This is a genomic window from Actinomyces israelii DSM 43320 (genome assembly GCF_000711965.1).
GTDB classification, from domain to species: domain Bacteria; phylum Actinomycetota; class Actinomycetes; order Actinomycetales; family Actinomycetaceae; genus Actinomyces; species Actinomyces israelii.
Genome location: NZ_JONS01000017.1, coordinates 1 through 88,578 on the forward strand (window position 1 = coordinate 1; position 88,578 = coordinate 88,578).

Below are 88,578 nucleotides of genomic sequence, written 5' to 3' on the forward strand. Positions count from 1 at the left end.
AGATCACCCTCATGATGGGTCGCCTGGCGCGCGAGACCGATGAGAAAAAGAAGATCGCGGTCGTCCTGGACAACGCCAGGTTCCACCACGCCAAGGCTTTGAACGATCTTTATGCCCCCGGCCAGGCTCTGGAGCGCATCATGCCTATCTACATGCCCCCGTACGCCCCCGATCACAATCCCACAGAACACGTGTGGAACGCCGCCAAGAACAATATCGCCAACCTCCACCCCCACACCCCGGAGAACACCTTCGCGGCCTTCACCGCCTACATCACCAACCGCACCTTCGACTACGACTTCGAGCACCTCCCAGTCACACCGCCACACACCGATCTTGTTTAATTCCAGCCATATCTACGGGGTCGCGCTCCTGTTCGGCCTGGCCATTCTGAGCGACCCGCCGGCATGGACGCCCGTCCAGGGCATGAACGCGGGCCAGACGGCCGTCTTCGCTCTGTGCTACGCGCCGATGCTCCTGTGGCCGGTGGCCCTGACGGCCGCCCTGGTGGGCTACTGGCGCACACGGATGCCGCGCATTTCCTGATGAGGGCCTCCCTGAGGAAGTCGGACTGCGGTGGTCGACGACGTCGGGGACCCTCAGCGGGCTGCGCCGTACCGTTATGCGGGTATCTGCGGACCGCCGTGCATGTCTTTGAAAACTGCGACCGCGGCAGCGCATGATTCGTAAACCTTCCCGCCGCGCATGGCGGGGTCCCGGTAGCACATGCGAATCGGCTCGACCAGAAAGCAGGGATTAGATACCCCCGGGGTGGCGGATACGCCGACGCCTGCTCCACTCCAGCCCGAGGCTCCAGGCGGCATATCCGACAATGATGAGCAGGAGGCCCGCTATGATCTCCGCGGGCGCATCGCTCTCGTCGAGGAGCGCGAAGATGGTGAATCCTGCCAAGACCATGATGATTCCCGTGCTCTTGAGCACGGGCGGGAGCAGTATATCCGGGCCCTCCACCGCCCGAGGAGCTACTCCGCGGCCCGCTTCTGCGCCGTCTCGCCATCGGGGGCATCGGCCGCACTGGATGTCCAGGGCCTGCAGCCCCGGGGCCCAGTTCTTCCAGGGCGCTCGCCGGCGATAAACGAAACGAGGAGCCCTCGGCCTCGCAGCGACCGCCCCCGGACGCGCGACTACCGTCACGCGCTGGGGGCACTGTTGCCACTCCCCAGACGAACTGAGCAACACAATATCATTCCGCTTCGCAGAGAAGCGCCTTCCGTATATGGACCAGCCGAACCCTCCGGCGTCGAAGAAGATGGGCCCAACGGTATGCCGCCTCCGCAACACGAAGAAGGCAGAAGCAGGAGACCGACGAAGATGGGCACACCCGGGAAGAAGCGCATGATTGGGAAGAATGAGACCAAGAACGTGATGGCGGAAAATGAGCCCACCGCACTTGAGACGAGACGAACGGTAGACGCTCGATGCGGCGATCATGACCCCGAACACCGGGAGAACAACGGTCCCGACAATACCGGTCGGCGTGCCTTCCGGATTTTTCGCGATCACGCCAGCCCGCACCCACCAGGGTCTTCGACGCCCCCGGAAAGCGCTGCTGAACAATGCATAGACATTGCCCACGTCTTGGGCGGCGATCCTGTCGTCGTCCCGGACACCGTCAGACCTTCGTACTCAGCGGTAGCACCCTGCCACTCGGACCCGATCAACGACCTCACATGGCGAAGGCATACCCGCACCCGACACAGCATCCCCCGGAGCGGAGCCGAGCCACGACCCCAGAGAGATAAGTCCCGATGCGTCACCGGGGATATCGGTCTCGATCGTCATCGTTCAGTCCCCTCCGGTGTCGCCTCGGCTACCGCAGCGTCGTGCGCCCCGAAGTTGGAACCCGCCCAGTCCATCAGGGCCCAGGGCACATGGCCCGCGCACCGGTGAAGTACGAGTTGCGCTCACGCAGCTGAGTAGCATTGTGGGGGAGCGCCCGCCAGAGGTGCTCCCCCACGACTCGATCGCCCGCCGCTCAGGCTCGGCGCGACTGCGCCGGCGGCTCCGGCTCGGCGTCGACGCCGGCCTCCTTGCGCTGCTCCGGGGTGATCGGCGCGGGCGCGTCGGTCAGCGGGTCCCAGCCCGCTCCGATCTTCGGGAAGGCGATGACGTCGCGGATGGATTCCGCCCCGGTCAGCAGGGACACAATGCGGTCCCAGCCGAAGGCGATGCCGCCGTGCGGCGGGGCGCCGAAGGCGAAGGCGTCCAGCAGGAAGCCGAACTTCTCCCGGGCCTGCGCCTCGTCGACGCCCATGACCTTAAAGACGCGCTCCTGGACGTCCGCCCGGTGGATGCGGATGGATCCCCCGCCGATCTCGTTGCCGTTGCACACAATGTCGTAGGCGTAGGCCAGGGCGCTGCCGGGGTCGGCGTCGAAGGTGTCCAGGCACTCGGGCTTGGGCGAGGTGAAGGCGTGGTGCACCGCGGTCCAGGCGGACTCGCCCAGGGCGACGTCCCCATCGGCCCTGGCCTCGGCCGAGGGCTTGAACAGGGGGGCGTCCACCACCCACACGAAGGCCCAGTCGCCGTCGTCGACAAGGCCGCAGCGCCTGCCGATCTCCAGGCGCGCGGCCCCCAGCAGGGCGCGCGAGGCATCCGCGTCGCCGGCGGCGAAGAAGATGCAGTCCCCCGGCTTCGCCCCGGCGGCCTCGGCCAGGCCCGTGCGCTCGGCATCGGTGATGTTCTTCGCCACCGGTCCGCCCAGCGCGCCGTCCTCGGCGAGGGTGACGTAGGCCAGTCCCCTGGCGCCGCGCTGCTTGGCCCAGTCCTGCCAGGCGTCGAAGGTGCGGCGGGACTGGGAGGCGCCGCCGGGCATGACGATGGCGCCCACGTACGGCTTCTGGAAGACGCGGAAGGTCGTGTCCCTGAAATAGCCGGTCAGGTCCACCAGCTCGCAGCCGAAGCGCAGGTCCGGCTTGTCCGAACCGTACCGCTCCATGGCGTCGGCGTAGGTCATGCGCGGGATCGGGGTGGGCAGCTCGTAGCCGATGAGGGCCCAGATCTCCTTGAGGACGTCCTCGGCCACCGCAATGACGTCGTCCTGCTCGACGAAGCTCATCTCCACGTCCAGCTGGGTGAACTCGGGCTGGCGGTCGGCCCGGAAGTCCTCATCGCGGTAGCAGCGGGCGATCTGGTAGTAGCGCTCCATCCCGGCCGCCATGAGCAGCTGCTTGAACAGCTGGGGGCTCTGCGGCAGGGCGTACCAGGAGCCCGGCGCCAGGCGGGCCGGCACCAGGAAGTCGCGGGCGCCCTCGGGGGTGGAGCGGGTGAGGGTCGGGGTCTCGATCTCGACGAAGTCGTGGGAGTCCAGCACCCGGCGGGCGGCCTGGTTGACCCTGGCGCGCAGGCGGATGGCGTGCTGCATGGGGCTGCGCCGCAGGTCGAGATAGCGGTACCTCAGCCGCGCCTCCTCCCCCGCCCGACCAGCGTCCTCGGCGTGGTCGGAGACCTGGAAGGGCAGCGGGGCCGCGGGATTGAGGATCTCGACGTCGGAGACGACGACCTCGATCTGGCCGGTGGGCAGGTTCGGGTTCGCGTTCCCCTCGGGGCGCTGAGTCACCTCGCCGGTGACCGCCAGGACGTACTCGGCGCGCAGGTCGTGGGCGATCTCCTCGCGGATGACGACCTGGGCGATTCCCGAGGCGTCGCGCAGGTCGATGAAGGCGACGCCGCCGTGGTCCCGGCGCCGGTCCACCCAGCCGGCGAGGGTGACGGTGTCGCCGATGTCGGCGGGTCGCAGGGATCCGGCGTAGCGGGTTCGCAGCACGGTGCTGATCTCCTTAAACCATTGGGGGCGCGTCCCCGGCGCCCGGCGGTGCGCACCGCGAGATGAGCGGGCGCCGCCTGCGATCCTATGCCGACCCCGGTCCTCCGCTCACCAGGCGCCGCCAAGGTGATCAGGCCGACACGCCCCGCCTCGCGAGGAGGATGGTACGACCGCGAGGACCGGAGTGGACCAGCGCCCCCGGAATCACTCTCCAGACATCTCCCTGGCGGCGCGCCGACGGCGGTTCAGCACGACGGCGGCGGCCAGCAGCACCAGCAGGAGTGCGAGCAGGAAGAGGGACGCGCCCACATAGGGGAAGGTGCTGTCCCTGATCTCGACCGCGGGCTGCGTCTCCCTTCCGCCGGAGACGATCTCGACCTGGGTCGTGCGGGAGTCGCCCGTCTCGGCGCCCGCCGTCTCGGCGCCCGCCGTCGCGGAGTCCGCGGCCCCCGAGTCGAAGGGCGTCGAGTCGGCGGCCGGCGCCGACTCGCTCGCGGTCGCAGAGGTCGTGGCGGAGCCGCCGATAATCGTCACGTCGCCGACGGTGAAGTAGGGACTCTTGTTCGTGTAGTCCAGGGTACGGACCTCATTGGTCGGAATATCCGGACCGGCGGAGACGTCGAACCGAAGCCAGTGGGAGCCCTTGGCGACATAGCCGGGCAGCTCGACGGCCCCGGAGGTGACTCCGTCCTTGTTGATCGTCGCGGCGCCGATGGCCTCCTGGGCGCTGAGCATGCCGTCGTCAACCGAGATCTGGATGGTGGCCCCAGGGGGGAACCCGGACAGCGTGTAGGTCAGGGTACCGCCCACAGCCACTGTCGAGGGGCTGACCGTCGACGCCGTGCCGGTGGTCGAGTCGCCGGATTCCGCGGCCGACGCCAGGGGATGCGCCATGCGCGTCATGCCAAGAGCCAGCACGGACACCACGACCAGCGCGCACACCGCCACGGCCGCACGGCACCCGAGAAAGATGCGGCACCGCCAGGCCCCTCTTCCGGGGGACCTGCGCGCCGATCGCGATTCCGTCTGCGTCCTCTTCACTGACTCGTTGCTGTCTCGTACGCTCTTACCGCCTACGACCGGTCAGCGTCGGGCTCGCGAGGATCAGGAAGGACGCCGCGCCCACCAGAAGGAGACCTCCGGCGGAGACGAGCATCCAGTCGTCCCGCCCCAGCACGCCGGGTTGAGGAACGGACGCGGTACCGACCGTCATCCTCGCCGGCTCGGAGGTGTCCGCGGCGGCTGTCGTGATCTCCAGCTGGGCCCATCCAAGCAGGTGGGAGTCCCTATCGCCAACGGCGAGCTGGTAGGTGCCGGCCTCAAGGTTGGACACGTCGATCGACACGGAGTTACTGGCATCGACCTGCGTCCACCCCGGAGTCGACTCGTCGGGGAAGAGGAAGACCGCGACCCAGTCGTCCTTCTTGGCCTTGTCCGAGGGGAGGATCAGCGACACGGTGTTGCCGCGCCGAGTCCCCGACAGGGAGCCGGCGTTGGAGGCGTCGAGCTGGCTCGCGTCGGCGACGGGAGCCGCGGGCTTCGTCGTCGGGCGGCCCCTGCCCGCCCCCGTGTCCGCCGTGGGCTCGGTCCCGGGCTCCGGAGCGGGCCCGGTCCCCGGATCCGCAGGGGCGCCGCTCGGCCCGCCCGGGACGTCTTGGGAACCCGGCGGCACGGGCCGCTCGCCGTCGGAGCCTCCGCCGCCGGGCTGAGATGTCGATCCCGAGGGCCCGGCGGGAGTCGGCTCTGAGCGCGGCGGATCGGGAGGCGCGGCGGGCCCACCCGGGGCGTCGGGCGCCGGCGGAGAAGCAGGCGTCTCTGCGGGGCCGGGCGACGGCGTCGGCTCCGGGGTCGGCTCCGGATCGGGCTGTGGGGAGGGCTCGACGTCGTCGACCGGCTCGGGGGCAGTCGTCGGCTCTGAGGCGGACTGGTCGGCAGACCGCGGAACGGGTTCACCATCCGGCTCCGAGGCGGGCCCGGGGGCCGCCATGGCCTCCTGGGCCGATTCCGGAGCGGGTTCCGCCCCATCCGCCGCGTCCGCCTGGCCCGCGGGCTCGGGGGCAGTCGTCGGCTCTGAGGCGGACTGGTCGGCAGACCGCGACGCGGACTCGGCGATCTGGAACTGGCCGGTGCCGACGTACTGCCGGGAGTCCACGGTGACGGAGAGGTAGTAGCTGCCGGGCCCCTGGCCCGACAGGGCGTAGAGACCGCCGAGCTGCACAGTGGCGTCGAAAGCGCCGTCGACGAACGTGACGGGCACCACGATCTCCTCCTGCGAGGCGTAGCCGCCCACGGCGACAAGGCGCACGCGCACACTCCGCTCTCCCTGCAGAAGGCGGCCGTTGGCGCACCAGCCGCTGCCGGTGAGACGAACCGACTCCTCCGGGCCGTAGGAGGCCCCGGCACCATCGGCCGCCCCGGTGACGACCTGCGCAGCGTCCTCCTCGCACCTGCCCTCCGCAGGACCACCCGCGTCGGCAGCCGCGAGAACCGAGGGGGAGCCGGGGGCGACGGCGTCGGCCCCGACCGCCGCGGCACCGCCTGCGCCCGTCGTCAGTGCCGCTGTCGCCACCGCGGGCAGCACGAACGCGGCGCGCGCAGAGAACCCGACCCTGCGGCGCGAGGCCGTGCAGCGCTGTGGACGTGTCATACGGTGGCTCTCGTCGATGGTTCACTGGATACGGGTCTGTCGCGAGAGCTCGAGAGCTGCTGCGGCGATGGAGGCCGTTCCCGCCGGGTACGAGGACCGTGACCGAACGGTGACCGGCGAAGAAGATCGTATCGCCACCACAGGCGGCACCGAAACCGCAGGCGGGCCGATCGCCCGGTCCGGGTCACCGCACCGGGCGCACGGCCCGCCCGTCGCCGCCGCCCGCTCCCGCCCGGGCCACCCGCCATCACAGTGATATGACGCCCTTCACAACTCAGTTCCCGGGGTTCGGAAGGGCCTCCACCGGGCTCCCCGCCGCGAAGGTCTCATCTCTGTAACAACTGCGTGGCGAGGGCCGAGCAGACGAGCCGCGACTCCTCCGAGCGGGCCCACCGGCTCCGGCCGTGACCCACACCGCGGCGCCGCGGCTCGTGCCGCCCGCGCCGAGGAGCGCAGTGTCCCGCCCATGGCACGCATGTCGATGACTCGCCGCGCGCGCGGCGCACCGGTGCCCGCCGCCATGTGCGAGCCCCGAATGTGTCGCCGCTGTCAGACGCTCTGACCCCTGCCGTCCGCAAGACGCGGGCGATCGGCGAGCCCCCTTGAGGACGCGGCCCTGAGAGTCGGCGCCCGTCCCCCGTGCCCGCTCCGGGAGCGCACCGGTCCTTCCGACCCGAGTTGCGGGCCATGGGCCGGCCGGATCCGATCATGCCCGCGCACGCGCCTGACAGCTCTTCTCTCCTCACCGGACGAAGCCCCCGCATCCACCGACAGGAGACGCCCATGCCCGCCACCGCCCGCGCCCTCGCGCACCGCCTGCCGTGGATCGCCGCCAGCGGCGGATGGTTCCTCATATGGCAGCCGTCGACCAGGAAGTCCGGCCTGCTCGCCCCGCCCTACTTCGCGGCCCCCGAGGTGCTCATCGCGGCCTTCGCCGACGACTGGACCCTGCCGGCCAAGTGCATGACCTCCTCCGGGCTGCTGCTCCTCGTGGGCTACCTCGTCGGCTCGGCCGTCGGCCTCGTCACCGGACTGCTCATGGGCTGGCCCCCGCGGGCCGACTACTGGCTGCACCCGCTGCTGGAGACGGTCGGTCCGGTCCCAGCCAGCGCCCTGCCGCCCCTGGCCGTGCTCGTCCTGCCGACGACGTACCTGCCGGCCTCCTTCATCATGGCCCTCGGCGCCTGGTTCCCCATGGCGACGATGACGCGGGCGGGCACCCGGTGCCCCGACCCCTCATCGACGTGACGCGCACGCTGGGCGCGCGCGACGGCTTCCTCGTCGCGCGCGTGGCGATCCCCTCGGCCCCGCCCGACATCCTCACTGGCCTGTTCACCGGGCTGGGCACGAGCCTGGCCGCGCTCATGACGGCCGAGCTCGTCGGCAGGGCAGAGCGCTCCACCGGGAGCAGCGGGCGCGCAGTCCTCCGGCCCCCCCACTCCCCGCGGCGCCCGGGTCCGCCTCGAGGGCGTGACGTACCTCTACCCGCTCTCCCACGACCCCGACCGCGGCTGGATCCCCGCGCGGGCGCGCACGGTCTCCCCCGCCGCCCGCGCCCGCCACCAGGCGGAGACGGTCAAGCCCGCCGAGCTGCGGGTGCTCAACGCCAGGCACCGGCGTCGTGGAGGCCGACGGGCGCCGCATCACCGCCGCGCTCGAGCTCGTGGGCCTGCGCGACTTCGCGGAGGCCTATCCCGCGACCCTGTCCGGCGGGATGGCGCAGCGGGCGGCGCCGGCCAGGGCCCTGGTCAACCGCCCCCGCCTGTTCCTCCTGGACGAGCCCTTCGGCAAACTCGACGCAGTTCCAGGACCTGCGCGCCAGGATCCTGCGCCTGCTGGGCCGATAAGCACGCGCAGAGACGGGCCTCACGTGTGACATTGCGCGTCACGTGGGTCGGAGGGCCCCTGGCGCCGAACTCCTCCCCTAGGCTTTGGTGCAGGAGCGATCCGCATTTGCGAGCCCCGTTCGGAGCCTGCCAGGTCGCCCGCGCTCGCGGGCGCGACCGGCGGAAGTCCGTGAGTCTGTGCGTGAAGCCCGTCAGCCGCCGTCGTCCCCTTGGGGCGCCACGGCGCAGGGCGAGTGTGGTGGGCGCGGTGCGGCAAGAGCGGAGGGCAAGCGGCCCTCCCCCACACTCCGCAACAGGCCCCACCATGGGCCGGATACGGGAAGAACTTCATGACTGCCACCAGCACTGGTCCCTCCGCGTCCTCCGACGAGGCGGGCGGCCCGCTCGGTCTCGACGACCTCTTCAACGCCGAGCTCGCGGCCACCGCCGAGGGGGTCGCTGCACCCCATACGGTCGAGACCTCCTCGACCGCCTCCCCCGACTTCTTCGCGACGCCCGCCTCCTCGGACTCGCCGGAGGACCCCGAGGACGTCGAGCACGCCGAGGAGGCCGACGACGTCGACCGGGGCCTGCCCGAGGCCGATCCCGAGGGCGAGGACGACTCCGACGACGGCGAGGAGGACACCGGGGAGGACATCGACGAGGACGACGTCGACGGCCACGCCCCCTTCATCGACACCGGCACTACTGAGGACGGCGCCCCCGAGGAGGCCGGGGGGGCCGGGCCGGACGCCGAGGCCCCCGAGGAGGTCACCTTCGACGACCTCGGCCTGCCGGCCGACCTGCTCAAGGCCGTGACCGACATGGGCTACAAGACGCCCACGGACATCCAGCGCGAGGCCATCCCGGTGCTCATGTCCGGCCGCGACGTCGTCGGCGTCGCCCAGACCGGCACGGGCAAGACCGCGGCCTTCGGCCTGCCCCTGCTGGACGCCGTCGACGCCCGCGAGCCCGCCGTCCAGGCCCTGGTCCTGGCGCCCACCCGCGAGCTGGCCCTCCAGAGCGCCGACGCCATCACCGACATGGCGCACCGCTCGCGCGGCCTGGACGTCGTCGCCGTCTACGGCGGCGCCCCCTACGGCCCGCAGATCGGTGCGCTCAGAGACGGCGCGCAGGTCGTCGTCGGCACCCCCGGGCGCATTATCGACCTCATCGACAAGGGCGCCCTCGTCCTGGACGACGTGAGCTACTTCGTGCTCGACGAGGCCGATGAGATGCTGCGCATGGGCTTCGCCGAGGACGTCGAGACCATCGCCGCCTCCCTGCCCGAGCAGCGGCGCACCTCCCTGTTCTCCGCGACCATGCCGCCCGCCATCCAGGCCGTGGCCCGCCAGCACCTGGTCGACCCCGTCCAGATCGAGGTCTCCCCCCAGGCCTCCACCGTCGACACCGTCCACCAGACCTACGCGGTCGTGCCCTTCCGCCACAAGATCGGCGCGGTTTCCCGCGTCCTGGCCGTCACCGAGGCCGAGGCCGCCATTGTCTTCGTGCGCACCAAGTCCACCGCCGAGGACGTGGCGATCGAGCTGGCGGGCCGCGGCATCCAGGCCGCCGCCATCTCCGGCGACGTCCCCCAGCGGGAGCGCGAGCGCCTGGTGGAGCGCCTGCGCACCGGCACCCTCGACGTGCTCGTCGCCACCGACGTGGCCGCCCGCGGTCTGGACGTGGACCGCATCGGGCTGGTGGTCAACTTCGACGTGCCCCGCGAGGCGGAGGCGTATGTGCACCGCATCGGCCGCACCGGGCGCGCCGGCCGCCACGGCGAGGCCGTCACCTTCCTGACCCCCAAGGAGAAGCGCAAGCTCCGCCAGATCGAGCGCCTGACCGGCACGAGGCTGGAGGAGATCACTCTGCCGTCCCCGGCCGACGTCTCCTCCCACCGGGCCCGCAAGCTTCTCGACAGGGCCGCCGCCCGCCACGGGCGCGGGCGCCTGTCCATGTACCGGGACCTGGTCGAGGCCAGGACCGAGGAGCTGGGCATCGACGCCGCCGAGCTCGCCTCCACCCTGCTGGCCCTGGCCGTGGGCGACGACGGCCCGCGCCGCCGGGAGGACGACGACCGCCCCCGCCAGCGCGGCCGCCGCGAGGAGCACCTCGACGCCGAGGGCGCCTTCGTGTCCGCCTCCTTCGAGGGCGGGCGGGACCGGGAGGATCGTCGCCCGCGCCGGGGGGACCGCGCCGAGGGCAGGTTCGGGGGCCGCGGCGGTCGTCGCCACGAGGACGGCACCGGCACCGTCTACCGCATCGAGGTCGGGCACCGCGACGGCGTCCTGCCCGGCGCGATCGTGGGGGCCCTGGCCAATGAGGGCGGCATCAGCGGCTCCGACATCGGCAAGATCGACATCCTCCAGTCCTTCTCCCTGGTGACCATTCACGCCGACCTCAGCTCCGAGCAGCTCAAGACGATGGGTCGGGCGACCTTCGGCGGCCGCGAGCTGCGTATTCGCCCGGACCAGGGGCCGGGCCACGGCTGGTCCGGCCCGGGCGGGGACGACAGGCGCGCGCGCCGGCGCGACTGGGAGGACCGGGGCGAGCGTCCCGAACGCGGTTTCCGTCCGCGGCGCGAGGACGGCGACAGGCACTGGACGGATCGCGATGGTCAGGACGGCCGCCGCGGCTTCCGCGACCGCGACGGCCGCCGCGACGATCAGGGCGGCAGGCGCTGGGAGGACCGGGGCGGGCACCGCGGTGGCCGTCGCTGGGAGGACCGGCGCGGGGGCCGCGACGGGTTCCGGTCCCGGCGCGAGGACCGCGGCCAGGGCCGTTTCGGCGGCAACCGGGGCTTCCGCGGCCGCGGAGACCGCTGAGCCCCCGCGGGCCGGGCCTCACACGCGCCGCACGCGAACGGCGCCCATGGAGGTGCGGGCGTGCAGCTCCAGGCGCCTGTCGAAGTCCTCGGGGCGGTCGTGGCGCAGGAGGTCAGTGGTGACCCGTCCGATCTCCGACCGGCAGTCGGCCAGGACGGCCGTGCCCTCGGGCACTCCGACATTGACTGTGCCCATCTCGGTGACCAGGTCCAGGGAGCCCTCGCGGGCCTCCATGACCTTCACCGAGCCGGCCTCGGTCCGGGCGGACACCGGACCGGTGGTGGTGCCGATGCGCACCGACCCGGCCTGGGCGCTCACGCTGCCGTCGTGAAGCGAGGCGACGGTGACGGAGCCGGCGTCGGCATGCACCCGGGCGCTGTCGCAGGGCCCCAGGCGCACCGACCCGGCCCTCGTGTGCACCTGGACCCGGGTCCAGGGGTGGGCGGCGGTCAAAGAGCCGGCGTCGAGGCGGGCCTCCAGCCTGGTTCCCTGCGGCACGGTAATGCGCAGGCGCGGTGCGTACGAGCCCCAGCCCCACGGCCAGATGCCGCCGAGCCCGTCCCGCCCCAGGAGAGCGGTCTGACGGACGCTCACAATGGCGCCATCGGCGGTGACGTCCAGGAGAGGCTCCAGGCGCGCCTCGGCCTCCACGGCAATGGTTCCGCCGACGCCCGGGGAGGTCACCACGCTCAATGAGGACAGATCCAGGCAGAGGACGGGCTCAGCGTCCTCGGGCAGCTCGAAGGTCCAGATGGACATGGGCTCTCTCTCCTTCTGCGTCGGGTGCGTCAGGGCGGGACTGGTGCAGCGCGGCTCCGGTTCGCCGATGAGGCGGGGTCATCCCAGCCACCCCCTCAACGTCGATCCGGATATGCCGGTGCCGCCGGCTCCCGGGTCCCGACGACGGGCGCCCCGGGACGCCCCGTCGGGCCCGGCTGCGCCCGGACGCGTCAGGGCGTCGCGGGCGGCCTCGATCATCCAGGCGTTCAGGGACCGGCCCTGCGCCTGGGCCGCGGCGTCGATATCCCGCTTGAGGGATCCCGGCAGGCGCAGAGTGGTACGGACCTCCTGGTCCTCCTGGTCCTCCTGGTCCCCGGGGCGCCCGGACGCGGCCCGCCCCTGCTGATCGGGCCGGGCCTCCCAAGGCGCCGCCTGGGTCACCATGAAGCGCGCCGCCGGACCGTCCATGACCACGGTGACGCGCTCGCCGTCGAGCTCATCGTTCAGCTCCTCGGCGGCATCGGTCAGCATCTGGAGCGCAACGAGCCGCAGCGCGGGATCCAGCGCCGCCATCAGCGAGCGGGCCACCTCCTGCGTGCGCTCGTCGCCCAGGGAGGAGGTCTCCAGCAGCGTTCGGCTCAGGATCTCGGCATAACCGTTCACATGCATGGCGCCATGCTGACACTATTCTGACGTCGAGTCAAGTCTGTCTGACGTCACATTGAGTCATTCTACTGTCATGCCATATGCGGTGGGCCCTCCCGCGCGCCGACACGGCGGAATAGTCCGCCCGTCCGCGCGGTTAGCAGCGATTGACGAGGAGTTTCAGCGACGCCGAGCCCGGCATGAAAAAAGAGGCGCATGTGGTTCCAGCCATCTACCTGCTCGCCGTCGTCGTCCTCGACTTCGCGGCCACCCTGCTGCGCCTCCCGCCGCTGGTCGGCTTCCTGGCAGCCGGCTTCGTCCTGAGCGCCTCCGATCTGCCCACCCTCGACTTCGTCCAGACCCTGGGCGACCTGGGCGTCGCGGTGCTACTGTTCACCATCGGTCTCAAGCTCGACCTCAGGGTCCTCGCCCGCCGCGAGGTGGCCGGAACCGCGGCCGCCACCCTAGTGCTGCTGACGGCACTGAGTGCCGCCCTTGTCGGCCCTCTGCTCCTGGTCGGCCTACGGGTCGACACCGTCACCCCCGCCGGCGCGGTGGCGCTGTGCTTCTCCCTGTCCTTCTCCTCCACCGTCGTGGTGGTCAAGCTCCTGGAGGACCGCGACGACGCCGCCTCCCTGTACGGGCGGATCGCCATCGGCGTCCTGGTCGCCCAGGACATCGCCGCTGTCGCCCACATAACCTTCAGCGCCGAGGAGCCGCCGAGCCCGTGGACGCTCGCCCTGGTCGCCCTGTGGCCCGCCTCCAGGCTCTTCGGCAAGGTCCTCAACCGCATCGACCACCGGGAGATGCGCACCCTGTTCGGCATGTCCATGGCGCTGCTGCCCGGATACCTCCTGTTCGACATCCTCGGCCTGGACGGCGACCTCGGCGCGCTCATTATGGGCGCCCTGCTCGCCTCCCACCCCGCCGCCAAGGAGCTCTCCAGCGCCCTGTTCACCATTAAGGAGCTCCTCCTGGTGGGCTTCTTCCTGGCGATCGGCATGGACGGGATCCCCGGCGCCGGCGCCCTCGTCCTGGCCGCGGCGCTGCTCGTGCTGCTGCCGGTGCGAGCCGTCGTCTACGCCGTCGTCGTGCGCCTCATGCGCATGCGCAGGCGCACCTCGGTGATGACGGGGCTGGCGATGACGGCCTACAGCGAGTTCGTGCTCATCGTGGTCAGCGTCGCCGTGCGCCAGAACCTGCTCGGCGGGGGCTGGACGGCGGCCGTCTCGCTCGCCCTGGCGCTGTCCTTCATCGTGTCCTCCATCGTCAACCGCAAGCCCGCAGGGCTTGTGCGCTGGATGGCCGGGCGCCTTCCTCACCGGCCCTCCAGCACGCTGCACCCCGAGGAGCGCCCGCTCAACCTGCTGGGCGTGCGCACGGTCGTCTTCGGCATGGGGCGCGTCGGCCGCGCCACCTACACCCGCCTGTACGCCGACGGCGAGGCCGGTGTCCTGGGGATCGACAACGACGCCTCCAAGGTCGAGACGCTCGCTGAGCAGGGCTACAACATTCTCGAGGCCGATGCCACCGACCAGGAGTTCTGGGACCGTCTCGACGCCGTCCACGTCACCAGGGCCGTGCTGGCCATGCCCGAGCCCGGCGCCAATGTTCACGTCCTGGAGTGGCTCAACCGCTCCAGCTTCGAGGGCCGCGTCATCGCCGTGGCGACCTTCGACGACGAGGCCGACACCATGCGCCGCGCCGGCGTGGATGCCGTCATCAACATGTACGACGGACTCGGGGACGCCCTCGCCCGGGCCGTCGAGGCGCTGCCCGCCGGCGCCGCCCCGCCCGTCGTTCCGGCCGCCAACGACGTCGTCGCCTCCTCGCAGCCGGAGCCCGCCGCCGACTGACGGGCGCCACCGCCCGTACGAGCCCCGGGTCCGGCCGCGGTCGCGGCGGCTCAGGCGCCGAGGCCGCCGGAGGGCACCAGGAGCCGGGGGGCGAGGTCGGCCCGGTCGGCCGGCGTCCACGTCGCGGCGTCGGCGTCGACCTGCTCGCCGGAGCGTATGTCCTTCACCGAGTCGGGGGCGCCGCCCGCCCCGGTGAACCAGACGAAGGGGATGCCGCGCCTGTCGGCGAACCTGATCTGCTTGCCGAACTTGGCGGCCGTGGGGGCCACGTCGGCGGCGATGCCGCGCGCGCGCAGGGCGTCGGCCACCGCGTCGGAGGCGGCGCGGTGGTCCTCGTCGGTCACGGCGACGAGGACGGCGGTGGGCACCGCCCGGCTCACCTCGACCAGCCCGGCGCCCACGACACGGGAGAGCAGGCGGGACAGGCCGATTGAGATGCCCACGCCCGGGAAGGTGCGCCTGCCGGTGGAGGCCAGGGAGTCGTAGCGGCCTCCCGAGCACACCGAGCCGAGGTCCTCGTGACCGGCCATGAAGGACTCATAGACGGTGCCGGTGTAGTAGTCCAGGCCGCGGGCGATCTTCAGGTCGGCGACAACGGCGCCCGGACGGCGGCGCGCAGCGGTCCGCAGCAGCGCCTCCAACTCGTCCAGGCCCGCCGTGAGGAGCTCGCCGGGCTCGGCGCCGTCCAGGGCGTCCAGCACGCGGACGCGCAGATCATCGGGCTCGGTGCCGGTGACGGTGGCGAGCCTCAGTGCGGCCTCGGCCTGGGCGCGCGTGGCGCCGACGGCCCCGACGAGCTCGGCGGCGACGCGATCGGGGCCGATCTTGTCGATCTTGTCAACCACACGCAGGACCTCGACGAGCCTGTCGTCGCCGATGCCCACGGACTGGTAGAAGCCCTGGGCGACCTTGCGGTTGGAGACGTGGATGGTGATGGCCGGGATCGGGAGGGCGGACAGGGCCTCGTGCATGATCAGCGGGATCTCGACGTCGTAGTGCAGCGGGAGCACACCGTCGCCGACGACGTCGATATCGACCTGGTAGAACTCGCGGAAGCGGCCCTCCTGAGGCCGCTCGCCGCGCCAGACCTTCTGGATCTGGTAGCGCTTGAAGGGGAAGTGGAGAATGCCGGCGTTGTCGACGACGTAGCGGGCGAAGGGGACCGTGAGGTCGAAGTGCAGGCCGAGCTGCTTGGAGGGATCGGCGGTGTCGGCCGCCCGCCCGGGCTCGGCCTGCAGGCGGGAGAGGAGATAGACCTCCTTGGAGGTCTCCCCCTTCCTGGTCAGCTCGCTGAGCGGCTCGACGGCGCGGGTCTCGATGCCGCTGAACCCGTGGAGCTCGAAGGTGCGGCGCAGGGCGTCGATGAAGTGCTGCTCGACCACGCGGCCCGCGGGGAGCCACTCGGGGAAGCCGGAGAGCGAGGAGAGTGCCTGTCGTGCCTGTGCGGATTGCGCCATGGGCGCATCCTCTCATGATGGCGGAGTCGCCGGGCCACCGCCCAGGCTCACACGTGGCGGTCTCCCCCGCGCACCTTCGCCTCGGCCAGGTAGGGGTTGGCGTGGTGCTCGTGGGCCATGGTGGTCGCCGCGCCGTGCCCGGGCAGCAGAACCGTCTCGGAGTTGACTGCCGAGGCGAGAAATCGCAGCGTGGCCCACATCTGGACCTGGTCGCCGCCGGGCAGGTCGGTGCGGCCCACCGAGCCCTTGAAGATGACGTCGCCGTCCAGGGCGACCAGGTAGTCGTGCTCCTCCTCGGCCACGGACGGGTCGTCCTCGACGGCCTCCGCCTCGTACAGCAGCGCGTTGTCCGCCAGGGCGGCGTTGAGGAAGAACAGCGTCGAGCCCTCCGAGTGGCCCGGCGCCGCCACCGCCCGGACGGGGAGGCCGGGGACCAGCTCGACGGGTCCGCTGAAGGCCTCGGCGGGGACGGCGCGGATGTCGCCCGGTCTGCGCCAGGGGGTTCCGGCCAGGTCGGCGAAGGTCATGCCCCCGGCGCTGACGCCCGTGGTGGCGTCCGGGTCCTCCAGGCGGTAGCGGTCGGGCTCGGGGATGTGGACCGGCACGGACGCGGCGGGGTCGGCGGGGTCCTCGACGGCCAGCAGGCCCTCGGTGCGGGCGGTCTCAATGAGGGCGGCGGTGTCCCACACGTGGTCGGCGTGGCCGTGGGTGAGCAGGACCGCTCCCAGAGTCAGGCGGTTCGAGCGCAGCAGGGCCAGTGCACCGCGCACTGCTCCGGCCCCGGGGTCGACGACCAGGGCGGGGCGGTCCGGCCCGGGCGCCAGGACGTAACAGTTCGCGGCGAAGACGGGGGCGATCGTGCGTTCGAGGATCATGGTGCCAGCCTACCGGGGCCTCCCGCCTTCACGACGTCCCTGGCACGGCGGTGCCTCGGAGCCGTAGCATCCGCCTCATGGCCGCCGACGCATCTTCCGGTCCCCGCACGCCCTCGGACTTCGAGCGCCCCTCCTCGTCGCTGAGCGGCCGGCTCACGCTCAGGATGATGAACGTCGGGCACAGCCGTCTGCACCGGTGGGGCCTGGAGGCCGCCGGCATCGGGCACAGCTCGCGCGTCCTGGACGTGGGCTGCGGGGGCGGAGCGGCCGTGCGCCGCATTCTGCGCCTGACGTGCGCCGAGGTGGGCGCCGTCGACCACTCCCCCGCCGCGGTGGAGAGCACGCGCCGCCTCAACGCCGCCGCCGCGGCCTCCGGCCGCCTGCGGGTGGTGGAGGGATCGGTCGAGGCGCTGCCGTTCCGCTCGGGGTGCTTCGACGTCGTCACCGCCTTCGAGACCGTGTACTTCTGGCCCGACCTCGTGGCCGGGCTGCGCGAGACGGCGCGAGTCCTGGCCCCCGGCGGCCGCCTGGTCGTCGCCGATGAGTGCGCCGACCGCCAGGCGGCCGGGGCCTGGGCCGACCGGCTGGCCATGAACGTGCCCGACGGCGAGGAGCTGGTCTCCGCCTGCCGGGCGGCCGGCTTCGCCCGCGCCTCCGCGCAGCGCCACCCGCGCCGGCCCTGGCTGCGCGTGGTCGCCGAGGTCTGAGCCGCCGGGCCGGCCACAGGCCGGTCGCGGGGCCGCCAGCGCCTCAGCCGACCGGCCGGGGGCCGTCCGCCGCGCCCGCCAGGCGCAGCCGGGGGCCGTCCCAGTGGTCAATGAGCCAGCGGTCGTGGCTGGCCACGAGCAGGGTGCCGCCCCAGGCGACCAGCGCCGCCTCCAGCGCCTCCATGGTGTCCAGGTCCAGGTAGTTGGTGGGCTCGTCAATGATGAGGATCTCGGGGGCGGCCGCGGCCGCCACGGCGAGCTGGACACGGCGCTGGTTACCCGCGGAGAGGTCCCCCACCCGCCGGGACCAGTAGGCGGGGTGCAGGACGCCCGCACCGGCCCCGCCTATGCCCGACTCCCACGTCTTCTCCCCCAGGCCGGGGTCGCCGGGGCGCGGCAGCCGCTGGGGGACGACGGCGATGCGGCCGGAGGCGGTCAGCACGCCGGTGGAGTCGGCGGTGGGAGGCGCGCCGGTGGCCGCCCAGCGCAGCAGGGTGGTCTTGCCGCAGCCGTTGGGGCCGGTGACCAGCAGGTGCTCCCCGGCGCGCAGGTCGAAGGCGACCGGGGCCAGGCGTCCCGGGACATGGGCCTCGCGGGCTAGGACCGCCAGGCCGCCGCGAGCGGCGACCCGCGGCAGATCCAGGCTCAGGCGGTAGGAACGGGGTCGGCGGACCTCGACGGCGGCCAGGGCGGCGAGCTGACGGTCGTCGTTACGCTGACGCCGCGTCGAGGTCGAGGCGGCGCGGTCGGCGTAGAACTTCTTGGCCATCCTGACCTCGGTGCGCTCGCCGTGGTGGCGTGCGGTGCCGTAGTGGCCGACGGTCTCGGACTCGCGGCGGTGGCGGGCCAGGGCGCGCTTGTCCTCCTGCTGGGAGGCGTGGATGCGCTCGTGGGAGGCGCGGGCGCGGGCCTTGTTCTCCAGGTAGTCGGTGTAGGTGCCGGCGCAGCGCTGGACGCCGGGCAGGTTCCCGCCCCCGGAGGCGGTCAGGAGCGCCTGCCAGGGGGCGGTGTCCAGGTCCAGGACGCAGGTGGCGACGTCGTCAATGAAGGCGCGGTCGTGGCTGGCCAGCAGGACGGGGCCCTGCCAGCCGCGCAGGACGGCGGCGAGGTGGGCGATGGCGGTGTCGTCGAGGTGGTTGGTCGGCTCGTCCAGGACCAGGGCGGCGGGACGGGCGAGCAGGGTGACCGCCAGCGCGAGGCGGCCGCGCTGGCCCGGCGAGAGCGCCGCCAGCTCGCGGGCGCGCCCAGGGCCCCCGGCCAGGGCCCCGAGCCCCAGGCCCGCAAGCGTCTCCTCGGTGCGGGTCTCCAGGCCCCACGCGTCGGCGGCAGTGGCGGCGGCCAGCAGGTCGTCGTAGTCGCGGGCCAGGGCGTCGTCGGGAGCGGCGGCCAGGGCGCTGGCGGCGGCCTCGAAGCGGGCGGTGAGCGCGCGGACCGGCGCGGTGGCGGCGTCGAGGTAGTCGCCGACGCTCCCGGCCGCGGTGGCGGCGGGGACGGGCGCAAGGGGCGGGGCCTGGACGGTGCCGGAGTCGGGGGTGAGGTCGCCGGCGACCAGGCGCAGCAGGGTGGTCTTGCCGCAGCCGTTGGGGCCGACGAGGCAGGCCCGCTCGCCGTCGGCGACGGTGAGGGTGACGCCGTCGAGGAGCGGCTCGGCGGTGAAGGAGAAGCTGAGGTCGGTCAGGGTGATCGCGGGCACGGGGCATCCTTGGGGCTGTGCGAGAAGGTGGTTCGGACAGGATGCTCAGGCGGCCATGGGTCCAATTGTAGACGCAGTGATGCGGGGGGTCTCGGCCAGGCGGCCCGCAGGTCAGTCGCGGTGCAGCCGGGTCACCGTCGCCCGAGCGCCCGTCCCCTCCTCGGCGGTGGCGGTGCCCGCGATGTTCCAGCGCGGTATGAAGGGGTCGGTGAGAGGATCGAACCAGTGGTCGATGTGGATCGCGGCGTCCGGCGGCGGCACGAGGATGGTGCTCAGGAGCAGGTGCGCCGGCTCGTGCGGGCCGCTGAGCTCGTTGACCCACCCCTCCCACTCCTCGTCGTCGAACTCCTTGCCCAGCGAGGACGCGGTCATTCCGCCCAGGGTGAAGATGTCGTGGACGACCACCGCCTCGGCGAGAGTGCGCACCAGAGGCTCATCGGGAGCGACGATCTCCTCGACCAGCCGGTGGGTGGTGACCTGCCCCAGGCCCCTGAGCTGGAAGAGGAACTCGTAGTCGTAGCGCGTCATCCACAGAGCGGGCAGCGTCCCGCTGATGTGGGAGATGTCGAGCTCGCCGACGTGGGTGCCGCGGGGCATCTCGGTCAGGGTCTCGAGGTCCTCGCTCAAGAGCCGGTCGTACAGGTGGGCGCCCAGGGCGTAGCAGCGGGCGGCGTCCTCTCCGAGCGTGCGCTCCACGAGCAAGGAGTAGGAGTCGAGGGCGTCGGGGATCTCGTCCCAGTCGGGCAGTCCCAGCCCTTCAAGGGCGGCCTCGGCCGACCGCGGCTCGGATCCGTCCGCCCACGGGTAGTCGAAGGGGCTCATGGCGCTCTGCGGGCCCCCGCCCTGCCCGTCGGCCAGGATGCCGAGAGCGTTCTCGAGCACGGTGACGGGGGCCCAGTGCCGGGGCGGCTCCCAGTCCAGGGCCTCCCACACCCCGAGCTGCTTGTCACCGCGCGCCTGGGTGCGTCCGCGTTCGTAGTTGCGCCAGGTCTGCTCCGATACGCCGGCCCGCTCAGCGATCTCCTGCACGGTCAGACCGAGCTCGATCCGCCGGTCGCGCATGGCCTCGGCGATATCCGGGTCCGTGGGCTCATGCCGCGGACGGTCGGCATCCCGATTGTTCGTACGGCTCATTGTCACTCCTCGGACGCTATCGGGCGGGGCGACGGCCGATTAACCCGTCTCCCACTGATCCACCGTAACGCCCTTTGCCGTCCCCGATGCGCGCAGAAGACGGTCGTCATCCTCCGGCCCGCCGAGGCGCTCCACCCGCGCCGGCGCCCACGGATCCGGTCGCCGGCAGGGCTGGTGTGGTCCCGCGTAACGCCTTGAGCACGTAGAGTGGTGGCCATTGCTGTCATCCCGCAGCAGGACACTCCCGGCACCGCCGGGCGCGAACGGAAATGGCCGGAGGCTCCTCCGGATCCACCCCGTCAATTCATGAAGGAGCACACGTGACCGAGAACACGCAGCCCGACACCGCCCTGGATCCTACCACCACGTCCGCGGAGGGGACCTCCTCCGCCATCGCCGCCACCACCGCCGAGGCCGAGCCGTCCTCGGACGAGTCGGCCGCCGTCGGCGGCACTGACAGTGCCGCCGACGCCGCCGGTGCTGACAATGCCGACAGCGCTGACAGTGCTGACGGTGCTGACGGTGCTGATTGTGCTGACAATGCCGGGCCCGAGCCGGCAGCGCCGGTCGAGGCCACCGAGCCTGACGAGTCCGCCCAGCCCCAGCCCCCCGCCGAGACCGCGAAGCACGTTCCACAGCCCTCGGGCTCGCAGGGCGATCCCGATCCGAAGCAGAAGGGCGGTCGGGATGCGCCCGCCAAGAACCCGGCCTCCGATTCGGCGATCGACCCCCAGGAGGCCATGGATGCCGCCAAGTGGGGGCGTGTCGACGGCGAGGGCAGGGTCTACGTCCAGGACAACGGGACCGAGCGCGAGGTCGGGCAGTTCCCCGACGCGCCCATTGCCGAGGCCATGGCCTTCTATGTGCGCCGCTTCCTGGACCTCAAGGCCACGGTCGACCTGTTCGCCACTCGCCTGCCGCAGCTCAGCGTCCGCGAGATCGACTCGACCCTGAAGTCGATCGAGCAGTCCCTGGCCGAGCCCGCCGCCGTCGGCGACCTGGACGGCCTGCGCGCCCGCTTCACCGCCCTGAAGTCCGTCGCCGCCGAGCGCCGGGCGGCGGTTGCGGCCGAGCGCGCCGCCGCCAAGGAGCAGGCCCTGAAGGACCGCACCGCGATCGTCGAGCGCGCCGAGGCGATCAGCGCCCAGGACCCCGCCCGCACCCAGTGGAAGAGCTCGGGCGCCGAGCTGCGCGAGCTGCTGGAGAAGTGGAAGGAGGCCCAGCGCCGCGGTCCGCGCCTGGACCGCCCCACCGAGGACGGCCTGTGGAAGCGCTTCAGCCACGCCCGCACCGCCTTCGACCGCCACCGCCGTCAGTTCTTCAGCGAGCTCGACGCCAAGCAGGCGAAGGTCAAGGCCGCCAAGGAGGCGCTCATCAAGCGCGCCGAGGAGCTGTCCGGCTCGACGGACTGGGCGGGGACCTCTGCCAAGTACCGGGGCCTGATGGAGGAGTGGAAGAAGGCGGGCCGCGCCTCCCGCAAGGAGGACGACGCCCTGTGGGCCCGGTTCCGCGCGGCCCAGCAGGTGTTCTTCGACGCCCGCCGGGCCAAGGACGCGGCCACCGACGCCGAGTACGCCGAGAACCTCAAGGTCAAGGAGGCGCTGGTCGCCAAGGCCGAGGCGCTCCTGCCGGTCAAGAACGTCAAGGCCGCCAGGAGGGCGCTGCGCCCCATCCAGGACGCCTGGGAGGAGGCGGGCCGCGTCCCGCGCTCCGCCCTGCGCCGCATCGAGGGCCGCATGCGCGCCGTCGAGGACGCCATCCGCGAGGCGGAGAACGCCGAGTGGCGCCGCACCGACCCGGAGACCAAGGCGCGCGCCGAGGGCCTGGCCGGCCAGCTCGAGAGCTCGATCGCCGCGCTGGAGAAGGACCTGGCGGCGGCCACGGCCGCCGGCGACGCGAAGAAGATCGCCGAGGCCGAGGCGGCGCTCACCGCACGGCGAGCCTGGTTGGAGCAGGTGCGCCGCTCCGCCCGCGCCTGACACGGGCCCCCACCGGCCTCCTCGAGGCCGCCACACGTATCGACTCCCTGAGACCACCGGGCTCCGGTGGTCTCAGGGAGTCCCCGGCCGCGCCGACCCGCGGACTTTTCCACAGGTACGCACCGCCCTGGTGCTCAGCGGACGGGCCGCGCCACCATGGGGTCATGTCTGAGGTCATGCCCGTACCCTCCGCTTCCCGTGCGCTCCGTCCCCCGGGCTCCTCGCGCGATGTGAGCGCGCGCACCATACTCGCCCGCCTTCAGCCGCGCGGCTTCGAGCCCGCGCTGGGCCCGCTGGGGCCCCGGGAACTGGCGGTGCTGCGCTGCCGCGGGCTCGACGAACGGCTCCTGGAGCGCGTCGGCGCTCTCGCGATACCGCGCGACCTGCTGGGCACCCCCGGCGCGCGCGCCCGCGCCCTGGCCGCCGTCATGCCCGACGGCGGCGTCGTCATCAGGGACACGGCCGTATGGGTGCACCTGGGCGGACAGCCGCCCGCCACCATCCAGGTCGCCCACCCCGACCGCCGCGGCCGGACCCGGACGCTGTCCTACTCCCGCATGGTGATCCCGACCGAGGAGATCGAGGCCGTCGGCGGCGTGCCCTGCGCCACGCTCGCCCGGGCGGTGGTCGATGTGGCCAGGGTCGCGCCGCCGGTGTGCGCGGTCGAGGCGGTGATCCGGGCCCGCGACGCGGGACTGACCAGGAACCGCCTGGAGGTCGCCCTGCTGACCTGTCGGGGCGCGGCGCGCAGAGGCGGCCCCCGCGCCCGGCACATTATCGACGCGGTGATCCCGCCGTGCTGCGAGGGGACGGCGCCCCGCGCAGCCGGGGCTCAGGCCTATTGACGTCGCGCGGCCGCAGAGGTGGACCGACGCGCCTCGAAGACGCCGTCGATGCGGCGCAGGGACGACAGCGTGTAGTCCAGGTGCCCCGCCTCGGCCAGCTCGACGACGAAGCGGGCGGTGACGACGCGGTCGCGGGAGGTGCCTATGGTGGCGCTGATGAGGTTGACGTGGTTGTCGGCCAGGACCCGGGTGATGTCCGCCAGCAGCCCTCCGCGGTCCAGGGCCTCCACCTCGAGCTGGACGAGGTAGGCGCTCTGGGCGTGATCCGCCCAGTGCACTGACAGCAGGCGCTCGGGCTCGTGCTTGAGCTGGTCGACGTTCTGGCAGTCGCTGCGGTGCACCGAGATGCCCGAGCCACGGGTGACGAATCCGATGATCGGGTCCCCCGGCAGGGGGGTGCAGCACCGGGCGAGCTTGACGTAGACGTCGCCCTCATCCATGCCGTCGACAATGACACCCGTGTCGGCCGTTCGGGTGCGGTGGTGGGCCGTGGTCGCCTTGGTCGGCAGGACGCCCTCCGCCAGGGTCTCCTCCGCGCCGGCCTCCCCGCCCATGGCGGCCACCAGCGTGTTGACCACGTGCTGGGCGGAGACGTGCCCCTCGCCGACGGCGGCGTACAGGCCGTCGATGTCGCCCTTGTCGAGGGTCTGGGCCACGTTCATGAGCGAGTCGTGGCTCATGAGCCGCTGGATCGGCAGGTCCTTCTTGCGCATGGCGCGAGCGATCGCGTTCTTGCCCGCCTCGATGGCCTCTTCGCGGCGCTCCTTGGAGAACCAGGAGCGTATCTTGTTGCGGGCGCGCGTGGAGCCCACGAAGGTCAGCCAGTCCCGGCTGGGGCCGGCGCCCTGGGCCTTGGAGGTGAAGACCTCCACGGTGTCGCCGTTCTCCAGCTTGGTGTCCAGCGGCACCAGGCGCCCGTTGACGCGCGCCCCCACGGTGCGGTGGCCGACCTCGGTGTGCACGGCGTAGGCGAAGTCCACCGGGGTGGAGGCGCTGGGCAGGGCCAGGACGTCGCCCTTGGGGGTGAAGACGTAGACCTGGGTGCCGGCCATCTCGTAGCGCAGCGAGTCCAGGAACTCGGTGGGGTCCTGCGTCTCCTTCTGCCAGTCGACGAGCTGGCGCAACCAGCCCATCTCCCCCGCGTCGGAGTCCCCGGGGGCGCCGCCCAGCGGGCTGGGGCCGGTGGCGTTGGGGTCCTCCTTGTACTTCCAGTGGGCGGCCACCCCGTACTCGGCCATGCGGTGCATCTCGCGGGTGCGGATCTGGATCTCCACCGGCTTGCCGCCCGGACCGACGACGGTGGTGTGCAGCGACTGGTAGAGGTTGAACTTGGGCACCGCGATGTAGTCCTTGAAGCGCCCGCTCATGGGCGTCCACCGCGAGTGCAGGGAGCCCAGCACGGCGTAGCAGTCCTGGACGGAGTCCACGATGACACGCACCGCCACCAGGTCGTAGATGTCGTCGAACTCCTTACCCCGCACGATCATCTTCTGGTAGACCGAGTAGTAGTGCTTGGGGCGGCCGGTCACGACGCCCTTGATCTTGCTGACGCGCAGGTCCTCCTCAATCTGGAGGCGGACCTGGCGCAGGTACTCCTCGCGGGCGGGGGCCCGCTCGGCGACCATGTGCTCGATCTCGTCGTACACGCCCGGGTAGAGCGTCTTGAAGGAGCGGTCCTCCAGCTCCCACTTGATGGCGTTCATGCCCAGCCTGTGCGCGAGCGGGGCGTAGATCTCCAGGGTCTCCTTGGCCTTGCGGGCGGCGTTGTCCGCGGGGACGTACTTCCATGTGCGGGCGTTGTGCAGGCGGTCGCCGAGCTTGATGACCAGGACGCGGATGTCCTTGGACATGGCGACGATCATCTTGCGCACCGTCTCGGCCTGGGCGGCGTCCCCGTACTGGAGCTTGTCGAGCTTGGTGACGCCGTCCACCAGCAGGGCGATCTCGTCGCCGAAGTCCCCGCGCAGCCGCTCCAGGGAGTAGTCGGTGTCCTCCACGGTGTCGTGGAGCAGGGCGGCGGCCAGGGTCTGAGGAGTCATGCCGAGCTCGGCCAGGATGGTCGCCACCGCGACCGGGTGGGTGATGTACGGCTCGCCGGACCTGCGCGTCTGCCCGGCGTGGGCCTTCTCGGCCACCTCGTAGGCGCGCACAATGAGACCGGTGTCGGCCTTGGGGTGGTTGGCGCGCAGCGCCCGCATGAGGGGCTCGATGGCCGCGGGCGTCGAGTGCCCCCGCGAGCCGAACCAGGCCAGACGGCTGCGGACGCGCGACCCCGGGACGACGGTCTGCCCGCCTGCCTCGCTGCTCTTGGTCTCCGTCATGACCGGATCATAGCCACGAGGCGGTCCCGCCCCGACATGCTTCCACCTTGCGAGTCGTTCAGCGGCCGGTCGGGCCCGGCCTCAGGTGGTGGCGAAGGTGACGACGGAGTCGATCGGACGGCCCGCGAGCTTCTCACGTCCGCCCAGGCCGGTGAGCTCCAGGAGCATGCAGATCGCCTCGACGGTGGCGCCGGCCTGCTCGAGCAGCGCGATCGACGCCGAGGCGGTCCCGCCGGTGGCCAGGACGTCGTCGATGACCAGGACGCGCTGGCCGGCCACCACCGTGTCCGGGCGGACCTCCATGCGGGCGGTGCCGTACTCGAGCGCGTAGTCGACGCCGATCACGGGTCCGGGCAGCTTGCCCCCCTTGCGGACGGTGATCATGCCGGTGCCCAGGCGCACGGCCAGGGGCGCGGCGAGGATGAAGCCGCGGGACTCCAGGCCGGCCACGGCGTCGACCCGGTCCGCGTAATGGTCCGCCAGGCCCTCGATGAAGGCGGCGAAGGCCGGCCCGTTGGCCAGCAGCGGGGTGATGTCGCGGAACAGGACCCCGGGCTGAGGGAAGTCCGGCACCTCGCGGAGGTTGTCCAGAACGAGCCGGGTGAGCTCGGGCGGCAGGGCGGAGGGGGTCGTCATGAGCGCCTCTTCTTCCTCTTGGGCTGCGCGGATACTCCCAGGTGGTGGCCCGGGACGAGGGGGGATGCCACCGGTTCGGCGCCGAGGGCGGCCAGGACCTCCTCGTCGCCGTCCGCCTGGGCGACGCGTTCGGCGCGGGCCGCCGCGACGCGCCCCGCCTGCTCGACGACGCCCTTCTCGCGGCTGCGCAGGTCGACCAGCAGCGGCGTGGCCAGGAAGATCGAGGACAGCGTCCCCGCGATCATGCCGATGAACAGGGTCAGCGCGATGTCCCGCAGGGTGCCCGCGCCCAGGATGAAGGCGCCCACCACCAGCAGGGAGGCGACGGGCAGAACGCCCACCACCGAGGTGTTGATCGACCGGATGAAGGTCTGGTTGACCGCGAGATTGGCCAGCTCGGCGTAGGTGGAGCGCGTCTGCGCCTCGTAGTGCGAGGTGTTCTCGCGGATCTTGTCGAAGACGACGACCGTGTCGTACAGGGAGTACCCCAGAATGGTCAGCACGCCGATAATGGTGGCAGGGGTGACCTCGAAGCCCGAGGCCGCGTAGACGCCGACGGTGACGATGATGTCGTGGCTCAGGGCGAGCAGGGCCGCCACGGCCATCTTCCAGGTGCGGAAATAGGCCCAGATGAGGCCGCCCACGAGCAGGAAGAAGAGCACCAGGCCGCGGATCGCCTTGTTGGTCACGTCCGCGGACCAGGTCGGGCCGATGGTGGTGGCCGACACGCCGGCCGGGTCGACGCCGTAAGCGGATGCCAGAGCCGAGGCCAGGTCGTCGAGCTGGGCCTTGTCCAGCTCATTGGCCTGAACCCGCACGGAGGACGCTCCCATGGTCGTCACGCTCGAGCCCGAGGACAGGCCCTTGTCGGCCAGGACGTCGTTGGCCGGGCTCTCGGAGGGGTCGGTCACCCCGGTGATCGTGATCTCCGAGCCGCCCTTGAAGTCGATGCCGGGGTTGAGCCCGGGCTTGACCACCAGCACGGCCGAGACGGCGACGACGAGGACGGCGATGGTGTACCACAGACGTCGTCTGGCGATGAAGGGCAGAGAGGTCCTGCCCGAGTAGAGATCGTTGCCCAGCGCGGCGAGGGAGGTCACTTCGTCTCACCGTCCTTTCCTTTCCGGTGGCGTCCTGCGAGGCGACGGCATCATCGTCCCCGTCGTTCTCAGCACTCGCCCTTCTGCGGGCCTCGGCCTTGCGGCGGGCCAGGGTGCCGACGGCGGAGTCGATGACGGCCTGGCGGCCCTTGCCGTAGGCGGCCAGCGAGCGCGCCCCGAGGTGCTCGGGATCCAGGCCCGACAGGCGGTGGCCCCTGCCGAAGAACGCGAAGCGCAGGATCCACACCATCATCGGGTGGGTGAACAGGATGATGACCACCAGGTCGACCACCGTGGTCACGCCCAGGGTGAAGGCGAACCCCTGCACGCCGCCCACGGCCAGGAAGTACAGCACGACGGCGGCCAGCAGGTTGACGGTGTCGGAGACGATGATCGTCCGGCGGGCGTGCTTCCACCCCTCGTCCACGGCGGCCACCAGGGTGCGGCCGTGGCGGACCTCGTCGCGCACGCGCTCGAAGTAGATGATGAAGGAGTCCATCGTGATGCCGATGGAGATAATGAGTCCTGCCACACCCGCCAGGGACAGGCGGTAGCCCATTGCCCAGCTCAGCAGCGCGATCGCCAGGTAGGTGGTGGCCGCCGCAATCATGAGGGAGGCGACCGCGACCACGCTCAGTCCGCGGTACTGCCAGGCGAGATAGACGATAATGAGGGCGAAGCCGATGAGCCCGGCGATCAGGCCGTTGCGCAGCTGCTCGGTTCCCAGGGTGGCGGAGATCTGCTGCTCGGACTGGACGGTGAAGCTCAGCGGCAGGGACCCGAAGGACAGCTGGTTGGCCAGCGTGTTGGCCTGCGCCTGGGTGAAGCCTCCGGTGATCTGGACCCGGCCGTCGGTGATGGATGTGGTGACGTCCGGGTTGAACCCCGAGGCCATAATGGTCAGCCCGTCCAGCACGATGGCGAACTGGGCCTTCTCGGAGTCGTGGGACTGCGCGTTGGCCTGGCCGCCGGTGGCCGACGCCTTGTCCCGGTAGGCGATGAGGCGCTCCGAGACCGCGGCGAACTCCTCGGTGCCCTCGTCGTTGAACTCCAGGGACACGACCCACTTGTTGGTGGTCGTGCCCTGGCTGGTGGTCTCCAGGCCGGAGGCGGCGTTGGCGATGTTGGTGCCCGCGATGTCCGCGGGGCCCAGGATGTAGGCCCTGCCCGTGCCGTCCTTGGCGCAGGAGATGACGGCCTTGGTCGGGTCCTGCGTCTCGCCGGTGAGGTTGTCCGGTGCCGTGCAGTCCAGCATGTAGGCGTCGTAGATCATCTTCTCGCTGATCCACGAGTCCGAGGAGCTGTCCTCCGACGTCGCCGGCAGCGGGTCCTCGCTAATGGTCCCGTCTTGGTTGACGTCAGCGACCTGGGTGGCCACCTGCTCGGCGGTGACGGGGGTCGGCTGGGCGCTGGGCGTGGCGGCATCGGTGGGCGCCTGGCTCGCCCCCTCCTCGGCGGGGGCCTCGCTGGCCGCCTCGGTCGGCTCCTCCGCCGCGTCGCTCGGCGCGTCAGTGGGAGCCTGGCTGGCCGCGTCGGTCGGGGCCGATGAGGCGGAGGCCTGGGCGAGCCGCTGGTTGTAGCTGTCGGCGAACGCGCTCGCACTGCCCTGGATGATCCGGATGACCGGGCGGAAGTAGAGCACCGCGGAGGTGCGCACCAGCTCGAGGGTGTCCTGGCTGGGAGATCCCGGCAGCGAGACCACGATGTTCTGCCCGCCCTGGCGCGAGATCTGCGCCTCGGCGACGCCGGAGGCGTCCACGCGCTGCCGGATGATCTCAATGGCCTGGTCGACGTCCTCATCGGTGATCTCGGAGCCGTCCGACGTCGTGGGCGTCAGAATGATCTGGGTCCCGCCCTCCAGGTCCAGCGCCAGGCCCGGAGTCATGGACGTGCGGCCGGTGGCGGCGCCGGCGTAGAGGCCGGCGAAGCCGATCACAATGATGAGAAGCAGCATCACGAGGCGGCGCCCCGGATGCTTCGTCTGCTTGGTGGACACGCGGTCCCTTCCTCAGGAGATGGTGCGGCTGGCGCCGCTCAGTCAGATGTGTCTGGACGTCTCAGGCCCGGGAGCGCTCGTCGTCGGCGTCCGCCGCGCCGTCGGCCGCGGGGGCTGCGCCAGTTGAGCCGGCTGCTCCGTCCCCGCCCTCCTCGTCGGCCCGGGTGCCGGCCCCGTCGTCGGGCGCCTCGCCGTCCTCGGCCTCGGAGCCCTCGGGATCGGTGGCGAAGGGCGGCTCCTCCGCGCCGACGATCGAGGCCTTGGCCCACAGGGACTCATCGCCCAGTGGCGTGGCAAGAGTCACGACGTCGCCGCTGACCTCGACCACGGTGCCGTAGAAGCCGGCGCGCGTGCGCACCCAGTTCCCGGGTACAAGCGCCTCGTTGGTGCGGCGCTCCTGCTCGGCGAGCATCTTCTTCTGCTGCGAGCGCGAGAAACGCGACAGGCCCCAGAAGGCGAGCACCATAACGGCGAGCATGATAAGCATCTGTGGATTCATGGAGGCGACTTCCGTTCAAGAGATCCTCTGGCGAAGAGGAACGACCGTGCAGAGTCTAGGCCACCTGCCGACACCTGTGCGTGTGAGACGTGACCGCCGCGATGATCACGGGTCGGTTCCGCCATACGGCACCGGCGCGCCCGGCTCAGGTGAACAGGAGCCCGGCATCGGGGGTGCTCATGCCCAGGTGCTTGTAGGCGGCCGGCGTGGCCATGCGGCCCCGGGGCGTGCGCACGATCAGTCCCTCGCGGAAGAGGAAGGGCTCGGCCACCGTCTCGATGGTCTCGGGCTCCTCCCCCACGCTGACCGCCAGCGTCGTCAGGCCCACCGGGTTGCCGGAGAAGCGGGAGCACAGGGCGTGAAGCACCGAGCGGTCCAGGCGGTCCAGGCCCAGGGCGTCCACCTCGAAGACCTTCAGGGCGCCGCGGGCCGCCCGCAGGTCCAGGCGCCCGGGCGTGCCGTGCACCTCCGCCCAGTCCTGGACGCGGCGCAGCAGGCGGTTGGCGATGCGGGGCGTGCCGCGCGAGCGGCGGGCCAGCTCCTGGGCCGCCTCGTCCTCGATGGCCACGCCCAGCAGCCCGGCGGAGCGCAGGATGATGCGGACCAGGTCGGCCGGGTCGTAGTACTCCAGGTGGCCGGTGAAGCCGAAGCGGTCGCGCAGCGGCGCCGGCAGCAGACCCGCGCGGGTGGTCGCGCCGACGACCGTGAAGACGGGCAGTGTCAGCGGGATGGAGGTCGCGCCCGGCCCCTTGCCCACGACGATATCGACCCGGTAGTCCTCCATGGCCAGGTAGAGCATCTCCTCGGCGGTGCGGGCCAGGCGGTGGATCTCGTCGATGAACAGCACGTCGCCCTTCTCCAGGGATGACAGGATGGCGGCCAGGTCGCCGGCGTGCTGGATGGCGGGGCCGGAGGTCAGGCGCAGGGAGCCCGCGACCTCGGCGGCGATGATCATGGCCAGGGTCGTCTTGCCCAGGCCGGGCGGCCCCGACAGCAGGACGTGGTCGGGAGGGTCGCCGCGCGCCAGGGCGGCGCGCAGCACGACCGAGAGCTGGTCGCGCACGACCTGCTGGCCCACGAAGTCCTCCAGGCGCTTGGGGCGCAGGGCCGCCTCGGCGGCGCGCTCGACGTCGTCGGCGCCGCCCGTCACGAGCCGGTTCGGGCCCTTCCCCGGCGCGGACGCCCCGGACGACGCAGAAGACTCAGAAGACTCAGCCACGGCCGCCTCCCAGTCGGCGCAGGGAGGCGCGCAGCAGCTCGGGCACGCTCGGTTCGGCCCCCTGCTCCGAGCGCTCCAGCTCGACGGCGGCCACGGCCCGGGCCGCGATCGCCTCGTTCCACCCGAGCTGGACCAGGGCGCCGACGACGTCCGGGTTCGGCTGCTTCGCGCCGGCCGCCGGGACGGTCGCGGGCGCGGGCTCCTCGCCGGCGGGGGCGCCGAGCTTGTCGCCGACGTCGATCATGACGCGCTGCGCCCCCTTGGGCCCCAGGCCCGGCACGCGCGTGAGCGCGGCGACGTCCTGGTCGGCGATGGCCCTGCGCAGGGCGTCTGGGGTGTGGACCGCGAGCACGGCCAGGGCCAGCTTGGCGCCCACGCCCTTGGCCCCCAGCAGCACGCGGAAGCAGCGGCGCTCGTCGGCGTCGGCGAAGCCGAACAGGGTCAGTGAGTCCTCGCGGACGACGAGCTCGGTGTGGACGGAGCCCTCCTGGCCGGTGCGCAGCCCGGCCAGGGTGGCGGGCGTGGCCTGGAAGGCCATGCCGACGCCGCCGACCTCGATGACCGCCCCGGTCAGGGAGACCTCGAGGACGGTTCCGCGCAGTGAGGCGATCATGCGGGTGAGCTCCTTGGGTAGCGGTGGATCGAACGCCTGTTCACAGGATAGCAGTGGGCGGGCGGCCAGTCCGCGGGCGCCGGTGCGCACGCAGTCCGCCGTGTCACGCACGCAGTCCGCCGTGTCACGTCGGTCTCCGCCGGTACCGGGGGTCGACGGCGCCGGTGCGCCGGGCGGCGGCCTGCGCGGACGCCCACTTCTGCTGGGCGGGTGTGCGCGCCGAGGCCCGCACCGAGCCGCCGGCCGAGACCATCTCGGTCGCCCCGTCCACGCCCGTGCCTCCCCCGCGCCAGCCGTGGCAGATCGCCTGGGCGACGGCGTCGGCGGTGTCGGCCGGCCTGGGGGCCTCGGCCAGCCCCAGGATCCGCTGGACCATCGCCTGGACCTGCGACTTGGAGGCGGTGCCCGAGCCGGTGACCGCGGCCTTGGCCTCGCTGGGCGTGTGCTGGGCGACCTCCAGGCCCGCCCGGGCCCCGGCCACCATGACCACGCCCATGACCTGGGCGACCGTGATGACCGAGCGCAGGTTGTCCTGGGCGAAGACGCGCTCGACGGACACGGCCGTCGGGCCGAGGCGGGCGATCCAGTCCTCGATCGCCTCTCCGATCGCGAGCAGGCGCAGCTCGGGGCTCTGCGAGGTCGGTGTGCGCACGACCCCCGCCTCCACGAGCCGTGCTCGACGACGGGGGTCGATGTCCACGCAGCCCAGGCCGCAGCGGGTCAGGCCGGGGTCCACCCCGAGCACCCGTTGCTGGGCGACGGCGGCATGCGCGGAGGCGGGGCGGGTGGCGGGGCTCACTCGTCGTCGAGCTGGGCGGCGACCCCGGCGGGGATGTCCACCGAGGTGAAGACGTTCTGGACGTCGTCGAGGTCCTCCAGGGCGTCGACGAGCCGCAGGACCCTGCGGGCGCCCTCGAGGTCGACCTCCACCTTGGTGGCGGCGATGAACTGGGACTCGGCGGAGTCGTACTCCATGCCCGCCTCGGTCACGGCGCTGCGCACGGCGACGAGGTCGGAGGGGTCGCTGATGACCTCGAAGGACTCCGGGCCCTCGAGGACCTCCTCGGCACCGGCGTCCAGGACGGCCATGAGGATCGTGTCCTCGTCAACGCCGTCGGCCTTGGCGATCTCGACCACGCCCTTGCGGGAGAAGTTGTAGGCCACGGACCCGGGGTCGGCCAGGCTGCCGCCGGTGCGGGTGAAGGCGACGCGGACGTCGGAGGCGGCGCGGTTGCGGTTGTCGGTGAGGCACTCCACCAGGAAGGCCACGCCGGCCGGCCCGTAGCCCTCGTACATAATGGTCTGCCAGTCGGCGCCGCCAGCCTCTTCGCCGCTGCCGCGCTTGACGGCGCGGGTGATGTTGTCGGCGGGCACGGAGTTCTTCCTGGCCTTCTGGATGGCGTCGAAGAGCGTCGGGTTACCGGCGGGGTCGGCGCCGCCGGTGCGCGCGGCGACCTCGATGTTCTTGATCAGGCGGGCGAACAGCTTGCCGCGCTTGGCGTCGATGGCGGCCTTCTTGTGCTTGGTGGTGGCCCACTTGGAGTGTCCCGACATGTGTTCTCCTGGGTGTCGATCCGTGTACGCGTCCCGGGCGGGGACGCCACGCTGCGGCCGCGGGCCGACACGGCCCGCGGCAGAACCTCGGACATCCTAACGCCGTCCGCTCCCGCGCTCAGGCATCGCCCTCCTCGCGGATGGTGAGCACCGTCCCGTCCCACCCGGGCAGCAGCCGCCGGGCCAGCTCCGGCAGGGCCTGCGGGTAGACGGTCAGACCCGCCCCGACGGCGGCGTCGAGCTCATCGAGGGGCCACCAGCGCAGCGAGTCGAGGACGTCGCGCTCCAGCGGGGTCCACCCGCTGCGGTCCATCTGGCCGTCCCGGCCGCGTGCGGCATCGGCGCGCGCGGCCGCCTCGGCGTCAAGCCTGACGAGGTAGAACAGCTCCTCCTGACGGCAGGTGACCAGGTTGAAGGCGAAGTGCGCGCTCCGCTCGACCACAGGCCCCTCCAGGGCGGCGGCGCTCAGGCGGATGCCGGTCTCCTCGGCCAGCTCGCGCAGCGCCCCCTGCACCGGGCTCTCGCCCGGCCTGAGGCCGCCTCCGGGCGTGAAGGCCCAGGAGCGCCCGGCGTCGGCGAAGTCGTGCCCGACCGCGAGCAGCACCGCCGGGGCGGGGTCCTCCCGCAGGGCGATGACGCGGGCGGCGCGGCGAGCCGGCAGGCCCTCGTCGTTGAGGGCCCACTCGTCGGGGTCGATGAGCTCGCGCCAGTTCTCCGGGACGCGGCGCCGGTCCCGGCCGTCGGCGGCCGGGACCGGCGCAGGGCCCTCTGCCGGGATCGGGGTCATGGTCGGGGCGGCGCTCAGGCCTGACCGGTGAAGATGCGCCGTGATGACGACATCGTCTCCAGCAGGGACGCCTCCTGGGCTGCGAAGTCGGCCTCGGCGTGCCCGTCGAGCGCCTGCTGGCGCAGCTGCGCCAGGGCGGCGGACGCCTTCAGGAATCCCCTCATGGCGTCGAGCGCCCGCGGCCCCTGGCTCCTGGCCCACCGTCTGGCCGCCGCGCGCCCCGAGCCGGTGGTGAGCATGGTGATCTCGGCGGGGCTGTACCACCCGGCCCGGTGGTAGTCGTACAGGCGGGCGCGCATGGTCATGCGCTCGCTCCACCGCAGCCAGACGACCACGCCGACCCAGGCCATGAACAGGGGCACCTCGACGAGGAAGTAGAGGATGAAGGCCTGGCTGACGATCCCGTTCCAGAAGGCGTGCAGCACGATCGCGCACGCCAGGCCGATCGGCGTCATCCAGATCCAGGCCAGTGAGGAGCGCATGCGCGCGCTCGCACCGATGGCGAGCCCCGTGCAGGCGGTGAAGGTCACGTGCACGAACGGCGACAGGATGCCGCGCATCAGGAAGGTGGCGGCAATCTGGTCCCAGTACCTCACGAAGTACGAGATGTTCTCGGCGAAGGCGAAGCCCGCTGCAACGACGCACGCGTAGACGACGCCGTCCACGGGCCCGTTGAAGGTGCGTCGCCAGATCAGGAAGATGATGAGCACGCCCAGGGCCTTGGTGGACTCCTCGACAATGGGCGCCGAGACGACCGCGGAGAAGAGCTCCGTCCCCGAACGGCTGCCGGTGGAGGATGCCACCAGGAGGGACGCCGACGTGTTGACCACCAGCGAGACCACCGCGGCCACGCCCGATCCCCACAGGAAGGCGGCGACCAGGACGCCCGGCGGCTCGGGCTCCCACCTGTCGATCCACCAGACCGTTCCCAGGACGATGAGCAGCGGAACGAGCGCCAGCGCCACGGCGACCCACGTCCTCTGGGTCGCGAGCTGCGACGACTTCATGGCCGAGAGGTAGACGACACCGAGCATGGCGAGCAGGCCCACGCCTCCGAGCGCGCTGAGCACGATGGTGGCGATGCGGCCGCGGCGGCGCGCCGAGGCGACCTGCGGGGTCCACTCGACCGACAGCGGCCTGCTCCCCGCGCTCAGCGCCACCTCCGGGTAGGCCGAGCGTCGGTAGCCGGCGCGCGGGGACCAGCCGTTGGCGGGGGACGTGGGCATGCTCATGCTGAGTCTCCGTCCGTGGGATCGTCTGCTGCGGCGGTGACGGGACCCGCCACGGGAGCGGCGTCGTCGTCGATGTCGAAGGTCTGGGGCATGGGCGCGCGACCGGCCAGGTGCAGGCGGCGCACGAGGAGGCCGGAGCGCAGGCGCCGCGCCTCGGCCACGTGGGTGTTGTGGAACCGCCGGGCCAGGACGAGCCGGTAGCAGGCCTTGTCCAGGCGCGTCAGCGCGTCGGCGGCCAGGGGGCGGGCGCCCAGGGCCGCACGCGCCTGCACGTTGAGCACCACCCGGATGACCCGCGAAAGGTCGGACTCGACCAGGGCCCGGCTCCGCCGGCCGGACGCCGCCCGGTCATCGGGGTCCAGGCCGTCCTCGACGATCGGGCCCTCGCAGTCCAGGGCGTCGTGCGCCGCGCGGGACAGCAGGGCGGCGGAGGCCGGGTCGAGGGCGCCGGTGGCCGCGAGGTCGATGACCGCCTGGCCGCGGTGGACGAGCTGGGCCTCCAGGGTGGCCCGCGAGCCCAGCACCTGCCGGTGGAGCCGGTCCACCCGCAGCGCCCTGGCGTACAGGCCCCATCCCAGGGCCAGCAGGACGAGCGCTGAGGCGAGCACGGTCAGCAGGACATCGGCCACGGCTCAGTCCTCCAGGGCGTCGCGCAGGCGCCCCACCATGGTGCGCGAGCCCGGTGCGACGGTCACTCGGGTGTGGGCGGTGGACAGCGCCATGTCGTAGACGTCGAGCACGGAGTCGGTGACGGCCGACCAGTCGTAGCGGCCCACGACGGCGGCGGCGGCCTCGCGCCTGGCGTCCGCGGCGCGCGTGTCGGTGAGCGTGTCCACGATGGCGCGGGCCAGGTCCGCTCCGTCCCCGTTGCGGAACAGCGCCCCGTAGGCGCCCGCGCCCAGGACGTCGGAGAAGGCCGCCAGGTCCGAGGCGACGACCCGGGTGCCGGCGGCCATGGCCTCCACCAGTACGATTCCGAAGGACTCGCGACCGGTCTGGGGGGCCACATAGCATGAGGACGAGGCGAGCAGGCTCGCCTTGTCCTCATCCGAGACTTCGCCGAGGAAGGTCACGGCATCGCCGTATCGGGCCAGGGCGGCGCGCTGGGGCCCGGCCTCGCCGCGGCCGGCGATGAGGAAGCGGGCCCCGGGGACGCGCTCCAGGACGGCGGGAATGGCCGCGGCCAGTACCTGCAGCCCTTTGCGGGGCTCGTCCAGGCGTCCCAGGAAGGAGATCGTCGGAGCCTGGGGACTGCCGGCGAAGCGCGGGTCCCTCTTGGCGGCGGTGAAAGGAGCGACGTACACGCCGTTGGGGATCACCACGGCGTCACCGCCGTGGTACTGGATGAGGGTGCGACGCGCCTCCTCCGACACGGCGATGCGCGCAGTGATCCTCTCCATGAGCGGGACCGCGGCCGGGGAGAGCAGCTTGCGAGCCAGGGATCGCGGCATGGCGGCGTGGAAGGTCCCCACCACGGGACAGGAGGCCGCCTGGAGGGCGATCGTACCGACGCTGGGCATGCTCGGCTCATGGATGTGGAGCAGGTCGAAGTCGTAGGCGTCCAGCCAGCGGCGCGCCCGCCGGGCCACGGCCGCACCGAAGTTGAGGCGGGCGACCGAGCCGTTGTACGGGATGGCGATCGAGTCGCCCGCCGAGGTGACCCACTCGGGCAGGTCGGAGTCGGCTGCGGCCGGCGCCAGGACCCGCACATCGTGGCGCCGCCCGCGCAGCTCGGCGGCCAGGTCCATGACATGGGCCTGCACCCCTCCGGGCGCGTCCAGGGAGTACGGGCACACAAGACCGATCCTCATGCGCGCCCCTCCTGCTTCGCGTGGCTGCGCGCGAGCCGCTCGTGGTCGAGATCGGCGTCGAAGACCGGCTGGAGCATGTGCCAGTCGACGGCGTGCTCGGCGAGCAGCGGACCCATGGCGGCCGCCCAGGCGCGCGTGTGCGCCACGACCAGCTCAGGGCCGCCCGGGCCCGGGGGGCGGGGCACCTCCCGCAGGGTCAGCACCAGGCCCCACCGCGACCCCGCGGCCCGACGGCGCTCGCCCGCCAGGGCCTCGTAGTGCATGCCGGCGACGTACAGGGGCAGGTCCAGGCGCTGCGCCAGGGCGGCGGGCCCGGCGGCGAAGCGCGCGGTGTGGCCGCACAGGTCCACCTCCAGGCCGGAGGCCGACAGGTCCCGGTCGGCCAGCAGCGGGATGACGTAGGGCCCCCCGTCCTGCGCGGCGGCGACGAGCCGGTCGAAGACCCTCTCGCCGCGGCCCTGGCCGAGGATCCTCATGCCGAGCCGCTCGCGGAAGGCGACGAACTGGTCGAACAGGTCGGCCGGCTCGAGTCGCTCGGCCACAGTCAGAACGGTCGCCAGCCGCCGGCACGCCCAGGCGCCCACCAGGTCCCAGTTGCCCATATGGCCCACGGCCAGCACGATCGAGCCCCGCCGCAGGTCGGCATGCACCCGCGGGGGCATGTCGGCGCGCACGCGCGCCAGGATCTGCTCCTCGCTCATGCCGGCCAGGGCGAAGGCCTCGTAGAAGTAGCGCATATAGGAGCGCATCGCCCGCCGGGAGGCCCGCCGCACCTGCCGCGGACTCGTGGGCGCGGGCAGGACGCGCGCCAGGTTCCTCTCCAGCTGCCCGACGCCGGCGGCCCCGGCGCCCAGGCGGTGCAGCCCCCACGCGGCGTCGGCCCCGGCGCGGAACAGCCCGTAGCCCACCGGCGCCGGCAGTGCGGGCACGTGCCGCCAGGCGAAACGGTACAGGTCGTTGACCGCCATGCTCACGCGCCCTCCTCCGGTCCTCCGCCACCGGCCGCGGGAGCCGCTCGGCCCACCGCCTGACGGCGGACCGCGACAATGCGCTGGATGACGGTGATGAAGGAGGCCAGCGCCACGTAGCCGAGCGCCGCGGACAGCACCCACTGGGGCGCCCCGAGACCGACCGCGAAGGCCGCCACGAGGGCCACCACCAGGCGGTCGGTGCGCTCGGCGATCCCCACCGAGGCGGCGGCTCCGATGGACTCGGCGCGGGCCCGGGCGTAGGGCACGGCCGCGGCCAGCACGATGCAGGCCAGGGCGAGACCGACCGTGACCGTGCGCAGCGCGACGCTGTCGGTCCTCATGGTCAGGGCCGCCCAGGCGGCCAGGGAGGCGAAGACGGCACCGTCGGCGAGCCGGTCGAGCGTGGAGTCGAGGAAGGCACCGAAGACCGAGCTGCGCCCTGTGGCCCGGGCGAGGATGCCGTCGAGGGAGTCCCCCGCCAGGGCGAGTCCCAGCAGGGGCGGGCCGGCGAGGAAGCGGCCCTGCGGAAGGGTCGCCACGGCCACGCCCACCGTCAGGACCGTGCCGGCCACGGTGAGCATGTCAGGAGTGATCCCCGCCCGGGCCATGGCGAGCGCGGGACGGGTGAGCAGTGCCTTGGTCAGGCCTCGGCCGTGCTGTCCGAGCATGGAGTCCTTACGGGGTCGACTGGGTCATCGGGGTTGTACGGAGTCGTCGGGGCCGGCTAGGTGGGCAGGAGCGCCGTCCCAGGCGGCGGCGAGCTGGTCGCGCTGGACGCCCAGGAGCTGGGGGACGGGCTTCGTCTTGCCGATGATGGGCATGAAGTTGGCGTCGCCGGTCCAGCGCGGAACGATGTGCTGGTGGAGGTGGGCGGCGATACCGGCCCCGGCGACCTCGCCCTGGTTCATGCCCAGGTTGAAGCCGTGGGGGTGGGACACGGAGCGGACGACCTCCATGGCGCGGGCGGTCAGCCTACCGATCTCGATGCGCTCGTCCTCCGATGCCTCGGTCCAGTCCGAGATGTGCCGGTAGGGGCACACCAGGAGGTGGCCGGTGTTGTACGGGTAGAGGTTCATCAGCACGTAGGCGCTCTCGCCCCGGTGGACGATCAGCGCCTGCCGGTCCTCCCGCCCGGGCGCCGCGCAGAAGGGGCACTGGCCGGGCGAGGAGTCCTCGGGCCTGTCCTGCCCGCCGATGTAGACCATGCGGTGGGGCGTCCACAGCCGCCCGAAGGGGTCGGGGGCGTCGGCGTGCTGGAAGGGCGTCTCGATGCGCACGCCGTCCACGACGGCGCCCTCCAGGCCCGCCAGGGCGTCGGCCTCGGTCTCGGGGTGCTCAGCCACGGGTGAGCCTCTCCCCCGCCGGGTCGTTGACGCGGGCCCCGATGACGCCGGCGATGTGCGCCACGGCCTGGTCGACCGGCACCCCGTTGCACTGCTCGCCGTCGCGGAAGCGGAAGGAGACGGCGCCGGCCTCCACGTCGTCGCCCCCGGCGATGAGGATGAAGGGCACCTTCTCCTTGGCGGCGTTGCGGATCTTCTTGCTGAAGCGATCGTCCGACAGGTCGGTCTCCGCCCGCACGCCCGCGGCGCGCAGGCGTGCGGCGATGCCCTTGACGTAGTCGTCGAAGACCTCGGCCACGGGCACGAGCCGCGCCTGGACGGGTGCCAGCCAGGCGGGGAAGGCCCCGGCGTAGTGCTCGGTGAGCACGCCGATGAACCGCTCGACGCTGCCCAGCTTGGCGGAGTGGATCATGACGGGGCGCCGGTGGGTCCCGTCGGCCGCCGTGTACTCCAGGTCGAAGCGCTCGGGCTGGTTGAAGTCGTACTGGATGGTGGACATCTGCCAGGTGCGGCCGATGGCGTCCTTGACCTGGACGGAGACCTTGGGGCCGTAGAAGGCGGCGCCGCCGGGGTCGGGGACGACCTCCAGGCCGGAGGCGTCGCAGGCCTCCCGGAGGGCGGCGGTGGCGGCGGCCCAGTCCGCCTCGGAGCCGATGAACTTGTCCTTCCTGGCGCCGTCGTCGCGGGTGGACAGCTCCAGGTAGAAGTCGGTCAGCCCGAAGTCGGACAGGATGGACAGGAAGAAGTCGATCTGGGCGCGGATCTCCTCACCGGCCTGCTCGGGGGTGCAGTAGGTGTGGGAGTCGTCCTGGGTGAAGCCGCGCATGCGGGTCAGCCCGTGGACGACGCCAGACTTCTCGTACCGGTAGTCGCGGCCCATCTCGAAGAAGCGCAGCGGCAGCTCGCGGTAGGAGCGGCCCCGGGAGCGGAAGATGAGGTTGTGCATGGGGCAGTTCATGGCCTTGAGGTAGTACTCCTGCCCGGCCCTGGTGATGGCGCCCGCCGCGTCGCGCTCCTCGTCGGCGAGCATGGGCGGGAACATGGTGTCGGCGTAGTAGGGCAGGTGGCCCGAGGTGTGGAAGAGGCCGCCCTTGGAGATCTCGGGGGTGTGGACGAAGTCGAAGCCGGCCTCCTCGTGCCGTCGGATCACATGGCTCTCGATCTGGTGACGGAGCATGCCGCCCCTGGGGTGGAAGACCACCAGGCCGGGGCCGATCTCCTCGGGGAAGGAGAAGAGGTCGAGCTCGGCCCCCAGCCTGCGGTGGTCGCGGCGCTCGGCCTCCCTGAGGCGCTCCTGGTAGGCCCGCAGGTCCTCCTTGGAGGCCCAGGCGGTGCCGTAGATGCGCTGGAGGGAGTCCCCGTGCTGGTCGCCCCTCCAGTAGGCGGAGGATGACTTGGTCAGGGCGAAGCCCTGGCCGATGAGCCGGGTGGAGGGCAGGTGGGGGCCGCGGCACAGGTCCTTCCAGGCCACGGTCCCGTCGCGGCGCACGTTGTCGTACACGGTGAGGCCGCCCCTGCCCACCTCCACCGAGGCGCCTTCGGCGCCGGCGCCCTTGGTGGTGATGAGCTCGAGCTTGTAGGGCTGGTCGGCGAGCTCGGCGCGCCCCTCGGCCTCGGTAATGTCCCGGCGTCGGAAGGTCTGGCCCTCCTTGACGATGCGCTTCATGCGCTTCTCGATGTCGCGCAGGAGCTCGGGGGTGACGGCGTCGATGCCACCGAAGTCGTAGTAGAAGCCGTCGGTGATGAAGGGGCCGATGCCGAGGTCGACGTCGGGGAAGATCTCCTGGACGGCCTGGGCCATGACGTGGGTGACGGAGTGGCGCAGGATGTTCAGGCCGTCCTCGGAGCCGAGGGTGATGGGCTCCACGCTCGCGCCCGCGGGAACGGTCCTGTCCAGGTCCCACGGCTCGCCATCGACCCGCATGGCGACGACCGCGCGATCCTGTCCGAAGAGCGCGGTCCCGGTGGTGCCCGCCTCGACGCTGCGCACGGCGCCGTCGAGGGTGATGTCGATGGTGGGCTGGGCTGGCACGAGTCTGCTCCTGGTGAGTTGTGGACCGGGCGCTGCACTGGTGCACCCGCTGACGGCCGGGAGTCTACTCGTCGGCCAGCGCCTGCTCAGACGCCCAGGCGGTCGCGCACCAGGTGGCGCACGCGGCGGGCGCGGACCAGGGCGGCGTAGACGGCCCTGTGAATCGGGATGTCCCAGGCGCCGTCGACCTCGGTGGCGTGGTGGGCGAAGCGCTTCTTGTAACGGCCCACCCCGTAGAGCTCGGGCACACGGGCGGAGTCGGCCCCCATGAGGTCGAAGGAGTCCTTGCCCTCAGCGGCCAGGGTGCGGGCCACGAACCAGTCGAGGGCCTCGGCGCCGCGGAACCCCCGCGACTCGTCCGAGGAGGCCCCGTAGTAGGCGACGGCAGCCTTGCCGGAGACGGTGACGAGGTCCCAGCAGTGGGGCGCGCCGTCGCGGCGCAGGACGAAGAGCCTGGCGTGCTCCGGGCCCAGGGTGCGCAGCATGTCCCAGTAGACCTCGGCGGGGTGGGGGCGGAAGCCGTCGCGCTCGGCCGTGGTGACCATCACCTGGTAGACCTCGTCGAAGGCCCGGCGGTCGAGCCCGGTCTCCTCGGCCATGACGCAGCCCGCCTCGGTCGCGACCCGGTCGGCCCGCCTGACGCCGCGGCGGCCGTCCTTGGGCATGGCGGCCGCGATGGCATCGGGGGTGCGCGGCCGCAGGTCGATGACGAAGGTCCGGTCGTAGGTGATGGTCGAGAGCAGCTCGCGGGTGTCCGCCGCCCGGTAGCGAGCGTGCATGCGCACGAACACCACGCGGGAGTCCTTCAGCCTGACCTCCCGCACGAGCAGCTCGCGCAGGTGCGCTTCGCGCTCGGGGCTCTGCTCCTTGAGCCAGATGGGCCCGTGCTTGGCCCACAGGAAGCGCTGCCCTCCGATCTCGTAGCGGTACAGGGCGAGGACGGCGACGGGCCTGCCGTCGTCCTCGTAGACGTAGCGCCCGAACAGGGGGTGCCCCTGGCTGGCCTCGTAGTCCTCCCAGGGCTCGAGCTGCTCGATGGGCGCCGGGGTGCAGCCGATGGCCACGCGCATGTCCTTGGGGGAGATGGGGCGGAGGGTCTCGGGGCGCCGGGTGGTGCGGGGGGCGTGAGTCATGGGATCTCCAGATCGGTGGGCGGGTCCGCTCGGCGCAGCCGCAGGCGCAGGGGCCGCGGGTGGTAGCGGTGGAACTTGCGGTCGTGGTTGAGCTTCTGGGCGGTGATGAGCAGACGACGGCGCACGGAGCGCTCCGCGGGGTCGAGCAGCGGGTCGACCGCGCGCGCCGCGAGCCGCAGGACGCGCCGCCGCAGAAGGGGGTCGTCGACCTGGTGGAGCACGAGGTGGCGCGGCAGGAGGCTGTAGAGCACCTCGTCGGCGGCCTCCCGGCGCGGCCCCGGGCTGCCGTCGACCAGGTCGCGGATCATGACGACCATGGGGTTGACGCCCGCGGCGCTCATGTAGAAGGAGTTCCGCCCAATGCGGGGGTTGAGCTCGAAGTAGACCGGGGCTCCGCCCCGCGGGTCGATCTTGACGTCGAAGTTCGCGAATCCCCGGTACCCGGCGGACGTCAGCAGCTTCTCGACGCCCTCCCACAGGTCGGGGAAGGGCTCGGTGATCATGGCGACGGGGTTGCCGATGAGGGTGGGCGTGTGGTCCTCCAGAAGCACGTGCGCCGAGCCGATCATGGTCATCCGTCCGTCGGAGGCCATGTACGCGGTCACCGAGCGCATGGCGTCGTCCCCGCCCGGGATCCGCTCCTGGATGAGGAAGGTGGACCGGTAGCCGGCGCCCCGCAGGTCGGACCACAGCGAGGCGAGGTCCGCGGGGGTGTCGAGGAAGTAGATCTTGCGCTGGCCGGGGAACTCGACGGCGTCCCAGTCCGCGCCGACGGCGGCCTTGCCGACCAGGGGGAAGGGGATATCGATCTCGGGGTCGGCGTCCGCGAGCGCGGAGCAGTCCACGACGACCTGCCGCGGGGTGCGCAGCCCCTGCTCGGCGCAGGCCGCGGCGAAGGCGACCTTGTCGCTCAGGGCGCTCATCGCCTCGGCGCTCGGGAAGGGCACGACGTACTCCGGCTCCAGCTCTGCGCGGTGGGCGATGAGGAGCTGGGCGGTCGCGTCGCGGTTGGCGATGACCACGGCGCTGCGCGGCGCCCGGCCCTCGACGAGCTCGCGCAGGCGGGCGACCATGGCTGTCTCGTCGCGCGAGTCCTGGTGGACGACGTCGATATAGCTCGACAGGGCGATCGCCTCGATGGGGCTGGGCGACAGCAGGGTCACCCGCTGCCCGGTGGCGTCGTGGAGCTGGCGGGCCAGCGCGTAGCCCCCGATGTCACCGCCGATCACCACGGGAAGCAGGTCTGGGCGCGAGGGCCTGCGCGCTGAGAGGGCCACATGTTCTCCTAGGTCCGGCCGAGCCCGCGTGCGGGCCCCGGCAGCATGGTCGAGATGATCGGTGGTGAACGGGTGCTGGGAAGGGCCGACGGACGGAGCGGCCGCGGGAGGGGCGGCCGCGATGAAGGCCCGGAACACGATGTTCCGGGCCGGGTGGCTGAGTGGGCGATACTGGGATCGAACCAGTGACCTCTTCCGTGTCAGGGAAGCGCGCTACCGCTGCGCCAATCGCCCGAGCGGATGACGGGACTCGAACCCGCGACCCTCACCTTGGCAAGGTGATGCTCTACCAACTGAGCCACATCCGCGCGCCGCCGGCGAGGAGCCGGTAACCGGTGCGGGAGGAAAAGTAGCAGAGCACGGGCGCCAGACCAAATCGGCCCCGGTGCGCGACCTCGATCCGTGATGCTGCGGCGTCGGAGCCGCGCACGTGGCAAAGTGTCCCTATGCCGTCTGACATGCCCACCACGCCCGACCGCCCAGGGCCCGTAGCCACCGACACCGCCGCCGCCCCGACACCCGACCAGGCCGCCACCACGCCCGCTGACACCGCCCCCGAGCCCGCCGTCGTCACTGCCAGCGCCGCCAGCGCCGCCGATAATGCGCCCGTCATCGCCCCGGCCTCGGCGACCGGCGTCGGCGCCCTCGCGCCGATAACCGCCCCCACGCCCGATCGGCCGCAGACGGCGGCCCCCGTCAGCACTCCGACCGCAGCGCCCGTCCCGACTCTCACGACCTGGCCGGGGCAGCCCTACCCGCTGGGCGCGACCTATAACGGCTCGGGCACCAACTTCGCGGTCTTCTCATCCGTGGCCGAGCGGGTCGAGCTGTGCCTGTTCGACGAGTCCGGCGCCGAGACCCGGGTCGACCTGACGGAGGTGGATGCGGACGTGTGGCACGCCTACCTGCCCACGGTCCGCCCCGGCCAGTACTACGGCTACCGCGTGCACGGGCCCTACGACCCCGCCCGCGGCCTGCGCTGCGACGCCTCCAAGCTGCTGCTGGACCCGTACGCCAAGGCGATCTCCGGGCACGTCAGGGCCTCGCAGTCCCTGTACTCCTACGACTTCAACGACGCCTCGGTGCGCAACGAGGAGGACTCCGCCGGCGCCACCATGCGGTCGGTCGTCATCTCCCCGTACTTCGACTGGGGCCACGACCGCCCGCCGGCGCACGAGTACCACAACACGATCATCTACGAGGCCCATGTCAAGGGCATGACCAAGCTCAACCCGCTCGTGCCCGAGGAGCTGCGCGGCACCTATGCGGGCCTGGCCCAGCCGGCCGTCATCGACCATCTCAAGAAGCTCGGCATCACCGCCATCGAGCTCATGCCGGTCCACCAGTACGTCAACGACACCTACCTGCAGGACAAGGGCCTGTCGAACTACTGGGGGTACAACACGATCGGCTTCTTCGCCCCGCACAACGGCTACGCCGCCTACAGCGCCGGCGGCCAGCAGGTCCAGGAGTTCAAGTCGATGGTCAAGGCCTTCCACGAGGCCGACATCGAGGTCATCCTCGACGTCGTCTACAACCACACCGCCGAGGGCAACCACATGGGCCCCACCCTGTCCTTCCGCGGTCTGGACAATGTCGCCTACTACCGGCTCGTGGACGGCGACCAGGCCCACTACTTCGACACCACGGGCACAGGCAACTCCCTGCTCATGCGCTCCCCCGCGGTCCTCCAGCTCATTATGGACTCCCTGCGCTACTGGGTCACCGAGATGCACGTGGACGGCTTCCGCTTCGACCTGGCCTCGACCCTGGCGCGCCAGTTCCACGAGGTCGACAAGCTCAGCGCCTTCTTCGACATCATCCACCAGGACCCGATCCTGTCGCAGACCAAGCTCATCGCCGAGCCCTGGGACGTGGGCGAGGGCGGCTACAACGTCGGCGGCTTCCCTCCCCTGTGGAGCGAGTGGAACGGCACCTACCGCGACACGGTGCGCGACTTCTGGCGCGGGGAGCCCTCCACCCTGGGCGAGTTCGCCTCCCGCATCACCGGGTCCTCCGACCTGTACCAGCACTCCGGGCGCACGCCCGTGGCCAGCATCAACTTCGTCACCGCCCACGACGGGTTCACCATGGCCGACCTGGTGTCCTACAACGAGAAGCACAATGAGGCCAACCTGGAGGACAACCGGGACGGCGCCAACGACAACCGCTCGTGGAACTGCGGGGTCGAGGGCCCCACCGACGATCCCGCGGTGATCTCCCTGCGCAAGCGCCAGACGCGCAACTTCCTGGCCACCATCCTGTTCAGCCAGGGCGTTCCCATGATCTGCCACGGAGACGAGATGGGGCGCACCCAGGACGGCAACAACAACGCCTACTGCCAGGACAACGAAATCTCCTGGATCGACTGGGACCTGGACGAGAAGGACCGCGACCTGCTGAGCTTCACGCGGACCATGGTGTGGCTGCGCCGCAACCACCCCGTGCTGCGCCGACGCCGCTTCTTCTCCGGCGCCGCCTCCCACGGCGGCGAGTCCGACCTGGGCGAGATCGAGTGGCTGCGGCCCTCCGGCGAGCGCATGACCGATCAGGACTGGGGCGCCTGGTACGCCCGCGCCATGATGGTCTTCCTCAATGGCGACGCCATCGCCGAGCCCGACGAGCAGGGACGCCGCGTTGCCGACGACTCCTTCCTCGTGCTGATCAACGCCAGCGAGAAGGACATCACCTTCACCCTGCCGGGCCTGGGTCACTCCGAGGGCTGGGTCGTGGCCCTCGACACCGCCCCGGCCGTGGACAGCGAGCCCCACGATTCGCTCGACGCCGGCGAGCAGGTCGTCGTCGAGGCCCGTTCTATGCTGTTCCTGACATCGGCCCCGGAGACGACCTGACCGACACCCGCGAGGGGGAAGGACACGATGACCGAGCCAGCTCAGGAGGCGGCCCACGAACCGGCTCAGCAGGAGACCACGACAGCAACCGAGGCGGCGGGCGTCCCCGAGGGGTACGCGCCCTGGTCGGGGCACGTGCCCGCCGACGGGCGCCGCACCCCGGTGACGACCTACCGGCTCCAGATGGGCAGCGCACTCACTTTCGACGACGCCCGCCGCCTGGTGCCCTACCTGCGCGACCTGGGCGTCACCGACGTCTACCTCTCCCCCGTGCTCGCCGCGGCTCCGGGATCGACGCACGGCTACGACGTCGTCGACCACACCCGCATCAGCGAGGTCATGGGCGGGCGCGCCGGGCTGGAGCGCCTGGCCGACGACGTCCACGCGGCGGGGATGGGCCTGGTCCTGGACATCGTGCCCAACCACATGGCCGTGCCCACCCCCGCGTGGCACAACCTGCCCTTGTGGTCCGTGCTGCGCGACGGTCCGGGCTCCCCCTTCGCCTCGTGGTTCGACGTGCCCGTCGATGCGCCCATCCTCATGCCGGTGCTCGGCGCGCGCATCGGCAAGGTGCTCGCCGACGAGCAGCTCGTGCTGGAGCGCATGGTCGTGCCCACCGAGCCCGAGCGCGGCGAGCAGTGGGTGCTGCGCTACTTCGACCACGTCTTCCCCGTCGCCGAGGGCACCCAGTCCCTGCCCATGCACGTGCTGGTCGGGCGCCAGCACTACCGGCTGGCCTACTGGAAGGTCGGCGACGCGGAGACGAACTACCGGCGCTTCTTCGATGTCGGCACCCTCGCCGCGATCCGGGTGGAGGACCCGGAGGTCTTCGCCGGCTCCCACGAGCTCGTCCTCGACCTGCTGCGCCGGGGGACGGTGGACGCCCTGCGGGTCGACCACCCCGACGGCCTGGCGGACCCCACCGGCTACCTCAACCACCTGTGGGAGGCCACCGGCGGGGCCTGGATCGCCGCCGAGAAGATCCTCGCCCCCGACGAGCCCCTGCCGGTGGGCTGGCACGTGGCCGGCACGACGGGGTACGACGCCTCCTGGCGCATCGACCAGCTGCAGGTCGACCCCGGCGGGGCGGCGCGGCTGGGCGCCCTCATGCACGAGATGACCGGGCGGGGGCCCATCGAGTACGAGCAGGTCGTCGAGCAGGCCAAGCGGGAGGTCATCAACGGCTCGCTGGCCGCGGAGGTCAATCGCCTGGCGCGGCTGCTGGACAAGCTGACCGTCCAGGACGTGCGCCTGCGCGACCACACGCTGCACGACCTGCGCGCCTGCGTCGTCGAGCTGCTCGTCGCCGCGCGGCGCTACCGCGCCTACGTCCGGCCTGGGCAGGCCGCCGACCCCGACCAGGAGGCGGTGCTGCACGCCGACGCCGAGCGCGCCCGCTCCCGCCTGGAGGCCGACCAGGGCGAGACCCTCGACATGGTGGTCGCGCTCCTGCTCGGCGAGCCGGTCGGCTCGGAGGGCCTGGCGGCCTCTCCGCTGCGCGCCGAGGCCGTGATCCGCTTCCAGCAGGTCTGCGGGGCGGTGACCGCCAAGGGGGTGGAGGACACGGCCTTCTACCGGTGGACCCACCTGACCAGCCTGACCGAGGTGGGCGGCAACCCGAGCGGCTTCGCCCTGGGAGCGGATGAGGCGCACGCCTGGGCGGACCGGGTCCAGGACGTGTGGCCGTGCACCATGGTGACCACCACCACTCACGACACCAAGCGCGGGGAGGACGTGCGCGCGCGTCTCGACGTGCTGGCCTCCTACGCCGAGGAGTGGACGGACCTGGTCCACCGGCTGCGGGCCGCCACCGAGGACGTGCGCCCCACCGACCTGGACGGGCGCACCGAGAACCTCCTGTGGCAGACCCTGTGGGGCACGTGGGCGCCGGACTCCGGCGATCCCATGACCGCCGAGCGTCTCGCCGCCTACCTCATCAAGGCCTCGCGCGAGCAGAAGAGCTGGACCACCTGGTCCGCCCCCGACGCCGACCGCGAGCAGGGCCTGACCGACTACGCCTCCTACCTGCTCGCCGACCCGGGCACGGCCGAGGAGCTCAACGCCTTCGCCGCGCTGACCGCCCGGGACGTGTCCGCGATCATCCTGGCGAACAAGGCCATGACGCTGACCTGGCTGGGCGTGGCGGATGTCTACCAGGGCAGCGAGCTGACGCGCACGAGCCTGGTCGACCCCGACAACCGCAGGCCGGTGGACTACGACGGCCAGGGGGGCCTGCGCGAGCTGCTGGCCCAGGTCTCCGCCGGCTCGCCGCACACGCTCGACCAGGACAAGCTGCGGCTGACCCAGCGTCTGGCCCGGTTGCGCGCCGAGCGGCGGGACACCTTCGTCGGGCCGCGCTCGGGCTACCGCGCGGTGCCGGTGACGACCTCCCACGCCTTCGCCTACGCCCGTCTGCTCGACGAGGAGCCCGACGTCGTGGTCATCGTGCGCCGCCTGGGCCGCCGGCTGCGGCGGCTGGGGGGCTGGCGCGAGGAGAGCGTCGTCCTTCCCGACGGCCCCTGGACCGAGGTCCTGACGGACCGCCCCGTCGACGGCGGGGCCCAGCGCCTGGCGGACGTGGTCGGGGACCTTCCCGTCGTCGTGCTGGCCCTGGACCGGAAGGACGACCGAGAGGACAACGAAGACAGCAGAGACGACGGAGACGACGCATGAGCACATCTTCCTGGCACTCCCCCGCCCTGCCGGCGGGCCCGCGCGTACCGGTGTGGGCCCCGCAGGCCGGCCGCGTCGGCCTCCACCTGCCCGCCACGGGCGAGGTGACGGCCATGGAGCCGCGCGAGGGCGGCTGGTGGGTGAGTCCCCGCCCCCTGCCCGCCGGCACCGACTACGCCTACCGGCTGGACGACGGCGAGGACCTGCCCGACCCGCGCAGCGCCTGGCAGCCCGACGGCGTCCACGGCCCCTCCCGCGTCTTCGACGCCTCGCACCTGACGTGGACCGACGACGGCTGGCGGGGGCGGGATCTGCTCGGCGCCGTCATCTACGAGCTCCACGTGGGCACCTTCACCCCCGAGGGCACCCTGGACGCCGCCGCGCGGCGACTCGACCACCTGACCGGCCTCGGGGTGGACATGGTCGAGCTCATGCCGGTGGCGGGCTTCCCGGGCCGGGCGGGCTGGGGCTACGACGGCGTCGACCTGTGGGCCGTCCACGAGGCCTACGGCGGGCCCGCGGCCCTGGCCCGCTTCGTCGACGCCGCGCACGCCGCCGGCATCGGCGTGTGCCTCGATGTCGTCTACAACCACCTGGGCCCCTCCGGCAACTACCTGGGGCGCTTCGGCCCGTACTTCACCGCGGTGCACGAGACGCCGTGGGGCTCGGCTGTCAACTACGACCAGCCCGGCTGCGAGCAGGTGCGCGCCTTCGTCATCGACTCGGCCCTGCGCTGGCTGACGGACTTCCACGTCGATGCGCTGCGGCTGGACGCCATCCACGAGATCCGCGACGACGCCGAGCGCTCCAGCGCCGTCGAGCCCCACCCGCACCTGCTGGCCGAGATGTCCGACGCCGTCGCCTCCCTGTCCGAGCGGCTGGGTCGCCCCCTGTCGCTCGTGGCCGAGTCGGACCTCAACGACGCCGGCGTGATCACGCCCACGCACGACGACCCCCCGTTCCGCATGCCCTCCCTCGGCATGACCGCCCAGTGGACCGACGACGTCCACCACGCGCTGCACGCGCGAATCACCGGGGAGTCCCAGGGATACTACGCGGACTTCGCCGCGCCGCACGCCCTCAGCCACGTCTACGAGCACGCCTTCCTCCACGACGGGGGCTGGTCCTCCTTCCGCGGCCGCAGCTGGGGCGCGCCCGTGCCGGCCGGAACGGACCCGCGGCGCTTCGTCGTCTTCGACTCCGACCACGACCAGGTCGGCAACCGCGCCACAGGGGACCGTCCGGCCGCCTCGCTGAGCGACGACCTGCTGGCGGCGGAGGCCGCCCTCATCATCCTGTCGCCGTTCACGCCCATGCTGTTCATGGGCGAGGAGTGGGGCACCCGCCGCCCCTTCCAGTTCTTCACCGACCACACGGAGTCCGAGCTGGCGCAGGCGGTCACGCAGGGGCGCCGCGACGAGTTCGCCTCCTTCGGCTGGGGAGCGGACGAGGTGCCCGACCCCCAGGACCGCTCCACCGTGGAGGCCTCGGTGCTCGACTGGGCCGCACTGAGCAGCCCGGCCCACGCCCGCATGCTCGCCTGGTACCGCGACCTCATCGCCCTGCGGCGCAGGCTCCGCCTGGCCGAACGCGCCCGGTGGCCCCGACTGCAGGAGGCCGACGACGCCATCGTCCTCACCGTTCCTCCGCGCCCCGATCACGACGACGTCGAGCTGGTGGTCGCCGTCAGCCTGAAGCCGGCCGACGGCTCCGGGGGCACCGGCCTCGCCGCGCTCGTTCCGGACGCCGCCGAGCTCGACCTCGCCCTGTCCTGGATGGGGGCCCCGCTCGCGGGCCCGGTCCTGGGCGCGGGAGACACTCTCGCCCTGACGCGCAGCGGACGGTAACCTCGGTAACGAATCATCCGGGTGCGCCCGGATCGTGTCCGTCATCATGGAGAATCATTCTTTCGGCGTGTTAGCGACCATCATCCGTCTACGCCGGTAGCCTGGCGAGGTGACCGAATCTTCCCCCACGGGTTCCCCGCATGTCCCCAAGCCCGCTGTTCCCGACCGCTTCGCCGAGGCGCTGCTGTCAATGCGTCACGCATTCAGGCCCCGAGGCCTCGTCCTGGACGAGGCGCCCGCACCGCGCAAGCTGGCCCCCTACTCGGCGGCGCTGTCCGCCGAGACAGTCGAGACCTGCTCCGGAGCCCCCCTGGCCTCCGGCAAGTTCGTGGTTCTGCACGACCCCGCCGGCCAGGAGGCCTGGGACGGCGACTTCCGGCTGGTCGTCATGGCCCGCTCCCGCCTCGACGAGGAGGTCGGCACCGACCCCCTGCTCGGATCGGCGGCGTGGTCCTGGCTCACCGACGCCCTGGACGGCGCGGGTGCCGGGTACCGCGCCCTGGTCGGGACCGTCACCCGGGTGCTGTCCGAGACCTTCGGCGGCCTCGAGCTGTCCGACTCGTGCGCGCACGCCGAGATCCGCGCCTCATGGAGCCCCACCACCCCGGACCTCACGCCGCACCTGGAGGCCTGGTACGAGCTGATCCACGTCGCCGCGGGACACGAGCCCGAGATCGCCACGCCCATTGAGCTGGCGAGCGTGGTGCGGTGACGGTGGGTCCGCGGCCACCGCGCGCGGCCCCCGTCCCTGGGACGACCGACTCCCCGATCCCGCAGAGCAGCGTCGTGGCCTACACTCGTCCACGCGACGGCCTGCCTCCCGTCACCGACTCCCCCGCGGCGCTACGGTGCGCCGTCCAGGCCCTGGCCGCAGGCTCGGGCCCCGTTGCCGTGGACGCCGAACGCGCCTCGGGCTTCCGTTACGGGCAGGACGCCTATCTCATCCAGCTGCGGCGCGCGGGCAGTGGCACCATTCTCATCGACCCGCTCACGGCCGGCCCCCTGGACCGGCTGGCCCGCGCGCTCGACGGCCCGGAGTGGATCCTGCACGCGGCGGATCAGGATCTGCCGTGCCTGGCCGACCTCGGGCTGACGCCGCGCTCGCTGTTCGACACCGAGCTGGCGGCCCGGCTCCTGGGCCGGACCCACGTCGGCCTCGGCGCCGTTGCCGAGGAGACCCTGGGGCTGCGGCTGGCCAAGGACCATGCGGCCGCGGACTGGTCGATCCGCCCCCTGCCCGCCTCCTGGCTGGTCTACGCGGCACTCGACGTCGAGCTGCTCGCCGAGCTGCGCACGGCCCTGAGCGCCGAGCTCACGGCCGCGGGAAAGGCGCAGTGGGCGGCCCAGGAGTTCGAGTTCGAGCGCACCCGGCCACCGAGACCGGCGAAGGTCGATCCGTGGCGCAAGACCCCGCGCGCGGGCCGGGCGGTGCGCAGCAGGCGGTCGCTCGCCGTGCTGCGCGAGCTGTGGATCGCGCGCGAGGAGCTCGCCTCCGACCTGGATCGCACGCCGTCCAAGGTCCTGTCCCACCATGCGCTGATCGCGGCGGCGTTGACCCGGCCGACATCGCGACGCAAGCTCGCCGCGCTCAAGGAGTTCTCCTCCCGTCAGGCCCGTCAGCACCAGGAGCGGTGGTGGAAGGCCATCGACCGCGCCATGAGTCTGCCCGAGGACGAGCTGCCGCCCACTCACGCGCCCCTCGCCTCCGGCGAGCTGCCGCAGCCGCGCTCGTGGGGACGCCACCACGCCGAGGCGGCGCGAGTGCTCGAGGTCGTGCGCGCCACGGTCCGCTCGCGCGCGGACGACCTGCGGCTGCCCCAGGAGCTGCTCGTGCTTCCCGACACTCAGCGCCGCCTCGCCTGGGACCTCGGCCAGGCGCACCAGTCCGGAATGCGGGTGGACACCGCCCCGGCGGCCGTGGCCGCGCGACTGAGCGCGCTGGAGGCGCGCCCGTGGCAGATCGAGCAGGTGTGCCCGGCTCTCAGCCAGGCGCTCACCGCCGCTCTGGCCTGAAGCCGTGCCCGCCGGTCGGCTGCGCGCCGATTCAGCGGCGGCTCAGTGGACGGTGAATCCGTGGGAGCGGAAGATCGCCCGGGTGGACTCGACGAGCTCGGGGTCGGGGGGCGTGGTGTCGCGCAGGCGATAGTCCAGGCCCAGGGCGCTCCACTTGTCGGCGCCCATCTGGTGGAAGGGCAGGACCTCCACGCGAGTGACGGCACTGCCCCAGCGCTCGACGATGCGGGCGACGTTCTCGACGTTGGCCGGGTCGTCGGTCAGATCAGGGACGAGTACGAAGCGCACCCACATCTCGATGCCCCTGGCCGCCAGCCGGTCCCCGAAGGCGATGGTGGGGGCGAGCTCACGACCGGTGACCTTCTTGTAGGTCTCCTCGTCGCCGCTCTTGACGTCGAGGAGGACCAGGTCGATGTTGTCAAGCATCTCCTCGGTGCACCTGGCGCCCAGGTAGCCGGAGGTGTCGATGCAGGTGTGGATCCCCATCGCCTTGGCCCCCGCCAGCAGCCGCGCGGCGAAGGCGGGCTGCATGAGGACCTCGCCGCCGGACAGGGTGACGCCCCCGCCCGAGGCGCGGAACACGCCGCGGTAGCGCTTCATGCGCCGCAGCAGCTCGTCGGCAGTCACCGGCTCCCCGTCCTTCATGAGGAAGGTGTCGGGATTGTGGCAGTACAGGCAGCGCAGCGGGCAGCCGTTGAGGAAGATGGTCATCCTGGTGCCCGGCCCGTCCACTGCGGTGACGAGCTCCCAGGAGTGGATGGACCCGAGCGACCCTTCGCGCATGCGCGCCAGACGCTCCGAGCGCTGCAGGTCGGTCAGCTCCTCGAGCCCGCCGATCCCGGCCCCCCGAAGCCGGGCGGCCGGGGCCAGGAAGTCCTGGTCCCGGCCGCCCGGCGCCACAGGGGCGATGGTCTCAGTCATCTGAGCCGGCACCGTCCCGGCTCAGGCGCCGGCGTGGAAGGTGCGGTTGAGGACGTCGAGCTGCTGCTCGCGCGTGAGCTTGACGAAGTTGACGGCGTAGCCGGAGACGCGGACCGTGAGGTTCGGGTAGTTCTCCGGGTGCTCCATCGCGTCCTCGAGGGTGTTGCGGTCCAGGACGTTGATGTTGGCGTGGTACAGGCCCTTGACGCCCCCATTGTCCTGGCGCTGCGCCTTCATCGAGGCGAGGCGCTCTTCGTACGTGGCCATGATCGGCCCCTTTCTGGTGATGAGAGATGTGTTTTCGACAGAGAGTCGGTGGAGACCGTCGATCAGCCCCGATCAGACCTCGGCGCAGTCGTCCGGCACGAAACCGGCGTCGAGAATGCCCACGAGGTTGGCCACGCGCTCCTCGAGCGTGCGCCCCAGGCCCTGCGGGGTGATCGTGTTGGTCAGCGAGATGCCGTCGAGGGCGTCGTTGTAGTCGAGCTTGCCGACGGACAGCATGGAGGCGACCATGCCGTGGGTGTCCATGCCGTTCTCCGGGTTGGCGCCCGGGGAGAAGGGCATCCCCTTGGCGTGGCCGGAGGGGAAGGAGCCGGTGGCCTTGCCGTAGACGACGTTCGAGGTGATCGTCAGGACCGACTGGGTCGGGATCGCGTCGCGGTAGAAGGGCTGCTCCTTGATCTTGGACATGATCGTGTGGACCACGGTGGCGGCGATGTCGTCGGCGCGGTCGTCGTCGTTGCCGTAGATGGGGAAGTCGCCCTCGGTGACGTAGTCGACCACGAGGCCGGTCTCGTCGCGCACCGGGGTGACCCTGGCGTACTTGATGGCGCTCAGCGAGTCGGCGACGATCGACAGCCCGGCGATGCCGCAGCCCATGGTGCGCACGATCTCGGAGTCGTGCAGCGCCATCTCGATCGCCTCGTAGGCGTAGCGGTCGTGGCAGTAGTGGATGATGTTGAGGGCCTCGACGTAGGTGGCCACCACCCAGTCGAGCATCTTCTCGTACTTGTCCCAGACCTCGTCGAAGTCGAGCGGGCCGTCGCCCTCGATGCCGGGCAGGCCGGTGACGACCTGCTTGCCGGTCATCTCGTCGCGGCCGCCGTTGATCGCGTAGAGCAGGCCCTTGGCCGCGTTGACGCGGGCGCCGAAGAACTGCATCTGCTTGCCCACGCGCATGGGGGACACGCAGCAGGCGATGGCGGCGTCGTCCCCCCAGTGCTCGCGGATCTGCTCGTCGGCCTCGTACTGGATGGAGGAGGTGGTGATGGAGATCAGTGCGCAGAAGTCCTTGTAGCCCTGAGGCAGGTCCTCGTTCCAGAAGATCGTGATGTTCGGCTCCGGGGCCGGCCCGAGGTTGCGCAGCGTCTGGAGCAGGCGGAAAGAGGTCTTGGTGACCAGCGACCGGCCGTCCTCGCCGAAGCCCGCGTCCGACCAGGTGGCCCAGTAGGGGTCGCCGGAGAAGATCTGGTCGTAGTCGGTGGTGCGCAGGAAGCGGGTGATGCGCAGCTTCATGACGATGTTGTCGATGAGCTCCTGGGCGCGGGACTCGTCGATGACGCCCTCGCGCAGGTCGCGCTCGAAGTAGATGTCGAGGAAGGCCGACAGGCGGCCGATGCTCATGGCGGCGCCGTCCTGGGACTTCACCGAGGCCAGGTAGGCGAAGTACGTCCACTGGACGGCCTCGTGGGCGTTGCGCGCGGGGCCGGAGATGTCGAAGCCGTAGGAGGCCGCCATGTTCTTGAGCTTCTTGAGCGCCTTGATCTGCTCGGAGTGCTCCTCGCGGTAGCGGGCCCAGTGCTCGGAGAAGGGCTGGTCCGCGACGGAGTCCTTGGCCTTCTGCTTGAGCTCGATGAGCCGGTCGACCCCGTAGAGGGCGACGCGGCGGTAGTCGCCGATAATGCGGCCGCGACCGTAGGCGTCGGGCAGCCCGGTGATGATGTGGCTGGAGCGGGCCGCGCGGATGCGCGGGGTGTAGATGTCGAAGACCGCGTCGTTGTGGGTCTTGCGGTACTTGGTAAAGATCTTCTGGACCTGGGGGTCGATCTCCTTGCCGGCCTCCTTGATCGCCTGGGCGACCATGCGCCACCCGCCGTTGGGCATCATGGCGCGCTTGAGCGGGGAGTCGGTCTGCAGGCCGACGATGACGTCGTCGCGCTCGGAGATGTAGCCGGGGGCGAAGGCGTCGATGTCCGACGGGGTGTGGGTATCGACGTCGAGGATGCGGACCTTGCGCTCCTCCTTGAGGTACTTGTCCTCAAGGGTCTCCCACAGGCTGAGCGTCTTGTCGGTCGCGCCTGCGAGGAAGGAGGCGTCCCCGTCGTAGGGTGTGTAGTTGCGCTGGATGAAGTCTCGGACGTCTATGTCCCGAGCCCACGGGCCCGTGGCGAAGCCCTCCCACGCATCGCGGCTGGTGCTGTCCTCCGCTGTGGCGGATGCTGTGACCTCGGTGGTCATCCGTGCCCTCCTGTAGGTGGGTGTATGCGCCCTTGTGAGGCGTGGCGGTACATCGTTGCGCCGTCCACCTCCAGGGTAGGCCGGTCCCCGACGGCAGCGGGGGCCGCCCGCCCACAAGACCGGTGGGATCACTCACAAGAGCCAGTCGTGCACCCTATATTTGGGACTAAAGTCCCGTCTCATTGTCAGGTGCTTCCACGGTCCGCGCATGGGCATTACCGGCCTGTGCCCACGTTTTTGCGTCTTCGCGCAGACGCGGACGATCGCGACAATAGGACAGGCGTCCCACAGCCGCGGACGGGTCGGGGGCCAGTCGGAGGGCGCCCAGAAGGTGTCTGGCGGTGGCCGCTATCCCCGCCGGGTCCATGCCGAAGTCGGCCAGGAGCTGCTCGCGGGTGGCGGTGCCCAGGAACCGGCGGGGCACCCCCACGCGCGCCACGAGCGGGCCGCGCCCGGCGCCGGCGGCCGCCTCGTCCTCGATGGCGTCCCGCAGCCGTGAGCCGACGCCGCCGTCGACCAGCCCGTCCTCCACGACGACGACCCCCGCGAAGGACCGCGCCGCCTCCACCAGGGTCCGCGGCACCGGCACCACCCAGCGGGGGGCCATCACCGTCACGGCGCACCCCCCGGCGGCCAGCTCGCGCCCCGCGGCCAGCACCGCGGGCGTCATGGCGCCGACGGCCACCAGGAGCAGGCCCTGCCGGGGCCCGCCCGCCGGCGCCCCGTCGTCCGGCTCGGCCAGCACATCGACCGCCTCGAAGGGATCGTCCGGGGGCCCCAGGATCCGGCCCGCGGGCGCGCGCTCGGGCAGGGCGCCCTTGGGGTAGCGCACCACGGTGGGCGCGTCGGGGGTGGCGACGGCGGTGCGCAGGTCCTCGCGCAGGGTCGCCTCGTCGCGCGGAGCGGCCAGGCGCAGCCCGGGCACGTGCGCCAGCAGCGCCATGTCCCACATGCCGTTGTGGCTGGCGCCGTCGGTGCCGGTCAGCCCGGCGCGGTCGAGCACGATGGTGACCCCGGCGCGGTGCAGGCCGACGTCCATGAGGACCTGGTCGAAGGCCCGGTTGAGGAAGGTCGCGTACAGGGCCACCACAGGGTGGAGGCCCGCGAAGGCCATGCCCGCGCTGACGGTCAGCGCGTGCTGCTCGGCGATGCCGACGTCGATGACCCGCTCAGGGAAGGCGTCGGCCATCGGCTGCAGCCCGACCGGCTGCTGCATGGCGGCGGTGACGGCGACGATGCGCTGATCGCCGCGCGCCAGCGCCAGGACCTCCTCGGCGAAGACGGAGGTCCACCCGAAGCGCGAGGGCACGATCGGCAGCCCCGTCTCGGGGTGGATGCGGCCGACGGCGTGGAAGCGGTCGGCGACGTCCTTCTCGGCGGGGGTGTAGCCCCTGCCCTTCTGGGTGATGACGTGGACGATGACCGGGTCGGCGTACTCGCGGGCCCGCGTGAGGGCGAACTCCAGGGCCGTCTCGTCGTGCCCGTCGACAGGTCCGGTGTACTTGATGCCCAGGTCCTCGAAGAAGGCCGAGGGGACCAGGACGTCCTTCAGGCCCCGTTTGAGGCCGTGCAGCGCGTCAAAGGCGGCCCGCCCGGGCGCCCCCTGGGTGAGCAGGATGCGCTTGACGCCGGCCAGCATGCGCTCGTAGCCGGGGTTGGTGCGCAGCGCGTCCAGGTGGTGGGCGAGCCCTCCGATGGTGGGGGCGTAGGAGCGCCCGTTGTCGTTGACGACGATGACCAGGTGCTTGTCGGAGGAGTCGGCGATGTTGTCCAGGGCCTCCCAGGCCATGCCGCCGGTCAGCGCCCCGTCCCCGATGACGGCGACCACGTGACGGTCCTCGTGGCCCTGAAGGAGGTTGGCCCGGGCGATGCCGTCGGCCCATGACAGGGAGGTGGAGGCGTGGGAGTTCTCCACGACGTCGTGGACCGACTCGCTGCGGGCCGGGTACCCGGACAGGCCGCCGCGCTCGCGCAGGTGGGTGAAGTCCTGCCGGCCGGTGAGCAGCTTGTGGACGTAGGCCTGGTGGCCGGTGTCGAAGACGATGGTGTCGCGCGGGGAGCGGAAGGTGCGGTGCAGCGCGAGGGTCAGCTCGACGACCCCGAGGTTGGGGCCGAGGTGCCCCCCGGTGCGGGCGACCGTGGCCACGAGGTAGCGGCGGATCTCCCCGGCGAGGGCGACCAGGTCCTCGCTGGTGAGCCGGTCCAGGTCGCTGGGCCGTGCGATCGAGGACAGCAGCGGCGTCCGTGGCAGCGCGACGCCGGCCTCACCAGGGCTCGCGGGTCCCGCGAGCACTGTCTTCTCACTCATCAGGGCTCTTCCTCCCGGTCCTGGTCCTGCCGCGCCCGCGCCCCGGCCCGCGCCCGTGCGACGCCGCGGGCCAGCCGCGTGTGATGGCATCACAGCATAGGCGCTCAGCGCCCGCGGGGAGGCCTCACTGCTATCGCGCACGAGCACGTAGGGTTGGAGCCGCGCAGCCCGCCGCCGCGCCCCGCCGTACCGCACTCAGGAGGAACCATGAGCACCACGGCTCCGTTCGGGACCTGGCCCTCCCCCATCACGCCCGGAACCATCACCACTCGGACGGTGCGCCTGTCGCAGGTGCGCGTGGACGGCGCGGACACCTACTGGGTGGAGCAGCGCGCCTCGCAGGCCGGCCGCAGCGTCCTGCTGCGCCGGGGCGGGGACGGCTCGGTCGGCGAGGTCCTCCCCCTCACGCCCTCCGACGAGCTCGTCGATACGCGCACCCGCGTGCACGAGTACGGCGGGCGCGCCTACGCCGTCGACTCCGGGACCGTCGTCGTGTCCCACGCCGGCGACGGGCGCCTGTACCGCTACGACGTCGCCCACCCCATGCGCGGTCTGGTGCCGCTGACGATCTACGGCGACGTGCGCCACGGAGACCTGGAGATCGACACCGCGCGCGGCCTGGTCTACGCGGTGCGCGAGGACCACCGCGCAGGCGGCGAGGCCGTCAACTCGCTGGTGGCGGTCCCGCTGGACGGCTCCGCGGCGCGCGAGGACGCTCCGGTGACCACGGTCGTGGCCGGGACGGACTTTGTGGCCTCCCCGACCCTGTCCCCCGACGGCGAGCACCTGGCCTGGATCACCTGGGACCACCCGAGCATGCCGTGGGACAGCACGACCCTGCACGTGGGCGACCTTCTGCCCGACGGGCGCATCGGCGACCAGACGGTCGTGGGCGGCGACGGCGAGGCCGCCTCCGAGCCCCGCTGGACCGAGGAGTGCGACCTGGTGCACGTCTCCAACGCCTCGGGCTTCTCCAACCTGTACCGCACCGAGGGGTTCCCGCGCCGCGGCACCAACCGGGAGGGCTGGACGACGGGGCTGCGCACCCGCCCCCTGCATCCCGCCGAGGCGACCTTCACCTCGCCCGCCTGGGCGCTGGGCCCCCACCACTACGACGTCCTGGACGGCGAGCACCTCATCGCCTCCTGGGCGAGCGACGGCGTGTGGCACCTGGGCACGATAAGGCTCTCCAACGGGCAGATGGAGGAGTGGAACATCGGCTGGCAGCCGCTGGGCAACGTCGCCTCGTCCGCGGGACGGGTCGTCATGCTGGCGGACAACGAGATGGAGCCGCCCGCGATCATCGAGGTGCGCGACGGCCGCGTCGAGGTCCTGCGGGGGTCCGGCGAGCTCGCGGCGGAGACCATCGGCGTCTCCCTGCCCACGCCCGTGACCTGGCCCACCACCGCGCAGGCCACCGCCCACGGCTTCTTCTACCCGCCGGCGTCGGCCTCCCGCAACGGCCCCGACGACGAGCTGCCCCCGCTGATCGTCAACGTCCACGGCGGCCCGACGGCGGCGGCCCGGCCCGGTTACAACCTGAGCATCCAGTACTGGACCACTCGCGGCTTCGCCTACCTGGATGTCAACTACCGGGGCTCGACCGGCTACGGCACCCGCTACCGGCACGCCCTCAACGGCCACTGGGGCGTCTACGACGTCGACGACGTCATCGCCGGCGCCGAGCTCCTCGCCGCCTCGGGCAGGGTCGACCCCGCTCGCATCGCAGTGCGCGGGGCCTCTGCCGGCGGCTTCACCGTCCTGTCGGCGCTGACCCGCTCGACCGTGTTCAGCGCCGCCACGTCCCTGTACGGCGTGGCGGACCTGGCCCGGCTGACCCGCACCACCCACAAGTTCGAGTCCCGGTACATCGGCACGCTCGTGGGCGCCGCCGGCGCCGACGACCCGGTGCTGGCCGAGCGCTCCCCGCTGCACCACATTGACAGCATTCACGCCCCGCTGCTGCTTCTCCAGGGCAGCGAGGACCCGATCGTGCCGGCCGACCAGGCGACCGCCATGTACGAGGCCGTCAGGGACAGGGGTCTGCCCGTGGCGCTCGAGGTCTTCCAGGGCGAGGGCCACGGCCTGCGGATGGCGTCGAGTATTCACCGCGCGCTGCGCGTCGAGCTGAGCTTCTACGCCCAGGTGTGGGGCCTGGAGTCCCCGGAGGAGGACCCCATCATGGCGCATGTGGAGAACCTGAGCCGCTGATCCCACCGCCCCATGGCAGGCGCTCTCGCCGCAGACCCCATAGACCCGCACCCAGACCCGCACCCATGACCGCACGACCCGTCCACGCGCACTGCCGCGACGTCCTCCTGGGACTGCTGCGCTACCACCGCAGCGGCCTGTTCATGCTGGCGATCGGAGTCGGCCTGGTCTCGGGAGCGGGCGCCGTCCTGTTCCGCGTGGGAATCGACGCCTGGACCAGGCTCCTGACCGGTGCGCAGGACTACACCGCCTCCCTGGGGCCCAGCGTCGGCGCCCTGGCGGGGCTGGGCAGGTGGTTCCTCGTGGTCGCGCCGGTCATCTCGGGGCTCATGATCGGGCCGATCATGTCCTGGCTGGGCAGCACCCCGACGGGCCACGGGGTGGCGGGCGTCCTGTGGTCCTCCCGGCGCTCCGACGGCGCCATGGCCCCGGTCCCCGCCGCGGCGACGGTGGTCTCGGCGGCGCTGGCCATTGGCGGCGGGGGCTCGGTGGGGCCTGAGGGACCCATCGCCGAGCTCGGCGCAAGCACCGCGAGCCTGTTCGGACGGCGCCTGGGCCTCCCCCGACGAGCGATGCGGCTGCTGGCGGCGGCCGGGACGGCCGCCGGCATCGCCGCGGCCTTCAACGCCCCGCTCGCGGGCGCCTTCTTCGCGATGGAGGTGGTGCTGGTCGACTTCACCGTCGACGCCTTCACCTTCGTCGTGCTCGCCTGCGTGTCCTCCACGGTGCTCTCCCACCACCTGCTGGGCACCTCGCTGTCGCTGTCCCTGCCGACCCTGAACCTCACCGGCGACGCCCAGCTCGGGTGGGTCGCCGTGCTCGGCGTCCTGGGGGGCCTGATCGGTGTGGGCTTCTCGCGCGCCCGGTACCTGAGCGCCGACGCCGCCGCAGCCGGGGCCGACCGGCTCCGGCTCCCCCGCTGGGCGCGGCCGGCGGTCGGGGGCCTGCTGGTCGGAGGCATCCTGCTGACGGCGCCCGAGATGTACGGCGAGTCCTCGGCGGTGCTCGGCCGCGCCCTGGACGGGCGCTACACGGCGCTGGCGCTAAGCGCCCTGGTCCTGGCCAAGATCGTGGCGACCTCGGTGACCCTGGCGTCGGGAATGCCCGGGGGCGTCTTCGCCCCGTCGCTGTTCATCGGCGGCGTGCTCGGGGCGTGCTTCGGCACGCTCGTGGCGCCCGACCGCCCGCAGGCCGCCGCCGTCTTCGGGGTGCTGGGCATGGGCGCCGTGTTCTCGGGAGCGGCCCGGGCGCCGATCACCAGCGTCGTCCTCATTATCGAGATGACGGGGCAGTACAACCTGCTGACCCCTCTCATGCTCGCGGTCGCGCTGTCCACCGTGACGGGGCGGTTCCTGACCCGCTCGACCATCTACACCGAGGAGCTGCGCCGCCGCGGCATGATCATCAAGGACCCCCAGGCGCCCACCTCCGTCGGCGCCCGCTTCCAGGAGCGCTGGAGGCATACCCGCCGCCCCGCGAGTCACAGGGACCGGAGCGCCGCGGCGGAGCCCGGGGAACCGCGGCCCGGGGAGGACGACGACTCGGCCGGCCGGTGAGCGGTCGTCCCACGGCATCGTCTCAGCAGCTCTCAGCGGCCGTCGGGACGCTGGTCCCGCCCCGACTGCGCCGTCCTGGCCCGCTCCACGAGAGTCGCCCCCAGCTCGTCCATCCGCTCGGCGTTGACCACGATGCGACGCGGGTTGCTCAGCCACATCCAGCCCGCGGCCACGAGCGGCAGCACGAGCGGCAGATAGCCGAGACGGCGGCCGCCGTCGGCCCACACGCTGGCCTCCAGGCCCTCGACCGCGTCGGTCCATGTCAGCACGCCGATGATCACCGCGCCGGTCAGCAGCGCGCTCAGGCTCATCCACCCGATGATCCGCATGCGGCGCCCGTTGTGCGCCACGCACACGGCCAGCAGGACGAACAGGACTCCGACGGCGACGTTGATCGATCCGAGGGCCGGGGCGGCGGCCGGCTCGCGCACCAGCGAGACCGCGGCGGGGGCCAGGACCGCCAGCCCGAAGACGGCGAAGACGACGACGAGAAGGCGCCCCCACCCGTGGGCGGGACGACGCCGGTCCTCAACGCCGCGGACCGGAGGGCGGTCGTCCGCTGGTGCAGGCATCGCAGAATCTCCTCAGAGCATCATGTCTCCACGGGCCGACCGGGGCAACGGCACCGAGCAGCCCTGGGCACACTACCATCGGAGGCTGTGACCACTCTTGAGATGATTCCCTCCAGCCCTGCCCGCAACGAGGTCGAGGCGCTCGTCCTGGCGGCCGCGGACACCGACAAGACGCCCGCCCTCGTGACCGACGGCGCCTCGACCGAGGGCCTCGACCTCCAGGCCCTCGCCGCGGCGCTGCCCGCCGTCGGCTTCACCGGGGCGCTCGACGCGGTCGTGCGCCTGCCCGCCGACGTCCTGGGCCCCGATGCGGCCGCCGACTGCGTGCTGGTCGTCGGCACCGGCCCCGGCCTGGACGCCGGACCGGGCGACGCCGCCGCGCTCGGGGCCGCCCGGCCCGGGGTGCTCAGGCGGGCCGCCGGATGCGCCGCGCGCGAGCTGGCCGGCGTGGGCTCGGCCGCCTTCCTCCTTCCGGCCGACAGCCCCGACGACCTCCGTGCGGTGGCCGAGGGCGCGCTCGTCGGCGCCTACGCCTGGTCGGGGCGCGTACCCGCGCCGACGGCGCCGCTGGAGCGCGTCGTCGTCGCCACCCCCCTGGCGGGCTCCGAGGAGGCCGGCACCGCCCGGGCGCGCGCCACCGCCCTGGCCGAGTCGACGGCGCTCGTGCGCGACCTGGTCAACGAGCCGCCGAACCGGCTGACCCCCAAGGTCCTCGCCGAGCGGGCCCGCGCGCTCGCCGACGACGCGGGCCTGGATGTCGAGGTCCTCGACGAGACGCTCCTGCGCCGACGGGGCTTCGGCGGCATCGTCGGCGTCGGCCAGGGCTCGGCGCACCCGCCCTTCCTCGTGCGCGTCTCCTGGGTGCCGGAGCGGCCTGCTCAGCGCGTTGCGCTGATCGGCAAGGGCATCACTTTCGACTCCGGCGGCCTGTCGCTCAAGCCGGCGGCCTCCATGCCGGAGATGAAGTCGGACATGGCCGGTGCGGCCACCGCGCTCGGCGCCGTGGCCGCGGCGGCGCGCCTGAGGCTGGGGGTGCGGGTGGACGCGTGGCTGGCGCTGGCCGAGAACATGCCCGCCGCGGACGCCCAGCGCCCCAGCGACATTGTCACGATGTACAACGGCACCACCGTGGAGGTCACCAACACCGACGCCGAGGGGCGCCTGGTCATGGCCGACGCCCTGGCGCGCGCCGTCGAGGACAGGCCCGACTGCGTGCTCGACGTCGCCACCCTCACCGGGGCCCAGATCATCGCGCTGGGCGACCGGGTGTCGGGCGTCATGGGCACGCCCTCGGTGCGGGACGAGGTCGCCGCCTGCGCCGCGGGTGCCGGCGAGGCGTTCTGGCCCATGCCGCTGCCCGAGCACCTGCGCGCCGCCCTGGAGTCCCCGTTTGCGGCGCTGCGCAACACCGACATGAGCAGCCGCGCCGGGGGCATGCTCGTGGCGGGCCTCTTCCTGCGCGAGTTCGTGGGGGACGTGCCGTGGGCCCATCTCGACATCGCCGGGCCGGCCTACAACGAGAAGTCCGCGTGGGGCGCCACGCCCGTCGGCGGCACGGGCGCCGGCCTGGCCACGCTCGTGGCGCTTCTCAGCGGCCGCGCCTGAGCCGGGGCCCTGCCCGCTCCCTGGTCCCCTCGGGTCCCCTCGGCCGCAGGCGGGCCCGCGCATGCGCTCAGCGCGGACACGCGCCCGAGGCGCACGCACGGGCAGCGCCCCGATCATCTCCCCGGCAGGTGACAGGTCTCACTGCCCCGGCAGGACTCAGGTCCCCGGAGCAAGCGATTTCAGAGCCTGCGAGCAGCAGCCAGATGCAACAATGGCCAGCGTGCCGAGCCGCTCCCGAGGGGCGGGTGACATCAACGAGGAGTTTTCGTGACAGACACCGTGTACGACATGGTCATCCTGGGCGCCGGCTCGGGCGGCTACGCCGCCGCGCTGCGCGGCACCCAGCTGGGCCTGAGAGTCGCGCTCATCGAGGCGGACAAGATCGGCGGCACCTGCCTCCACCGCGGCTGCGTTCCGACCAAGGCCATCCTGCACTCGGCCGAGACCGCCGAGGCCGTGCGCGAGGCGGCCGCCGTCGGCGTCAGAGCGGTGTACCAGGGCCTCGACATGCCCGCGGTCCAGAAGTACAAGAACGGCGTGATCTCCCGGATGTACAAGGGCCTGCAGGGCCTTGTCTCCTCCAGGGGCATCGAGGTCGTGAGCGGCTGGGGCCGCCTGGTCGCCAGGGACACCGTCGAGGTGGGCGGCAGGCGGTACCGGGGGCGGAACGTCGTGCTGGCCTCGGGCTCGCTGTCCAAGACCATGGGCCAGGAGATCTCCGGGCCGGTCATGACCAGCGACCAGGCGCTCGAGCTCGATCGAGTGCCCGCCTCGGCCGTCGTCCTGGGCGGCGGGGTCATCGGTGTCGAGCTCGCCTCCGCCTGGGCCTCCATGGGCTCGCGGGTGACGATTATCGAGGCGCTGCCCCACCTGGTGCCGAACGAGGACGAGGCCATCTCCAAGCAGCTCGAGCGGGCCTTCCGCAAGCGCAGGATCGCCTTCAGGACCGGCACCATGTTCGACTCCGTCGAACGCACCGCCGCGGGCGTGAGGGTCCGCACAGCCGACGGCAGGACCTACGACGCCGAGGTCCTCCTGATTGCCGTCGGCCGCGGCCCGGCCACGGCGAACCTCGGCTACGAGGAGGCGGGCGTCGCCATGGACCGCGGCTTCGTCCTGACCGACGGCTACGGTCGCACGAACGTGGAGGGCGTGTGGGCCGTGGGGGACATCGTCCCCGGCGTCCAGCTCGCCCACCGCGGCTTCGCCCAGGGCATCGCGGTGGCCGAGAAGATCGCCGGGCTGGATCCCCGGCCTGTCGACGACATCCTGGTCCCCAAGGTGACCTTCTGCGAGCCCGAGATCGCCTCCGTGGGCCTGAGCGAGGCCAGGGCCGCCGAGGTCCACGGCGCCGAGAACGTCACGACGGCGGAGTTCAACGTGGCCGGCAACGCCAGGAGCCAGATCCTGGGCACCCAGGGCTTCGTCAAGCTGGTCTCGCTCAAGGACGGGCCCATTGTCGGCTTCCACGCCATCGGCGCCCGCATGGGCGAGCAGGTAGGCGAGGGGCAGCTGATCGTCTCGTGGGAGGCCGACGCCCACGACGTCGCCTCGCTCGTGCACGCGCACCCCACGCAGAACGAGACCATCGGTGAGGCCGCCATGGTTCTCGCCGGCAAGCCACTGCACAACCACGGCTGATCTCGAAGAGATAGAGAGTTTTCCATCATGTCCGAGTCCGTAAAGATGCCCGCTCTGGGCGAGTCCGTCACCGAGGGCACCGTCTCGTCGTGGCTCAAGGCCGTCGGCGACACCGTTGAGGTGGATGAGCCGCTCCTCGAGGTCGCCACCGACAAGGTCGACACCGAGGTCCCCTCCCCCGTCGCCGGCACGATCCTGGAGATCCGCGTGCCCGAGGACGAGACCGTCGAGGTCGGCACCGTCCTGGCGGTGATCGGGGACCCGTCCGAGGCGGCCGCCCCCGCCCCGTCGGCGCCCGCACCGGCGGCCGCTCCCGCGCCCGCGGCCCCGACAGCCCCGGCTCGAGTCGCCTCGACGCCCGCAGCGCCGTCGGCGCCCACACCCGCGACGGTCTCCGCTCCGGCGGCCCCGTCGCCCGCTCGCGTCGCCCCGACGCCCGGCGCGCCGTCGGCGCCCTCATACGGGCCGAGACACGCGGCGCCGGCTCCGACCGAGCCGCGGACCGAGCCGTCCGCGGGCCCAGCGCCGTCCGCCGCGGCCGTCGCCTCCGCCGCCTACGTCACCCCGATCGTGCGCAGGCTCGCCCGGGACAAGGGAATCGACCTGACCACCGTCACCGGCACCGGTGTGGGCGGGCGCATCCGCAAGCAGGACGTCGAGGAGGCCGCCAGGGCCGCCGAGGCTGCTGCGGCCGCAGAGGCGGCCAGGGCCGCTGCGGCGCCTGCGCCCGCCGCCGCTCCGGCCCAGCCCGCCCGGACCGCCCAGCCCGTCCGGCCGGCCCCCGGGTCCGCCGTCGACACCGACCTGCGCGGCACCACGCAGAAGATGAGCCGCCTGCGCCAGGTCATCGCCGAGCGCATGATGGGCTCGCTGCAGACCTCCGCCCAGCTGACCACCGTCGTCGAGGTCGACGTCACCCGCGTGGCCTCCCTGCGCGCCCGGGCCAAGGACGACTTCCTGGCCAGGAACGGCACGAAGCTGACCTTCCTGCCCTTCTTCGTGGCGGCCGCGACCGAGGCCCTCAAGGCCCACCCGAAGCTCAACGCCACGATCGACGGCAGGCAGGTGACCTACCACGACGTCGAGCACATCGGCGTCGCGGTCGACACCCCGCGCGGCCTGCTCGTGCCGGTGGTCAAGAACGCCGGCGACCTCAGCATCCCGGGCCTGGCCAAGCACATCAACGACCTGGCGGCCCGCACCCGGGAGAACCGGGTCAACCCCGACGAGCTGAGCGGCTCGACCTTCACCATCACGAACACCGGAAGCGGCGGCGCCCTGTTCGACACCCCGATCATCAACCAGCCCGAGGTCGCGATCCTCGGCCTGGGCGCGATCGTCAAGCGGCCCCGCGTGACCACCGACTCCGACGGGGGCGAGGCGATCGCCGTCCGCTCGGTGTGCCACCTGGCGCTGTCCTACGACCACCGGCTGGTCGATGGCGCGGACGCCGCCCGCTACCTCATGACCGTCAAGAGGCGCCTGGAGGACGGCGACTTCGCCGGCGAGCTGGGGCTGTGAGCCCCGTCCCGCGGCCCCTGTGACCCTTCCTCTGCGCGCGAGGCCCCGCGCCCTCGGGTGCGGGGCCTCGCGCGCTCCTGGCGGCGGGTGCTGCCCGCGCCCTCACGGCAGCTCGGCCCCCGCTCGGGCGATGCCGGTGAGCGTCTGTCCCGCACCCAGGCGGATCCACCGCCAGGACGCCCAGTAGACGACGGGGCCGAACCGTCCCCAGGTCCGGTGCGCCAGGGTCAGGCGGACCCGGGTGCCTCCGGGCGCCCGGGTCAGCGCCAGGTCTCGTACAAGGCAGACCTCGCCGTCGCGGGGTCCCGAGGCGGCCGTGCACGACCACACGATCCTCCCCGGGGCGGCCTCCTCCAGCCGCCAGCGCATACGGCCCGTCCGGCAGCGCCCGGCGGCCTGCTGCACGGCGCCGTCCGCGCGCAGCTCGACGAGCTCCTCACGCGGCACGGCCCACCGGGTCAGCCCGGCGGGGTCCGACAGCAGTGCGGCCAGGTCCGCCGCCGGCACCGAGACGAAGCGCTCCTGGCTCAGCTCGCGATCCAGGCCGTATGACGCGTACTCGTCGGTCAGCCGGTAGCGACCGGGAGCAGGCTCGGGCCGTGCGCGAGCCTCCTCCGCCTGCGTGCGCACAGCGGTGACGTCAACATCGCAGTGGGTCAGGAGCCTGGCGGCCGGCGACTGCGTGCGGGCGGTGAGGGCCAGCAGCACCCGGATGCCCGGATCACCGGCCGGCCCCCTGCCGGCGGTGTCAAGAGCCTCCGTGGCGGCCCGCGACACGGGGATCTCCCCCGCGCCAGGTCCCGCGATGAGGTCGCCCGCGACCAGGGGCTCGGGGCGCAGGCCCTCGGGCAGGCGGATGCCGACGCGTGCGAGGTCGGCGTCGGCGAGCTCATCGACGGCGGCCCGCGCTCGGGCCAGGGTCACGCCGTGCGCCCCGAGGATGGCGGCGGCCCGGCCGCCCTGGGCGATCAGGCCCAGCAGCAGGTGCTCGGGCTCGATCTGCCGGTGGCGCAGCCTGACGGCCTCCGACGACGTGGCGTTGACCCAGGTCAGGTAGTGGTTGATGTGCGGCATGCTCATCTCCTTCGCGCGGGGGCCAGGCCCGGGGGCACGCGCTTGGCGTACTTCTTGTGGACGGCCTGGCGGGAGACGCCGAGATGATCGGCGATCTGCGTCCATCCCATGCCTGAGCGCAAGGCGGCTTCGACCTGCGCCAGCTCGAGGGTGTCGGTGAGGCGTCTCAGGGCCGCGACGGCCCGCAGCCCCGCCTCCGGACAAGTGGTGTCGGCGGCCCCGGCGGCCGCGGTCAGAGCATCCATGTAAGCAACTTAGGTTGACAACCTTCCATATGTCAACTTTGGTTGCTCACCTCGCCGTCCGCAAGCACGAGGAGCGGCCCGAGGCTCGCACGAGTCACCCTGCGGGCGAAGTCGAGGCGCTCCTGAAGAGAGCCGAGCTCCGCCCCCAGCGACCCGTCGAGGAGCAACGACGCGAGTCCGTGGACTCCGGCCCAGATCAGCGCCTCGACCTCGGGCGGCGCCTGCTGCCCCGCCACCATGCGCGCCAGGCGCGCGAGCTCACAGCGCGCGCGCTCGCCGGCGCGCCCCGCCTCGGGGAAGCGCTCCGGATCGCACACGTCGGGGCGGAACATGACGCGGAAGGCCCCGGGGTTGCACAGCGCGAACTCGACATAGGCGTTCGCCGAGGCCTTCAGCGTCGCAGGCAGCCCCCGCGCCTCGAGCCCGTCGTGCACCTCGTGCAGCCGCTGCGCGAGCTCCTCGAAGCCCTCGCGCACCAGCGCGGCGAGGATCGCCTCCCGGTTGGCGAAGTAGTGGTAGGGGGCCTGGTGGGTGCAGCCGGAGCGGCGGGCGACCTCGCGCATGCTCAGCGCGCCCGGGCCGCCCTCGTCGAGGAGCTCGCGGCTGGTCCGCAGGAGCCGGGCACGCAGGTCGCGGCCGCCGCTCCCGGCCGGCCGATCTACTGCTTCAGTCGCCACGGGAGCAGTCTAGGTCCGGATCCCGCACGCCGCTAGACAGTGTCAAGTTTCCTGCTACGCTACCACTTGACACTGTCTAGCAGCAAGGTGCGACATGACATACGACGCCATCGTCATCGGCTCCGGCATCGGGGGACTGACCACCGCGGGACTGCTCGCCCGCGTGGCGGGCAAGCGGGTCCTCGTCCTGGAGCAGCACACGGAGCCCGGCGGCCTGACTCACGCCTTCCGGCGCGACGGCGCCTCCTGGGACGTGGGCGTGCACTACATCGGGCAGCTCGACCCCGGCTCGCAGATCCGCACCTACTTCGACTACCTCTCCGGCGGCGAGCTGGAGTGGAACCGCATGCCCGAGGACTACGACCGCTTCGTCTACCCGGGCCTCGACCTGCGGGCCAGCTCCGACCCCGAGCACTACGAGCGCAGCCTCATCGAGGCCTTCCCCCGCCGAGGCGCGGGCGATCCGGCGCTACTTCAAGGACGTCCGCCGCACCGCGGCCTGGACGACGCTCGGCTTCGCCCAGCAGATGGTGCCCCGGCCCGCGGCCCCGCTCCTCGGACTTCTTCAGCGCCTGACCGGGCGCACCGCCACCGGCACGACGAAGGCCTACCTGGACGCCCGTGTTCGCTCCCCCGCCCTCAGGGCCGTCCTGGCCAGCCAGTGGGGCGACTACGGCCTGCCGCCCTCGCGCTCGGCCTTCGCCGCGCACGCGATGATCGTCTCCCACTACCTCGGCGGCGGCTGGTTCCCCGAGGGCGGCAGCGCCCGCATCGCGCGCACCTTCGAGAAGGGGATCGAGCAGGCGGGAGGGGCCGTCCGCGTCGCCCAGGAGGTCACGCAGATCCTCATCGAGGACGGCGCCGCCGCCGGAGTGCGGGTGCTGGACCGCCGGGGCCCGGATGCGCGCGAGCGGACCTACCGCGCCCCCGTCGTCGTCTCCGCCGCGGGCGCGGCCGCCACGCTGTCCCGCCTGCTGCCCGTCGACGGCGCCATCGGACGCGCCACGGCCCCGGCGCGGCGAGCCATTGCGCGCCTGGGCACCGGGATGTCGGCCGTGACCGTGTTCCTGCGCCTGCGCGAGGACCCGCGCAGTATCGGCGTGGACGGCGGCAACGTCTGGGTCAGCCGGGACCTCGACCACGAGGCCGGCGGCGACGGCCAGCCCGATCCGGATGCGCGCGCGGCCGCCCTGCTGGCCGGACGGCCGGACAGCGTCTTCGTCTCCTTCCCCTCCATCAAGTCCGGGCGGGGGCCGCACACGGCCGAGATCATCGCCTTCAGCGGCGCCGGGGCCTTCCGCCCGTGGGCGGACCGCCCGCAGGGGGGCCGCGGCGCCGAGTACTCCGCGCTCAAGGAGCGCATCGCCTCCGGCATGCTGGCGCTCGCGGAGACCGCCGTGCCCGGCCTGAGCGAGCTGGTGGAGTACACGGAGGTCTCCACGCCCCTGACCTTCGAGCACTACACGGCGCACCCGGCCGGAGCATTCTACGGGATGCCCGCCACGCCGCAGCGCTACAAATCCCGGCCGCTGGGCCCGCGCACGGCGGTGCCCGGCCTGCTCCTGTCCGGTCAGGACGCCGGGAGCCTGGGCATTGCCGGCGCCATGATGGGCGGGGTGGCTGCCGCCTGCCAGGCGCTCGGCCCCCGGGGCTTGCCCATGATCGCCTCCGCCGTGCGCACCGGGCCCTCCGCCCGGCCCGCCGCCCGGCCCCGCGTGCTGCCCGAGGGCAAGCACCGCGCCGCCGTCGTCTCCAAGCGGCGCCTGACGCCCAGCGTCTGGGAGGTGACGCTGGAGCTGGAGGGGCCGGTCGGCACGTGGGCGCCCGGCCAGTTCGCCCGCCTTCACGTGGGCGACGACGCCTGGCGCGACTACTCCATCGCCGGGCTCGAGAACGGGGCGCTCCGGCTGCTGGTCTCGACGCGCACGGGCGGGGCGGGGTCGCGCTTCATCGAGCGGGCCGAGACGGGCGCGCGCACCGTCGTCGAGCTGCCCCTGGGACGCTACCGGCTCAAGGAGACCGGGCGACGCCACGTGTTCGTCGCCACCGGTACCGGGCTCGCCCCCCTTCCTGGCCATGTTCCGCCACGCCGGGGGGCTGGAGGACGACACGCTCCTGTTCGGCTGCCGCAGCCGCGAGGAGGACCTCACCTCCCTGGTCGAGGCGGCCCTGCCCGGTCGCGTGGTGCGCTGCGCGAGCCGCGAGACGGCGCCCGGCCTCTTCCACGGGAGGGTGACGGACGCGCTGAGGGAAGCCGACGTCGAGCTGTCGGGCGCGGACGTCTACCTGTGCGGCTCGGCCGCCATGGTGGCGGGCTGCCGGGAGGTCCTCGACCACGCGGGCGTCGCGGAGGTGCTCACCGAGCCCTACTGAGCGGCGCCGGCGGAGCGCCGGAGCAGTACGCTCAGCCCGTCTGGAGGACCTCGGCCACCCTCCACGGGTCGGGGACCAGCACGAGCACGACCTCCCGCCTCGCCTGGGCGGGTACATCCCTTCTCGTCCCGTCGGCCCCGATGCGCACCGAGGGCTCCTGCGACTGCGACACGCGCACGGCGGTGGCGCCCGTCCAGCTCTCGGCGGTCTCCTGGCTGACCGGCACGCCGGTCGCGGAGTGCACCGTGGTGCTCAGCCCCTCGATCTGCTCGCCCGAGTCGATGATCGCCGCCATCAGCGCCTCGTCGGCCAGGGCGGCGGGTGAGCCCGGGACGGTCGTGGACGCCAGGGCGGCGGCGTCGCCCTCGTTGAGGGCGGAGTCCCGGGCCAGTGAGAGCTCGACGACGACCGGCAGCATGTCGTCGGCCGCCTCCGCGTCCGCAGCCTCCCCGGTCGGCGTCGCCTCGGTCTGGGGCCCTGTCGTCCCGCCGGGGGACTCGCCCGCCCCCGTCAGGGTCGGGGCCTCCGAGGACGGCGGGGCCGCCGTGGCCGGCACGGCGGCCCCGCCGTGCCTCCAGCCCGGCAGCCTCCCCCGGACCAGTGCGCTGACGCCCACCGCGAGGACGATCACCAGCAGCACCAGACCCAGGCGCCTGGCGCGCCGTCGACGGCCGGCCGGGTGGCCTCCCGGGCCCCAGGGCCGGACCGGGCGCCGGGCCCCACGGCCGCGGCCCCGCCGCGAGGAGACGTCTCTCGTGGGCTGCGCGGTGGCGGCCCGCAGGGCCCCTGCGGCCAGCCTGGCCCCGTCGGGCAGCTCGATGGTCCCCGGCCGGCCGATCTCGGGGGCCCGGGCCGCCAGGTCGCGCGCACTGGGCCTGCCCTCCGGGTCGGGATCCAGGGCGTCGGGAAGCACCCGGTCCAGCCGCTCGGCCAGGGCCGGCGATCCCGCTGCGCACTGGCGCAGGAGGGCGGCCAGGGAGTAGACGTCCGCCGCGGCGCTCGCCGGCGCCCCGGCCCCGCGCTCGGGGGCCGCGCTCGCCCCGGTGCCGGCCTCCAGGGCGCCTCCCAGCAGGTCGATGAGGACCGGCCGCCCGTCGGTGCTCACAATGACGTTGGCGGCCGCCACGTCGCCGTGGGCCATGCCCCGCTCGTGCAGGTGCGCCAGCGCGCCCCCGAGGTCGTCGAGCAGACGCGCGGCCTCGTCGCGGGTCAGGCCGCCGCGGGCGCCCAGCACCACGGCCAGGTCGGCGCCCACTATGAGCTCGCTGACCACCGCCACTCGCCCCTCCGGCAGCGAGACGACCTGCTGCACCGGAGCGATCGATCCGTTGCGCACCAGCCGCAGGTCGGCCAGGCGGCGCAGGGCGCGTGCGCCGCCGGCGCCCTCGGGCACGTCGACGACCTGCACCACGACGTCGTTGCCGGCAAAGTCCAGGGCCCGCCGCGGGGCGAGACGGCCCGGGCGGTCGCGCCCCATCGGCTCGCCGACGGCCAGGCCCGCGGCCACGAGCTCGTCGCGGATGTTCTCGGGGAGATCGGTGTCCCGGGCGGGCGAGAGGCCGTCGTCATGCGGCGGCTCCGGGCGGCGCTGCTTCGGAGTTCTCATAGCAGTCATGGTCCCCGTCCGCCCGGCCGCACCGCCAGGTCTGGGGCACCCTGTGGATAACTTTCGGCCGTCCGGCGCGCAGCGTGCCGTCCCATGGCGGCCATCGACCCTACGGCGGCTATGGTGGTGGCGTGCACCGTGTGGACCTCGATCTCGGCTCCCGCCTGGTCCCCTTCGACGAGGGCTGGGAGCTCCAGCGGCGGATCCACCGGGAGGTCGCCGACGGCCGCCGCGCCTCGACGCTCCTCATGGTGGAGCACGAGGCCGTCTACACGGTGGGCCGCAGGGCGCACTCCTGGGAGCGGCCCGACGGCGACTTCGTCGAGCCGGGCCATGTGCCGGTCGTCCGTGTGGACCGGGGCGGGAAGACCACCTGGCACGGCCCCGGCCAGCTCACGGTCTACCCGATCGTGCGCCTGGCCTCCCCCATCGACGTGATCCGGTACGTGCGCGCCCTGGAACAGGCCGCTATCGAGGTGTGCGCCGGGCACGGCCTGGCCACCATCCGGGTCGAGGGGCGCTCCGGCGTGTGGGTGGCGGCCGAGCCTGGGTCGCCCCGGCCGGCCCGCCGCCTGGAGCGCAAGGTGTGCGCCCTGGGGGTGCGGGTGGCCCGCGGCGCGACGATGCACGGCATCGGCCTGAACGTGGATCCGGATCTGGCCGCCTTCGACCTGGGGCGGATCGTGCCGTGCGGCATTGACGACGCCGGCGTGACCTCGCTGGCGGCGGAGACCGGGGAGCGCCTGCGCGCGGCCGACCTGGCCGACGCCGTCGCCGCGGCTCTCGCCGAGCACCTGGCACCGCTGGTGGCGCATGACACGCCGACTCGCAGCGCCCGAGTGGGCCCTCAGTCCTAGATCGAGGGCCCGCTGGCATACACTGAGGGCGCAGCCGCCGTGTGAAGCCACCGTGAAGCCACCGTGTGAGGAGGGTTCGTGACCACTACCGTCGCCCCCGAGGGTCGTCGGCTCCTGCGCGTCGAGGCGCGCAACGCCGAGACGCCGATCGAGCGCAAGCCCGAGTGGCTCAAGACCCGCGCCGTGGTGTCGCAGACCTACCAGGAGGTCCGCGGCCTGGTGCGTCAGCGCAAGCTGCACACCGTGTGCGCGGAGGCCAACTGCCCCAACATCTACGAGTGCTGGAACGAGCGCGAGGCCTCCTTCCTCATCGGCGGCGAGCTGTGCACGCGCCGCTGCGACTTCTGCGACATCGCCACCGGCCGTCCCACCGAGTACGACGAGGACGAGCCCGCCCGGGTGGCCGCCTCGGTGGCGCAGATGGAGCTGCGCTACGCCACGGTCACCGGTGTCTCGCGCGACGACCTTCCCGACGGCGGCGCCTGGCTGTACGCCGAGACGGCCCGGCAGATCCACGCGATGCTGCCCGGCTGCGGCGTCGAGCTCCTGGTCCCCGACTTCAAGGGCCGGGCCGAGCCCCTGGAGGAGGTCTTCTCCGCCGTCCCGGAGGTGTTCGCCCACAACCTGGAGACCGTGCCGCGGATCTTCCGCCGCATCCGCCCCGCCTTCTCCTACGAGGGCAGCCTGGCGGTGCTGCGGCAGGCCTCCGAGGCAGGGATGCTGACCAAGTCGAACCTCATCCTGGGCATGGGAGAGACCCGCGCCGAGATCGAGGACGCCATTGGCGACCTTGTCGAGGCCAAGGTGGATATCCTCACCATCACCCAGTACATGCGCCCCTCCAAGCTGCACCACCCCATCGACCGGTGGGTCAAGCCCCAGGAGTTCGTGGCCCTGGCGAAGCTCGCCGAGCAGATGGGCATCGCCGCCGTCATGAGTGGCCCGATGGTGCGCTCGTCCTACCGCTCGGGCACGCTGTGGGGCAGGGCCATGCGCGCCAAGGGCCGTCCCATACCGGAGAACATGGTCGAGCTGGCCGCGCCGGTCACCGCCCGGCAGGAGGCGAGCGCCCTGGTCGCACGGATGGGCGACGCCGCCTCCTGACCCGCCTCTGGCTCACCAGGGCCCCGGAGGGTCGCAAACCCGTCTGATCGACCGTGGCCGTGCGGGAAGGGCGGGGCCGTCGGCTATGGTGGGGACTGTGAGCAACGCCCCCAGCGCCCGGCCGAAGAAGAAGCGCTTCCGCGAGCGCATCCTGAACGCCCTCCAGAACATCAAGGACTCCTACACGATCTCGCGCAGGACCTACCCGTGGATCGGGTGGGCCCTGCTGGGGACGGCCGTCCTGCTCGTCGCCCTGGCCGTGGCGCTCGCCCTGGCCACCGATCAGGCGGTCTGGTACTGGGTCCTCATAGCGCTGCTGCTGGCCCTCGTCGCGGACATGGCGCTCCTGTCGTGGACGGTGCGGCGCGCCTCCTACTCCCAGATCGAGGGCAAGCCGGGCGCCGCCAAGCTCGTGCTCGACCAGGTGCTCGGCCGCGGCTGGTACCTGGAGTCCGAGCCCGTGTACATCAACCCCAAGACGGAGGACGTCATCTGGCGCCTGGTGGGCCGTCCCGGGGTGGTGCTGGTGGCCGAGGGCCCCGGCGGCCGGCTGCAGCGGCCGATCGCCGACGAGCAGAGGGTCCTGCGCCGCATTCTGTCCACCGTGCCGGCGCACGTCATCAACGTCGGCATCGACGAGGGGCAGACGCGCCTGATCGACCTGTGGCCCACCATCCGCAAGCTGCCGACCAAGCCCACCAAGCTGACCGACACCGAGATCAGCCAGGTCTCCAAGCGCCTGTCCTCCCTGTCGTCCAAGGGCCTGCCCATCCCCAAGGGCATCGACCCGACCAAGATCCGCCCGGACCGGCGGGCCATGCGGGGCCGCTGAGCCGCCGTCGCCCGAAGCGGGCCGGCCCCGGCGCCGGAGCAGCGAAACAACCGGGACACACACGCGGCACGCCCGCGTCACGGCGCCCCCATAGGCTGCTGCCAGCCGCACACCGCGTCGCCGTCGTGCCCGAGCCGGCGCCCGAGGCGGACACCACCGATGAAGGAACACACATGTTCAAGGACGCGTCCGAGGCCCTCGCCTACATTGAGAAGGAGGGCGTCGCGCTCGTTGATGTCCGCTTCTGCGACCTGCCGGGCGTCATGCAGCACTTCACGATCCCGGCGGCCGCTTTCAAGGAGGACGCCCTGGCCGACGGCCTGATGTTCGACGGCTCCTCGATCCGCGGCTTCACCGCGATCCACGAGTCCGACATGAAGCTCGTGCCAGACGTGACGACCGCCTACCTCGACCCCTTCCGCGAGGAGAGGACCCTGATCGTCAACTTCTCGATCGTGGACCCGTTCACCGACGAGCGGTTCTCCCGCGACCCCCGCTCGATCGCGGCCAAGGCCGAGGACCACCTGCGGTCCACCGGCATCGCCGACACCTGCTACATCGGCGCCGAGGCCGAGTTCTACCTCTTCGACTCCATCGAGTACGAGACCACGCCCGGCTCCACCCGCTACGCCATCGACTCCGACGAGGCGGCCTGGAACACCGCCCGCAGCGAGGAGGGCGGCAACAAGGGCTACAAGACCGCCTTCAAGGGCGGCTACTTCCCCGTCCCCCCCTCCGACCAGATGGTCGACACCCGCAACGCCATGGTGCGCACCTGCCTGGAGGCCGGACTCGAGATCGAGCGGGCCCACCACGAGGTCGGCACCGCCGGGCAGCAGGAGATCAACTACCGCTTCGCCTCGCTGCTGGCCGCCGGCGACGACATGATGAAGTTCAAGTACATTGTGAAGAACGAGGCCTGGAGGGCGGGCAGGACCGCCACCTTCATGCCCAAGCCGATCTTCGGCGACAACGGCTCGGGCATGCACTGCCACCACTCGCTGTGGAAGGACGGCAGGCCGCTGTTCTTCGACGAGCGCGGCTACGGCCAGCTCTCCGACTGCGCCCGCTGGTACATCGGCGGCATCCTGGCGCACGCGCCCAGCCTGCTGGCCTTCACCAACCCGTCGGTGAACTCATTCCGCCGCCTGGTGCCGGGCTTCGAGGCCCCCGTCAACCTCGTCTACTCGGCCCGTAACCGCTCGGCCTGCATCCGTATCCCGGTCACCGGCACCTCACCGAGGGCCAAGCGCATCGAGTACCGCGTGCCCGACCCCTCGGCCAACCCGTACCTGTGCTTCTCGGCCGTCCTCATGGCGGGCATCGACGGCATCAGGGGGCGCATCGAGCCCCGCGAGCCCATCGACAAGGACCTCTACGAGCTGGCCCCTGAGGAGTACTACGACATCGATAAGCTGCCCTACTCCCTGGACCAGGCGCTCGACGCCCTGGAGGCCGACCACGACTACCTTACCGAGGGCGACGTCTTCACCCCCGACCTCATCGACACCTGGATCGACTACAAGCGGGACAACGAGATCGTCCCCATGCGGATGCGCCCGCACCCCTACGAGTTCGAGCTCTACTACGACCTGTGACGGGCTGACGGCGGCGGCGCACCGGCACCTGCGCCGAGGGCCCGTACGGTCGCCTCGACTGTCGGGACCCGTGCCGGCGCCGTCGTGCGAACCGCATGCGAGCACAACGTGCGCGATACCACCCCCCCGATGCGCATATCTATACTCATTCACGTATACCCTGTCGGTGCACCGGGACCGGCACCGCCGGCTCGCACATCCCGCCCACCCCCGAGGAGCCCCCATGAGGATCACCCGCGCACTGACCGCCGGCACCGCCGTCGGCCTGTGCCTCGCCCTGTCCGGCGCCCTGACCGGCTGCACCCACGCCGAGGACTGGAAGGCCATGCGCAACGACGGTGCATCCGCACCCGCCAAGGGCTACGACACCTCCGGGATCCAGCCGCAGGAGGACATCATCGCCATGCTCCCCGAGGGGGCGCTGGCCGACGGGGTCCTCGACATCGCCGCCGCCACCGACTACCCGCCGGCCGAGTTCCTCGACACCGGCGGCACCGCGATCGGCTACGACGTCGATCTGGCCAAGGCCATCGCGGCCGTCCTGGGGGTCACCTCCACCACCCACACCGCCGAGTTCGACTCGATCCTGGCGGCGGTGGGCACCAAGTACGACGCGGGCATCTCCTCCTTCACGGTCTCCGCCGAGCGCGAGGCCGCGATGGACATGATCGCCTACATCAATGTCGGCTCGCGCTTCGACGTGGTGTCCGGCAACCCCAAGGGTGTGGATCCCTCCGACCATCTCAACCTGTGCGGCCTGACAATCGGCGTCCAGACCGGCACGAGCCAGGAGGACGCCGTGCGGGAGGACTCCCGGGGGTGCACCAACGCCGGCCGGCCCGCCATCGCCGTGCGCTCCTACTCCACCCAGTCCGAGGCCACCACGGGCCTGGTGGGCGACGTCATCGACGCCGTCTACTCCGACTCGACCGTGGCCGGCTACTCCGTCGAGAACACCGGCGGGGCGGTGGAGACGGTCGGCGAGATCGAGGACGCCCTGCCCCAGGCCGTCGTCATGTCCAAGAGCAGCCCCGACCTCAACAGGGCGGTCCAGGCGGCTATCCAGTACCTCATGGACTCCGGCATCTGGAAAGACATCCTGGACGCCTGGGGGATTCAGGACGCAGCCCTGACCACCGCCGAGATGAACCCGAAAGTGGAGGAGTGAATCGTGCCCCCAGCACCCGCAGCCGACGACGCGCCCGTCCAGCTCAACCGCCTCAAGCCGGTCCCGCGCCCCGGGACCTGGATCAGCGCCACGATCGTCGCCGTCCTGGGCGCCATGCTCATCCACGCGCTGGTGACCAATGACAAGTTCCACTGGGACACGGTGTGGTTCTTCTTCCGCGAGGTCCGCGTCGTCCGCGCCGTCGGCTGGACCCTGCTGCTGACCTTCCTGGCCATGGCCATCGGCATCATCCTGGCTGTGACCACCGCCATTATGCGCCAGTCCTCCAACCCCGTCCTGCGCTGGGTGGCGGTGGGATACCTGTGGTTCTTCCGCGGCACGCCGATCTACACCCAGCTGGTGTTCTGGGGCGCCCTGTCCGCGCTCTACCAGTACCTGAGCCTGGGCGTGCCCTTCGGCCCCGAGCTGCTGACCTTCAAGACGACGTCGGTGTTCACGCCCTTCGTGGCCGCGACGCTCGGACTGGGCATCAACGAGGGCGCCTACCTGTCGGAGATCGTCCGCTCGGGCCTGGCCAGCGTCGATGCCGGCCAGGCGGAGGCCGCCGGGGCCCTGGGCATGAGCAAGGGCCAGATCCTGCGCCGCATCGTGCTGCCCCAGGCGATGCGGGTCATTGTCCCGCCCACCGGCAACGAGACGATCTCCATGCTCAAGACGACGTCCCTGGTCCTGGCGGTGCCTTTCACGCTGGACCTGACCTTCGTGACGAACTCCTACGCGTCGTTCACCTACCAGACGATCCCGCTGCTCATTGTCGCGGCCCTGTGGTACATCATCATCACCTCGATCCTCATGGTCGGCCAGCACTACCTGGAGCGCTACTACGGCAAGGGCTTCAGCGGCTCCGCACCGGCCTCCGGATCCAAGAACGGCCGCACGCTGTCCGACCGCCAGCAGGCGATCCTCGACTCGCACACCACCAAGGACAACCCCTTCCTGGAGGTCACCCCATGACGGCGCCCGACAAGCTCGACGCAGCCGGTCCCGGCGCAGAGGCCCCCGACCCGGCGGACGCGACGCCCAAGGTGCGCATACGCGGCCTGCACAAGTTCTTCGGCGAGATGCACGTCCTCAAGGGCATCGACATCACCGTCGCCTCGGGCTCGGTGACCGTGCTCGTGGGCCCCTCCGGCTCGGGAAAGTCGACCCTGCTGCGTTGCATCAACGAGCTGGAGTCCATCGACGCCGGCCGGGTGTGGGTCGACGGCGAACTCATGGGCATGCGGGAGGTCAGGCGCGCCGACGGCAGCGTCCGGCTGCACGCCCTGACCGACAAGCAGCGCGCCCGGCAGCGCGCCAAGATCGGCATGGTCTTCCAGCGCTTCAACCTCTTCCCGCACATGACGGCCTTGGGCAATGTCATGGAGGCGCCCGTCCAGGTCAAGAGGATCTCCAGGGCCGAGGCCCGCGAGCGGGCGATCCAGATGCTTGAGCGAGTGGGCCTGGCCGACCGGGTGGACCACTACCCCTCCCAGCTCTCGGGCGGACAGCAGCAGCGGGTGGCCATCGCCCGGGCCCTGGCCATGGACCCCGAGCTCATGCTCTTCGACGAGCCGACCAGCGCGCTCGACCCCGAGCTCGTCGGCGAGGTCCTCCGGGTCATGAGGGACCTGGCAGCCTCGGGCATGACAATGGTCGTGGTCACCCACGAGATGGGCTTCGCCCGCGAGGTCGGCGACCAGCTGATCTTCATGGACGGCGGCGTCATCCGCGAATCCGGCCTGCCCACCGAGGTGCTGGACAATCCCCGGGCCGAGCGGACCAAGGCCTTCCTGTCCTCCGTGCTGTGAGTGATCCGCCCGGGCGGCGCCGGCACCTCCCCGTACCCATTCTGCATCCCATTTCTGCAACCCGTGGAACCCATGGCTCTCCAGACAGGGCGGACGGAGCAGACGCTCGTCGTCGGCCTCGTGGCGAGCCAGGGTGACGAGCCCTTCGCGCCGCGCGCCGCAAGGCTCTCGCACCCCGCCTGCAGGCCTGAGCGCTCCAGGCCGAGCGAGATGTTGGGAGAGACTCGGTCGAAGCGCACCCCGGTCCTCAAGCAGCCCTCGCCCCGCCTCGCAACTACCGTCTCAAATTGCAAGAACCCGGTTGCATCTGGATCTGGCCGGGCCTGGGGGCTTATTCATAGGGTGTATGTGAATGTGATTCCGAGGATTGCTGTGAGGGTTTCCTCGAAGGTGTTGATGGGGCGGCGGTAGTCGGTGTGGAGGGCCCTCCAGGTCTTCAGGTTGGCGATGGTGCGCTCTGTCTTGCAGCGGGTCGTGCTGATGGGTCTGTTCCAGTCCTTGTCGGCCTTAGGCAGTGGCCGGCCCGGGGGCCTGCGTCTGGGGGTGATTACTCCCGGCCCGGCGCAGCCCCGGTCCCCGATGTGATGGGGCGCGCCCTGCCCGCGAGGACCTGGAGCAGGCCGCTGGTCCTGATGGCCGCGGTGTCGTGAACGCGTCCGGGCAGCGGGTCTGAGACCCACGCCAAGTGGCCGCTCAGGGTGCGGGCGACCTGGGCACTGAACCCGGTGGTGCGGTGCCTGCCCGGGTAGAGATCTGGGCGGTTCCTCCACGACCAGCAGGGAAGGAGCGTTCCGTCGATGATGAGCCGGGCGGCGGGGTCCAGGTCCTCCACCACCGGCACGCCCGCACCACTGGAGCGGATCGCCTGGCAGACACCGAGGACGAGCCCACGACTGACGGGCGTGCCAGCACTCCCCGTGGCGGCCTGCCTCTCAAGGTGTTTTCTGTGAGCACTCGAAGCTCTCTCAGGAACAGGCCACCACCTCCAGCGACACGCACCCCCTCAAACAGCCACAACAGGCCTATGAATAAGCCTCGATGTGACGCGCTCGCGGAGCTCACCCAGAGTAGTCCCAGGCACCCTGAGCCCGGAAGCCCCGACGTGGCGGTCCGGAGGACCTTCAACGACCTCGTTCCAGTGGCCCGCACTCAGTCGTCGCCTTCACCCCTGACCTCATCGACACCTGGATCGGCTACAAGCGGGACAACGAGATCCTCCCCACGCGGATGCGCCCGCACCCCTACGAGTTCGACTTCTGCCACAACCTGTGACAGGCCGCTGAGACGGCGGCGCGCCGGGCCGCCGAAGCCGCCTCCGCCGCAGCCTCACGCCGCGACGTCGGCCCGGTCCGGCGCTGTCGGCGCGCTCCACTCCCCCTCATTCCAGTCCACCAGGCTCCAGCCGCACTCCGGGTCGCCCTCCACGACGCTGATGCCCGTGTTGCGCATGGGGTGGTCGGCGATCCAGGCGGGATCCGCCCCGCCGCCCGGCGCGGCCGCCAGGGCGGTCCACAGGCGTAGGACGGTGCCGTGGGCGACCAGCAGGGCCGTCCCGTCTGCTCCGACGTCCGCCGCCGTCGCGCGCGCGATGCGGGCGACGGCGGCGTCGAACCGGGCGAAGGTGTCGGCGCCGTCCTCGGGGCTGCCGGGCAGGCGCGCGGCGGTGCGACCGATCATCCACGCCCGCGTCGTGTCCGTGTAGCACGCCACCGAACGCGCGTCCGTGCACATCTCCAGGTCGCCCGCGAGCACCTCGCGCAGCCCGGAGTCGATGTCCGCCGTCAGGCCCGTGGCGCCCTCCAGCGGTGCGATCGTCTGGCGCGCCCGGGCGATGGGCGAGGTCCACAGTGAGGAGATCTCGGCCAGCTGGTCGGTATCGAGCCGGTTCGGCAGCGAGGCCGCCTGGGTCAGGCCGGTGGCGTCCAGAGAGTTCCCGGGAAAAGCGGTGTCCAGGGCGCCCATGATATTGGCGATGGTCCGTCCGTGACGGACGAGAAGAAGCTTCACGGCTCCATCCTGCCAGGGAACACGTTATGTCTCCTGCGCAGAGCCCCAGGGGTGGTCACGGCCACTCACGACCACGGGTAGGGCCCGCCTCCGCGACGCGCGGCGGCCCGCCGGGGCCCGGTGGCGGGCCGCCCCGGCGTCGAAGGGCCCGTGGGAGTCTCGGCCGGCGAGGCGACCGCCGCGCTCGTCCGCCGTCCCCCGGCCGCGCTCGTCCGCCGTCCCCCGGCCGTGCCCGCCGCCCGGTCGCCCGCGCGGTCCCGACGCCCTGCGGCCTCCGCTCCGCTCCCAGCAACCTGGCGACAGCCACCGGCCTGCCGGTTCTGAGCCGCCCGGCCTGCGGACCCGGCGACGTCCGACCGGGGCTCACCGGCCCGCCCGAAGACGACCCGCTCAACGACCCGACGGGCGTGCCGGGCGCGCCGCCGGTAGAGGTCCTCCAGCTCGCGCTCCCGCCCCGGGGCCATGCCCACCAGGCGGCCGACCAGGCGGATCTCGCGCAGACCGTTGGGCAGGACCTCGATGCGCTCCCCGTGGTCCCGCCCGGTGCCCAGCACCGTCGCCGCCCGCACGCGCGAGGCCAGCAGCCAGGCGCCGCGCAGGTCGGCCTCCTCGGCCTCGGTGAGCAGGCCCGCCGAGCGTGCCGCGCTCAGGGCCGCGAGCGTCGACGTCGTGCGCAGCCCCGGTACTCGCGCCGCGTGCTGGAGCTGGAGGACCTGCGCCGCCCACTCGACGTCGGACAGGCCGCCGGGCCCGAGCTTGAGGTGGCGCGCGGGCGTCGTGCCGCGCGGGAGGCGCTCGGCCTCCATGCGCGCCTTGAGACGGCGGATCTCCCGCATGTCGTTGTCGTCCAGGCCGTCCGGGCTCCAGCGCAGGGGCGCCACGAGCTCCTCGAAGGCGCGCCCGAGCCCGGGGTCACCGGCGCAGGCCCGGGCCCGCAGGAGCGCCTGGCGCTCCCACACCGCCGACCACCGCTCGTAGTAGTCGGCGTACGAGCCCAGCGAGCGGCTCATCGGGCCCTGACGTCCCTCCGGACGCAGGTCCGCATCGACCTCGAAGGGGTGCGGCTGGGCCTGGGAGAGCAGGCGCACCACCCAGCGGGCGACCGCCTCGGCCTCGTCGGCGGCCGCGCGCGGGTCGGCACCGGGGCGGACATCGTGGACGAACAGGACGTCGGCGTCGGAGGCGTAGGCGGTCTCGGCCCCACCCAGGCGCCCCATGGCGATCACCGCGTGGCGGGCCAGCGCCCCGGGCCAGGTGCCGTCGGGCTCCGGTCCGGAGGCGAGCGCGGCGGCGCCGTCGCGCAGGGCGATGACCATGCCGGCGGCCAGGCTGAGCACCCCGTCGAGAACCGCGTCGGTGGTGTCGGTCAGGATGCCGGCGGTGCGCTCGGGGTCCACGCCGTCCAGGGAGTCCGCCAGCGCGGCGCGGACAAGCTCGCGGGTGCGCACGCTCATGACCGCGTGCACCGCCTCCGCCGCCTGGCGCTCCAGGCCCGGCTCGTCGTCGGCGGTCAGGACGCGTCGCCGCAGAAGACTGCGGACCTCCGAGCGCAGGACGGCGGGATCACGGGCGGCCAGCTCGCCGGCGTCGTCGAGCCAGGCGATCGACTCCGGCCTCTCGGCCAGGCGCTCGGTGGTCCACCGGGCGCCGGACAGGACGTGGCACAGGGACTGGGCGGCGGCCCGGGAGTCCCGCAGCATCGCCAGGTACCAGTGGGTGCCGCCGATCCGCTCCGACAGGAGCCGGAAGGACAGCAGGCCGTTGTCCGGGTCGGGGCCCCGGCCGAGCCAGCCGATCATGACGGGCAGGAGCTGGCGCTGGATCGCCGCGCGCCGGCTGACCCCCTCGGTCAGGGCGTGGATGTGGCGCAGGGCGCCGTCGGGGTCGAGGTAGCCCACCGCCTTGAGTCGCTCGCGCGCCGCCTGCGGGCTCAGTGCCATCTCGTCGGCGCTCAGCGTCGCCGCCACCGTGAGCAGCGGCCGGTAGTAGATCTCCTCGTGGAGGGCGCGCACGCGCCGGCGCACCGCGGTGAAGGTCGCCCACAGCGCCTCGGGCTCGCCCATGACGCGCCGGTCGATGCCCCGCCCCAGGCGGCGCAGGGCGTCCTCGCCGCGCGGCAGGTCGTGGGTGCGCTGGAGGCGGTAGAGCTGGCTGCGGTGCTCCAGCAGCCGCAGCAGCCGGTAGCAGGAGTCCAGCTCGGCGGCGTCGGAGCGTCCGACGTACCCGGCCGCCGACAGCTCGGCCAGGGCGCCGAGCGTGGAGCGCACGTGCAGGCGCGCGTCGCCGCGCCCGTGGACGAGCTGGAGGAGCTGGACGGTGAACTCCACGTCCCGCAGCCCGCCGGGACCGAGCTTGATGCGGCGGTCCTCCCGCCCGGCCCTGCCGGACTCGTTCTCCACGCGCCGGCGCATGGCCCGGGCGTCGTCCACGAAGTTCTCCCGGCTGCTGGCCCGCCACACGAAGGGGTCGACGGCGCGCGCGTAGGCGGCGCCGAGCCGGGCGTCCCCGGCGCAGGGGCGGGCCTTGAGCAGCGCCTGAAACTCCCAGGAGGATGCCCAGCGCTCGTAGTAGGTCACGTGCGACTCCAGGGTGCGCACCAGCGCCCCGTCCTTGCCCTCGGGACGCAGCGCCGTGTCCAGCGGCCACAGGGGCGGCTCCCGCCCGCTGGCCGAGGTGGTGCGGGCCAGCCCGACGGCGAGCTCGGTGCCCAGGCGCACCAGGTCGTCCTCGTCGACGGGCCGAACGGGTCCGGCGGCCCCCCCGGAGGCGGCAGGGTCGCCAGAGGGGGCAGCGGGGCCCACGACGTAGACGACGTCGACGTCGGAGACGTAGTTGAGCTCGCGCGCACCAGTCTTGCCCATGGCGACGACGGCGAGGGCCACGGCATCGGCACGGGGCCCGAGACCGGCGCGGGCGATGGTCAGACCCGCCTCCAGGGCGGCGTCGGCGAGCCTGGTCATGCGCTCGACGACCACGGGGATGTGGGCGAGCGGGTCGGAGCTGGTCAGGTCGTCGGCGGCGATGGCCAGGAGCCGGTCGCGGTAGGCCACGCGCATGGCGGCCGTGGCCGCCTCGATGCGCGCGCGGCGGTTCCCGCCGTCGTCGGCGCCGAGGACGGCTGCGACCGCCTCCGCCAGGACGGCGCCCACCGGCGCCTGCCCGGGGGCGTCGATGGCGTGGGCCGTCTCCAGGGCGGCCAGGCGGTCGGGGTGAGCGACCAGGAAGTCCCCCAGCGCGCGGGAGGAGCCCAGGACGGCCAGGAGCCTACGGCGGTGCTCATCGTGCGCCCGCGTCTCCCGCGCAGGGCCCTCGGCAGAGGTCTCGGGGCCGACGGGCCCGGCTCCCAGGGGGGCCAGGAGCGCCCGCAGCCCCTCGCCGTCGGGGACGACCGCGCAGGCCAGGCGCACCAGTGAGAGCAGCGCGAGGTCGGGGTCGGCGGTCTGGCGGATCTCCTCGACGAGCCGGGCCCGGACGGGGTCGAGCCCGCCGTCGCCCGAGGGCGGCTGCGAGACGGGGAGCAGGCGGCTCAGGGCCTCGTCGTGCAGGCAGGACTCGGCGCGGTCGAGCTCGGCGAATCCCGCGCGCGCCAGTCTTGAGCGCGGGCTCGTGCGCCGTCGGCCGAAGGGGGGCGAGGAGGTCTCGTTCCAGCGTCCGGTCATCACGTCGCCACTGGGTCAGACGCGCGGCGGGAAGAACTGGCTGAGCTCGAAGGCTGTGACCTGGGCGTCATAGGCCCGGTACTCGCGGCGCTTGTTGCGCATGAAGTACTCGAAGGCGTCCTCTCCCAGGGTGTCGGCCACCAGGTCGGAGTCGCTCATCGCGGCCACGGCCCGCTTGAGCGAGGTCGGCAGGGCGCCGATGCCCATGGCCCGGCGCTCGCCCTCGGTCAGCGCCCACACGTCGTCCTCGGTCTCCGAGGGCAGGTCGTAGCCCTCCTCGATCCCCTTCAGACCCGCCGCCAGAATGACGGCGTAGGCGAGGTAGGGGTTGGCCGAGGAGTCGATGCCGCGGTACTCCACGCGCACGGACTGGCCCTTGCCCGGCTTGTGCATGGGCACGCGCACCAGGGCCGAGCGGTTGTTGTGGCCCCAGCACACGTAGCTGGGGGCCTCGTCCCCGCCCCACATGCGCTTGTAGGAGTTGACGTGCTGGTTGGTCACCGCGCAGATCTCCGCCGCGTGGTGCAGGAGCCCGGCGATGAAGGAGCGGCCCGTGGCCGACAGCTGGTACTCGCCAGCGGGGTCGTAGAAGGCGTTGCGATCGCCCTCGAACAGGGAGAAGTGGGTGTGCATGCCCGAGCCGAACCGGTCGGCGAAGGGCTTGGGCATGAAGGTCGCCAGGCAGCCCTCCTGAAGGGCCACCTCCTCGACGACGGCGCGGAAGGTCATAATGTTGTCCGCCATGGACAGGGCGTCGGCGAAGCGCAGGTCGATCTCGTTCTGCCCGGGACCGCCCTCGTGGTGGGAGAACTCCACGGAGATGCCCATCTGCTCAAGCATGAGGATGGCCCGGCGCCGGAACTCGTGGGCGGTGCCGCCTGGCACGTGGTCGAAGTAGCCGGCGTCGTCGGTGGGGCGAATGCGCCCGTCGGGGTCCTGGTTGACGAGGTAGAACTCGATCTCGGGGTGGATGTAGCAGGTGAAGCCGGCCTCGGCGACCCGTGCCAGCTGGCGCTCCAGCACCGAGCGGGGGTCGGTTCGGGCCGGTTCGCCATCGGGGGTGAGCACGTCGCAGAACATGCGGGCGACCCCGCCCACGTCGTCGCGCCAGGGCAGCATCTGGAAGGTGGAGGGATCCGGGGCCAGCAGCATGTCGGACTCGAAGACCCGGGTGAGGCCCTCGATGGCCGAGCCGTCGAAGCCGATGCCCTCCTCGAAGGCGCCCTCGACCTCGGCCGGTGCGATGGCCACGGACTTCAGCCGCCCGGAGACGTCGGTGAACCACAGCCGGATGAAGCTGATGTCGCGCTCCTCGATGGCGCGGAGCACGTACTCCTGCTGCTTGTCCATGGTGCCTCCTGCGCGGGGGTGTACGACGGCGTTGCCCACTCTTTCACGAAAGCCTACTAAGGCCGATGGGTCCGGCAGGTTTCACACGCCTTTCCCCTTTGCGACAGAAGTGCGCCTGCTTAGCGGTGCGTGCTCAGCAGGTACTCCCCCTGCTCTGCCGGCAATCAGGCACTGACGTCTGGTCTACGTGCTGTGGCTCGTCGCCTGGCGCAGCCGTCGGAATCCGTTCCGCAGGATTGATGCCTGACATGGTCGCGCTCGGCCCCGACCGCTGGTGGTGTGTGCGTGTTTTAGAAGGGTGGGATGGTGTCGAGTAGTGGGGTCAGGCCGAGGGTGTGGAGGGCGGGGTGGTAGGGGGTGGTCTCGTAGTCGCCGGGGTTCTCGTTGGGGTGGGGGCCGTGGGTGGTGATGAGGGGGCTGGTGTGGTGGCCGAGGCCGAGGTCGCCGGGGGTGGTGTCTGGGCTGGTGTGGTTGGTGAGGCCTTTGTGGAGGCGGTCGAGGGTCTGGGGGGTGA

68 protein-coding genes, 2 tRNA genes and 3 pseudogenes are annotated in these 88,578 nt (G+C 72.3%); 27 read left to right on the plus strand and 46 right to left on the minus strand.

The features are described from left to right. Both O145_RS07415 and O145_RS18060 read left to right on the plus strand, forming a co-directional pair. The coding region (locus O145_RS07415; RefSeq protein ID WP_229118421.1) for a transposase at positions 1-344 on the plus strand (344 nt) is incomplete at its 5' end. Next, positions 337-546 carry a hypothetical protein gene (locus O145_RS18060; protein WP_156966650.1) on the plus strand — a complete coding sequence of 70 codons (210 nt, stop codon included), beginning with the start codon at positions 337-339 and terminating at the stop codon, positions 544-546. The genes O145_RS07415 and O145_RS18060, both read left to right, overlap by 8 nt. A 210-nt stretch (positions 547-756) precedes the next feature. On the opposite strand, the gene O145_RS07425 is transcribed toward O145_RS18060, so the two are convergent. From O145_RS07425 to O145_RS19025, 4 genes are all read right to left on the minus strand, one after another. Next, positions 757-942 carry a hypothetical protein gene (locus tag O145_RS07425; protein ID WP_156966651.1) on the minus strand — a complete coding sequence of 62 codons (186 nt, stop codon included), beginning with the start codon at positions 940-942 and terminating at the stop codon, positions 757-759. Between the two features lie 1,054 nt (positions 943-1,996). Further along, positions 1,997-3,787 (minus strand): aspartate--tRNA ligase, encoded by a 1,791-nt coding sequence (gene aspS, locus O145_RS07430; RefSeq protein ID WP_043561879.1) that lies wholly within the window; start codon positions 3,785-3,787, stop codon positions 1,997-1,999. Between the two features lie 204 nt (positions 3,788-3,991). After that, positions 3,992-4,681 (minus strand): hypothetical protein, encoded by a 690-nt coding sequence (locus tag O145_RS07435; protein WP_229118422.1) that lies wholly within the window; start codon positions 4,679-4,681, stop codon positions 3,992-3,994. Positions 4,682-4,853: 172 nt separating this feature from the next. Then, on the minus strand, positions 4,854-6,434 hold the full coding sequence (locus O145_RS19025) for a hypothetical protein (RefSeq protein WP_229118423.1): 1,581 nt from the start codon (positions 6,432-6,434) through the stop codon (positions 4,854-4,856). Between the two features lie 783 nt (positions 6,435-7,217). Between O145_RS19025 and O145_RS17205 the strand changes: the two genes are divergently transcribed. The 3 genes from O145_RS17205 to O145_RS07455 all read left to right on the plus strand — a co-directional run bounded on the left by O145_RS17205 (position 7,218) and on the right by O145_RS07455 (position 11,088). Continuing rightward, the gene (locus O145_RS17205; RefSeq protein WP_052374815.1) at positions 7,218-7,682 is read left to right on the plus strand and encodes an ABC transporter permease; all 465 of its coding nucleotides are present in this window, start codon (positions 7,218-7,220) and stop codon (positions 7,680-7,682) included. A gap of 373 nt (positions 7,683-8,055) precedes the next feature. Beyond that, the gene (locus tag O145_RS19730; RefSeq protein ID WP_052374817.1) at positions 8,056-8,310 is read left to right on the plus strand and encodes an ATP-binding cassette domain-containing protein; all 255 of its coding nucleotides are present in this window, start codon (positions 8,056-8,058) and stop codon (positions 8,308-8,310) included. A 300-nt stretch (positions 8,311-8,610) separates the two neighbouring features. Continuing rightward, positions 8,611-11,088: a DEAD/DEAH box helicase gene (locus tag O145_RS07455; protein WP_043561881.1), complete on the plus strand. Its 2,478-nt coding sequence runs from the start codon at positions 8,611-8,613 to the stop codon at positions 11,086-11,088. 18 nt (positions 11,089-11,106) lie between these two features. Here the strand turns inward: O145_RS07455 and O145_RS07460 are convergent, their stop codons facing one another. After that, positions 11,107-11,847, minus strand: a complete 741-nt coding sequence (locus O145_RS07460) for a DUF4097 family beta strand repeat-containing protein (RefSeq protein WP_043561884.1) — start codon at positions 11,845-11,847, stop codon at positions 11,107-11,109. A 78-nt stretch (positions 11,848-11,925) separates the two neighbouring features. Then, positions 11,926-12,477 (minus strand): toxin-antitoxin system HicB family antitoxin, encoded by a 552-nt coding sequence (locus O145_RS07465; protein ID WP_084682451.1) that lies wholly within the window; start codon positions 12,475-12,477, stop codon positions 11,926-11,928. A gap of 194 nt (positions 12,478-12,671) precedes the next feature. Here O145_RS07465 and O145_RS07470 point away from each other — a divergent pair, with 194 nt between their 5' ends. Beyond that, the gene (locus O145_RS07470) at positions 12,672-14,309 is read left to right on the plus strand and encodes a cation:proton antiporter family protein (RefSeq protein WP_043561887.1); all 1,638 of its coding nucleotides are present in this window, start codon (positions 12,672-12,674) and stop codon (positions 14,307-14,309) included. A gap of 50 nt (positions 14,310-14,359) precedes the next feature. Here O145_RS07470 and hisS read toward each other — a convergent pair whose 3' ends face one another. Both hisS and O145_RS07480 read right to left on the minus strand, forming a co-directional pair. After that, entirely contained in the window at positions 14,360-15,766 is a 1,407-nt protein-coding gene (gene hisS, locus O145_RS07475; RefSeq protein ID WP_043561890.1) for a histidine--tRNA ligase, read from the minus strand. Positions 15,767-15,813: 47 nt separating this feature from the next. Continuing rightward, positions 15,814-16,641: an MBL fold metallo-hydrolase gene (locus O145_RS07480; protein ID WP_043561894.1), complete on the minus strand. Its 828-nt coding sequence runs from the start codon at positions 16,639-16,641 to the stop codon at positions 15,814-15,816. A 77-nt stretch (positions 16,642-16,718) separates the two neighbouring features. Between O145_RS07480 and O145_RS07485 the strand changes: the two genes are divergently transcribed. Further along, positions 16,719-17,348, plus strand: a complete 630-nt coding sequence (locus O145_RS07485; protein WP_043561898.1) for a class I SAM-dependent methyltransferase — start codon at positions 16,719-16,721, stop codon at positions 17,346-17,348. A gap of 43 nt (positions 17,349-17,391) precedes the next feature. On the opposite strand, the gene O145_RS07490 is transcribed toward O145_RS07485, so the two are convergent. Together O145_RS07490 and O145_RS07495 are read right to left on the minus strand one after the other, a co-directional pair. Further along, positions 17,392-19,041: an ATP-binding cassette domain-containing protein gene (locus O145_RS07490; protein WP_043561901.1), complete on the minus strand. Its 1,650-nt coding sequence runs from the start codon at positions 19,039-19,041 to the stop codon at positions 17,392-17,394. Positions 19,042-19,152: 111 nt separating this feature from the next. Next, entirely contained in the window at positions 19,153-20,175 is a 1,023-nt protein-coding gene (locus O145_RS07495) for a helix-turn-helix domain-containing protein (protein WP_043561905.1), read from the minus strand. A gap of 320 nt (positions 20,176-20,495) precedes the next feature. Here O145_RS07495 and O145_RS07500 point away from each other — a divergent pair, with 320 nt between their 5' ends. Continuing rightward, positions 20,496-22,154, plus strand: coding sequence for a DUF349 domain-containing protein (locus O145_RS07500; RefSeq protein ID WP_043561907.1), 1,659 nt, complete (start codon positions 20,496-20,498; stop codon positions 22,152-22,154). Between the two features lie 164 nt (positions 22,155-22,318). Beyond that, entirely contained in the window at positions 22,319-22,999 is a 681-nt protein-coding gene (locus O145_RS07505; RefSeq protein WP_229118424.1) for a hypothetical protein, read from the plus strand. On the opposite strand, the gene O145_RS07510 is transcribed toward O145_RS07505, so the two are convergent. From O145_RS07510 to O145_RS07610, 21 genes and pseudogenes are all read right to left on the minus strand, one after another. Further along, on the minus strand, positions 22,993-25,320 hold the full coding sequence (locus O145_RS07510; protein ID WP_043561910.1) for a RelA/SpoT family protein: 2,328 nt from the start codon (positions 25,318-25,320) through the stop codon (positions 22,993-22,995). The two genes, O145_RS07505 and O145_RS07510, sit on opposite strands and share 7 nt — an antisense overlap. An 81-nt stretch (positions 25,321-25,401) precedes the next feature. Further along, positions 25,402-25,956, minus strand: a complete 555-nt coding sequence (locus tag O145_RS07515; protein WP_043561913.1) for an adenine phosphoribosyltransferase — start codon at positions 25,954-25,956, stop codon at positions 25,402-25,404. Continuing rightward, positions 25,953-27,056: a protein translocase subunit SecF gene (gene secF, locus O145_RS07520; RefSeq protein ID WP_043561917.1), complete on the minus strand. Its 1,104-nt coding sequence runs from the start codon at positions 27,054-27,056 to the stop codon at positions 25,953-25,955. The genes O145_RS07515 and secF overlap by 4 nt, the downstream gene beginning before the upstream one ends. Before the next feature lie 22 nt (positions 27,057-27,078). Further along, positions 27,079-29,052, minus strand: a pseudogene (secD, locus tag O145_RS07525) (protein translocase subunit SecD); the annotation flags it as partial. A 61-nt stretch (positions 29,053-29,113) separates the two neighbouring features. Beyond that, positions 29,114-29,551 (minus strand): preprotein translocase subunit YajC, encoded by a 438-nt coding sequence (locus tag O145_RS07530; protein WP_084682452.1) that lies wholly within the window; start codon positions 29,549-29,551, stop codon positions 29,114-29,116. Between the two features lie 145 nt (positions 29,552-29,696). Beyond that, positions 29,697-30,701, minus strand: coding sequence for a Holliday junction branch migration DNA helicase RuvB (ruvB, locus tag O145_RS07535; protein ID WP_156966653.1), 1,005 nt, complete (start codon positions 30,699-30,701; stop codon positions 29,697-29,699). A gap of 61 nt (positions 30,702-30,762) precedes the next feature. Continuing rightward, a complete protein-coding gene (gene ruvA / locus O145_RS07540) occupies positions 30,763-31,383 on the minus strand; it encodes a Holliday junction branch migration protein RuvA (RefSeq protein WP_043561926.1) in 621 nt (206 codons plus the stop codon). 124 nt (positions 31,384-31,507) lie between these two features. After that, the gene (gene ruvC / locus O145_RS07545) at positions 31,508-32,128 is read right to left on the minus strand and encodes a crossover junction endodeoxyribonuclease RuvC (protein ID WP_052374827.1); all 621 of its coding nucleotides are present in this window, start codon (positions 32,126-32,128) and stop codon (positions 31,508-31,510) included. Positions 32,129-32,178: 50 nt separating this feature from the next. After that, positions 32,179-32,937: a YebC/PmpR family DNA-binding transcriptional regulator gene (locus O145_RS07550; RefSeq protein WP_043561929.1), complete on the minus strand. Its 759-nt coding sequence runs from the start codon at positions 32,935-32,937 to the stop codon at positions 32,179-32,181. Between the two features lie 118 nt (positions 32,938-33,055). Next, positions 33,056-33,724: an NUDIX hydrolase gene (locus tag O145_RS07555; protein ID WP_043561932.1), complete on the minus strand. Its 669-nt coding sequence runs from the start codon at positions 33,722-33,724 to the stop codon at positions 33,056-33,058. A gap of 14 nt (positions 33,725-33,738) precedes the next feature. Beyond that, the gene (locus tag O145_RS07560) at positions 33,739-34,878 is read right to left on the minus strand and encodes a PrsW family intramembrane metalloprotease (RefSeq protein WP_043562044.1); all 1,140 of its coding nucleotides are present in this window, start codon (positions 34,876-34,878) and stop codon (positions 33,739-33,741) included. Positions 34,879-34,952: 74 nt separating this feature from the next. Next, positions 34,953-35,585 (minus strand): hypothetical protein, encoded by a 633-nt coding sequence (locus tag O145_RS07565; protein ID WP_043561935.1) that lies wholly within the window; start codon positions 35,583-35,585, stop codon positions 34,953-34,955. 3 nt (positions 35,586-35,588) lie between these two features. Then, positions 35,589-36,767 carry a glycosyltransferase family 4 protein gene (locus tag O145_RS07570; protein ID WP_043561937.1) on the minus strand — a complete coding sequence of 393 codons (1,179 nt, stop codon included), beginning with the start codon at positions 36,765-36,767 and terminating at the stop codon, positions 35,589-35,591. Beyond that, complete coding sequence (locus O145_RS07575; protein WP_043561940.1) at positions 36,764-37,735, minus strand: phosphatidylinositol mannoside acyltransferase; 972 nt, start codon at positions 37,733-37,735, stop codon at positions 36,764-36,766. The genes O145_RS07570 and O145_RS07575 overlap by 4 nt, the downstream gene beginning before the upstream one ends. Before the next feature lie 2 nt (positions 37,736-37,737). Beyond that, positions 37,738-38,406: a phosphatidylinositol phosphate synthase gene (gene pgsA, locus O145_RS07580; RefSeq protein WP_043561943.1), complete on the minus strand. Its 669-nt coding sequence runs from the start codon at positions 38,404-38,406 to the stop codon at positions 37,738-37,740. 24 nt (positions 38,407-38,430) lie between these two features. Further along, positions 38,431-39,081 (minus strand): HIT family protein, encoded by a 651-nt coding sequence (locus O145_RS07585; protein WP_052374820.1) that lies wholly within the window; start codon positions 39,079-39,081, stop codon positions 38,431-38,433. After that, on the minus strand, positions 39,074-41,113 hold the full coding sequence (thrS, locus tag O145_RS07590) for a threonine--tRNA ligase (protein ID WP_043561946.1): 2,040 nt from the start codon (positions 41,111-41,113) through the stop codon (positions 39,074-39,076). The genes O145_RS07585 and thrS overlap by 8 nt, the downstream gene beginning before the upstream one ends. 86 nt (positions 41,114-41,199) lie before the next feature. Beyond that, positions 41,200-42,246, minus strand: coding sequence for a lipid II:glycine glycyltransferase FemX (locus O145_RS07595; protein ID WP_043561949.1), 1,047 nt, complete (start codon positions 42,244-42,246; stop codon positions 41,200-41,202). Continuing rightward, positions 42,243-43,523: a carboxylate--amine ligase gene (locus O145_RS07600; RefSeq protein ID WP_043561952.1), complete on the minus strand. Its 1,281-nt coding sequence runs from the start codon at positions 43,521-43,523 to the stop codon at positions 42,243-42,245. Before O145_RS07600 ends, O145_RS07595 begins: the two co-directional genes overlap by 4 nt. Positions 43,524-43,685: 162 nt before the next feature. Continuing rightward, positions 43,686-43,757: transfer RNA gene (locus tag O145_RS07605), tRNA-Val, on the minus strand. A gap of 1 nt (position 43,758) precedes the next feature. Beyond that, positions 43,759-43,831, minus strand: a tRNA-Gly gene (locus O145_RS07610). A gap of 138 nt (positions 43,832-43,969) precedes the next feature. Here O145_RS07610 and glgX point away from each other — a divergent pair. The 5 genes from glgX (at position 43,970) to O145_RS07635 (ending at position 52,908) form a co-directional block, all read left to right on the plus strand. After that, positions 43,970-46,375: a glycogen debranching protein GlgX gene (gene glgX, locus O145_RS07615; protein ID WP_043561954.1), complete on the plus strand. Its 2,406-nt coding sequence runs from the start codon at positions 43,970-43,972 to the stop codon at positions 46,373-46,375. Positions 46,376-46,402: 27 nt separating this feature from the next. Beyond that, positions 46,403-49,048 (plus strand): malto-oligosyltrehalose synthase, encoded by a 2,646-nt coding sequence (gene treY, locus O145_RS07620; protein ID WP_043561957.1) that lies wholly within the window; start codon positions 46,403-46,405, stop codon positions 49,046-49,048. Further along, the gene (treZ, locus tag O145_RS07625) at positions 49,045-50,895 is read left to right on the plus strand and encodes a malto-oligosyltrehalose trehalohydrolase (protein ID WP_043561959.1); all 1,851 of its coding nucleotides are present in this window, start codon (positions 49,045-49,047) and stop codon (positions 50,893-50,895) included. The genes treY and treZ overlap by 4 nt, the downstream gene beginning before the upstream one ends. Positions 50,896-51,004: 109 nt before the next feature. Next, positions 51,005-51,607: a DUF3000 domain-containing protein gene (locus O145_RS07630; RefSeq protein ID WP_043561962.1), complete on the plus strand. Its 603-nt coding sequence runs from the start codon at positions 51,005-51,007 to the stop codon at positions 51,605-51,607. A 74-nt stretch (positions 51,608-51,681) separates the two neighbouring features. Beyond that, entirely contained in the window at positions 51,682-52,908 is a 1,227-nt protein-coding gene (locus tag O145_RS07635; protein ID WP_156966652.1) for an HRDC domain-containing protein, read from the plus strand. 42 nt (positions 52,909-52,950) lie between these two features. Here O145_RS07635 and pflA read toward each other — a convergent pair whose 3' ends face one another. The 4 genes from pflA to dxs all read right to left on the minus strand — a co-directional run bounded on the left by pflA (position 52,951) and on the right by dxs (position 58,597). Further along, positions 52,951-53,829 (minus strand): pyruvate formate-lyase-activating protein, encoded by an 879-nt coding sequence (gene pflA / locus O145_RS07640; protein ID WP_043561965.1) that lies wholly within the window; start codon positions 53,827-53,829, stop codon positions 52,951-52,953. 21 nt (positions 53,830-53,850) lie between these two features. Further along, positions 53,851-54,096 (minus strand): autonomous glycyl radical cofactor GrcA2, encoded by a 246-nt coding sequence (grcA2, locus tag O145_RS07645; RefSeq protein ID WP_008734270.1) that lies wholly within the window; start codon positions 54,094-54,096, stop codon positions 53,851-53,853. 72 nt (positions 54,097-54,168) lie between these two features. Then, positions 54,169-56,289 carry a pyruvate formate lyase family protein gene (locus tag O145_RS07650; RefSeq protein WP_043561969.1) on the minus strand — a complete coding sequence of 707 codons (2,121 nt, stop codon included), beginning with the start codon at positions 56,287-56,289 and terminating at the stop codon, positions 54,169-54,171. A 166-nt stretch (positions 56,290-56,455) separates the two neighbouring features. Beyond that, positions 56,456-58,597 (minus strand): 1-deoxy-D-xylulose-5-phosphate synthase, encoded by a 2,142-nt coding sequence (gene dxs, locus O145_RS07655; protein WP_084682453.1) that lies wholly within the window; start codon positions 58,595-58,597, stop codon positions 56,456-56,458. 207 nt (positions 58,598-58,804) lie between these two features. On the opposite strand from dxs, the gene O145_RS07660 reads away from it, so the two are divergent. Together O145_RS07660 and O145_RS07665 are read left to right on the plus strand one after the other, a co-directional pair. Then, a complete protein-coding gene (locus O145_RS07660) occupies positions 58,805-60,808 on the plus strand; it encodes an alpha/beta hydrolase family protein (RefSeq protein ID WP_043561974.1) in 2,004 nt (667 codons plus the stop codon). Between the two features lie 65 nt (positions 60,809-60,873). Continuing rightward, complete coding sequence (locus O145_RS07665) at positions 60,874-62,364, plus strand: chloride channel protein (RefSeq protein WP_052374821.1); 1,491 nt, start codon at positions 60,874-60,876, stop codon at positions 62,362-62,364. 32 nt (positions 62,365-62,396) lie between these two features. On the opposite strand, the gene O145_RS07670 is transcribed toward O145_RS07665, so the two are convergent. Beyond that, a complete protein-coding gene (locus tag O145_RS07670) occupies positions 62,397-62,936 on the minus strand; it encodes a hypothetical protein (protein WP_043561976.1) in 540 nt (179 codons plus the stop codon). Positions 62,937-63,023: 87 nt separating this feature from the next. Here O145_RS07670 and O145_RS07675 point away from each other — a divergent pair, with 87 nt between their 5' ends. From O145_RS07675 to sucB, 3 genes are all read left to right on the plus strand, one after another. Next, positions 63,024-64,541, plus strand: coding sequence for a leucyl aminopeptidase (locus O145_RS07675; protein WP_043561978.1), 1,518 nt, complete (start codon positions 63,024-63,026; stop codon positions 64,539-64,541). Between the two features lie 267 nt (positions 64,542-64,808). Beyond that, positions 64,809-66,182 (plus strand): dihydrolipoyl dehydrogenase, encoded by a 1,374-nt coding sequence (gene lpdA / locus O145_RS07680; protein ID WP_043561981.1) that lies wholly within the window; start codon positions 64,809-64,811, stop codon positions 66,180-66,182. Between the two features lie 27 nt (positions 66,183-66,209). Beyond that, a complete protein-coding gene (gene sucB, locus O145_RS07685; RefSeq protein WP_043561984.1) occupies positions 66,210-67,703 on the plus strand; it encodes a 2-oxoglutarate dehydrogenase, E2 component, dihydrolipoamide succinyltransferase in 1,494 nt (497 codons plus the stop codon). 102 nt (positions 67,704-67,805) lie between these two features. Here sucB and O145_RS07690 read toward each other — a convergent pair whose 3' ends face one another. The 3 genes from O145_RS07690 to O145_RS07700 are packed head-to-tail and all read right to left on the minus strand — an operon-like array spanning position 67,806 to position 69,699. After that, the gene (locus O145_RS07690) at positions 67,806-68,777 is read right to left on the minus strand and encodes a Clp protease N-terminal domain-containing protein (protein WP_043561987.1); all 972 of its coding nucleotides are present in this window, start codon (positions 68,775-68,777) and stop codon (positions 67,806-67,808) included. Positions 68,778-68,779: 2 nt separating this feature from the next. Next, positions 68,780-69,022: a hypothetical protein gene (locus O145_RS07695; RefSeq protein ID WP_043561990.1), complete on the minus strand. Its 243-nt coding sequence runs from the start codon at positions 69,020-69,022 to the stop codon at positions 68,780-68,782. Between the two features lie 32 nt (positions 69,023-69,054). Next, a complete protein-coding gene (locus tag O145_RS07700) occupies positions 69,055-69,699 on the minus strand; it encodes a TetR/AcrR family transcriptional regulator (RefSeq protein ID WP_052374823.1) in 645 nt (214 codons plus the stop codon). Positions 69,700-69,793: 94 nt separating this feature from the next. On the opposite strand from O145_RS07700, the pseudogene O145_RS07705 reads away from it, so the two are divergent. Continuing rightward, a pseudogene (locus O145_RS07705) lies at positions 69,794-72,072 on the plus strand (FAD-dependent oxidoreductase). Positions 72,073-72,103: 31 nt separating this feature from the next. On the opposite strand, the gene O145_RS07710 reads toward O145_RS07705, so the two are convergent. Further along, a complete protein-coding gene (locus O145_RS07710) occupies positions 72,104-73,678 on the minus strand; it encodes a protein kinase domain-containing protein (RefSeq protein ID WP_084682454.1) in 1,575 nt (524 codons plus the stop codon). Between the two features lie 131 nt (positions 73,679-73,809). On the opposite strand from O145_RS07710, the gene lipB reads away from it, so the two are divergent. The 7 genes from lipB to O145_RS07745 all read left to right on the plus strand — a co-directional run bounded on the left by lipB (position 73,810) and on the right by O145_RS07745 (position 81,048). Continuing rightward, positions 73,810-74,535 (plus strand): lipoyl(octanoyl) transferase LipB, encoded by a 726-nt coding sequence (gene lipB / locus O145_RS07715; RefSeq protein WP_043561992.1) that lies wholly within the window; start codon positions 73,810-73,812, stop codon positions 74,533-74,535. A 78-nt stretch (positions 74,536-74,613) separates the two neighbouring features. Next, positions 74,614-75,639, plus strand: coding sequence for a lipoyl synthase (gene lipA / locus O145_RS07720; protein ID WP_043561994.1), 1,026 nt, complete (start codon positions 74,614-74,616; stop codon positions 75,637-75,639). A gap of 97 nt (positions 75,640-75,736) precedes the next feature. Then, entirely contained in the window at positions 75,737-76,471 is a 735-nt protein-coding gene (locus O145_RS07725) for a DUF4191 family protein (protein WP_043561995.1), read from the plus strand. A gap of 173 nt (positions 76,472-76,644) precedes the next feature. Further along, a complete protein-coding gene (gene glnA, locus O145_RS07730; RefSeq protein WP_043561997.1) occupies positions 76,645-78,069 on the plus strand; it encodes a type I glutamate--ammonia ligase in 1,425 nt (474 codons plus the stop codon). A gap of 223 nt (positions 78,070-78,292) precedes the next feature. Further along, a complete protein-coding gene (locus O145_RS07735) occupies positions 78,293-79,237 on the plus strand; it encodes an ABC transporter substrate-binding protein (protein ID WP_043561999.1) in 945 nt (314 codons plus the stop codon). A gap of 3 nt (positions 79,238-79,240) precedes the next feature. Continuing rightward, positions 79,241-80,212 carry an amino acid ABC transporter permease gene (locus tag O145_RS07740; protein ID WP_043562002.1) on the plus strand — a complete coding sequence of 324 codons (972 nt, stop codon included), beginning with the start codon at positions 79,241-79,243 and terminating at the stop codon, positions 80,210-80,212. Next, positions 80,209-81,048 carry an amino acid ABC transporter ATP-binding protein gene (locus O145_RS07745; protein ID WP_084682455.1) on the plus strand — a complete coding sequence of 280 codons (840 nt, stop codon included), beginning with the start codon at positions 80,209-80,211 and terminating at the stop codon, positions 81,046-81,048. Before O145_RS07740 ends, O145_RS07745 begins: the two co-directional genes overlap by 4 nt. Before the next feature lie 335 nt (positions 81,049-81,383). Here the strand turns inward: O145_RS07745 and O145_RS19565 are convergent, their stop codons facing one another. From O145_RS19565 to O145_RS19040, 6 genes and pseudogenes are all read right to left on the minus strand, one after another. Next, positions 81,384-81,629, minus strand: coding sequence for a transposase family protein (locus tag O145_RS19565; protein WP_267489920.1), 246 nt, complete (start codon positions 81,627-81,629; stop codon positions 81,384-81,386). Beyond that, on the minus strand, positions 81,596-81,889 hold the full coding sequence (locus O145_RS19035; RefSeq protein ID WP_229118425.1) for a transposase family protein: 294 nt from the start codon (positions 81,887-81,889) through the stop codon (positions 81,596-81,598). Before O145_RS19035 ends, O145_RS19565 begins: the two co-directional genes overlap by 34 nt. Before the next feature lie 485 nt (positions 81,890-82,374). Next, positions 82,375-83,055 carry a histidine phosphatase family protein gene (locus O145_RS07760; RefSeq protein WP_043562006.1) on the minus strand — a complete coding sequence of 227 codons (681 nt, stop codon included), beginning with the start codon at positions 83,053-83,055 and terminating at the stop codon, positions 82,375-82,377. A gap of 65 nt (positions 83,056-83,120) precedes the next feature. Next, positions 83,121-86,714, minus strand: coding sequence for a bifunctional [glutamine synthetase] adenylyltransferase/[glutamine synthetase]-adenylyl-L-tyrosine phosphorylase (locus O145_RS07765; protein WP_043562009.1), 3,594 nt, complete (start codon positions 86,712-86,714; stop codon positions 83,121-83,123). 15 nt (positions 86,715-86,729) lie between these two features. Next, positions 86,730-88,064: a glutamine synthetase family protein gene (locus O145_RS07770; RefSeq protein ID WP_043562013.1), complete on the minus strand. Its 1,335-nt coding sequence runs from the start codon at positions 88,062-88,064 to the stop codon at positions 86,730-86,732. Positions 88,065-88,354: 290 nt separating this feature from the next. Further along, positions 88,355-88,578 (minus strand): annotated as a pseudogene (locus O145_RS19040) (hypothetical protein); the annotation flags it as partial.

Bases quoted from the DNA above. Each gene is read 5' to 3' on its own strand.
- O145_RS07435 (WP_229118422.1), bottom strand. From the start codon at position 4,681: ATGGCGCATCCCCTGGCGTCGGCCGCGGAATCCGGCGACTCGACCACC.
- O145_RS19025 (WP_229118423.1), bottom strand. From the start codon at position 6,434: ATGACACGTCCACAGCGCTGCACGGCCTCGCGCCGCAGGGTCGGGTTC.
- O145_RS17205 (WP_052374815.1), top strand. From the start codon at position 7,218: ATGCCCGCCACCGCCCGCGCCCTCGCGCACCGCCTGCCGTGGATCGCC.
- O145_RS07455 (WP_043561881.1), top strand. From the start codon at position 8,611: ATGACTGCCACCAGCACTGGTCCCTCCGCGTCCTCCGACGAGGCGGGC.
- O145_RS07460 (WP_043561884.1), bottom strand. From the start codon at position 11,847: ATGTCCATCTGGACCTTCGAGCTGCCCGAGGACGCTGAGCCCGTCCTC.
- O145_RS07465 (WP_084682451.1), bottom strand. From the start codon at position 12,477: ATGCATGTGAACGGTTATGCCGAGATCCTGAGCCGAACGCTGCTGGAG.
- hisS (WP_043561890.1), bottom strand. From the start codon at position 15,766: ATGGCGCAATCCGCACAGGCACGACAGGCACTCTCCTCGCTCTCCGGC.
- O145_RS07480 (WP_043561894.1), bottom strand. From the start codon at position 16,641: ATGATCCTCGAACGCACGATCGCCCCCGTCTTCGCCGCGAACTGTTAC.
- O145_RS07485 (WP_043561898.1), top strand. From the start codon at position 16,719: ATGGCCGCCGACGCATCTTCCGGTCCCCGCACGCCCTCGGACTTCGAG.
- O145_RS07495 (WP_043561905.1), bottom strand. From the start codon at position 20,175: ATGAGCCGTACGAACAATCGGGATGCCGACCGTCCGCGGCATGAGCCC.
- O145_RS07505 (WP_229118424.1), top strand. From the start codon at position 22,319: ATGTCTGAGGTCATGCCCGTACCCTCCGCTTCCCGTGCGCTCCGTCCC.
- O145_RS07510 (WP_043561910.1), bottom strand. From the start codon at position 25,320: ATGACGGAGACCAAGAGCAGCGAGGCAGGCGGGCAGACCGTCGTCCCG.
- O145_RS07515 (WP_043561913.1), bottom strand. From the start codon at position 25,956: ATGACGACCCCCTCCGCCCTGCCGCCCGAGCTCACCCGGCTCGTTCTG.
- O145_RS07530 (WP_084682452.1), bottom strand. From the start codon at position 29,551: ATGAATCCACAGATGCTTATCATGCTCGCCGTTATGGTGCTCGCCTTC.
- ruvA (WP_043561926.1), bottom strand. From the start codon at position 31,383: ATGATCGCCTCACTGCGCGGAACCGTCCTCGAGGTCTCCCTGACCGGG.
- O145_RS07550 (WP_043561929.1), bottom strand. From the start codon at position 32,937: ATGTCGGGACACTCCAAGTGGGCCACCACCAAGCACAAGAAGGCCGCC.
- O145_RS07555 (WP_043561932.1), bottom strand. From the start codon at position 33,724: ATGACCCCGATCCCGGCAGAGGGCCCTGCGCCGGTCCCGGCCGCCGAC.
- O145_RS07570 (WP_043561937.1), bottom strand. From the start codon at position 36,767: ATGAGGATCGGTCTTGTGTGCCCGTACTCCCTGGACGCGCCCGGAGGG.
- O145_RS07575 (WP_043561940.1), bottom strand. From the start codon at position 37,735: ATGGCGGTCAACGACCTGTACCGTTTCGCCTGGCGGCACGTGCCCGCA.
- pgsA (WP_043561943.1), bottom strand. From the start codon at position 38,406: ATGCTCGGACAGCACGGCCGAGGCCTGACCAAGGCACTGCTCACCCGT.
- O145_RS07595 (WP_043561949.1), bottom strand. From the start codon at position 42,246: ATGACTCACGCCCCCCGCACCACCCGGCGCCCCGAGACCCTCCGCCCC.
- glgX (WP_043561954.1), top strand. From the start codon at position 43,970: ATGCCGTCTGACATGCCCACCACGCCCGACCGCCCAGGGCCCGTAGCC.
- treY (WP_043561957.1), top strand. From the start codon at position 46,403: ATGACCGAGCCAGCTCAGGAGGCGGCCCACGAACCGGCTCAGCAGGAG.
- treZ (WP_043561959.1), top strand. From the start codon at position 49,045: ATGAGCACATCTTCCTGGCACTCCCCCGCCCTGCCGGCGGGCCCGCGC.
- pflA (WP_043561965.1), bottom strand. From the start codon at position 53,829: ATGACTGAGACCATCGCCCCTGTGGCGCCGGGCGGCCGGGACCAGGAC.
- grcA2 (WP_008734270.1), bottom strand. From the start codon at position 54,096: ATGGCCACGTACGAAGAGCGCCTCGCCTCGATGAAGGCGCAGCGCCAG.
- O145_RS07650 (WP_043561969.1), bottom strand. From the start codon at position 56,289: ATGACCACCGAGGTCACAGCATCCGCCACAGCGGAGGACAGCACCAGC.
- dxs (WP_084682453.1), bottom strand. From the start codon at position 58,597: ATGAGTGAGAAGACAGTGCTCGCGGGACCCGCGAGCCCTGGTGAGGCC.
- O145_RS07660 (WP_043561974.1), top strand. From the start codon at position 58,805: ATGAGCACCACGGCTCCGTTCGGGACCTGGCCCTCCCCCATCACGCCC.
- O145_RS07665 (WP_052374821.1), top strand. From the start codon at position 60,874: ATGACCGCACGACCCGTCCACGCGCACTGCCGCGACGTCCTCCTGGGA.
- O145_RS07670 (WP_043561976.1), bottom strand. From the start codon at position 62,936: ATGCCTGCACCAGCGGACGACCGCCCTCCGGTCCGCGGCGTTGAGGAC.
- sucB (WP_043561984.1), top strand. From the start codon at position 66,210: ATGTCCGAGTCCGTAAAGATGCCCGCTCTGGGCGAGTCCGTCACCGAG.
- O145_RS07690 (WP_043561987.1), bottom strand. From the start codon at position 68,777: ATGCCGCACATCAACCACTACCTGACCTGGGTCAACGCCACGTCGTCG.
- O145_RS07695 (WP_043561990.1), bottom strand. From the start codon at position 69,022: ATGGATGCTCTGACCGCGGCCGCCGGGGCCGCCGACACCACTTGTCCG.
- O145_RS07710 (WP_084682454.1), bottom strand. From the start codon at position 73,678: ATGAGAACTCCGAAGCAGCGCCGCCCGGAGCCGCCGCATGACGACGGC.
- glnA (WP_043561997.1), top strand. From the start codon at position 76,645: ATGTTCAAGGACGCGTCCGAGGCCCTCGCCTACATTGAGAAGGAGGGC.
- O145_RS07735 (WP_043561999.1), top strand. From the start codon at position 78,293: ATGAGGATCACCCGCGCACTGACCGCCGGCACCGCCGTCGGCCTGTGC.
- O145_RS07745 (WP_084682455.1), top strand. From the start codon at position 80,209: ATGACGGCGCCCGACAAGCTCGACGCAGCCGGTCCCGGCGCAGAGGCC.
- O145_RS07765 (WP_043562009.1), bottom strand. From the start codon at position 86,714: ATGACCGGACGCTGGAACGAGACCTCCTCGCCCCCCTTCGGCCGACGG.
- O145_RS07770 (WP_043562013.1), bottom strand. From the start codon at position 88,064: ATGGACAAGCAGCAGGAGTACGTGCTCCGCGCCATCGAGGAGCGCGAC.